Annotated in this window: 103 protein-coding genes (2 of these 103 only partly in view); 53 read left to right on the forward strand and 50 right to left on the reverse strand. The window is 68.3% G+C overall.

Annotation, left to right across the window (positions count from 1 at the left end; all coding sequences use genetic code 11):
- Together ABIC65_RS16830 and ABIC65_RS16835 are read left to right on the forward strand one after the other, a co-directional pair.
- Positions 1–530, forward strand: partial view of a TonB-dependent receptor gene (locus tag ABIC65_RS16830; protein ID WP_354310242.1) — the final stretch only. Its footprint begins 2,251 nt before the window's first position; only the last 530 of its 2,781 coding nucleotides appear in the window; the start codon falls outside the window, past its left edge; its stop codon occupies positions 528–530.
- Positions 531–601: 71 nt separating this feature from the next.
- Positions 602–1,567 (forward strand): family 43 glycosylhydrolase, encoded by a 966-nt coding sequence (locus tag ABIC65_RS16835; protein ID WP_354310243.1) that lies wholly within the window; start codon positions 602–604, stop codon positions 1,565–1,567.
- A 73-nt stretch (positions 1,568–1,640) separates the two neighbouring features.
- On the opposite strand, the gene ABIC65_RS16840 is transcribed toward ABIC65_RS16835, so the two are convergent.
- From ABIC65_RS16840 to ABIC65_RS16890, 11 genes are all read right to left on the reverse strand, one after another.
- Positions 1,641–2,354, reverse strand: coding sequence for a DUF6683 family protein (locus ABIC65_RS16840; RefSeq protein WP_354310244.1), 714 nt, complete (start codon positions 2,352–2,354; stop codon positions 1,641–1,643).
- 17 nt (positions 2,355–2,371) lie between these two features.
- Positions 2,372–3,274, reverse strand: coding sequence for a DUF6683 family protein (locus tag ABIC65_RS16845; protein ID WP_354310245.1), 903 nt, complete (start codon positions 3,272–3,274; stop codon positions 2,372–2,374).
- On the reverse strand, positions 3,275–4,156 hold the full coding sequence (locus ABIC65_RS16850; protein WP_354310246.1) for a DUF6683 family protein: 882 nt from the start codon (positions 4,154–4,156) through the stop codon (positions 3,275–3,277).
- 75 nt (positions 4,157–4,231) lie between these two features.
- Complete coding sequence (locus tag ABIC65_RS16855; RefSeq protein ID WP_354310247.1) at positions 4,232–4,867, reverse strand: hypothetical protein; 636 nt, start codon at positions 4,865–4,867, stop codon at positions 4,232–4,234.
- 152 nt (positions 4,868–5,019) lie between these two features.
- Positions 5,020–5,400: a helix-turn-helix transcriptional regulator gene (locus ABIC65_RS16860; RefSeq protein ID WP_354310248.1), complete on the reverse strand. Its 381-nt coding sequence runs from the start codon at positions 5,398–5,400 to the stop codon at positions 5,020–5,022.
- A complete protein-coding gene (gene sctT / locus ABIC65_RS16865; RefSeq protein WP_354310249.1) occupies positions 5,397–6,224 on the reverse strand; it encodes a type III secretion system export apparatus subunit SctT in 828 nt (275 codons plus the stop codon). Before sctT ends, ABIC65_RS16860 begins: the two co-directional genes overlap by 4 nt.
- Complete coding sequence (gene sctS / locus ABIC65_RS16870; RefSeq protein WP_354310250.1) at positions 6,221–6,487, reverse strand: type III secretion system export apparatus subunit SctS; 267 nt, start codon at positions 6,485–6,487, stop codon at positions 6,221–6,223. Before sctS ends, sctT begins: the two co-directional genes overlap by 4 nt.
- Positions 6,488–6,499: 12 nt before the next feature.
- The gene (sctR, locus tag ABIC65_RS16875; protein ID WP_354310251.1) at positions 6,500–7,198 is read right to left on the reverse strand and encodes a type III secretion system export apparatus subunit SctR; all 699 of its coding nucleotides are present in this window, start codon (positions 7,196–7,198) and stop codon (positions 6,500–6,502) included.
- Positions 7,195–8,112 (reverse strand): FliM/FliN family flagellar motor switch protein, encoded by a 918-nt coding sequence (locus ABIC65_RS16880; RefSeq protein WP_354310252.1) that lies wholly within the window; start codon positions 8,110–8,112, stop codon positions 7,195–7,197. The genes sctR and ABIC65_RS16880 overlap by 4 nt, the downstream gene beginning before the upstream one ends.
- Positions 8,112–8,432 (reverse strand): flagellar biosynthetic protein FliO, encoded by a 321-nt coding sequence (fliO, locus tag ABIC65_RS16885; RefSeq protein ID WP_093295485.1) that lies wholly within the window; start codon positions 8,430–8,432, stop codon positions 8,112–8,114. Before fliO ends, ABIC65_RS16880 begins: the two co-directional genes overlap by 1 nt.
- A gap of 24 nt (positions 8,433–8,456) precedes the next feature.
- Positions 8,457–9,614: an EscU/YscU/HrcU family type III secretion system export apparatus switch protein gene (locus ABIC65_RS16890; RefSeq protein WP_354310253.1), complete on the reverse strand. Its 1,158-nt coding sequence runs from the start codon at positions 9,612–9,614 to the stop codon at positions 8,457–8,459.
- 496 nt (positions 9,615–10,110) lie between these two features.
- On the opposite strand from ABIC65_RS16890, the gene ABIC65_RS16895 reads away from it, so the two are divergent.
- Genes ABIC65_RS16895 through ABIC65_RS16950 form a run of 12 tightly spaced genes read left to right on the forward strand, consistent with a single transcriptional unit; the run spans position 10,111 to position 20,805 of the window.
- Complete coding sequence (locus tag ABIC65_RS16895; RefSeq protein ID WP_354310254.1) at positions 10,111–10,929, forward strand: lytic transglycosylase domain-containing protein; 819 nt, start codon at positions 10,111–10,113, stop codon at positions 10,927–10,929.
- A 2-nt stretch (positions 10,930–10,931) separates the two neighbouring features.
- The gene (locus ABIC65_RS16900; RefSeq protein WP_354310255.1) at positions 10,932–12,893 is read left to right on the forward strand and encodes a flagellar biosynthesis protein FlhA; all 1,962 of its coding nucleotides are present in this window, start codon (positions 10,932–10,934) and stop codon (positions 12,891–12,893) included.
- Complete coding sequence (gene sctC, locus ABIC65_RS16905) at positions 12,890–14,728, forward strand: type III secretion system outer membrane ring subunit SctC (RefSeq protein WP_354310256.1); 1,839 nt, start codon at positions 12,890–12,892, stop codon at positions 14,726–14,728. Before ABIC65_RS16900 ends, sctC begins: the two co-directional genes overlap by 4 nt.
- Positions 14,725–15,945, forward strand: a complete 1,221-nt coding sequence (locus tag ABIC65_RS16910) for a hypothetical protein (protein WP_354310257.1) — start codon at positions 14,725–14,727, stop codon at positions 15,943–15,945. Before sctC ends, ABIC65_RS16910 begins: the two co-directional genes overlap by 4 nt.
- Positions 15,942–16,250, forward strand: a complete 309-nt coding sequence (locus ABIC65_RS16915; protein WP_093295479.1) for a hypothetical protein — start codon at positions 15,942–15,944, stop codon at positions 16,248–16,250. Before ABIC65_RS16910 ends, ABIC65_RS16915 begins: the two co-directional genes overlap by 4 nt.
- 2 nt (positions 16,251–16,252) lie before the next feature.
- Entirely contained in the window at positions 16,253–16,675 is a 423-nt protein-coding gene (locus ABIC65_RS16920) for a hypothetical protein (protein ID WP_354310258.1), read from the forward strand.
- Positions 16,672–17,436, forward strand: a complete 765-nt coding sequence (gene sctJ, locus ABIC65_RS16925; protein ID WP_354310259.1) for a type III secretion system inner membrane ring lipoprotein SctJ — start codon at positions 16,672–16,674, stop codon at positions 17,434–17,436. The genes ABIC65_RS16920 and sctJ overlap by 4 nt, the downstream gene beginning before the upstream one ends.
- A complete protein-coding gene (locus ABIC65_RS16930) occupies positions 17,433–17,909 on the forward strand; it encodes a hypothetical protein (protein ID WP_354310260.1) in 477 nt (158 codons plus the stop codon). Before sctJ ends, ABIC65_RS16930 begins: the two co-directional genes overlap by 4 nt.
- Entirely contained in the window at positions 17,906–18,493 is a 588-nt protein-coding gene (locus ABIC65_RS16935; RefSeq protein ID WP_354310261.1) for a FliH/SctL family protein, read from the forward strand. The genes ABIC65_RS16930 and ABIC65_RS16935 overlap by 4 nt, the downstream gene beginning before the upstream one ends.
- Positions 18,490–19,809 carry a FliI/YscN family ATPase gene (locus tag ABIC65_RS16940; RefSeq protein WP_354310262.1) on the forward strand — a complete coding sequence of 440 codons (1,320 nt, stop codon included), beginning with the start codon at positions 18,490–18,492 and terminating at the stop codon, positions 19,807–19,809. Before ABIC65_RS16935 ends, ABIC65_RS16940 begins: the two co-directional genes overlap by 4 nt.
- Positions 19,799–20,254: a hypothetical protein gene (locus ABIC65_RS16945; RefSeq protein WP_354310263.1), complete on the forward strand. Its 456-nt coding sequence runs from the start codon at positions 19,799–19,801 to the stop codon at positions 20,252–20,254. Before ABIC65_RS16940 ends, ABIC65_RS16945 begins: the two co-directional genes overlap by 11 nt.
- The gene (locus ABIC65_RS16950; protein WP_354310264.1) at positions 20,251–20,805 is read left to right on the forward strand and encodes a hypothetical protein; all 555 of its coding nucleotides are present in this window, start codon (positions 20,251–20,253) and stop codon (positions 20,803–20,805) included. Before ABIC65_RS16945 ends, ABIC65_RS16950 begins: the two co-directional genes overlap by 4 nt.
- An 11-nt stretch (positions 20,806–20,816) precedes the next feature.
- Here the strand turns inward: ABIC65_RS16950 and ABIC65_RS16955 are convergent, their stop codons facing one another.
- On the reverse strand, positions 20,817–21,287 hold the full coding sequence (locus ABIC65_RS16955; protein WP_354310265.1) for a hypothetical protein: 471 nt from the start codon (positions 21,285–21,287) through the stop codon (positions 20,817–20,819).
- Positions 21,288–21,410: 123 nt separating this feature from the next.
- Between ABIC65_RS16955 and ABIC65_RS16960 the strand changes: the two genes are divergently transcribed.
- Positions 21,411–21,788, forward strand: a complete 378-nt coding sequence (locus ABIC65_RS16960) for a hypothetical protein (RefSeq protein ID WP_354310266.1) — start codon at positions 21,411–21,413, stop codon at positions 21,786–21,788.
- A gap of 4 nt (positions 21,789–21,792) precedes the next feature.
- On the opposite strand, the gene ABIC65_RS16965 is transcribed toward ABIC65_RS16960, so the two are convergent.
- Positions 21,793–22,116, reverse strand: a complete 324-nt coding sequence (locus ABIC65_RS16965) for a hypothetical protein (RefSeq protein WP_354310267.1) — start codon at positions 22,114–22,116, stop codon at positions 21,793–21,795.
- Positions 22,113–23,417 carry a phage tail tip lysozyme gene (locus ABIC65_RS16970; protein ID WP_354310268.1) on the reverse strand — a complete coding sequence of 435 codons (1,305 nt, stop codon included), beginning with the start codon at positions 23,415–23,417 and terminating at the stop codon, positions 22,113–22,115. Before ABIC65_RS16970 ends, ABIC65_RS16965 begins: the two co-directional genes overlap by 4 nt.
- Positions 23,418–23,642: 225 nt before the next feature.
- On the opposite strand from ABIC65_RS16970, the gene ABIC65_RS16975 reads away from it, so the two are divergent.
- Positions 23,643–24,353 carry a GAF domain-containing protein gene (locus ABIC65_RS16975; protein ID WP_354310269.1) on the forward strand — a complete coding sequence of 237 codons (711 nt, stop codon included), beginning with the start codon at positions 23,643–23,645 and terminating at the stop codon, positions 24,351–24,353.
- 29 nt (positions 24,354–24,382) lie between these two features.
- On the opposite strand, the gene ABIC65_RS16980 is transcribed toward ABIC65_RS16975, so the two are convergent.
- Together ABIC65_RS16980 and ABIC65_RS16985 are read right to left on the reverse strand one after the other, a co-directional pair.
- On the reverse strand, positions 24,383–25,303 hold the full coding sequence (locus ABIC65_RS16980) for an ankyrin repeat domain-containing protein (protein ID WP_354310270.1): 921 nt from the start codon (positions 25,301–25,303) through the stop codon (positions 24,383–24,385).
- Positions 25,304–25,337: 34 nt separating this feature from the next.
- Entirely contained in the window at positions 25,338–26,261 is a 924-nt protein-coding gene (locus tag ABIC65_RS16985; RefSeq protein ID WP_354310271.1) for a lipase family protein, read from the reverse strand.
- A 179-nt stretch (positions 26,262–26,440) separates the two neighbouring features.
- Between ABIC65_RS16985 and ABIC65_RS16990 the strand changes: the two genes are divergently transcribed.
- Together ABIC65_RS16990 and ABIC65_RS16995 are read left to right on the forward strand one after the other, a co-directional pair.
- Complete coding sequence (locus tag ABIC65_RS16990) at positions 26,441–27,295, forward strand: DUF1521 domain-containing protein (protein WP_354310272.1); 855 nt, start codon at positions 26,441–26,443, stop codon at positions 27,293–27,295.
- Positions 27,296–27,608: 313 nt separating this feature from the next.
- Positions 27,609–27,962: a DUF805 domain-containing protein gene (locus ABIC65_RS16995; RefSeq protein WP_436286740.1), complete on the forward strand. Its 354-nt coding sequence runs from the start codon at positions 27,609–27,611 to the stop codon at positions 27,960–27,962.
- Between the two features lie 14 nt (positions 27,963–27,976).
- Here the strand turns inward: ABIC65_RS16995 and ABIC65_RS17000 are convergent, their stop codons facing one another.
- The 10 genes from ABIC65_RS17000 to ABIC65_RS17045 all read right to left on the reverse strand — a co-directional run bounded on the left by ABIC65_RS17000 (position 27,977) and on the right by ABIC65_RS17045 (position 41,054).
- Complete coding sequence (locus ABIC65_RS17000; protein ID WP_354310273.1) at positions 27,977–28,858, reverse strand: RDD family protein; 882 nt, start codon at positions 28,856–28,858, stop codon at positions 27,977–27,979.
- Positions 28,836–29,879, reverse strand: a complete 1,044-nt coding sequence (locus ABIC65_RS17005; RefSeq protein WP_354310274.1) for a stage II sporulation protein M — start codon at positions 29,877–29,879, stop codon at positions 28,836–28,838. Before ABIC65_RS17005 ends, ABIC65_RS17000 begins: the two co-directional genes overlap by 23 nt.
- Positions 29,876–31,186, reverse strand: a complete 1,311-nt coding sequence (locus ABIC65_RS17010; protein ID WP_354310275.1) for a DUF58 domain-containing protein — start codon at positions 31,184–31,186, stop codon at positions 29,876–29,878. The genes ABIC65_RS17005 and ABIC65_RS17010 overlap by 4 nt, the downstream gene beginning before the upstream one ends.
- Before the next feature lie 7 nt (positions 31,187–31,193).
- A complete protein-coding gene (locus tag ABIC65_RS17015) occupies positions 31,194–32,150 on the reverse strand; it encodes an AAA family ATPase (protein ID WP_354310276.1) in 957 nt (318 codons plus the stop codon).
- Positions 32,147–33,400 carry a DUF4350 domain-containing protein gene (locus ABIC65_RS17020; protein ID WP_354310277.1) on the reverse strand — a complete coding sequence of 418 codons (1,254 nt, stop codon included), beginning with the start codon at positions 33,398–33,400 and terminating at the stop codon, positions 32,147–32,149. Before ABIC65_RS17020 ends, ABIC65_RS17015 begins: the two co-directional genes overlap by 4 nt.
- The gene (locus ABIC65_RS17025; protein ID WP_354310278.1) at positions 33,397–34,095 is read right to left on the reverse strand and encodes a DUF4129 domain-containing protein; all 699 of its coding nucleotides are present in this window, start codon (positions 34,093–34,095) and stop codon (positions 33,397–33,399) included. Before ABIC65_RS17025 ends, ABIC65_RS17020 begins: the two co-directional genes overlap by 4 nt.
- Before the next feature lie 78 nt (positions 34,096–34,173).
- Positions 34,174–36,564 (reverse strand): FtsX-like permease family protein, encoded by a 2,391-nt coding sequence (locus ABIC65_RS17030; protein WP_354310279.1) that lies wholly within the window; start codon positions 36,562–36,564, stop codon positions 34,174–34,176.
- A gap of 10 nt (positions 36,565–36,574) precedes the next feature.
- Positions 36,575–38,986, reverse strand: a complete 2,412-nt coding sequence (locus tag ABIC65_RS17035; protein WP_354310280.1) for an ABC transporter permease — start codon at positions 38,984–38,986, stop codon at positions 36,575–36,577.
- 94 nt (positions 38,987–39,080) lie between these two features.
- A complete protein-coding gene (locus ABIC65_RS17040; protein ID WP_141986029.1) occupies positions 39,081–39,761 on the reverse strand; it encodes an ABC transporter ATP-binding protein in 681 nt (226 codons plus the stop codon).
- A 9-nt stretch (positions 39,762–39,770) separates the two neighbouring features.
- Positions 39,771–41,054, reverse strand: a complete 1,284-nt coding sequence (locus ABIC65_RS17045; protein ID WP_354310281.1) for an efflux RND transporter periplasmic adaptor subunit — start codon at positions 41,052–41,054, stop codon at positions 39,771–39,773.
- 139 nt (positions 41,055–41,193) lie between these two features.
- Here ABIC65_RS17045 and ABIC65_RS17050 point away from each other — a divergent pair, with 139 nt between their 5' ends.
- Positions 41,194–42,438, forward strand: a complete 1,245-nt coding sequence (locus tag ABIC65_RS17050) for a sigma-54-dependent transcriptional regulator (protein WP_354310282.1) — start codon at positions 41,194–41,196, stop codon at positions 42,436–42,438.
- 246 nt (positions 42,439–42,684) lie between these two features.
- Entirely contained in the window at positions 42,685–43,863 is a 1,179-nt protein-coding gene (locus ABIC65_RS17055; RefSeq protein WP_354310283.1) for a sensor histidine kinase, read from the forward strand.
- A 55-nt stretch (positions 43,864–43,918) separates the two neighbouring features.
- Here ABIC65_RS17055 and ABIC65_RS17060 read toward each other — a convergent pair whose 3' ends face one another.
- The 6 genes from ABIC65_RS17060 to ABIC65_RS17085 form a co-directional block, all read right to left on the reverse strand.
- Positions 43,919–45,088 carry a pyridoxal phosphate-dependent aminotransferase gene (locus ABIC65_RS17060; protein ID WP_354310284.1) on the reverse strand — a complete coding sequence of 390 codons (1,170 nt, stop codon included), beginning with the start codon at positions 45,086–45,088 and terminating at the stop codon, positions 43,919–43,921.
- A gap of 35 nt (positions 45,089–45,123) precedes the next feature.
- Complete coding sequence (locus ABIC65_RS17065; RefSeq protein WP_354310285.1) at positions 45,124–45,939, reverse strand: sulfite exporter TauE/SafE family protein; 816 nt, start codon at positions 45,937–45,939, stop codon at positions 45,124–45,126.
- A gap of 89 nt (positions 45,940–46,028) precedes the next feature.
- A complete protein-coding gene (locus ABIC65_RS17070) occupies positions 46,029–48,635 on the reverse strand; it encodes a TonB-dependent receptor plug domain-containing protein (protein ID WP_354310286.1) in 2,607 nt (868 codons plus the stop codon).
- Positions 48,636–49,334: 699 nt separating this feature from the next.
- Positions 49,335–50,864, reverse strand: a complete 1,530-nt coding sequence (locus ABIC65_RS17075; protein WP_354310287.1) for a DHA2 family efflux MFS transporter permease subunit — start codon at positions 50,862–50,864, stop codon at positions 49,335–49,337.
- Between the two features lie 12 nt (positions 50,865–50,876).
- A complete protein-coding gene (locus tag ABIC65_RS17080) occupies positions 50,877–52,067 on the reverse strand; it encodes an HlyD family secretion protein (protein ID WP_436286741.1) in 1,191 nt (396 codons plus the stop codon).
- Entirely contained in the window at positions 52,060–53,535 is a 1,476-nt protein-coding gene (locus tag ABIC65_RS17085) for an efflux transporter outer membrane subunit (RefSeq protein ID WP_354310288.1), read from the reverse strand. The genes ABIC65_RS17080 and ABIC65_RS17085 overlap by 8 nt, the downstream gene beginning before the upstream one ends.
- A gap of 90 nt (positions 53,536–53,625) precedes the next feature.
- Here ABIC65_RS17085 and ABIC65_RS17090 point away from each other — a divergent pair, with 90 nt between their 5' ends.
- The 4 genes from ABIC65_RS17090 (at position 53,626) to ABIC65_RS17105 (ending at position 55,819) form a co-directional block, all read left to right on the forward strand.
- The gene (locus ABIC65_RS17090) at positions 53,626–54,267 is read left to right on the forward strand and encodes a TetR/AcrR family transcriptional regulator (protein WP_354310289.1); all 642 of its coding nucleotides are present in this window, start codon (positions 53,626–53,628) and stop codon (positions 54,265–54,267) included.
- A gap of 23 nt (positions 54,268–54,290) precedes the next feature.
- The gene (locus ABIC65_RS17095; protein WP_354310290.1) at positions 54,291–54,791 is read left to right on the forward strand and encodes a hypothetical protein; all 501 of its coding nucleotides are present in this window, start codon (positions 54,291–54,293) and stop codon (positions 54,789–54,791) included.
- A gap of 72 nt (positions 54,792–54,863) precedes the next feature.
- Positions 54,864–55,502, forward strand: a complete 639-nt coding sequence (locus tag ABIC65_RS17100; protein ID WP_354310291.1) for a hypothetical protein — start codon at positions 54,864–54,866, stop codon at positions 55,500–55,502.
- A complete protein-coding gene (locus ABIC65_RS17105) occupies positions 55,499–55,819 on the forward strand; it encodes a hypothetical protein (RefSeq protein WP_354310292.1) in 321 nt (106 codons plus the stop codon). The genes ABIC65_RS17100 and ABIC65_RS17105 overlap by 4 nt, the downstream gene beginning before the upstream one ends.
- On the opposite strand, the gene ABIC65_RS17110 is transcribed toward ABIC65_RS17105, so the two are convergent.
- The 4 genes from ABIC65_RS17110 to ABIC65_RS17125 all read right to left on the reverse strand — a co-directional run bounded on the left by ABIC65_RS17110 (position 55,816) and on the right by ABIC65_RS17125 (position 59,499).
- Complete coding sequence (locus tag ABIC65_RS17110; RefSeq protein WP_354310293.1) at positions 55,816–56,205, reverse strand: DoxX family protein; 390 nt, start codon at positions 56,203–56,205, stop codon at positions 55,816–55,818. The genes ABIC65_RS17105 and ABIC65_RS17110 overlap by 4 nt on opposite strands.
- A 4-nt stretch (positions 56,206–56,209) precedes the next feature.
- On the reverse strand, positions 56,210–57,733 hold the full coding sequence (locus ABIC65_RS17115; protein WP_354310294.1) for a fumarate hydratase: 1,524 nt from the start codon (positions 57,731–57,733) through the stop codon (positions 56,210–56,212).
- Between the two features lie 71 nt (positions 57,734–57,804).
- Complete coding sequence (locus ABIC65_RS17120; protein ID WP_354310412.1) at positions 57,805–58,554, reverse strand: EAL domain-containing protein; 750 nt, start codon at positions 58,552–58,554, stop codon at positions 57,805–57,807.
- A gap of 69 nt (positions 58,555–58,623) precedes the next feature.
- On the reverse strand, positions 58,624–59,499 hold the full coding sequence (locus ABIC65_RS17125) for a LysR family transcriptional regulator (RefSeq protein ID WP_354310295.1): 876 nt from the start codon (positions 59,497–59,499) through the stop codon (positions 58,624–58,626).
- A 102-nt stretch (positions 59,500–59,601) separates the two neighbouring features.
- Between ABIC65_RS17125 and ABIC65_RS17130 the strand changes: the two genes are divergently transcribed.
- The 8 genes from ABIC65_RS17130 (at position 59,602) to ABIC65_RS17165 (ending at position 69,949) form a co-directional block, all read left to right on the forward strand.
- Positions 59,602–61,149 (forward strand): proton-conducting transporter transmembrane domain-containing protein, encoded by a 1,548-nt coding sequence (locus tag ABIC65_RS17130; protein ID WP_354310414.1) that lies wholly within the window; start codon positions 59,602–59,604, stop codon positions 61,147–61,149.
- A gap of 4 nt (positions 61,150–61,153) precedes the next feature.
- Positions 61,154–63,544: a YbcC family protein gene (locus ABIC65_RS17135; RefSeq protein WP_354310296.1), complete on the forward strand. Its 2,391-nt coding sequence runs from the start codon at positions 61,154–61,156 to the stop codon at positions 63,542–63,544.
- A 2-nt stretch (positions 63,545–63,546) separates the two neighbouring features.
- The gene (locus tag ABIC65_RS17140) at positions 63,547–63,777 is read left to right on the forward strand and encodes a hypothetical protein (protein ID WP_354310297.1); all 231 of its coding nucleotides are present in this window, start codon (positions 63,547–63,549) and stop codon (positions 63,775–63,777) included.
- Positions 63,778–63,829: 52 nt separating this feature from the next.
- On the forward strand, positions 63,830–64,771 hold the full coding sequence (locus tag ABIC65_RS17145) for a hydrogen peroxide-inducible genes activator (RefSeq protein WP_354310298.1): 942 nt from the start codon (positions 63,830–63,832) through the stop codon (positions 64,769–64,771).
- Between the two features lie 73 nt (positions 64,772–64,844).
- Positions 64,845–66,536, forward strand: coding sequence for an ABC transporter ATP-binding protein (locus ABIC65_RS17150; RefSeq protein WP_354310299.1), 1,692 nt, complete (start codon positions 64,845–64,847; stop codon positions 66,534–66,536).
- On the forward strand, positions 66,520–67,581 hold the full coding sequence (locus tag ABIC65_RS17155; protein WP_354310300.1) for an HlyD family secretion protein: 1,062 nt from the start codon (positions 66,520–66,522) through the stop codon (positions 67,579–67,581). The genes ABIC65_RS17150 and ABIC65_RS17155 overlap by 17 nt, the downstream gene beginning before the upstream one ends.
- Positions 67,578–68,963, forward strand: coding sequence for a TolC family protein (locus ABIC65_RS17160; protein WP_354310301.1), 1,386 nt, complete (start codon positions 67,578–67,580; stop codon positions 68,961–68,963). The genes ABIC65_RS17155 and ABIC65_RS17160 overlap by 4 nt, the downstream gene beginning before the upstream one ends.
- 140 nt (positions 68,964–69,103) lie before the next feature.
- On the forward strand, positions 69,104–69,949 hold the full coding sequence (locus ABIC65_RS17165; RefSeq protein WP_354310302.1) for an MlaA family lipoprotein: 846 nt from the start codon (positions 69,104–69,106) through the stop codon (positions 69,947–69,949).
- On the opposite strand, the gene ABIC65_RS17170 is transcribed toward ABIC65_RS17165, so the two are convergent.
- Positions 69,939–71,723: a thiamine pyrophosphate-requiring protein gene (locus ABIC65_RS17170; protein ID WP_354310303.1), complete on the reverse strand. Its 1,785-nt coding sequence runs from the start codon at positions 71,721–71,723 to the stop codon at positions 69,939–69,941. The two genes, ABIC65_RS17165 and ABIC65_RS17170, sit on opposite strands and share 11 nt — an antisense overlap.
- Before the next feature lie 273 nt (positions 71,724–71,996).
- Here ABIC65_RS17170 and ABIC65_RS17175 point away from each other — a divergent pair, with 273 nt between their 5' ends.
- Genes ABIC65_RS17175 through ABIC65_RS17185 form a run of 3 tightly spaced genes read left to right on the forward strand, consistent with a single transcriptional unit; the run spans position 71,997 to position 77,777 of the window.
- Entirely contained in the window at positions 71,997–75,110 is a 3,114-nt protein-coding gene (locus ABIC65_RS17175; RefSeq protein WP_354310304.1) for a response regulator, read from the forward strand.
- A 23-nt stretch (positions 75,111–75,133) separates the two neighbouring features.
- Positions 75,134–75,967, forward strand: coding sequence for a CheR family methyltransferase (locus tag ABIC65_RS17180; protein ID WP_436286744.1), 834 nt, complete (start codon positions 75,134–75,136; stop codon positions 75,965–75,967).
- Positions 75,960–77,777, forward strand: a complete 1,818-nt coding sequence (locus tag ABIC65_RS17185; RefSeq protein ID WP_354310306.1) for a response regulator — start codon at positions 75,960–75,962, stop codon at positions 77,775–77,777. The genes ABIC65_RS17180 and ABIC65_RS17185 overlap by 8 nt, the downstream gene beginning before the upstream one ends.
- Here the strand turns inward: ABIC65_RS17185 and ABIC65_RS17190 are convergent.
- The 10 genes from ABIC65_RS17190 to ABIC65_RS17235 all read right to left on the reverse strand — a co-directional run bounded on the left by ABIC65_RS17190 (position 77,774) and on the right by ABIC65_RS17235 (position 90,969).
- On the reverse strand, positions 77,774–78,760 hold the full coding sequence (locus ABIC65_RS17190; RefSeq protein WP_354310416.1) for a LacI family DNA-binding transcriptional regulator: 987 nt from the start codon (positions 78,758–78,760) through the stop codon (positions 77,774–77,776). The genes ABIC65_RS17185 and ABIC65_RS17190 overlap by 4 nt on opposite strands.
- A gap of 59 nt (positions 78,761–78,819) precedes the next feature.
- The gene (locus tag ABIC65_RS17195; RefSeq protein ID WP_354310307.1) at positions 78,820–80,883 is read right to left on the reverse strand and encodes a phosphocholine-specific phospholipase C; all 2,064 of its coding nucleotides are present in this window, start codon (positions 80,881–80,883) and stop codon (positions 78,820–78,822) included.
- 78 nt (positions 80,884–80,961) lie between these two features.
- Complete coding sequence (locus ABIC65_RS17200) at positions 80,962–82,047, reverse strand: PLP-dependent cysteine synthase family protein (RefSeq protein WP_354310308.1); 1,086 nt, start codon at positions 82,045–82,047, stop codon at positions 80,962–80,964.
- A gap of 109 nt (positions 82,048–82,156) precedes the next feature.
- Positions 82,157–82,891 carry a Crp/Fnr family transcriptional regulator gene (locus tag ABIC65_RS17205; protein WP_354310309.1) on the reverse strand — a complete coding sequence of 245 codons (735 nt, stop codon included), beginning with the start codon at positions 82,889–82,891 and terminating at the stop codon, positions 82,157–82,159.
- Positions 82,892–83,363: 472 nt separating this feature from the next.
- Positions 83,364–85,463: a bifunctional glycosyltransferase/UDP-glucuronate decarboxylase gene (locus ABIC65_RS17210; protein ID WP_354310310.1), complete on the reverse strand. Its 2,100-nt coding sequence runs from the start codon at positions 85,461–85,463 to the stop codon at positions 83,364–83,366.
- The gene (locus ABIC65_RS17215; protein WP_354310311.1) at positions 85,460–86,548 is read right to left on the reverse strand and encodes a CgeB family protein; all 1,089 of its coding nucleotides are present in this window, start codon (positions 86,546–86,548) and stop codon (positions 85,460–85,462) included. The genes ABIC65_RS17210 and ABIC65_RS17215 overlap by 4 nt, the downstream gene beginning before the upstream one ends.
- Complete coding sequence (locus ABIC65_RS17220; RefSeq protein WP_354310312.1) at positions 86,545–87,657, reverse strand: CgeB family protein; 1,113 nt, start codon at positions 87,655–87,657, stop codon at positions 86,545–86,547. Before ABIC65_RS17220 ends, ABIC65_RS17215 begins: the two co-directional genes overlap by 4 nt.
- Positions 87,654–88,775 carry a glycosyltransferase family 4 protein gene (locus ABIC65_RS17225; RefSeq protein WP_354310313.1) on the reverse strand — a complete coding sequence of 374 codons (1,122 nt, stop codon included), beginning with the start codon at positions 88,773–88,775 and terminating at the stop codon, positions 87,654–87,656. Before ABIC65_RS17225 ends, ABIC65_RS17220 begins: the two co-directional genes overlap by 4 nt.
- Positions 88,772–89,857, reverse strand: coding sequence for an SDR family NAD(P)-dependent oxidoreductase (locus tag ABIC65_RS17230; protein ID WP_354310314.1), 1,086 nt, complete (start codon positions 89,855–89,857; stop codon positions 88,772–88,774). The genes ABIC65_RS17225 and ABIC65_RS17230 overlap by 4 nt, the downstream gene beginning before the upstream one ends.
- The gene (locus ABIC65_RS17235) at positions 89,854–90,969 is read right to left on the reverse strand and encodes an NAD-dependent epimerase/dehydratase family protein (protein ID WP_354310315.1); all 1,116 of its coding nucleotides are present in this window, start codon (positions 90,967–90,969) and stop codon (positions 89,854–89,856) included. Before ABIC65_RS17235 ends, ABIC65_RS17230 begins: the two co-directional genes overlap by 4 nt.
- A 245-nt stretch (positions 90,970–91,214) precedes the next feature.
- Here ABIC65_RS17235 and ABIC65_RS17240 point away from each other — a divergent pair, with 245 nt between their 5' ends.
- From ABIC65_RS17240 to ABIC65_RS17255, 4 genes are read left to right on the forward strand one after another with little or no spacing between them, the layout of a single operon-like run.
- Positions 91,215–91,814, forward strand: coding sequence for a histidine phosphatase family protein (locus ABIC65_RS17240; protein ID WP_354310316.1), 600 nt, complete (start codon positions 91,215–91,217; stop codon positions 91,812–91,814).
- Complete coding sequence (locus tag ABIC65_RS17245) at positions 91,811–92,620, forward strand: TIGR04290 family methyltransferase (RefSeq protein WP_354310317.1); 810 nt, start codon at positions 91,811–91,813, stop codon at positions 92,618–92,620. The genes ABIC65_RS17240 and ABIC65_RS17245 overlap by 4 nt, the downstream gene beginning before the upstream one ends.
- The gene (locus ABIC65_RS17250; protein ID WP_354310318.1) at positions 92,617–93,618 is read left to right on the forward strand and encodes a glycosyl hydrolase; all 1,002 of its coding nucleotides are present in this window, start codon (positions 92,617–92,619) and stop codon (positions 93,616–93,618) included. The genes ABIC65_RS17245 and ABIC65_RS17250 overlap by 4 nt, the downstream gene beginning before the upstream one ends.
- Positions 93,618–94,724 carry an inositol-3-phosphate synthase gene (locus tag ABIC65_RS17255; RefSeq protein ID WP_354310319.1) on the forward strand — a complete coding sequence of 369 codons (1,107 nt, stop codon included), beginning with the start codon at positions 93,618–93,620 and terminating at the stop codon, positions 94,722–94,724. Before ABIC65_RS17250 ends, ABIC65_RS17255 begins: the two co-directional genes overlap by 1 nt.
- A 191-nt stretch (positions 94,725–94,915) precedes the next feature.
- Here the strand turns inward: ABIC65_RS17255 and ABIC65_RS17260 are convergent, their stop codons facing one another.
- Positions 94,916–95,440, reverse strand: coding sequence for a DUF1003 domain-containing protein (locus ABIC65_RS17260; protein ID WP_354310320.1), 525 nt, complete (start codon positions 95,438–95,440; stop codon positions 94,916–94,918).
- Between the two features lie 47 nt (positions 95,441–95,487).
- Here ABIC65_RS17260 and ABIC65_RS17265 point away from each other — a divergent pair, with 47 nt between their 5' ends.
- From ABIC65_RS17265 to ABIC65_RS17295, 7 genes are all read left to right on the forward strand, one after another.
- Positions 95,488–96,447, forward strand: a complete 960-nt coding sequence (locus tag ABIC65_RS17265) for an MDR/zinc-dependent alcohol dehydrogenase-like family protein (protein WP_354310322.1) — start codon at positions 95,488–95,490, stop codon at positions 96,445–96,447.
- Positions 96,444–97,418, forward strand: a complete 975-nt coding sequence (locus ABIC65_RS17270) for a Gfo/Idh/MocA family protein (protein WP_354310323.1) — start codon at positions 96,444–96,446, stop codon at positions 97,416–97,418. Before ABIC65_RS17265 ends, ABIC65_RS17270 begins: the two co-directional genes overlap by 4 nt.
- 105 nt (positions 97,419–97,523) lie before the next feature.
- The gene (locus ABIC65_RS17275) at positions 97,524–97,673 is read left to right on the forward strand and encodes a hypothetical protein (RefSeq protein ID WP_354310325.1); all 150 of its coding nucleotides are present in this window, start codon (positions 97,524–97,526) and stop codon (positions 97,671–97,673) included.
- Positions 97,674–97,691: 18 nt separating this feature from the next.
- Positions 97,692–98,285 (forward strand): SRPBCC family protein, encoded by a 594-nt coding sequence (locus tag ABIC65_RS17280; RefSeq protein WP_436286742.1) that lies wholly within the window; start codon positions 97,692–97,694, stop codon positions 98,283–98,285.
- A complete protein-coding gene (locus tag ABIC65_RS17285; RefSeq protein WP_354310327.1) occupies positions 98,285–99,475 on the forward strand; it encodes a zinc-dependent alcohol dehydrogenase in 1,191 nt (396 codons plus the stop codon). Before ABIC65_RS17280 ends, ABIC65_RS17285 begins: the two co-directional genes overlap by 1 nt.
- A gap of 13 nt (positions 99,476–99,488) precedes the next feature.
- On the forward strand, positions 99,489–100,268 hold the full coding sequence (locus ABIC65_RS17290; protein WP_354310328.1) for an SDR family NAD(P)-dependent oxidoreductase: 780 nt from the start codon (positions 99,489–99,491) through the stop codon (positions 100,266–100,268).
- 75 nt (positions 100,269–100,343) lie between these two features.
- Positions 100,344–101,186, forward strand: a complete 843-nt coding sequence (locus tag ABIC65_RS17295; protein ID WP_354310330.1) for an HpcH/HpaI aldolase/citrate lyase family protein — start codon at positions 100,344–100,346, stop codon at positions 101,184–101,186.
- 8 nt (positions 101,187–101,194) lie between these two features.
- On the opposite strand, the gene ABIC65_RS17300 is transcribed toward ABIC65_RS17295, so the two are convergent.
- Positions 101,195–101,527, reverse strand: a complete 333-nt coding sequence (locus ABIC65_RS17300; protein WP_354310332.1) for a hypothetical protein — start codon at positions 101,525–101,527, stop codon at positions 101,195–101,197.
- Between ABIC65_RS17300 and ABIC65_RS17305 the strand changes: the two genes are divergently transcribed.
- The 4 genes from ABIC65_RS17305 to ABIC65_RS17320 all read left to right on the forward strand — a co-directional run bounded on the left by ABIC65_RS17305 (position 101,460) and on the right by ABIC65_RS17320 (position 107,363).
- Positions 101,460–104,615, forward strand: a complete 3,156-nt coding sequence (locus ABIC65_RS17305) for a TonB-dependent receptor (RefSeq protein ID WP_436286743.1) — start codon at positions 101,460–101,462, stop codon at positions 104,613–104,615. The two genes, ABIC65_RS17300 and ABIC65_RS17305, sit on opposite strands and share 68 nt — an antisense overlap.
- Positions 104,616–104,774: 159 nt before the next feature.
- Positions 104,775–105,494, forward strand: a complete 720-nt coding sequence (locus tag ABIC65_RS17310) for a SapC family protein (protein ID WP_354310335.1) — start codon at positions 104,775–104,777, stop codon at positions 105,492–105,494.
- Positions 105,491–106,525 (forward strand): cupin-like domain-containing protein, encoded by a 1,035-nt coding sequence (locus tag ABIC65_RS17315; RefSeq protein WP_354310336.1) that lies wholly within the window; start codon positions 105,491–105,493, stop codon positions 106,523–106,525. Before ABIC65_RS17310 ends, ABIC65_RS17315 begins: the two co-directional genes overlap by 4 nt.
- Positions 106,526–106,727: 202 nt before the next feature.
- Positions 106,728–107,363, forward strand: a complete 636-nt coding sequence (locus tag ABIC65_RS17320; protein WP_354310337.1) for a PEPxxWA-CTERM sorting domain-containing protein — start codon at positions 106,728–106,730, stop codon at positions 107,361–107,363.
- A gap of 72 nt (positions 107,364–107,435) precedes the next feature.
- Here the strand turns inward: ABIC65_RS17320 and ABIC65_RS17325 are convergent, their stop codons facing one another.
- Positions 107,436–109,322: a methyl-accepting chemotaxis protein gene (locus tag ABIC65_RS17325; protein WP_354310338.1), complete on the reverse strand. Its 1,887-nt coding sequence runs from the start codon at positions 109,320–109,322 to the stop codon at positions 107,436–107,438.
- 238 nt (positions 109,323–109,560) lie between these two features.
- Between ABIC65_RS17325 and ABIC65_RS17330 the strand changes: the two genes are divergently transcribed.
- The 3 genes from ABIC65_RS17330 to ABIC65_RS17340 form a co-directional block, all read left to right on the forward strand.
- Positions 109,561–110,619 carry a glycosyltransferase family 2 protein gene (locus tag ABIC65_RS17330; protein ID WP_354310339.1) on the forward strand — a complete coding sequence of 353 codons (1,059 nt, stop codon included), beginning with the start codon at positions 109,561–109,563 and terminating at the stop codon, positions 110,617–110,619.
- A gap of 106 nt (positions 110,620–110,725) precedes the next feature.
- The gene (locus ABIC65_RS17335) at positions 110,726–111,517 is read left to right on the forward strand and encodes a 2-keto-4-pentenoate hydratase (RefSeq protein ID WP_354310341.1); all 792 of its coding nucleotides are present in this window, start codon (positions 110,726–110,728) and stop codon (positions 111,515–111,517) included.
- Between the two features lie 32 nt (positions 111,518–111,549).
- Positions 111,550–112,746 carry the 5' portion of an MFS transporter gene (locus tag ABIC65_RS17340; RefSeq protein WP_354310342.1) on the forward strand. Its footprint extends 93 nt past the window's final position, so the window shows 1,197 of its 1,290 coding nt (coding positions 1–1,197); the start codon lies at positions 111,550–111,552; its stop codon lies beyond the right edge, outside the window.

The following is a 112,746-nucleotide window of genomic DNA, read 5'->3' on the forward strand; positions in this document are numbered from 1 at the left end:
CCTCGCCGGTCAACCTCGGCAAGACCAAGCTCCAGGGCGCCGAGGTGACCTTCACCAGCTTCCTCGACATCGACGGGCTGCCGGACTGGGCCAAGGGCTTCGGCATCCAGGCCAACGGCACCTATATCGACGCCAAGGGCGACCTGGTCCCCAATTTCGCCGCGACCTATGGCAACCAGCAACAGGCCTTCCCGGGCGTGTCGAAATGGTCGGGCAACGTCGTCGCGCTGTACGAGAAGCCGCAATTCTCGGCGCGCGTCGCCTATAACTACCGCTCGAAGTTCGTGTCCTTCTACAGCCTGGAGGCGCTCGACCCGATCGCTCACCCGGTGATCGAGAAGGGCCGCGGCCAGCTCGACCTGTCGGCGACGGTCACGCCGGTCGAGAACATCACGATCGCATTCGATGTGGTGAACGTGCTCGGCAACCCGCTGCAGCGCTATCGCCAGTTCGACACCGGCGACAGCTACACGCGGCAGGTGCTGTATCTCGAGCGCGCCTATTCGCTGGGCGTCCGCTTCCGCTTCTGATCGAAAATACGGAAGAGGGCAGGGTGCGGTCGTGATGCCGCGCCCTGCCTCGGTATTGGCAAGGACCTCCTATGCGACGCTTCATCCTGAGGTGCGGACTGGCCGCGCTCCTCGCGGGCACGGCGCTCGCGGACAATCCGCAGTTCACCGGCGCGGACCCGCACGCGGTGTTCATCGGCAAGGAGCTGTGGGTCTTTCCCACCGGTGGCCCCGGCGGCAGCTGGGCGGCGGACCGCTTCGGTGCCTTCTCCTCGCGCGACCTGCGGCATTGGCGAACGCGCGGCGAACTGATCCGTCGCGACCAGATCGCCTGGATCCAGGACGACGGCGCGCCCGCGCATTTCCTTTGGGCGCCGGCGATCGCGCAGCGGCGCGGGCGCTACTATCTCTATTTCTCGGTGGGGCCGCAGAACCCGACACCAAGCCGCATCGGTGTCGCCGTCGCCGACCGGCCCCAAGGCCCCTATCGCGACATCGGCCACCCGCTGATCGCCGATGGCGGCCACGGCTTCGAGGCGATCGACCCGATGGTCTTCGTCGACCCCAAATCGGGCAAGGCCTATCTCTATGCGGGCGGCAGCGCGGGGGCCAAGTTGCGGGTGTGGGAGCTGGGCGCGGACATGATCAGCATCGTCCGCGAAATCTCGGTCGCTACCCCGCCCAACTTCACCGAGGGCGCCTTCGTCCATGTGCGGAACGGCACCTACTATCTGTCGTACAGCCATGGTCGCTGGAACGGCCCCGACTATTCGGTCCACTACGCGACCGCCAAGTCGCCGACGGGGCCTTGGACCTATCGGGGCGCGATCCTCACCGCCGATGCGCGGCACCAGGGGCCCGGGCATCACAGCTTCGTCCGTACGCCCTCGGGCGCATGGCTGATCGTCTATCATCGCTGGGAGCGTCCGCCCGGCCCCGGTCCCTATAGCGGCGAACGCGAGATCGCGATCGACCGCATCCGCTATCGCAGCGATGGCAGCCTTCGCGCGGTGGCGATGACGGACGGTGCGGCAGCGCCGACGCTTCCCGGCCACTAGGATACCGGGAAGCGGCGCGGCTTGGTCGGCGGAAAGGCGCTGGGGGTTGTCCTCCGACGCGATCCGAGATTGTTCAGCCAGCCCCCGCGGGAACGAACCCATGGGAGGTAAGGTCGATCGCGTCGAGGTCGAGGCCCATGCCCTTGGCACCCTGGCGCACCGCATCGCCGATCTGGCGGAGGCGGGCAGGGTCCTGCTTGGCCTGTTCCACCGCGACGTCGATCAGCGCGCTCTGCACCCATAGCGCTTCGGCGAGCTCCTGCTTCTGCGCATCGGACGCGCGGGCGATCTCGCCGGTGGCGAGGACGACGCGGGCCGCCTGCGCCTGCACGGCAGAGATGATCTCGGGCGGCGGCGTGTCGTTATCGCCGCGCGCGGCGTGCCAGGCGGTGAGCCACCAGAGCGCATAGGCATCGGCAACATTGTCGATGTGCAGCCCCTGCGACGCAACGAGTCCGCCGATCCGCTCGATGAAGTCCCCTTCGGCGAACACCTTCTGAAGGTCGTCCGCACCCTTTGGATCCCTGGCACGCGTCTTCTGGACGAAGGCGGCGAGATTGGCGCTGCGGCGGGTCTTGGACGGGGTGTAGCGCAGCGCGGCCGGATTCACCGCAGGCTGCGCATCCGCCCGCGTTTCGCCCTTGCTACTGGAAAAGCGGTTGGCATGATCTTCCAGCGCGATCCGCGGCCCTTCGTACAGCATCGGGCTTATCATCTGGGCCCGCGCCGTACTCGGCAGCGCGACGAGCGTGAGGGCGAGGAGGATGGCGGCGTGACGTCGCTGCATGCGAAGACCCTCCAGCGTCAGCCGCGGCGCTGGCGCAGCAGCAGGAAGCCGCCGACGCCGATGCCGCCGGCTGCCAGCGCAAGGGCGCCGTACGCGGGTGGCGTGCCGCCATGCCCCGTGGGGGGAGGGTCGTTCCGCCCGACGCGGGCCGGCACGAACCCTTGCGCGGTCAGGTCGATCGCATCGAGATCGAGGCCCATGCCCTTGGCGCCCTGGCGCACCGCATCGCCGATCCGGCGGAGGCGGGCCGGGTCCTGCTTGGCCTGTTCCATAGCGACATCGATAAGCGCGCTCTGGACCCACAGCGCTTCGGCAAGCTCCTGCTTCTGCGCATCGGAAGCCTGGGCGATCTCGCCGGTGGCGAGGACCGCGCGGGCCGCCTGCGCCTTCACCGCGGCGAGGATTTCCGGCGGCGGCGTGTCGTTGTTGCCGCGCGCGGCGTGCCAGGCGGTAAGCCACCAGAGCGTATAGGCATCGGCGACATTCTCGATCTGCAGCCCATGCGGGGCGACCAGCGCGCGGATCCGCTCGATGAAGTCGCCCTCGGCGAAGACCTTCTGCAGGTCGGCCGCGCCCTGCGGATCCGCGGCCCGGGTCTTCTGGACGAAGGCCGCGAGATTGGCGCTGCGGCGCGCCTTTGAGGGATGGTACAGCAGCTTTGCGGTTTCAGCCGGCGCAATTGCGTGTGGCGCGTCCTCGCTAGGGAAAGGCCTTCCTTGCCGGCGCGCCCTCTCCTCATCCTGGCGCATGCGATCGTCGAGCATCATGCTAAGCGGATCGGAGTGCGTCGCGGTGGAAAATATCATCGCGATGCCTTGGCTGTCGATCATCTGCGCCTGCGCACAAGTCGCCCATGAGACCGTAAGCCCAAAGGCTAGGATCGCTCGAAATGGTTTCACGGTGCCAGCCTCCTCAACCATTCAACCCCGACGCTGGCGCAGCATCAGGAACCCGCCCACGCCCATGCTGCCGGCGGCCATCGCAAGCGCGCCATAGGGGGCGGCACTTCCCGGCTCGGGCGTTGTGACAAGTGTGTCGTTCTGGCCGATGCCAACGGGCACGAAGCCCTGCGAGGTCAGGTCGATCGCGTCGAGGTTGAGACCCATGCCCTTGGCGCCCTTGCGTACCGCATCGCCGACCGCGCGCAGGCGGGACGGATCACGCTTGGCCTGTTCGACCGCACCGTCGATCAGCGCGCTCTGCACCCAGAGTGCTTCGGCCAGTTCCTGCTTCTGCGCGTCCGAGGCGCGCGCGATCTCGCCCGTGGAGACCACCGCGTTCGCTGCCTGCTGGCGGACCGCGCCGAGGACTGCACGGCTGGGTGTGTCGTTGTTGCCGTGCGCAGCCTGCCAGGCAGTGATCCACCACAAGGCATAAGCGTCGGCGACATTGTCGATGCGCAGGCCCTGCGGTGCGACGAGCGCGCCGATCTTCTCGATGAAGTCGCCGTCGGCGAACAGCTTCTGGAGGTCGGCTGCGCCATGAGGATCCGTTGCGCGCGTTTTTTGGACGAACGCAGCAAGGTTGGCGCTGCGACGCGCCTTGGAAGGCGTATAGCGCAGCACCGACACTGCCGCAGGAGACAGCGTGCGCGGCGCTTCCGGGGTCGCGAGCCGGCGTCCCGCCATGCGGGCGCGTCGCGCCTCGTCCTGGTGCATCCGATCGTCCAGCATCATGCTTAGCGGGTCGGTGTGCGTGATAGAGGGCATGATCGTGGACCAGCTGGAGACTTCCTGGGCAGCAGCCTCGTTCACCCATCCTGCCGTCAGGACCAGGGTGGTGATTGCCAGAAACCACTTCATACTCCGCTCCTCTTCCAAAACGCGAAAAGGGGGGAACGGCACAGGCCGCTCCCCCGATCCAGAAAATTGATCGTCTTACTGCTTGCGTGCCATGCCGCTGAGACCTTCGCCGATCGTCTTGATGACCGTGCTGGAGGTGTTCATCAGGAACGAGAATTCCTGGCCGGCAACCTGCAGATCGGTGCTCATCTTGGTGGACCGGTTGCTGCCCTGCTTGTCCAGCGATTGCGACATCCGATCCATGTCCTGCACCTTCTTGTCGAGCACCGCCGACATCGAGTCCGCAATCGCCTGAAGCCAGCTGCGCGCCTTGCCGCCGCGCGAGGACTGCGCCTTGGCCTGCACCTCGCCGCTCTGGAAGGCGTCGCTCAGCTGCTGGAACATGTCGCGCGAGTCCGATTCCGCAGCGCGCTGCAGTTCGCCCTGCTGCGACGGCGACAGGTCGAAATTCTGGGCGAGGCTCGCCACCGCTTCGGCGATCGTGGCCGGGCCGCCGACGGAGCCGGTGGCCATCGAGAAGCCGTCCTGCACCAGGTTGATCGCGCTCTGCGGCAGGCCGAGCTGCTGGCCGAGCTGCTGCAGCACTTCCTTGCCGATCGCCGTGCCCAGCGTGCGCACCGCGAGGGATGCCCAGCCCGCCGGGCCCATCGCGAGGGAAGCCAGGCTGATCGGATTGACCAGAGACCGCGTAAGACCGCTCAGGAGACCCATGGATCGTTCCTTTCCATCCAGATATCGCGCTCCCCTCGGGAGCCAAGCCGCCGACACCGTGTCGCCGGTACAAGGGCAAACTGCCCCGGATCGTCTCCGCGCGCGCTCCACGATTCGTTTAGCCGGGCTCAACGAATCGTGGAGGCGCGCGGTCATTCGAGCGGCAGGAAGAGCAGTCCTGCCAGGCTGTTGAGCTCGCGAACGCCGTCGAGGTCGAGCTTGCGGATCGCGTTGTTCATGTGCGTGCGCACGGTGTTCTCGGTCATGTTGAGCAGCGTGCCGATATCGCCGTTCGCGCGCCCCCAGCCGAGGAAGCGGAGCACCGCGGCCTCGTTGCGGGTCAGCGTCTGCAAGCCGGCCAGATGGAGCAGCGGCACGCGCCAGCCGGGAACGGTGAACTCGCCGATGCGGATCTCGCGGGTGGCGGCGCCGCGGCGCGCCTCGGCATCGCGCAGCTCGGCGATCAGCTGGGCGAGCTGCTCGGCATCGCTTGGCGGCGGCGCGGGCGCGCGGAGGGCGGTGGCACTGTTCATTGGGGCTTGGCCGTTCGCTGGAGGGCGCCACCCGCAATCTCCTCGCGCGTGCCGAGATCGGCGAGGATCGCCTGGGCGAGCAGCGGGAGCGTGAGGATGACGACGAAGGTGGCGGCGGCGGCCTTGATCGGCATCGCCATCGAGAAGACGTTGAACGACTGAGCGAAGCGGTTGAGGAACCCCATCGCCAGGTCGATCACGTAGAGCACGGTCAGGACGGGTGCCGCAAACAGGAAGGCGAGCGCGAACAGCCGCCCGAACTCGCCCTCAAAGAATAGCAGCGCGCGCGCATCGAGCTGCAGCCCGCCGGGGCCGAGCGGCCAGATCAGGTAGCTGCCCATCACCGTGCCGACGAGCAGGGTGAGCCCGCCCGCGGTGACGAACACCACCTCGGCGAAGCGGCTGAGCAGGATGCCGGTGAGCGAGCTGGTATTGCCGCTCAAGGGATCGACCAGCTGGCCGATCGTCGCGCCCACCTTGGTGTCGATGATCTCGCCCGCCGCGCCCAGCGCCCACAGCACGGTGCCGAAGAAGAAGCCGATCGCCCCGCCGGCCGCGGCTTCCTTGAGCAGCATCTTCAGCCAGCCCATCGCCGAGAGGTCGTTCGGGTGGAAGTCCGGCTGCATCTGCAGCGCGACCAGCCCGAAGGTGACGATGATGCTGTTGCGCACCGTCCCCGGCATCACCTCGCGCGAGAACACCGGTACGAACACGAAGGCAAACGCGAAGCGCGCCGAGGCGACCGCGACGACCAGCAGCTGGTCGAGCCAGGGCATCGCCGCGAACAGCGGCACGCCGACGCCGGGCGGCACCGCCTCGATCATCGCCCCACCGCCGCGAGGCCGGAGAAGATCGAATCGGCATAGCTGTACAGCGTCCCCGCCATCAGGCTGGCGGTGACGAAGATGCTGATCACGATCGCGAAGAACTTGAGCGTATATTGCAGCGTCTGTTCCTGCAGCTGGGTCGCCGCCTGCACGATCGCAACGAGCAGCCCGACCACCGACGCCGCGATGATCGGCGGCGCCGAGAGCAGCAGCACCAGCCACAGCCCCTGCGTGGTGACGGCGACGAGATCGCCGCTCATGCGCGCGCCTCCTCAGGCATAGGACAGCACCAGGCCGTGGCTCAGCTTCACCCAGCCGTCGACCAGCACGAAGAGCAGGATCTTGAACGGCAGCGAGATGGTGACCGGGGACAGCATCATCATGCCCATCGCCAGCAGGATGTTGGCGATCACCATGTCGATGACGAGGAAGGGCAGGAAGATCAGGAAGCCGATCTGGAAGGCCAGCTTGAGCTCCTTCACCACGAACGCCGGGATGACGATCACGAAATCGGTGTCGCGCAGCGTGCTGACCTTGCCGGGATCGCCGATGCGCTGCTGGGTGCGCAGGAAGAAGGCGCGCTCGCGCGGGTCGCTGTGCTTGACGAGGAATTCGCGCAGCGGCTCCTTGGCGCGGTCGGCGGTGGCGAAGATGTCGCCGGTGCTCTCGATCGGGTTTTCCGCCTGCGCCGGGGGATCGCCTGGCATGGTGGGAGTGGCCGGGCCCTGGACCGCGGCGGCGGCCTGCATCTTCTCCAGCGTCGGGTACATGACGAACACGCTGAGGATCAGCGCCAGTCCGTTGATCACGAGGTTGGGCGGCACCTGCTGCAGGCCGAGCGCATTGCGCACCAGGCTCAGCACCACGGCGATCTTGGTGAAGCTGGTCACCATCACCGCGAAGAAGGGGGCGAGCGCGATCAGGACGACCGTGATCAGCGCCGAGCCGGGGGTGAACTGGGCGAGGTTCACGCCTCCACCTCCACCGGCTGCCGGACCGCACCCTCGGCGAGATCGACACGCGACTCGATCAGCACCGCGAAGCGATCGCCGAGCTGGACCAGCTCGCCGCGGGCCAGCGGGCTGCCGGCGACGAGCAGCTCTACCGCCATGCCCTCGGAAACGGGGCCGAGCGGCAGCGCCACGCCCGGGCGGAGATCGGCGAGCGCCGCGGCGCTGACCCGCTGCTCGGGCAGGCGGAGGGTGAGGGGCACGGCGAAATCGCGGGGGGAGGGGGCAGCGTCGCTGGATTCCATGGGCGCTCCATCGGGATGCGGGGTGAAACTGCCGGCGGCGAGGTCGAACTGACCGGCCTGGCCGAAATGCGGGGCTTCGAGCGTGGCGCGGGGGCGGGCGCCGATCAGCACGAGATCGCCGGGGGCAAGGTCGCCCGCTTCGGCGATGCCGAGCCGGGGACCCTGCACCAGCAGCTGGGCGAGCACTGGGAGGCGCGCGGCGAGCGGGGTGAGGCCGTCCGCCTCGGTGAGCCAGTTTGCCGCATGCGGATGGTCGCAGGGGAGGAGCAGCGCGGTGTCCAGGCCTTCGCGGCTGAGGGTGAAATGGAGCGCGGCATCGTCCGGCGCGCTGCCGAGATCCTCGGGTTCGAGCTGCAGCCCGAGCACCTGTTCCAGCGCGAGCAGCAGCGGCGCGGCATCGTCCAGCGCTGCGGCGGCTTCGGCGATCCGCTCGGGGTGCAGAGCGGTCCCGCCGGGGCGGAATCGGCTACCATCGGCACAGCGGAACCAGCTGCCGCGCGGCGGCGCCGCGACGATCTCGACGGCGAAACCGGCATGTTCGAGCAGTCGTGCGACCGCGCCGGCCAGCGCATCGCGCGCGGGATCCACCCGCGGTAGGTCGAGTGCATCCAGGCGGAGCATCGTCGCCATCAGAAGCGCACCTGCGCCGGCAGCGGCTTGGCCGGGGCCTGCCCCTCGGGCCAGCGGGCGAGCAGCGTCACCGATCCGGCGGTGACGCCGACCAGCATCGTCTCGCCGCGCGCTTCGATCAGCACCACGCGCTCACGCTGGCCGAGCGGCATCGAGCGGAGGAAGCGGATCGGCGCTTCGCCTTCCCCATTGGCGGCGACGCCCAGCTGGCGATCCTGCAGTTTCTTCAGCAGCCAGATCACGCCCCAGGCCATGCCCAATACCAGGGCAAGCGCCACGACGATGGCGAGGATCGAGGATAGGACGGCTCCGATTCCCATGATGCGGTACGTTCTCCGGTCTTGTCAGCGGGGTGGCGCGGCGAGGCGCGGGGCGGCGGTATCCATGTCGTGCTGCATCGGGCCGTCGCCGTTCTTCGCCTTGGCGGCCCAGAGGATCACGGCAGCGATCGCATCGAACATGTCCTCGGGCACGATTTCGCCGATGTCGCCGCGGGCCCACAGGCTGCGGGCGGCGGCGACGTTGCGGACGATCGGCACGTGCGCTTGCTCGGCCTCGGCGCGCATCGCGGCGGCGAGCTCGCCCATGCCCTTGGCGGCGATCACCGGCACCGGGCAGGTCGTCTCGTCATAGTTGAGCGCGATGGCGATATGGGTGGGGTTCACCAGCAGCGCGGCGGCGCCGCGGGTAGCGCCGATATGGTTCTGGTTCGCCCATTCCTGGTGCATGTCGCGGCGGAGCGCGCGGACCTGCGGATCGCCTTCGCTCTCCTTGTGCTCCTGCTTGATGTCGCGGCGGCTCATCTTCATCTTCTTGATGAAGCTGTGCTTCGAATAGATCCGGTCGGCGACCGCGACGAACAGGAACACCGCGACGACCATCGCCAGCATCTGCAGCGTCAGCGAATAGGTGAGGCCGATCGTGCTGAGCGCAGCACCTTCACGCGACTGGTCGATCGGCGAGGTAGCCGCGAGGCGAATCAGCTGGCCGGAACTGGACAGCGCGCTCCGGTAGACAAGGTAGCCGATCGCGCAGATCAGCCCGGCCTTCACCAGCGTCTTGGCGAGTTCGAACAGACCGTCCTTCCCGAACATCCGCTTGAGGCCCTCAATCGGGTTGAGCTTCTCCAGCCCGAACTTCATCTTCTCGGTCGTCATCATCGGGCCGACCTGGAGGAATTCGGCGAAGGTGCCGATCAGCGCGGCGGGGACCAGCGTGGCGAAGGTGAGGCGCAGCAGCGTCCAGGCCGCGTCCCAGCCGATCGCCGGGGCGGTCTGCTCGAACGAACCCGTCGCGGCCTGCGCCACCACATCGGTGGCGAGGCGCGCGAGTTCGCTCGCGGCATAGCCCGAGACTCCGACGAACAGCAGCAACCAGGCGAGCGTAAGAAGTCCGGTGGCCAGATCCTTGGACTTGGCGACGTCACCCTTCTTGCGCGCATCTTGCAGCCGCTTCGGCGTCGGGAGCTCGCTCTTGTCGGCGCTGTCCTTGCCTTGGCTCATGAAGTTGAACTCTTGCTGCCGGACAGTGCGACCATAGTCGCCAGGTGTCCGGGCAGGTCGAGCAGGTCGACACATTGTCTGCCTGTGGGGCGGGGCAGCAACATCGTTAAAATCCTGTAACCGGTTCCCGGATGCAACAGGCAAAATCCATGCCGGATGCAAAATGGATTAGCTAAGCCATTGATATATAACGATGTGCTATGAGTCGAGTCGCGGTGGGCGGTTGCTCAGCGGCGATCAGTTGTGCTGACACGCGTGTCAACAAAACGCGAAGCTCAAAAAGTTCCTCAGTTCATCGACATAATTACTCCGTTCGTCGCGCCGTAACACTGCGAAATATTTCTGAATATCGACTTGAAATTGTAAGAAAATCGCGACAGCCTATAGGTGTTCCTGGACGAGCAGGCCGGGAATTGTGGGGCATCGTGCTGAGACAACTGTTGGCCAAGAGCGCCATCGGCTGGGGAGCGATGCAATGTGTAGAGTAGTTCTTAGCGTGTCGTCGCTGGCCCTGTGCGGTGCGGCGATGATTATTCCGGAAGCGGCATGGTCGCGGGACAAGACCCCGCCGCCACCGCCTTGTGCGCTGACCGCGACCCTGCGGGTGGCGGACGCGGCGTCCCTGGCGGGGATCCAGTCTCTGCAGGGGTGCAGCAACATCGTCGTCGCGCCGGGCACTCCGGCAGAAATGCCGAAGGATGTGCGGATCGCGCCGGAGGCCGAGGAGGGTTCCTCGGGTGACCGCGCGGCATCCTTCCAGCTGGTCTCGGGCAAGAAGCATCGTGAAGCGGAGCCGATGCCCGCGTCCACGCTCCGCGTCGCGGCGATCGCGCCGGTCCGGCAGGAGCCCTCGTCGCTGACGGCGGCTGCCTCGGACGCGGCGATCCTGGCGATGCGGCCGGTATCCTATGCCACCCGCTATGATGCGATGATCCAGCGGGTCGCGGCGCGGCGGCGCGTGGATCCGCTGCTGCTCCATGCCGTGATCGACCAGGAATCGCGCTACCGTGCGGATGCACGCAGCCCGGTCGGTGCGCATGGGTTGATGCAGCTGATGCCGGGCACGGCGCGGATGCTCAATGTGTCGGCATCCAATGCCGAGGCCAATGTCGATGGCGGCGCGCGGCTGCTGCGCCAGCTCCACGACCGGTTCAACGATTTCAACCTGACGCTCGCTGCCTATAACGCGGGCGAGGGCGCGGTGCGGCGCTACGGCAACCGCATCCCGCCGTACCGCGAGACCCAATCCTATGTCGCCGGCGTGATGGGCCGGTATAGCCGGCTGCTCGCCGAACAGGCCGCGCGGAGCCGCTGACCATGGCCCCAGCCCTGATCCTGCGCGGTCTGCGCCGCATGCCGCTGCGCGTGGCCGACATGCTGCTGGTCGGCAGCGTCGTCACCGTCGTGCTGCTGATGATCGTGCCGATGCCGCCGCTGGCGCTCGACGCGTTCATCGCCACCAACATGACGGTGGGCATTCTGCTGCTGCTCAGCTGCATGTACGTCGCCAAGCCGCTGGATTTCTCGACCTTCCCGACGGTGCTCTTGCTCTCCACGCTGTTCCGGCTGGCGATCAGCATCTCGACGACGCGGATGATTCTCACCCATGTCGATGGCGGCGAGATCATCCAGCAGTTCGGCGAGATGGTCGCGGGCGGCAATCTCGTGGTCGGGCTGGTGGTGTTCCTGATCATCACCATCGTCCAGTTCATCGTCATCTCGAAGGGCGCCGAGCGCGTCGCCGAAGTCGCTGCGCGGTTCAGCCTCGATGCGATGCCGGGCAAGCAGCTTTCGATCGACAGCGACCTGCGCTCGGGCATCCTCTCCAAGGACGAGGCGCGCGAGAAGCGCCGCACGCTGGAGATGGAGAGCAAGCTCCACGGCAGCCTCGACGGCGCGATGAAGTTCGTGAAGGGCGATGCGATCGCCTCGGTGATCATCGTGCTGGTCAATCTGCTCGGCGGCTTGGCAGTGGGGATGCTCTACCACGGCATGTCGGCGGGCGAGGCGGCGACGACCTTCTCGATCCTGACGATCGGCGACGGACTGGTCGCGCAGGTGCCGGCGCTGTTCTCGGCGATGGCGGCGGGCCTGCTGGTCACCCGCACCACCGACGAGGAGCGCGACAGCGACCTGGGCCCGGCGATCGCGCGGCAGATCACCGGCAAGCCGCATGTGCTGATGATCGCCGGCGGCCTGGCGATGCTGCTCGGGCTGGTGCCGGGCTTCCCGACGCTCATTTTCTTCGCGCTGGCGAGCGCGCTGCTGCTGGGCGGCGCGTTCCTCCACCCGACCTCGGGCGCCTGGCTGCGGACGCGGCTGGGTCTTGCCTCGGGCGAGACGGCGGTCGCGACCGGCGAGACGCTGATCGCCGCGCAGGCGCTGCCGGTGGTCGATCCGCTGCGGCTCGCCGTCGGCCTGCCGCCGCAGCACCCCGCCTTTGCCGCGCTGGCGGACCGGTTGCGCGAAGGCGCCGCCGCGCTCCAGACGCGGGCCGGCATCGCCATTCCGGACCTGCGCGTCGTTCCCGATGCGCGGCTGAACGAAGGCGAATGGCTGCTCAGCGCGCATGATGCGCCCTTGGGCGGCGGAGCTACCGACGCCGGCGCGCTGCCGGACGTGGCGGCGGCGCGGGTCGCGCAGCTGCTCGAACGCAATCTCGGCCTGTTCCTCGGCCTGCAGGAAGTCACCGACAACCTCAACCGGCTCGGCGAGACGCACCCGGAAGTGGTCAAGGAAGCGGTGCGCGCGGTGCCCACCGGCCGGATCGGCGAAGTGCTGCGCCTGCTCGCCGAGGAGAGCGTGCCGCTGCGCAACTTCCGCGACGCGATCGAGGCGATCGGCGAGGTCGGCCAGTACGAGCGCGAAGCCGTGCCGATGGCCGAGCGGGTCCGCGTGGCGATGCGCCGCCACCTGATCGCGCCGCTGTGCGAGGCGGGGCGCCTCCGCGTGCTGATCGTCGGGGCCGATCTGGAGGAGACAATCCGCCAGACCGTCACCCCCGTCGACGGGCAGATGCGCCTCGCGATTAATCCGCACCAGATGCGCGCGCTGATCGCGTTGCTTTCCACCCAGCTCGCCAGCAGCGGCGCCCGGGCGATCCTCACCGCGCAGGATCTCCGCCGGCCCTTGCGCCTGCTGATCGCGGGCGACCTGTTCGAGGTGCCGGTGATCAGCTTCAACGAGCTCAACCCGGCCGTGCCGCTCGACATCGTCGGCGAAATTAACGCCGCCCCGGAGAGCCTGACCAACCAGATGTCGGACGAGGTTTCCCTATGATCCGCGCTAAGCGCTTCCTTGCCTTGCTTGCGTGTACCGCCTTGCTGCCGGTCGCCGCCTCCGCCGAGACGCCGCCCATGGGGCAGAAGCGGATCACGCTCACCGCGCGCAACCAGCGCGTCGACGTCGCGGTGGTCGATCTGTTCGGCCAGGCCGGGGTAAAGGCCAAGGTGAGCTCGGCGGTGACCGGCAAGGTCAACGGCGTGTTCGTCGGCACGCCCCGGCAGGTGTGGACCCAGCTCGCCAAGGCCTTCAACCTCGTCGCCTATTATGACGGCGCAGTGGTGCGGGTGTACTCCGCGGCCGAGGTGACGTCGCGCAGCTTCAACGCCGCCGATCCGGAGGCGGTGGTGCGCGATGCGCAGAAGCTGCGGATCCTCGACGATGCCAACCGCGTCTCGGCCGCGAGCAATTCGGTGAGCGCCACCGGCGTGCCGGCCTTCCTCGACCGCGTGGCACAGCTGGCGGGCACCGCGGGCAACCCGGCGGTGATCCAGGCTTCGGCCACGTCCTCGAACGCGCCGATCGTCTCGCCGCTGCTCGGGCCTGCCGCGATGGAGACGGTGGCGAGTTCGCCGCTCCGCTCCAAGCTGCTGAGCGGGGCGACCACCCGCTCGCCCTATGAGGTGCGGATCTTCTACCTCCGCTATGCCCGCGCCGACGACACGATCCAGAAGAGCTTCGATCGCACCATCACCATTCCCGGCGTCGGGTCGATCCTGCGCGGGATGATGGGCGATGGGCGGCCCAGCTCGACCGTCTCGACCAGCGGTAATTTCGAGGCCGAACGCCAGTCGCTGCCCCGCCTCGGTGGGCGCGGCCTCAACGCCGTGCCGCCCGACGAGGCGCAGCGCAGCTTCGACCAGCAGGGCACGCCCGGGCTCGATACCGTGGTGGTGCGCGAAGCCGCAGTGCGCGACATCAACGGCCCGCGCGTCGAGGTCGATCCCAGCAACAACGCCGTGCTCATCCGCGATCGCCCCGAATCGATGACGGTCTATGAGGACATCGTCCGCGCGCTCGACGTCGAGCCGCGCGGGGTGGAGATCGAGGCGACGATCCTCGAGCTCGACACCAGCAAGCTCAAGGAACTGGGGCTCGATTTCGGCTTCAAGACCGGCGGGCTCGGCGCGCTGTTCGGCGGCAACGCGACCAACCCGGCCAGCAATTTCTCCAGCGGCAATGTCGGTGCGGCGTACCTCACCGGCGGGCTCGACCTGTTCGCCGCGCGCATCACCGCGCTGGAGAAGACCGGCGCGCTGCGCGTGATCTCGCGGCCGCGGCTGAGCACGCTCAACAACATCCCCGCCGTGTTCAACAACCAGGTGCAGTATTATGTCCGCGTCGCCGGCGACCGGCAGGTGGACCTGTTCCCGGTGACCGCGGGCATGGTGATGCGGGTCAACCCGTCGATCCTCTATGACGGCGGCGAGCTGCGCACCCGCATGGCGATCGAGATCCTCGACGGCTCGCCCACCGGCCTTGTCGTCGACGGCATCCCGGCGGTGAAGCAGAGCAGCATCAACACTAGCGCGGTGGTGAAGCAGGGCGAGAGCCTGCTGATCGGCGGCATGACCGTCGAGACCTCGTACGACTACAAGTCGAAGGTGCCGGTGGCCGGCGACATACCGGTGCTCGGCCAGGCCTTCCGCAAGCGCAAGAAGGGCGACCAGCATTTCGAGCGCATCTTCCTGATCACCCCGCGCGTCGTCTCGCGTCGCGGGCAGCAGGCGGCGGCGGTGCAGCCGACCTCGGCCACCAACCCGATTCCGATCGAGCAGATCCAGGCGGCGGGCGACCGTCACCAGAAGCGCAGCCGGAGGGCCCGCCGGTGAACGCGCCTTTCGCCCCGGTGAAGCCCGGCACGATGGTGCTGCGGGTGCTCAACGGTCGCCTGTCGGGCGCCGAGCATCGGCTGCACCGGGGCAAGTTCGTCCGCGTCGGGCATGGGTTCGAGCACGACATCGTGCTGCGCGATCCTTCCGCGCGCGGCGTGTCGCTCGAGCTCGACCTGGGTGAGGGCATGGCGTGCGTCCGCGTGGCGGCGGGGCAGGTGACCCTGCTCGGGCGGCCGGTCGCGGCGGGCGAGCAGGCGTCGCTGCCGCCCTTCGTGCCGATGCTGGTCGGTTCGGTAGCCGTCGCTATCGGGGAACCCGAAGATCCGCGTTGGGACGACGCCATTCGGCTGGCTCCCATGGTCGCGCCAGCCGCCGCCGATGCACCCGTCCTCGCGCCGCAACGCGCGGCGATCCCCGAGCGGGTGGCGACGCGGCTCTACCCGATGCGCGGCGCGCTGGCGCTCGACCGATACTGGCCCGCCTATGCCGCCGCCGTGGCCACGCTGCTGCTGCTCCTGCTGTTCGCACCGCCCGCGATCCGCTGGGCGACACGCCAGCTGCACGACACGGCGGGCGAGCAGGCGATGCTCGCCGCCGCGGGTTTCCGCGACCTCAAGGTCGAGGAGACGCGCAACGGCACGATCGTGCGCGGGATCGTCAAGGACGACGCCGCACTCGCCCGGCTGCGGCAGATCGTCGCCGAGCAGATCGGCCCGGCGACGCTCGATGTCGAGACGATGGACGGCCTCGCCGCCGCCGCCACCGATCTCCTGCGCGCGCAGGGGGTGGACGCGGAGGCCATCCCGCGCCGCGGCAACACGCTGATGGTGAAAGCAGAATTCCTCCCCGCCGATCGCCAGGCCGATCTCGCCCGGCTGATCAAGGAGGACGTGCCCGGCATCGCCCGTGTCGACTTCGCCACCGATGGCAAGCGCGGTGACCGCGACCTGCAGTATTTCTTCTCGGGCTCGGAATACGGCCTCGCCACCTTCGTCGACGGCGACCCCGGCTACCTCACCACCGCCGACGGCACCCGCTGGTTCGCCGGCGCCACGGTGCCGACCGGCCACCGCATCGTCGCCATCGGCAACGGCCGCGCCAGCTTCGAGCGCGACGGCCGGATCGAAGAACTCGTCCTGGGACCCAGCACGCCGCCGTCCCCGGCACCTTCCACCACCCCTGGCGGCGACACCAACGGAGTGACCACCCAATGACCAACCCGATCAACAGCGCCGTCCTCGGCACGATCGCCTCGCTAGGCAACATGGGCACCACCGAGAGCCGCACCGGCAAGGGCAACTGGTTCGAGGCGTTCGGCGAAGCCTGGGGCAAGGCGCTCGACACCCAGGCCGACACCATCACCGCCCAGTCCGACGTGGTGAGCCAGGGCGGCGACAAGCCCTCCGACATCACCCAGCTGACCACCGAATCGATGCGGATGAGCTTCATGGCGAACAGCTCGCACAGCTCGATCGACAGCGTCTCCAAGGCGCTCGAAACCATGGCGCGGAAGAACTGACGATGAGCATCGATGCGATCGGCGCGCTGGTCGCGCCGGCCGGGGGGCAGGGCGCGAACGGCGTGTCCCGCGCCTTCGAGCTGCTCGCCCCCGGCGGCCATGGCGGCGGCGCCACCACCCCGCAGTTCGATGCGCGCTTCCAGGCGGCGCTGGAGAAGATGGGCGGGGTGCAGGGCAATGTCGCCGCCGGGCCCATACCGCCGGCGATGAAGGGCATGTTCAACGCGCTCGACCAGGTGAACGTCCAGGCCCGCGCCGTCTCGCGCTATGCCGAGACGGCCGAGGCCAGCGGCGGGCAGCTGACGCCCGGCGAGATGGTCCAGCTCAACATGAAATGCTCGGAATTCATGTTCCAGGCGCAGCTAACCTCCAACATCGCCAACCGGAGCTCGGACGGCGTGCAGCAATTGTTCAAGCAGCAATGAGCGGCCGCGCCCCCGCCCGCCGCTGGCAGGCGCGGATCGCCGCGCCGCTGCTGGTGATCGCCGCCTTCGGGCTTGCCGGCTGCAGCCGGCAGGAAGTCTATGGCAAGCTCACCGAACCGGCCGCCAACGAGATGATCGCCGTGCTCAACCAGGCTGGCATCACCGCGACCAAGGTGGCGGGGGAGAAGGACCAGTGGAGCATCGCCGTCGACCAGGCCGATTTCGCCCGCGCGGTGGAGACGCTGCGCGCGCATGGCCTGCCGCACGAGGACTATGACTCGCTCGGCTCGGTGTTCAAGAAGGAGGGCTTCACCTCCACGCCGCTCGAGGAGCGGGCGCGGCTGATCTACGGCCTGTCGCAGGAGCTGAGCCGGACGATCAGCGGCATCGACGGCGTGGTCCAGGCACGCGTGCACCTTACCATGCCGGAGGCCGATCCGCTGTCGCGCGAGGCCAAGCCTTCGGCGGCATCGGTGTTCGTCAAATACCGCACCGGCTTCGACCTGCGCAGCCAGACCGGGGCGATCAAGTCGCTGGTCACCAACTCGATCGACGGGCTCACCTATGATCGCGTCTCGGTGGTGATGGTGCCGGCGCAGGCCGTGCCAGTGCTGCCGGAGAGCGAGGGCATGGTGTCGGTCTCGACGCTGATGCGGGGGGCGATCGGCGTGGTCGCGCTGATCGTGCTGGCGATTGCCGGACGCGGGCTGTGGCGGATGCGCAAGCCCCGGACCACCTTGCCGGATACGGTGCAGCGATGAACCGGGAGACGCGGACCGCCAAGCTGGCGCTGCTTGCCCGGCATTGCGGGCAGGGGCGCGGCGCGCGCTTTGCCCGGCGGGCGAGCGGGCAGCCGACGGTGCGCTTCGGCGATCTCGCCAAGCTGCCCGACTGGCTCGACGCGCCCGAGGAACAGCGCGCCCGGATTGCCGCGGCGGCGGGGCTGCTGCGCCATCGCCGGGCGATCGATGCCGAGCTTTCGGGGCCGCGGCTGGCGGCGCTGGCGGCGGCGGTCGGCGAGCCGCTGTTCGATGCGGTCTGCGAAGCCGAGGTGCCGGAAATGGCCGGGGCCGAGAAGCTGCCGCCGCCCGAGCGCGTGCTCGCCGCCGGCACGCAGTTGCTGGAGGCCGCCTTGCCGCTCGCCTTGCAGGATCGGTTCCCCGGCGCCTGCGACGACGCCGTGGCGCGGGATCTGTTGATCCGGGCCCATGGTATCGCGGAGCGTCTCGCATGACCTATCACCTCGTCCATGCCGATGACGCTGCGCTGCTGTTCAGCGAGCGTGCGGTGATCAAGCGCGAGGAGCACCAGTCCTTCGCTGACGCGGTGGCGCTGCTCGGCGCGGTGCGCGAGGCACAAGCGCGGGCGGTCCAAGCCGCGGACGCTGCGCGGGATGAAGCATATGCCGGCGCACTCGCAGAGGCGCAGACTGCGATCGACGACTTGCTCGCCGGCAAGATCGCGCAGTTCGCCGCCGCGATCGACGCGCAGGAACAGGCCCGGCGCAACGAGATCGCCGAGGCGGCGCTGGCGGCGGTGCATGCCGTGCTGGGTGAGCTGGAGGATGCGACGCTGGTGCCGGCGCTGGTCGCCCGCGCGCTCGATCGTCTCCAGCCGCAGGGCGCGGTGATCGTTGCCGTCGCGCCGGACATGGCCGAGAAGGTTGCGGCCCGGCTCGCGGCGCTGGCGGAAGTCAACATCCTGCCCGATCCCGCCCTCGGCGCGCACGATTGCGCGATCCGCACCGAACAGGGGCAGGTGATCGCCAGCCTCTCGGTCCAGCTCGAAACCCTCGCCAAGCGCTGGGGGGTGGCATGAGCGATCCGCTGGCCCTGCTTCGGGCGCTCGATGCCGCGCCGATGTTCGAGCAGCATGGCCGCATCGTCGGCGCGCTCGGCACGACGCTGCGCGTCACCGGCGTGCGCGCGCGGATCGGCGAGAATTGCGAGATCGTCGATGCCGAGACCGGCTTCTCGCTCTGGGCCGAGGTGATCGGCCTCGCCGATGGCGGTGCGATCCTGACCCCGCTCGGGGACTTGCGGGGCCTGTCGATGCACAGCGACGTGATCCTGCGCAGCGGTGAGGACCGCGTGCCCTATGGCGCGGACATGCTCGGCCGCGTGCTCGATGCCCGGCTCCAGCCGCTCGACGGCCTGGGGAGCGTGCGCCGCGGCACCGACCGGCCCATCCATGGCGATGCGCCCAACCCGATGCACCGCCGCCCGATCGATGCGGCGATGGAAACCGGCATCCGCGCCATCGACGGGCTGATGCCGATCGGCATCGGCCAGCGCGTCGGCATCTTCGCCAGCGCCGGCGTCGGCAAGTCGACCTTGCTCGCCAATCTCGCGCGCAACGCCCAGTGCGACGCGATCGTCATCGCGCTGATCGGCGAGCGCGGCCGCGAGGTGCGCGAGTTCATCGAGGAAACGCTGGGGGCGGAGGGCTCGGCCCGCTCGGTGGTGATCGTCGCCACCTCGGATCGCCCGGCGATGGAGCGGGTGCGCGCCGCGCATGTCGCCACCGCCATTGCCGAGGGGCTGCGCGACGAAGGCCGACACGTGCTGCTGCTGATGGACAGCGTCACCCGCTTCGCCCGCGCGCTCCGCGAGATCGGGCTGGCCGCGGGCGAGCCGGCGGTGCGGCGCGGCTTCCCGCCCTCGGTGTTCGCCGAGCTGCCGCGGCTGTTCGAGCGCAGCGGCACCGCCGCCGAGGGTGCGATCACCGCGCTCTACACCGTGCTGCTGGAGGACGAGGAGGGCGATCCGATCGGCGAGGAGGTGCGCTCGCTGCTCGACGGGCATATCGTGCTGTCGCGCAAGCTGGCGTCGCGCGGCCATTATCCGGCGATCGACGTGCTGGGCAGCCTGTCGCGGCTGTTTCCGCGGCTCGCCAGTGGGGCGCAGCAGCGTGCGGCGCATGGGCTGCGCGCGATGCTGGCCAAGCTCGACGAGATCGAGCTGCTCGTCCAGATCGGCGAATATCAGCCCGGCCGCGATCCGCTGGCCGACCGCGCGCTGGCCGAGCGCCAGGCGATCGCCGCCTATCTGCGCCAGTCCGGCAGTGAACGCACGTCGCTGGGCGAGAGCATCGCCCGGCTGCGCACCTTCGAGGAGATGGACCATGCCCGCTGACAATCGCGCGCCCGTGCTGGCGCGTATCGCCCAGATGCGCGAGCAGCGCCTCACCCGCGCGCTGATCGAGGCGCGCGAGGCCGCCGAGCAGGCGCAAGCGGCGGCCAGCGCCGCAGAGGCGGCCCGCACGGCGGCGGCATGCGCGCGCGGCGATGCCCGGCTGCTGTTCCAGGCGAGCCCGGCGTGCCCGCAGACACGGCTCTGGCTCGACCAGCGCGTCGCGGAAGAGATCGGCGCGGCGGCACGCGCCAGCGACCAGCGTGCGCGTCATGAACTCGCGGTCGATGCGCAGGGTGCCGCGGGGCGCGCACTCGACCATCACCGCGTACGCAGCGAAAGCGTCGCCGCGCACCACCAGTCCCTCCGCCGCGCCGAGCAGCGCCGTGCCGAGGATCGCGTCGACTCCGATGCTGCGGCCTTCCTGCTGTCGCGGGGCTGGGCATGAACGGCGCCCCGACCAGCGGCGCGGTCCAGAGCAAGCCCGCGCCCACGCCCCGTGACGCGCCGGTAAAGGGCGAGCCTGAAGCTGCGCCGAAGCAGCGCAAGGCGTTCGCCGATGCGCTGTCCCGGCATGCCGGCAAGCGATCGGCTAAGGATCCCGGCATAGACAAGGCCGACGGGCAGCCGGCGATGGTCGCGCCCCGCGACTTCGCGGCGCTCGCGGTGGCGGCACGGCCCTCGGCGGCGGGCGCCGTCGATCCCGCCCAGCATGCCCAGCTCGACCGCATCGCGGCTGCCATCGCCGAAGTCAGCAAGACGGCGCAGCCCGAAGTGCATTTGTCGCTGCCGCTGGGCAGCTACAAGGTGGAGGGTGCCGTGTTGGGGCACGACCTGGCAGGGCAGGTCAACGTGCTGCTGATCCCCTCCGCCGCGGTGCCGCCGGCGGTGGCCGCCCAGTGGAGCGAGCAACTGCACGAGCGGCTGCTCCGCCGCGAGGTGCGCGTCGGCAAGGTAGGGGTGCAGGGCAATGCGGTCCCGAATACGGCGCGGCGCTGAGGCCGCGTCGCTCAGCGATCGACCCGCGTCGGATCCTCGCGCAGCTGGAAGATGGCGGAGTCGATCGTGGCGACGACCTTGTCGCTGTCGCTCATGCCGGGCCGCCCATCGGGATCGAGCAGCGCATAGCCGAGATCGGAAAGCCGATCGAGCACATCGCTGGTCGGGCTGGCCGCGACCAGCGCCGCGACCTCGCTGGTGAAGTCGTTCAGCGCCCGCGACAGCCGGCCGGCATCTGCCGGGCTCGCGTTCAGCGCAGCGGCGAGATCTCGGGCGACACCTTCGGTGTCATAGGCGTCCCCCGCCCGCAGCGGCGACCGGCCGCCCTGCACGAGGCCAAGCTCGCGGGTCACGGTGCCGGCGACGCGGTTGCTCAGCACCGTCATCGCCTGGCCGGCGAGCGACCCGGGCGTGCTGCCCGCCGCACCGACGGCGCCGATCGCGCTCGCGCGCGGGCCAGTGATTCCGATGGGCTGGGTCATCGCCGAATCTCGTCCGTGGAATGCAACATGCCAGCGTAGATAGCCGGTTGCGGGCGCCCGCGCGCTCCACGAATCGCTTAGGCAATGCTACGGAACCATGTCGCTGTTTGCGGGAGTTGCGTGATGATCCTTCCCCTGGTCGCTGCTGTCGCCGCCGAGGTCGCGCCTGCGGATCGCGCCGCCATTCTCGATGCCGCGCACCACGCGATCGCCCGCCGTATCGGCAAGACGCCCAGGCTGCTGGTGCGCACGCTCGGCCATCAGGGTGCGTGGGTGTTCCTGATCGCTACGATGCAGGACAAGGCGGGCCGGCCGATCAGCTATGCCGGTACCCCGCTAGCCTCGGCGGAGGCCGAAGGCATGGTCTCGAAGGATTATGTCGCGCTGTTCCGTCGCTCGGGCGCAGGCTGGCGCGTCGTAGAGGAAGCGCTAGGACCCACCGACGTGACCTGGGCCGATTGGGCGGAGAAGCACGGCGCGCCGAAGGCGATCTTCGGCTGAGCGCTCAATAGGTCCCGTGCTCGTTGCCGCGGGTCCAATATTCGAAGCTCCGGTCCAGCGCGCGGGTGGAGAAGACCACATGGCCGCGGTTGCGCTCGAAGCCCATCGCGGGCGTGCCGTCCAGCGTCCCCGCCCACCAGCCATTGGCATGCTTGCCGGCGAAGACGACCTGCTTGCCGCTCTTGCCCTTGGCACGCAGCTGTAGGGTGCCGCCGGCCCCCGCCTGCACCTGAAGGGTGCAGGGCTCGGGCGGGGCGATGTCGAACACGCAGGTCGCGGGCTCGGCGACGGCAGCGGCGGCGAGCGCGGCGAGGGGGAGCAGAATCATCGCTGGAAGATGGTGTTGGCCAGCTGCGACCGGTAGGCGGAATCGCCGACGATATCGGCAGGCCGTTCATAATAGCGGCAGACGATCGCCCCGGCATCGCCGGCGCTGGTCGCCTGGGCGAGGCGACGCCCGGCCGCGCTCTCGGTGCCCTTGAGCTCGTGCTGGACGAAGGCGAGCTGCTCCTCGAACGTCGAGTGGCGGATGTCGTGCCCGGCAAAGGCGGCGAAGTCCGCCTGGCGCGGCCCCTCCCACTGGCCGAGACCATAGCCGGGGCCGCCGCCGGTCTGACGGATATTGGGCTCCATCCGGCTTTCCGCATCGAGATTGGCGACGATCCCCGCCGCCTGCGCGCGGGTCCAGCCCTGGGCCTGGAAATAGGTCATCGCCTGGTCGATCCGGCCCTGGCGGGTCGCCGAGGGCGCGCCGGTGCCCGCGGTGCCGCTCGCCTGGGTGGGAGCCGTGACCGAACTGGGCGCGTGGAAAATCTTGGCGCCGTGCGACAGCGCCCAGGAGAGATTGCCCGTCGTCACCTTCTGGGTGCCGTCGGCATTGCGGTTGTTCGATCCGATCGTCTGGCCGTTGCCCGCATAAAGCACGGTATGCGAGACGCCGCCGCCCTGGATGATCACCACGTCGCCGGGCTTGGCCTGTGCGGCGCTGACCTCGGTCCAGCCCTGCGCGCGCAGCGTCTTGTCGAGCTGGGCAACCGAATCCGTGTGCAACTTGCCCGGCAGCTGCCCCGCTTCGGTAAGCACCGCCGATACGAAGTTGGCGCAGCAGACGTTTGCCGGCACCTGCGCGTTCATCGGCAGATTGTCGCTGCGGTCGCCGCGAAGCTCGGCGGCGTTGCGCCCGAGATACTGGCGCGCGACATCGGCGGCGTTGCGGCCGGTACCGCTGCCCCCAACGCCGCCAGTAGCTTCGGCACCGTTCACGCGTGCGCCGCCACCACCGTTGAGCCGCAGCGTCTGGCCCGGCAGGATCATGCCCGGATTGGCGAGGCCGTTGTCGAGCGCGAGGTCGTGCCAGTCGAGCCCGAAGCGGGCGGCGATGCCCGAAAGCGTGTCACCCGCCTGCACAGTATAGTGTGCGCCACCCGACTGCGGCAGCGCGATCGTCTGGCCGGGAAAGATCAGGTTGGGGTTGCGGATCTGCGGATTGGCCGCGCGCAGGGCGGAAAGCGACACGCCGTTCCGTGCCGCGATGCTCGACAGCGTGTCCCCGTGGCGGACGGTGTAGCCGCCGCTATCACCACTGCGGACACCGCCGGATGTACCGGTGCGGCTGATCGAGTCGAGCATGGAACGCCTCCCTGAACTTTCGGGAGCAAAGGTCGCATCGAGCGGCGGAGCTGTCTCTCGACGATTCGTTTAGGGGGGGGACCTGCTCCTGCTGCCCGTGCGGAAGCTTCGCCGTGCGATGCCGCCATTGCATCCCCTTCCTTTTACGTCGAAGCTCACGCTGAAACCTGTTGCCCAATCGCGTGTTCGAACCATAATATCGTCGTGCCATCAAAGGGATAGAGCATGAACTTGGAGACGATCGAGAGCGACCCGCGGCGCCTGATCGAACTGCGGCGCCAGGCCCGTGTGCTTACCAGCGGCGTATTTGGCATGCGCGGTGATGCGGAGCTTTCCCAGATTGTAGAACAGGCCGCGAAGGCGACGCGGTTTCCCTTCGCCGCGGTTTCCATCGTTGATCGGTCGCGGCTCTGGCTTGCGGTCGCCTATGGCTTCGATCCTCGCGAATTCGATCGGCCCGACAGCTTTTGTGACGCCGCCATCAAGGTACCCGGCTTTGCGCCGCTTTGTGTCGCCGACGCGTGGCAGGAGCAGCGCTTCAAGTTCGCGCCTGCCGTCATCGAGATGAACGTGCGGGCCTATTATGCGGCGCCCCTCGTCACGAACGACGGCCTCGCGCTGGGGACGCTGTGCCTGCTGGACCAGAAGCCACGCACCGTCGGGTCCGATGCGCTGCAGACGCTTCGGACGCTCGCGGGGAACGCTTCGGTGGTGATCAATCGCGAATCCAATGCGGTTGCCTATGCCGAATTCGCCATTGCGGAGCTCTCCTCGCGCATCCGCTTCGCCATGGCGGAACGGGACGAGGAGACGGTCGCAGCACTCGATGCCGAACTTCGACGGCTGGAAGCTACGCTGGAGCCGAACTGGGAATCGAGCGGAATGCAGGCCAGCGGGGCGACTGCGGATGCGACGAACCGTCCGACGAGCCGTTGACCGCGACCGGCCTGCATCTCCGGCAGGCGTTAGTTCTTCGTCGCGCGGAGCCGCTCTAGTACCGCGGGCGCCACGACCATCCCTGCCTTGGCCATGGCGGGTGTGGGCCAACTGCCGCTTGCCACCTGTTTCTTGACCGTCGCTCGATCGGGCGGGGGCCAGCCGAAGCCGGCGTTGCGCGCGCGTTCGAGCAATCGGGCGCGTGCGGCGAGCATTTCGGGGCTGGTGAAGATCACCGGCTGGTCGAGCAGCGCGTGCGCGGCCATGCTGCCGTCGTCGGCGACGCTCCACAGCGTGCCCCCTTTTTCGACCAGCAGCTCGGCGATCTCGGCCTGTTCGGCGTCCAAGGCCATGCGAACGGGGTCGATGCCGAAGCGATCGGTGCGGCGCGGATCAGCGCCGTGGCGGAGCAGCGTCATCACCCCGCCGAGATGGCCGAAGGCGATTGCGTTGCGCATCGGGCTTTCGCTGCCGGTGGCTTGCGGGTCGGGTGACGCGCCGGCCGCGAGCAACTGCTCCGCCATGGCCGGGCTGTCGGCCAGGATCGCCAGCGACAGCGCCGCGCCCGGCTTCACGCCGTCCCTGGGCATGCCGGCGGCGAACAGCATGGTCACCGCATCGGCATCGCAGCGGGCGACGGCGATGGTGAGCAAGTCGCCATATTGACCGGCGGGGGGCTGCGGGACCTTGGGATCGTCGACCACCATGGTGCCGACCAGCCGCGGATCGCGCGCCAGCATCGCATGTGCGTCCTCGACGCGGCCGTCGAAGATCGCCTCGGCGAGTGCCCGGCCCGCGGCGCCGTTGTTCAGATGCGCAAGGACGCGGGTACGGTCGGGCAGCACAACCGAGGCGCGCTTGGTGTAGCAACTGGGCGCGGCGGCCATGCATCCTCCGATCGGGGCTGCCGCCAGCATCAGCGCGGCGAGGATGCGGACGCGGCGGTTCACAGGCCCATGCTGTAGGGAGTGGGGGAGCCCCGGGTCAATGCGCGCCCAGGCTGCTTTGCACCCAGTCCATCTGGTGCCGGGGGATCGGTGTGTCCTGATACCAATGCTGGCCTGCAGGCTGCTTGGCATCGAGCGGGATGCGCGTGCCGTATGCCTCGGGTGCGTCGGCGATGATCGCACCCGGTATGCCGCCAATGATTGCGCCGGCGACCCGATCGCCGCCGTCCTGGATCGCCGAGAGGATTTCGCCGCGCACATAGAAGGCCGCGATCCTGGGCGCGGGCGTATCGCCGCGGATCGTGCCGGCCTGGCGGATCGTGGCGTCGCTGAGGCCGGCGGCATTGAAGGTCTGCGCGTCGCGCCCGCTCGCAAGCGCCGCGGCCGAGGCGAGCCCGCCGCCCAGCGAATGGCCGGTGATCGTTACCTGCGCCTCCGGATGGCGGCCGATCGCCTTCGCGATCAGCAGCGCGCGGCCATATTGATCCGAGGGCAGGCCCACGCCCTGCCGCGCATTGGCCTTCCAGTCGCTGCCATCGGTGGTGCCGCGGAAGCTGACGACATAATTGGGACCGCCATCGCCTTCCGCCACATAGACGCGGGCGCGGAAGCTGCTTTGCGGCGAGGTCAGGTCTTCCGCGCGGAGGCCGAGCTGGGCGAGATCGTCGCTGCTTGCGACGCGGTAGCCGGCGGGCGGGGCGGGGGTGTCGTTGTAGACGTCCGCCGCCATCGCCGCGAGGTCCACGGTGGAAGGTCCGCCGGTCCGTTCGGCCGTAAGCTGTGGGGCTTCGCTGCGGACGAACTGGACCGGCGGCGCGGGCTGCTGCCAGGCAAGCAGTTCGCGCGGGGGCAGGTGACGTGCCTGGAAATCGTCGTTCGCGGCGCGTTGCCGCGACGTCGAGATCGCCGAAGAGGAACCGATGCCGGTGGGTCGCGATAGCTGGTCAGCTGCCGACATCATGTTCGTCGTTCCTCGCCGTAGGTCGTCGGAGCCCGGATGCCATCCGCCGCACCGTCCGTCGCTAGACGATTCGTTTAGGCGGGCTACGCGATCCGGCGATGCCGCGGCGGGGCGGGACGTGGGAAGCAGCAGCCATAGCAACGGGCTCGCACCCAATCGCCTTTTTCAGGAGCATGGACATGACGACGATTTCGACCGCCGCCTCGACTCCGTTCGCCGCCGCGCAATTGGCGCTCGCCGGCGGCGTGCTCGCCCAGCAATTCAACCCGCTTGGCGCCAGCGCCTATGCCAGCGCGATGCTGCCGTCGCTGCTGTCTATCCAGCTGGGTACGATGGCCGGCGCCGGGCAGCTGCAGCCCCAGGCGGGCTTCACGGCCCAGACCACCGGGCAGGGCACCGCGCGCGTCGATCTGGGCGACGGCTACCACCTCGCCATCGACGAGCGGAACAGCGAGATGACGATCTTCAACGAGAAGACCGGCCAGAGCACGCGCGTGTGGGGCGATCCGCATGTCGACGTGAACGGCAAGCACCAGTTCGACTTCTACGGCACCACGACGTTCGAGCTCGACAACGGCACCAAGATCACGGTGAATACCGAGCAGGCGAAGGGCAATCCGAACGTCTATTATGCCAGCCAGGTGGTGGTGACGCGCGGCGCCAATGCGGTGGTGATCGACGGCATCAGCCAGCAGCAGCTGGGCGACCTGTCCGTAAGCGTCTCGACCAACGGCCATGCGCTCGATGCCGCCAATCGCGACGGGTTCACCGTAGTGGAATCGGCTGGCGGCTGGCAGACCGAGCTGGGCGGGAAAGTGACGCAGGCCGATGCCGACCTGACCAAGCCGGGGCAGATCTATGGGCCAGACAGCGACATGCCGAGCCTATCCGAACTGGGTAGCGCGATGGGCGGCTTCCTGCTGTTCGGCAGCCTGATGGGCATCGCGCTGGAGAGCCATGTCGCTTTGAGCGCGGGCCGGGCGAACAATGCGGCCGCGCCCTATCGCCAGCCTTTGGCGGCCCTGCTGTCGTAAAGGTGCGCGGAGACGCCAAGGCGAGACCAACACTGGAGCATCGCTGACGATGCTCCAGTCTCTTGCTATCGATCTGCCGGGCTGTTGCAATGCGCGCGGGCGCGCAGCGATGGACTGTAAGTATTTGTTAATCATTAAGTTGTGTGAATTCAAAAACCTGTTGCGTCGCCGATGCTTGATCTTGCTCCCACCTGCAAACCGTGGTCTGGTAACTTTCCTGCAATGACCCAAGGGGGGCTTAATGGAATGGATGTTTTTGCCGCTGAAGCGGTACGCTGATTTTCAGGGGCGTTCGCGGCGGCTTGAATACTGGATGTTCGCGCTGCTCATGCTTCTCGCCGTGATCGTTTGGGCAGGCGTGTTCATTGCCGTTGCCGGCGTGGGCGGATTTCAAGCCGGCGCGATGAGCAACCTTGCCACGATCTGGGTGTTCGCCGGCGTGCTCGCCTATCTCGCGATCCTGATACCGGCGATCGCGGTGCAGGTGCGCCGCTTCCACGATCGCGACATGAGCGGCTGGTTCGTGCTGCTCAACTTCATCCCCTATGTCGGGGGGCTGATCGTCTTCGTGTTCATGGTCCTGCCCGGCACCCCGGGCGAGAACCGCTTCGGCCTCGACCCGAAGGACCCCGACAACGTCGCGAGCATGGCCGAGGTGTTCGGCTGAACCTTGCGCTCGGCTCAGCGCCGCGACCAGCCGCTGTGCTTGTCGTCGCGGCGCTTGCCGAGCATCATGCCGCGCTCCAGCCGGGCGCAGAGCGCGGCATAATAATCTGTCAGGAAGCCTAGATCGTCGCCGTCGTCGGGCAGACCGGCCTTGCGGCGGATCGTCGCGGCGACGGTGACGATCGCTTCCTCATTGGCCCGGCGCAGCACGTCCTCCAGCTTCTGCAGCTCGAAGACGCCGTACAGGTCGAGCGCCTCGGCGCTGAAGGTGCGGCGCGGCCGCTGCGCGTCCGCCGCTGCTAGATCGGCGTGGAGCTTGCCGCGCACGGTGTTCACCACCCAGGTACCCGCGATCAGGTCGCCCGCGCGCAGCCCGTCGCGGTTGAACAGCGGGAAGAGCAGGAACAGCCCGGTCCACAGCAGCGCGAAGCCGGTAAGCGCGCCGTCTACGAGGCCGGCGCTGCGCTGCGCGCCGAGGAACGATAGCGGCAGGAAGAGCTCGATCTCGCGCATCGCATTGCGGGCGATCACTGCGGCGCCGGTGAGGCGGCCGCCGTCGCGCGCGACGACGCGCAGCTTCATCAACCGCTTGCCCGGCGTGGCGCCGCGGCTGCCCATTTCGAACAGCACGAACCAGCCGTTGCGCAGCACGAAGGCGCCGAGCAGCCACAGCACCGCGATCGCTTCGAGGCCGACATTCCCCAGCCGGAGCAGGCCGATCCCGACTGCAGCCAGGATCAGGACGATCAGCATGATCATGCTGTCGACGGCAAAGGCGGTCGCGCGCGCGCTGGGGCGGGCGAGCTCCAACCCCAGGTCGACGCCCTCGGGTGTGACGAAGCTGCGCCGGCGGCTGGCGGGCTTGGGCGCGCGCTTAGCGCGGAAGGGCAGGCGCATCGCCGTCCTCCGAACGTCGCGGCAGGTAGAAATAGGCGATCCAGCCCAGCAGCGCGGCGATACCGATGGCAAAGCGCGCTGCGTCGCTCTGAACGGTCTGGCGCCCGACGCCTTCGAGCAGCCCGGCGACCATCAGCATGCAGATCACGCCGCCCATCGCGACCGCGGCGCTGCGCCCGGCGCGCACTGCGGCATCGATCCGCGCTTCCCGCCCCGGAAAGGCGACCGCCGTGCCGATCCGCACCCCGGCGGCGCCGGCGATGGCGACCGCGAACAGCTCGGTCGTGCCGTGGATCGTCAGCCAGCCTGCCATGCCGATGCCGAGGCCGCGCGCGGCGAACAGCGCTAGCATCGCCCCCAGCATCAGCCCGTTATAGACCAGCAGCAGCAGCGTCGGCACGGCGAAGGCGAAGCCCAGCGCGAAGGCGAACAATGCGATCTGGCTGTTGTGGGTGAACAGGAAGGTCGCGAAGGGCAGCAGCATATTGTCGTTTTGCGGGCCATAGATCGTCTGGCGCAGTCCCTCGGTGCTGGCGGAAGGATCGCGGCCCCCCGCCATGCCTTCTGGCATGATGCTGTAGAACCATGCCGGATCGCTGGAGACCAGGACGAAGCCGGCGATCGCACCCACCGCCAGCAGCAACACGCAGAACAGGGTTTCCTTCCACAGCGCCTGCACCGCCAGCGGCCAGCCGCGGGCGAAAAAGCGCCGCATCTGCCCCGCCAGCGAGGTCGGCACGCCGTAGAGCTGGAAATAGGCGCGGGTGCACAATTGCTCGAGATAGGTGACCAACGCCCGATCGAGCGAGGTCTCGCGCGCGACGGAGAGCGAGGACAGCGCCGAGCGGTAGAGCAGCGGCAACGCCAATATGTCGTCGTCGCTCAGTGTGCGGACCGAGCGTTTCTCCATCCGCGTGATCAAGGCATCGAGCCGCGCCCAATCGGCCTCGTGTGCGGTGCGGAAGCGGGTGGCGTTGACGAGCGGGCCGCCGGGGAGCGTATCGCCGGGCAGGGCGGTCACAGCAGGTTCCTTCGCTTGAGCGCCGCATAGCCTTCGACCAGCCGGTCGGGCACGCGGTCATACTCGCTTTCGATGACATGGGCGCCGAGATGGCGCAGCCGAGTGAGCACGGTCAGCCGGTCGCGCAGTAGCGCCGCCGCCGTCACCGCGCGGGTGACGTCGTCAGAGCTGGCCGGCGCGCGGTCGACGATGGCTTCGAGTTCCTCGTCGCGCAGCACCACGACCAGCAGCAGATGGGTCTTGAGCAGGCGCGCGGCGGCGGCGAGCATGAACTCGGCCGAGGTCGGATCGGTGAACTCGGTGAACAGGATGATCATCGAACGCCGCGTCAGCTGCCCGGCCAGTGCGCTCAGCGCATAGACGTAATTGGTCTCGTCGCCGCTATAGTCGATCTGCGCCGCGAGCCGCTGCAGCGCCCCGAACGCGGCGGTGCCGGAGACGAGCCCGCTCGCCACGCGCGGCCGCGAATCGAAGGCGTGGAGCGCCACCCGGTCGCCGAGCTTCAGCGCCACCCAGCCGGTGAGCAGCACCGCCGAGATCACCCGATCGAGCCGGCTCAGCCCGGCGACGGGCTCGCTCATCTGCCGCCCGCAATCGACCGCGAAGACGATCTGGTTGTTGCGCTCGGTGCGCATTTCCTTGGCGTGGAGCTTCACGTGGCGGGCGGACTGTTTCCAGTCGATCGAGCGCCGGTCCATGCCCGCGCGGAACTCGACCAGCGCATCGAAGTCGTCGCCGTCGCCGTGCTGCAGCTGCGCCATCAGCCCGTCGAGCGAATGACGCTCGAACACGCGCGCGCCCCGCTCCTGTACCGGCGAAAGATCGGGTAGCACGGCGGTGCGGGCCTCGAACGTGAAGACCTGCTGCTTCCAGCTCAGCCCGAGCGCGCCCGGCCAGCGCAGCCAGAGCCGCTCGACCTGTCCCGTGCCGCGGCGCACCGCGAGGAAGGGCAGGTCGAAGCGGCCGCCGCCGCCCTCCAGCGCGACCCAGGCCGGTGCGACATCGGCCGCTTCGAGCAGCGCGTTGGTCTGCAGCGCGACCTGGGCCCTGCGCACGCCGCCGCCCGCCGCGATATCCAGCGTCACCGGTACCTCGGTGCCGACGCCGACGCTGGACGGCAGGGTCACGCGCGCGCGGGCGCTGCCGGGGCGGGCGCCGATCAGCGCGTCGACCAGGGTGAGCAGCAGCACCGCGGCCGGCCAGGCGAGCGCGGCATACCAGCGCCCCGGCACCAGCAGCGCCACGAGGAACGCCACCGGCATGCCGATCACGGTCGCCAGAATCGCGGTGCGGGTGGGATAGATCATGCGGGGCTCAGCGCGGCGCCTCGATCGATTCGATGATGTCCGCCACGACATCCTCGATCGCGCGCCCGTCGATCTCCGCCGCCGGCGAGAGCAGCAGTCGATGCCGGAGCAGCGCGGGGGCGAGCGCCTTCACGTCGTCCGGGATCACGAAGTCGCGGCCGTCCAGCGCGGCGCGCGCCCGCGCCGCCGCCGCCAGCATCGCCCCCGCGCGCGGCGAGGCGCCGCTCTGCAGGTCGGCCACGCCGCGGGTGCCGCGGATCAGTGCCAGGATATAGTCGATCACCTCGTCGGCCAGCCGGATCTCGGCGGCGGTGGCGACGGCGGCGGAGACGCGCGCAGCATCGGCGACCGCACGCACACCCCAATCCTCGGGCGCCATCGCGCCGCTTCGGGCGCCGTGCAGCGCGATGATCTTCCGCTCTTCCTCGGCGCTTGGATAATCGACGATCTGCTTGAACAGGAAGCGATCGAGCTGCGCTTCGGGCAGCGGATATACACCCTGCTGCTCGATCGGGTTCTGGGTCGCGACGACGGTGAAGCGCTCGCTCAGCGGCAGCCGCTCGCCGTCGATCGTCACGGTCCGCTCCTGCATCGCCTCGAGCAGCGCGGCCTGCGTCTTGGGCGGGGTGCGGTTGATCTCGTCGGCGAGCAGCAGCTCGGTGAAGATCGGGCCGCGGGTGAGGGTGAACTGGCTGGTCTGGAAGTTGAACAGGTTCGCGCCGATGATGTCGCCGGGCATCAGGTCCGGGGTGAACTGGATCCGGCCGAACTGCAGCCCGATCGCGCGCGAGAAGCTGGAGGCCAGCAGCGTCTTCGCGGTGCCGGGCGGGCCCTCCAGCAGGATATGGCCGCCCGAGAGCAGCGCGACCAGCATCAGCTCGACGGTCGGTTCGTGGCCCACCACGGCGCGGGCCACCTGCGCGCGGATATCGGCGGCCAGTGCCTGGACTTCTGCAACGCTCACTTGCTCTTCCCCAGTTTTTCGATGTGCCATTGGTGGAGTGCGCGCGCGGCATCGAGCAGCGTGGCGCGGTCGCGCGCCTGCTCGGCGTTGCGCGCGAGATCGGTAAAGGCGGCCGGTCCGCCCAGCGCGTCGAGATAGGCATCGAGCGCCGCATCGCGCAGCCGCGCCGGTGCGCCGAAGATACGGGCGGCGCGTTCACGGGCCATCGCGGCATAGCGCGTGCCCATTGCGGCCTCGCGTCGCGCCTTGCGGACCAGCATGGCGCCATTGTCGACCAGCGCGGCCTTGCCGAGCGCGATCGCCCGCTCGCGACGTGCCAGCGGGCCGAAACGCGCGGTGGCGTGCCAGCCGGCGAGGATCAGCGCGGCGACGATGGTGAGGGTCAGCGCGAGAAACGGCGGTTCGAGCAGCAGCTTGAGCGGGCTGCGCGTCACGCCCAGCCCGTTGAGCGATACGTCGAAGGCGATGCCCTCGGGATCGTTCGAATTGAGCCAGTCGAGCAGCAGCAGCGCCGAACGCGCCGCCTCGACGTCCTTCAGGCCCTGGTTGGAAAGCAGGTCCGGGTCGGCGAGCACGTAGAGCGGGCCCTCGCCGACCTGGGCGAGAAGGATATGCCCGGCGGAGTCGGTGATCAGGGGATACAGCGCCGGCGTCGACCCGTCCTCGCGCGGCGTCGCCCGCATGCCGGTGATCGCCTGGACCATGCGCGGCGCGTGGAAGCGGATGCCGGACGGCAATCCCTCGCCTTGCAGCAGCTCGCCGCTGGACCGGTATCGAACCATGCCGAAGCGGATGCCCGGCGCCAGAACCCCGAGGGGCTCCGCCGCCGGCAGCATCCTGTTCGAGCGGACCCAGCCGGGGTGCTTCGGGTCGGCAACGGTGTCCCATTTGGGCAGGACGAACAGGGTGGGCCTGGCCAGGCGGCTCTGCAGTACCGCGCTGATGTCGGTCGCTCCCTTTTCGGGTGTCACGACCAGCAGATCCTCGGTGCTGAACGCGTCTGGCGTACGGGTGATGCGCGCGTGGCGATCGGTCGCCTGGGCCAGGGCGACCAGCGCGCTATAGCCGGTGGCGGCGTTGGACAGGGCGTGTGCGCCGCCATTCTCGCCGCCCCGCAGATCGGGTGCATAGGCGCCGAGCACCACCGTGCCGATGAAGCCGAGGATGCCGACCGCCAGCATCACCGCGACGGTGCGCAGGCTGAACGGGGACGGTGCGGCGGAGGAGCCGCCGATCGCGATATCGCTCATCCCTGCCAGCTCCGCGCGCGGGCGAAATCGGCATAGGCGTCGCGGCAGCGGCTCCATTCCTCAGCGTCGATGGCGCGGCCGCCGAACAGGCTGCGCTCGACCACCGCCGCAAGATCGGCGAAGAGCCGGCGCGGCGCGGGCGGGATCGCATCCGTACGCGCCAGTTCGCGGCTGGTCAGAGCAGGGCGCAGCAGCCGCGGGCGGCGCCGCGCGATGTCGTCGATGCTCCGCAGCAGCAGGTGGTGCACGGCGGCGGCATAGTCGCCCGCCGCGGCGAGACGATCCGCCTCGGCCAACCATTGCCGGGCGGGGGCTTCCGCCGGCACCCAGGCCGCGTCCGGCGCCTCGGAAGCGAGGGTGCTCGCACGGCCGCCCTGCCGCCGCCACGGCAACCGCCACTCGCCGTGTCGCACCCCGACATAGAGGACGCGCAGCAGCAGCGCAGCGAGCAGGACGATCATGCCCCACAGCAGGATGCGGGCATAGGGCGCCTCGGGCATGAAGCTCGTCACCCAGCGCAGGAACCGGCCGACCGGCGCCAGCAGCCGGCCGAGCGCGCGGAGCAGGTCTTCGATCCAGCCCGGCGGTGCGGGCGGGGGCTCGCTCGTCTTGAGATCGAACTGGATACGGCCGGAATCGCGCAACGCCCGATGCGCGGCTACCAGCCGCTCGTCCGCCCCCTTCACGTCGTGCATCGATCAACCCCCGGTGATCGACACTAGCCGAACTGCACGCCTCTGCAAGTCCTGCCCGATCGCGTTGCCCTTGCGAGACTATTCATAGCGTAGCGCGCGGGCGGGTTCGGCACGGGCGACGCGCCAAGACTGGCCGAGCACCGTCAGCACTGCGATCGCCACCGCCAGCGCCGATGCGCCGAGGAAATACCATGGCGTCAGCGCGATGCGGTCGTCGAAGCCGGCGAGCCAGCGCTGCATCGCCACCCAGGCGAGCGGCCAGGCGATCAGGTTGGCGATCAGCACCGGGCGCAGGAACCTGCCCACCAGCAACTGGAGCACGTCGCGCGTCGAGGCGCCGAGCGCCTTGCGGATGCCGATTTCCTTGATCCGCCGCTCGGTATCGAAGGCGGCGAGGCCGTAGAGGCCGATACAGCCGATCAGCACTGCCAGCCCGGCGCCCGCGGTAAACAGGCGGGCGCGCTCCAGATCGGCGCGGACATAGGTCTCGTAGAGCTGCTGGTCGACGGTCTGCACCTTCAGCGGCACGGCCGAGGCGTGGCGGCGCCATACCGTCTCCACGCGGTCGAGCAGCGCGCGCGTGTCGTCCCCGGTATAGCGCAGGCTCAGCACGGGCGCGGAAAGGCCGCTGGTCTGCAGCGCATAGGCCTGCGCTTCCACCGGCTGGATCGGTCCCATCAGGCGCAGATCGTCGACCACGCCGATGACCGTCTGCCGTTGCTGCCCGCCGGTAAGCACCTTGCCGACGGCGGCGGCGGGGCTCTCGAAGCCAAGCCGGACGACCGCGGTCCGGTTGAGGAGCACGGCATGGATCTTCCCGCCAGCGGCATCATCGCTGGCGTAGCGGCTCGGGTCGAACCAGCGTCCGGCGAGCAGCCGCGCGCCGTAGAGCTGGAAGAAGCCGGGTCCGATCGCCGCCTGGATCACCGACACCTTGTCCCCGCCGCTGCCCTCGCGTTGCATCTCCATGATGCCGAAACTGCCCCCGCCGGGCGCAATGGCAGACTGCGCCGTTCCGGTAACGCCGGGCAGCGCGGCGATCGCGGCCGCGAGGTCGTGGCGCTGGGCGGCGTCGAGCCCCGGGTCGCCAAAGGAGGAGAGCATGGCCAGTCCGTGCCGCTCGAAGCCGAGATCGGCGGTCTGGGTGTGACGCACCTGGGCGAGCAGCACGCCGGTGCCGATCATCAGCGCGATGGCGATGGCGAACTGCAGCACGACCAGCGTCGCGCGCAGCATCCGGCCGGCGCGGCCGCCGCCGGTTGCGCCTGCGCTCGCGAGCACGGCAGCCGGCCGAAAGCGGGAGAGGACGAAGGCCGGGTACGCCCCGGCGACCAGCCCGACACCCAGGATCAGTCCCAGCAGCGCGGGCAGGATCGTCCCGCTGCCCCAATAGCGCAGGTGCAGGTCGGTACCGCCGATCGCGTTGACCATCGGGAGTGCCAGTTCCACCAGCGCCAGGCCAAGCAAAGCGGCGAGTGCGGTCGTGGCGATCGACTCCGCGAGGAACTGGCCGATCAGCGCGCCGCGCGTTGCGCCGAGCGTTTTCCGCATCGCCACTTCGCGGGCGCGCAGGCCGGCGCGGGCGGTTGCCAGGTTCACATAGTTGCCGATCGCGACGAGCAGCGCGAGCAGCCCCACCATTCCCAGCGTGGCGACGACGATCCGGTCGCGGGCGGCGCGCAGGTGCAGGGCACCGAGCGGAATCAGGCTGGTTGCAAGGCGAATGCCCTTCGGCGCGCTGGACAGGCTGGGATCGGGATGGCGGTGGTCGAATCCGGCGACCAGCTGCTGCACGGCGGGGGCTTCGGCGGGCTCGATGCGCAGCAGGGTCTGCAGGCCTTGGGTCCCCTGGCCGAACAGGTCGGCATCGGCAGGCAGGCGAAGGAAGATGTCACCGGGCTGGGTCATCGCCTTGCTGAGTCGCACCACCGCGCCGACGCGCACCAGCCGCGGCTTGCCGCCGAGCGTGATTTTCAGCGTGCGCCCGAGGGGCGATCCGCCCGGCAGCGAGGTCTTCGCCAGGCGTTCGGTGATAACGGCGCCGTCCGGCGTGGCCAGCGTGGCCGTCGGATTGCCGGCTACGACCGGGAAAGGGAAGAGCTCGAAGAAATTGCCGTCGACCTGCCCAACGATCGTCTGGGTGCTACCGGTGCCCAGCTGGAGCGCGGCATCGGCCGGCAGCAAGCGCGTACCCTGCAGGCCGCTATGCTCGGCCTGCAGTTGCTCCAGCATCTCGCGCCGGGACGGGATGTTCACCTGGTTCGCACCCGGGAATTGCAGCGTGCGCTCGACGATCCAGGTCCGATTCCAGCCGGGAACGTCGTGATCGAAGCTCGTCTCGTAGCGGACGAACAGATAGAGGATCAGGAACACCGCGATCCCCAGCGCCAGCCCGCCGATATTGACGAGCGTGAACAGCTTGTGCCGCGTGAACGAACGGTAGAGGGCGAGCCAGGCGAGGCGGTGCATCCAGCGATCCTTATTCGTAGCGCAGCGCGCGGGCGGGCTCGGCGCGGGCGACGCGCCAGGACTGGCCGATGACGGTGGCCACCGCGATCAGCACGGCGACGGCGGAGGCGAGCAGGAAGTAGAGCGGCGACAGCCCGATCCGGTCGTCGAAAGTGGAGAGCCAGCGTTGCATCGCCACCCAGGCCAGCGGCCAGGCGATCAGGTTGGCGAGCAGCACCGGCCGCAGGAACTTCGTCACCAGCAGCTGGAGGACGTCGCGGGTGGAGGCCCCCAGCGCCTTGCGGATGCCGATCTCCTTGATCCGCCGCGTGGTGTCGAACGCCGCAAGGCCATAGAGGCCGATGCAGCCGATCGCGATCGCCAGCACCGCGCCCATGGTGAACAGGCGGCCGCGGCGCGTGTCCTCCTCGTAATAGGCCTTGTAGAGATTCTCCTCGATGGTGCGGCCCTGGAACGGCTCGGTCGGAACGATCCGCTTCCACGCGGCTTCGACGGCGTCGGCCATCTTCTGCGGGTCGCCGCTGTAGCGCAGCGTGATGTAGGCATCGTTCAGGGGGCGGGTGTCGAGGCGATAGAAGGTCCCGCTGATCGCCTGCCGCGGCCCGAGGAACCGCAGATCGTCGACCACGCCGATGATCGTCATCGAGGCATCGCCTTCGATCTGCTTGCCGATCGCCGCCTGCGGGCTGGCGAAGCCGAGCAGGCCCGCTCCCACGCGATTGATCACCACGTTGAAGGGCGCGGTGCTGCCCTTGGCGCGGAGCGCGCGATCGTCGGCGGGGCGCGAGCGATCGAACAGCCGCCCCGCGACCAGTCGCGCGCCGAAGGTATCGAAATAATGATCGCCGACGCGCACATCCATCAGCGAGGGCGCGCGGACGCCCTGCATCCCCGGCTGGTACAACGTCGAGAAATTGGTGAGGCTCTGGTCGCCCGGGGCGTTCTGCGCCATCGTGACGTGGCTCACCCCGGGCAACGCCGCGAAGGTACGCATCAGCGCGGTCTTCTGTTCGGGCAGCACCGACCCGCTGTTGAGTGAGCGCACGACATAAAGTCCGTCGCGCCGGAAGCCGAGATCGGCGTTCCGGACATGCGCTGCCTGGGCCAGCATCACGGTGGTGCCGATCGCGAAGGCGATGGCGATCGAGAACTGGACGACGACCAGCCCGGCGCGGACCCGTGCGCCGGCGCGGCCGCCGCCCGGCGCACGCGCGGCGGCGAGCACCGCGGCGGGGCGGAAGCCCGCCAGCACCGCCGCCGGGTACAGCCCCGCGACCCCGCCGACCACCAGCACCAGCGGCACGAGCAGCAGCAGCACGCTGTTCGCGCCCCAATAGTCGATCCGCAACGCCATGCCGCCGAGCGCGTTGATCAGCGGCAGCGCGATCTCGGCCAGCGCCAGCCCGATCACCGCGGAGAGGAGGACGGTCAGCATCGCTTCGGTGAGGAACTGGCGGGTGAGCGCCCGGCGGGTGCCGCCGAGCACCTTGCGCACCGCGACTTCTCGTGCGCGAAGGCCGGCGCGCGCGGTGGCAAGGTTGATGTAGTTCACGATCGCGATCAGCAGGGTCAGCACGCCGACCGCGCCCAGCGTCGTGACCACCGCGCGATCGGACGGTGCGTAGAGGTGATTGTCGACCAGCGGGCGCAGGCTCTGTTCCCATTGGCCTTTTTTGAGGTTGTCGCCAAACACGCGGCGCTCCGCGAAGCGCGCCAGCTCGCCCTCGAATTGGTGGGCCGCCGCGCGGTCCGGAAAGCGCAGCAGCGTCACGAGCGAGGTGCTGCCCCAGTGATCGAACCATTCGGTGGCGAAGCGGGCGGGCACCAGCGGCACGAACAACTCGGACGTGTAGCTCATGTCCTTGCGCATGTCGGCGATCACCGCGCCTACCCGGTAGGTGTAGGGCGTGCCGTTGGCGACGACGGTGAGCGTTCGGCCGATCGGCGAGAGCTGGCCGAAATAGCTGGTCGCGGCGCGCTGGGTGATCACGATGCCGTCGGGATCGGCGAGGGTGCGGGTGGGGTCGCCGGCAAGGACGGGCAGGCGCAGCAACTGGAAGAAATTGGGGTCGACGGCGGACAGCGCTTCGCGGGTATTCACCGTGCCCTGGCGCACCGTCGCATCCATTGCCGCGATCCGCGTGCCCTGCAACTGCGGATAGTCCGCGCGCAGCTGCAGCAGCTCGTTGCCCATCGTATTGGGGTTCGGCGTCTCCGGGTAGCCCGGCATGTGATAGTGTTCCTGGACGATGTAGAGCTGTTCCGCGCCGGGTATCCAGCGGTCGAAGCCGGTCTCGAACCGCACGAACAGGCTCAGCACCAGGAACACGGCGATGCCGAGCGCCAGCCCGCCGATGTTGAGCGCGGCGAACAATTTGTGGCGGGTCAGCGCGCGGTAGAAGCTGGTCAGCGCGGAGGTCATGGCGTCACTCCCGGTTCTCGGGTGGCGGAAAGGTGGCGGAGCAGGGCGACGGCGAGGAGCAGCAGCACCAGCACCGTCAGCACGCGATCGAGCTTCACGCCGCCCGCCGCACCGCGGACAGGATCCGCCCGTCGAGCATGTGCACCGTGCGCTTGGCGATATCGGCATGCGCGGGCGAGTGGGTGACCATCACGATCGTCGCGCCGTCGGCGTTCAAGCGGGTGAGGATGTCCATCACCTGCGCGCCATTCTCGGTATCCAGGTTGCCCGTCGGCTCGTCGGCGAGGATCAGCCTGGGCTCGCTGACGATCGCGCGGGCGATCGCGGCGCGCTGCTGCTGGCCGCCCGAGAGCTGGTGCGGGTGGTGGTTGCGGCGGTGCGCGATGCCGACCCGGTCCATTGCCGCATCGACGCGCTCGCGCTTCTCGCGCGCCGGCATCGAGCGATAGGCGAGCGCAAGCGCGACATTCTCGGCGATGGTCAGTTCGTCGATCAGATTGAAGCTCTGGAACACAAAACCCAGCCGGTCGCGGCGGAGCTTCGCCAGCTGCGCCTCGGGCACCTTGGCGATGTCCTCGCCTTCGAACAGATAGGCGCCGCTGGTCGGCCGGTCGATCGTGCCGAGGATGTTGAGCAGCGTCGACTTGCCGCAGCCCGAGGGGCCCATGATCGCGAGGAATTCGCCCGCCTGCACGGTCAGGTCGATTTCGGCGAGCGCGGTGGTCTCGACTTCGTCGGAGCGGTAGGCGCGGTGGATGGCGTTGAGCTGGATCATGGCGGGCTCCTAGTGGATCAGCAGGGTCTGGTAGGGGGCGTAGGTGCCGAGCGGCGTGGTGATGATGCGGTCGCCGGGGGCGAGGCCGCTGGTCACTTCGACCTGGTCGGGGTTGCGGCGGCCGGTAGTGATCGCCCGGCGCACGGCGCGGCTGTCGCTGGTGAGCGCGAAGGCGGTGGTGCCGCCCGCGTCGAGCCAGCCGCCTGACGGGGCGACCACGGCGGGGCGATCGGCGCCGAGGGTGAGGCGTACGTCGAGCGTCTGGCCGCGGTTCAGCCCCGCGGGCGCGGCGCCCTTGAAGCCGAGCTCGACACGAAATCGCCCCTCGGTGACTTGGGGAAGGACCTTGATCACGGTGAGCGGCAGGCTGCGCCCGTCGAGGTCCGCCACCGCGGAGAGGCCGGTGCGGACGCGGCCGAGATAGAATTGGTCGATATCGGCAGTGAGCTTCCAGGCGCGTTCGGAATCGACCTGGCCCACCGCGTCGCCTGGCTTGATCATCTGGCCCGGCTGGAGGGTAAAGGCGGTCAGCCGCCCGGCGACCGGTGCGCGCACGACGAGCGCGGCGAGACCGGCGAGGGTCATGGCGAGGCTCTCTCGCAGTTCGCCCGCGGTGGCATCGACGCCGGTGGACTGGTCGGCGAGCATCTTGCCCGCTTCGGCGGCGCTGCGGGTGAGCGCGGTGAGACGCGCGCGCTGGTACGCCACCTCGTCCCGCAAGGGGGTGACGGCCGCGGCGGTGACGATCTGCTTGTCGAACAGGATCTGCTTCTGGCGAAGCAGCGCCTCGGCCTTTGCGAGTTCGTTCCGCGCCGAGGCGATCTCACGCTCGGTCTGCTCGCGGCTCTGCTGGATCGACAGGCGCTGGCCGCTGATCGAGCTGAGCTGCCCGGCGATGTTGGCCGAGCGGCTGGCGACGTCGAGCGCCAGCGTCGGATTGGCAAGCCGGGCGAGCGGCGCGCCGGCGGCGACCGACTGGCCGTCGCTGGCGATCAGCGCCTCGACCTGGCCGCCGCTGATCGCGGTGACGTACACGGTTTGGAGCGGGGCGACCTGGGCGCGCAGCGGCACATAGTCGGCAAAGGCTTCGCGGGTAACGGGCGCGATGCGGATCGTGGCCGCATCGACGGCGAGGCTGCCCGAGCTGGGCAGGAACCACCACAGCGCGGCCGCCGCAGCGACCACCGCCAAGCCGAGGCCGATGCGAACCGCCAGCTTGCGGCGGCGTGCGTTCGGGCGCTCGATCCGCCGGTCCATCGCGGCGCCGTTTGTGTGAAGAGGCGTAACGTCCATGGCGGACAGTGTACGGTACGTCCGCGTGCACTCCTAAAGCACTGACATTATTAGGTAATATGAAAGAGGCTGGCGCTTCGAGTGAACAGTGTCCAAGCTAGTGTCCGATTCCGAACACTGAAGTGGAGCGGTCAAGCCTGTGCCAACCGAATCGCCGACCATCCTGGTGATCGACGACGATCCCGACATCGTCCGCGCAGCGACCCTGCTGCTCGAACGGAACGGCATGCGCGTGCTCGGCGCGCCCGATCCGGACGCCGCCTGGGTGTGGCTGGCGGAGGGACCGGTCGACGCGATCCTGCTCGACCTCAATTTCGCGCGAGGGCGGACGAGCGGCGAGGAGGGGTTCCGCATGCTCGACCGGCTGATCGCCGCCGATCGCAACGCGGTGGTCGTTGTGGTCACCGGCCATAGCGGGATCGCGGTGGCGGTGCAGGCGATGCGCGGCGGGGCGAGCGACTTCGTGATCAAGCCGTGGAGCAACGAGCGGCTGCTCGCCACCGTCGAGCGGGCGGTAGCGCTGCGCCGGGCGAAGCTGGCCGCCGCCCCGGCGCCGAGCGGCGAGGAGGCGCTGCTGTTGCTCGGCGAGGCGCCCGCGATCGAGGCGGCCCGCGGGCTGATCGCCCGGGTGGGGCCGACCGACGCCGCGGTGCTGCTCACCGGCCCGGCAGGGAGCGGCAAGACGCTGGCGGCGCAGATGCTGCATCGCGCCTCGGCCCGCGCCGAGCGGCCGCTGGTCACGCTGGATGCAGCGGTGGCCGATCTGGCGATGATCGAGTCGCGGGTTGCTGCGGCCGAAGGCGCAACGCTGCTGATCGAGGCGGTGGACCAGCTCGCGCCCATGCTGCAGCCGGAACTGGCACGACGGCTGGGCGGGCTGCGCGTGCTTGCCACCAGCCGGCGCGACCGGTCGAGAACCCGCGCGGCGCTGAGCGATGACCTGCGCTTCCGGCTCAACACGGTGGAGATCGACCTGCCGCCGCTCGCCGAGCGGGGCGGGGATGCGCTGCTGCTCGCCCGGCATTTCTGCGCGCTCTACGCCGGGCGCCACGCCCAGCCCCTGCGACCGCTGACCGACGAGGCGGCGCGGGCGATCGCGGCCGATGCCTGGCCCGACGGCGTGCACGGCCTGCGCCAGGCGATCGAGCGCGCGGTGCTGCTCGGCGGCGGCGAGGCGATCGATGTCCCCGCATTGGGACTCAGCCTGCCCGAGGACATGCTGGAGCCGCGCGCGATCAAGGCGGACCTCAACCTGGGGCGGAGCGAGGCGACGCTGGTATCGGCGGCGCTCAAGCGGCATGCGTTCAACGTCAGCCGCGCGGCGACGGAACTGGGGCTGACGCGCGCGGCGCTCTATCGGCGGATGGCGAAATATGGGCTTTGAGCGACATTTCTTCCCTCCCGTAAGCGGGCGCGACGCCCCATTCTCCCCTCCCGCTTGCGGGAGGGGCAGGGGGAGGGTGTGTGAGGGAAGCCGAATGCCTGACTGGAAGAAGGGGGCTGCGCCGCTCCAGCGAATCTTCGGCGGTCCGCTCGCTTCCCTCACACACCCTTCCCTAGCCCCTCCCGCAGGCGGGAGGGGGACAAGAAGCGAGAGAGGGAATTGCAGCGGGAGGGACGGCGCTTGGGCATGACCTCCAGAGGCTGGGCGGCGCTGCTGCGCGGCATGTTGCTGCTGCTGGCGGGCGGTGCGTTCGCCGTGGCGTGGAGCGCGGGACTGTATGCCAGCGCGCTGGTGTCGGCGCTGGCGGCGCTGTGGGGAGTGGTGACGGGAATCGTCGAGGCGCAGCGGCCCAAGCTGGTGCCGGTGGCGGCGCCGATGCCCGCGCCCGACCCGGCGCATCGCGAGCGGCGGCTCACCGCGCTGCTCGACCTGTCCCCCGCGCCGATCGTCACGCTCGACGGCGAGGGGCGGCTCACCGCGATCAACCGCGCCGCGCGGCGGCTGTTCGGCGCGGCGGACCTAGTTGCCGACCCGCCGGCGCTGCTGGTCGAGGCGATCGGCGATGCCTCGGGCCGCGCTGCCACCGTGGCGATCGAGGGGCGCAGCTATGCGCTCACCACCAGCGACTTCGCGCTCGGCGGCGCGCAGAGCCGGCTCGCCGCGCTGATCGACATCGACGCCGAGCTCAAGGCGGCCGAGGCGGCGACGCTGCGCGACCTGGTGCAGGTGCTGAGCCACGAGATCGTCAACGCGCTCACCCCGATCGCCTCGCTCAGCCGCACCGCCGCGGACATGCTGGAGGAGCCCGCGCCGTCGATCCCGGCGCTCCGCGATGCGGTGGGCACCGTAGCGCGCCGGGCGGAGGGCCTGCAGCGGTTCGGCGAGGCCTATCGCTCGTTGGCGCGGCTACCGGCGCCGCGCTTCGCCCCGCTCGACCTGCGCGAGGCGGCGGAGGATCTGGCGCGCCTGTTCGCCACCCGCTGGCCGGACGTGCCGTTGGCCTTCGAGGCGACAGCGCCGCTGCGCCTGCACGGCGATTCCGACCAGTTGAGCGCCGCGCTCTGGGCGCTGCTCCAGAATGCGGCCGAGGCGGTTGGCGGCGAAGCCGGTGGGAAGGTGGGCCTGTCGCTGTGGCGGGACGAGCGCGCCGCTTATTGGCAGGTCCGGGACAATGGCCCCGGCGTTACCGAGGCGGATCGCGCCGCGATCTTCCGCCCGTTCTTCACCACCAAGTCGCAGGGCAGCGGGGTGGGGCTGGCGCTCGCCCGGCAGATCCTGCTCGCCCATGGCGGCGACCTGACGCTGCTGGAAGGCGAGGGTGGCGCGCGGTTCGAGGCGATGCTGCCGATCGCGCCGCAGGGCTGAGCAAAAACGGACCCGCGCCGCCCAGGGAGGCGACGCGGGCCAGGCACCGCAAACCTCAGGCCATCAGCACCTTGTCGACGGCTATGCGGAACTTCTCCATGTCCGCCGCCGAGCCGACGGTGACGCGCGACATCGTCGGATAGGCGGTCCAGGAACGGCCGATCTGGACGTTCTGGGCGAGCAGCGCCGCCATCATCTCCTTCGGCGCCTTGCCCTTCCATTCGACCATGAACATGTTGGCATGGCTGCCGGGCAGCACCTTCAGGCCGCGGCTCTGGAGATGCGCGATGGTCTTCTCACGCACCGCGATCATCTCGTCGCGCCGCGCCTTGATCTCGCTGGCGAGCGGGATCGAGGCGGTGCCGCACGCGACCGCGGTCATCGGCAGCATGTTGGTCACCTGCATGCCGTCATAGCGCATCATCTTGTCGTGCAGCGCCGGCGATGCGAAGGTGAGGCCCAGCCGCATGCCGGCCATGCCGAACAGCTTGGAGAAGGTCCGCATCACCAGCACGTCGTCGCGCGAAGCGACGAGCTTGGCGGCGTTGGGGGCGTCGGCGAAGTGGATATAGGCCTCGTCGACGATCAGCACCGCGTCCTTGGGCTTGTTCTCGGCCAGCCAGACGATGTCGGCGATCGGGGTCAGCGTGCCTGTCGGGTTATTTGGCGAGCAGACATAATAGAGCCCGGCGTTGGGATCGGCCGCCAGCATCGCCTTGACGTCGTGCTGGTATTGCGGCCCGAGCGGCGCCTTGGTCACCTTGGCGCCGATCCAGGCGGCGGTGCGCCAGATCTGCTCATAGGTGGGGTCGGCGGTGACGATGCCGCGCGTCGGCGAGGCGAAGGTGACGGCGGCGCGGTTGAGCGGATCGCTCGAGCCCGGCCAGGCTTTGATATGGCTGGCGGGAATGCCTTCGACGGTCGAGACGGCGGCGAACAACTGGTCGTGCTCGCCATTGGGTTCGTAGCGATTGCCGTCGGTTACGATCTTCATCGCCGCCGCCGCGCCGGCCGGCAGCGGTCCGGTCCAGCATTCGTTCGCGCCGATCCGTACCGCGCCGATCACGGCCTTAGCCGATTGCTGGGCGAAGGCAGGCGCAGCGCGGCCGAGCGCGACGGTGCCGCCGAGCAGCGCGGCGATGCGGCCCATGTCGCGCCGCGAATAGCCGCGGCCCCGCAGGTCTTCAGTGATTTCGGGCTTCTTGAGCGTTTCGGTTATGGTCATGTCGTGGTCCTCCCTGTTTCGATCGAAGACGCGCGTCAGAACTTCAGCGCATTGTGGAACATCACCAGCGCGATGACGATGAGGTAAATGCCGAATACCCGTTTCAGTATGGCTGGCTGTAAGGCGTGGGCAGCTGCGACCCCGAGCGGGGCGGTGAGCATCGACATCGAGGCGATGGCCAGCGTCGCCGGCAGGTTGACGAAGCCGAGCGAGCCCCAGGGCAGCCCGGGCTCGCGCAGGCCGATCAGCGCGAAGCCGATCGCGCTGGGGATGGCGATCAGCGTGCCGATGCCGCTGGCGGTGGCGACCGCGCGGTGGATCGAGCGGCCGCACAGCGTCATCACCATGATCGCGATCGTGCCGCCGCCGATGCCGAGCAGCGAGGAGAAGGTGCCCAGACCGCCGGCGATGGCGACGCGGGTGACGCCCCCCGGCATCTGATCGCTGATCACGCGGTTGCCCAGCTTGGGCACCAGGAAGTTGACCGACATCAGCAGCACGCCGGTGGCGAAGACCATGGTCAGCACCCGGCCGTCGACATGGCTGGCAAGCAGCACGCCGATGCCGTCGCCCAGCACCACCCAGGGCGCCCAGGTCTTGAGAATCTCGAAATCGACCGCGCCGCGCTTGTGATGGCTCAGCACCGATCGGATCGAGGTGATGATGATCGTCGCCGCGGAGGTGCCGATGGCGACATGGGCGTATTGGCTATGCTCGCCGCCGAGCAGCGGGAGCATCAGCAGCAGCGCGGGCACGACGACGAAGCCGCCGCCAATGCCGAACACGCCGCCGGCGAAACCGGCAGCGAGCCCGGCGACCAGCAGGCCCAGCAGGGGGATCAGCCAGTCCATGGATGAGGTAAGCAAAGGACATCACTCCCGGTTTATGTTCTCGCACGCGACAGGACCGGCCGAGGGCAGTGCCCCCGGCCGGCAGAGTTTCAGAACTTCAGGCTGATCCGGCCATAATAATAACCGCCGTTGATCCCGTAGGGCGAAATGGTGGGGTAGAGGTTGGACGAATAGCCGCGCGAGCCGGCGGCGAGTTGGGCCGAGCGGATATTCTCGAACGACCGCTGGGTCGGATAATGGTTGAACAGGTTGTTCGCGCCGACCGAGAGCCTGAGGGCTTCGGTGATCTTCACGCTGCCTTCGAGATCGGTGATGAAGGCGGCGTTGACCGGAACCTCCAGGTCCGCGCCCTTGAGCGGGCTGTTGCCGGGGGTCGATTCCAGCGCATAGACCTTGGAGTAATAGCTCTCGCGGAAGTTCAGGCTGAACCGGCCATATTCCCAGAAGGCGCCCAGCGTCGCGCGGAACTTGGGCGTGCTGTTCTCCAGCTCGATGATCGAATAATTGTTGATCAGCGCCGAGAGTGCCGGATTGGCCTTGTTGACGTAGAGCGAAGCGGGCAGGGCGGCGATGTTCTTGACCTTGTTGTCGTTGTAATTGGCCGAAAGCGTCCAGTTCACCTTCCCGAACCCGCTGTCCATGTCGTAGCTGGCGACGAAGTCGATGCCGCGGGTGCGCATCTTGGCGCCGTTGACGAAGGTCTGGACCGAGACGGTGCCGTCGATGTTGCGCTCGCCATTGACGTCGGTGAGCACATAGCTCGGAATGGTACCGCCCAGCGCGGTGGCGACGGCGTTGTAGACCGCCTGCTGGTTGTAGGTGTTGAAGGCGTCGGCATTGTAGACGACGCAGTTCGCCTTGTTGGAGCCGGCATAGCCCTGCGGGCAGTATTTGCCGTTGAAGCCGTAGAAGGTGCTCGAGATCAGGATGCGGTCGCGGATCTCGATCCAATAGGCGTCGAGCGTGACGTTGACGTGCGGGCTGGGCGTGAAGACGAAGCCGGCGCTGAAGTTGGTCGACTTCTCCGGCTTGAGTCCGCCGAAGCCGAGCGCCTTGGCACCGGCCGAGTTGGCGGGGAGTACGCCCGAGACGCTGTTCGGGCCGACATTGATGCCGGAATAGAAGCCCTCGGCCAGCGTCGGCGCGCGAAAGCCGGTGGAGACGGTGCCGCGGATCGCGATCGCCTTGGTGATGTCGTAGCGGCTGGTCAGCTTGAAGACGGTGGTGTCGCCGAAATCGCTGTAATGCTCGTGGCGGACCGCGCCGTCGATCAGCCAGGCCTCAACCGGCTTCACGCTGATGTCGAGATATTGCGAGAAATTGGTGCGCGAATGCTGGCCGGCGTCGTTCGGGCTGTAGCCGAAGAAGGACTGCGCGCCGCTGCCGTAATAGGAGGCCGGATCGCCCGAGACGATGCCATAGGTCTCGCGGCGATATTCGAGGCCGCCGGCGACGTTGAGCGGATCGGCCAGGCCGATGTCGAAGGCGTGGGTCAGGTCGAGCGTGCTCGTCCACTGGCTGGCCTTGAAGTCGCCATTGTGGAACTCGGTCGGCGTGAAGCCGGTGTCCTTGTAGAGTGCGGCGTTGGCCGAATTCTGGACGTACACGCCGACGAAATCGTCGCCATAGGTGGAGGCGATATCAAAGGTGGTGTCGCCGATCGAGCCGCGGAAGCCGCCGGTGACGGCGTAGTCGGTCTCGGAGATCGCCTCGAGCGGCTGGAAGCCGTTCGGGTAGAGCGGCACGCCAGCCTTGCTGACCACCACGTCCGGGGTTCGGACATTCTCATAGGCGCGGGCATTCTTGTGGCCGTAGCTGCCGAAGGTGTAGAATTCGAAGCCGCCGAAATCATAGCCGGCATTGACCATCACCGAGGTCTGGTCGACTTCCGGGTCGCCGAGGATGCGGTTGGTGTAGGGGTAATAGGGCAGGTTCTTGATGCCCGGATACAGCGTCAGATATTTGGTGGCATTGGCGTTGTTGCCATAGACCTGCGGGTTGATGTCGCCGCGGAAGCTGAAGCCCTTGTGCTTCTTCTCGGCGGTGATGTTCACATAAGCATTCTCGATCGGCGCGAAGCCGATATTGCCGGAGAAAGCGTAGGTCTTGCCGCCCTGGTCATAATAGCGGCCGCCGGTGACGTCGATGATGCCGCCGTGATCGGCCTTTTTTTGGATGATGTTGATCACGCCCGCGATCGCATCGGTGCCATATTGCGCGGCGGCGCCGTCCTGCAGCACTTCGATATGGTCGATCGAGTCCGGCAGGATGAAGCTGATGTCGGGCGCCGCGCTGCCGCCATAGGGGCCGCCGGCGACCGAGACGTTGGCGGTGCCGTGCCGGCGCTTGCCGTTGAGCAGGATCAGCGTGTGGTTGGGGCTGAGCCCGCGCAGCTTCATCTGCAGGTTGTGCGCCTGAAGGTCGCTGCCGAACGCCTGCGCCTGCACGCTCGGCAGGTTCTGGGCGAGCGCCTGGATCAGGTCCGGCTGGCCGGTGCGGGAGAGGTCTGCCGCGCTGAGCAGCTGGATCGGCGCGGGGCTGTCCGCGGCGCGCAGGCCGGTGACGCGGGTACCGGTGACGATGATGTCGTCGCCCTGTACCGGAGGCGCCGCGCTGTCCTGCGCGAAGGCTGGTGTGGCGCCGAGCGCCAGGGTGATGGCCAGAACCGTGAACGATGCCGTTTCGCGAAATTGCATTCGATCGTGCCCCCCGAAGGCTGATGGTTGTCGTTCGTTCGTTCCTCAGATTGCGGTCTGTTCTGCTTTTCTCGTTCTCTTCCGTCGGCCCCGACGCGGGCATGACTGTCCCTCCCCGAAAGCGAGGCTTCGCGAACGGGATCGGTCGTGCCGACATTGGGTACGCAAGCGCGGCGTCACCTTGAGGCGCAGCCGCAAGTCCTCGTCCCGTGCTCCCATGGGGAGCACGGCGACATCACATCAAAACAGGTTCGAACCGGGCCCGCGCAAATCGTCGGACCGAATAATGGTACGACAGAGAAACTATCGCTTCTGTCGACCTGAACACGTCATCCCGACATGCCACCGATGTGCCCGGATCGCGTGGATCCCGGCGATGTGCCGTCTGAATTATTCGATAGGAGACAAGCCATATCGGTCACGAGAGCATGACCGTTTCCGCGGTGTCATCTGCTCAAGCAGCGCCGAAGCGTCGCCTGGAAATCGATAGTCGGTCATTTGATCACCCCGTTCTTGATCAAAGCACCGATTCGGACATCCGACCCCTGAGGTTTTTCTTTCTTGCTATCAGGATGCTATCCCCGGGGCGCACGGTGTCAATGCGCGAATGACGTATGTCGTAACGTTTCTGTCGCATATACGACACATGGCCCGCTCCATCGCTGGAACGGGCCATGCGGCTCTATTAATACATCAGGATCAGTGCGCGGCGCTGGTATCCACCTTGCCGCGCGGGCGGGGCGTGAACCAGATGATCCCGGCCGCGAACACGAAGATGATCGCCGACAGCAGGAACACATGGGTCGTCGCCAGGGTCAGGCTCTCCTGGTTGACGATGCGCTCCACCGCGGCGCGCACCTGGCCGATCGAGAAGCCCTGTGCCATCATCGCGTTCATCGTCGGATCGGTGTTCAGCCGCGAGACGATCTCGCTGCGGGCGATGCGCGAGCTGTCGTCCCAGATGCTCGTCGAGACCGAGGTGCCGATCGCGCCCGCCATCGTCCGCAGGAAGCTCATCACGCCCGCAGCCGAGGCGGTCTCCTCCGGCCGCACCGAGCCGAGCGCCAGCGTGGTCAGCGGGATGAAGAAGAAGGGCATGCCGAAGCCCTGAAGGAACTGCGGGAAGGCGAAGGTCCAGAAGCCGGCCTGGCTGTTCCAATAGACGCGGATCAGTGCCGAAACGCCCAGCCACAGGATGCCGAACGAGACCAGCAGCCTGGGATCGACCTTGTTCGAAAGCTTGGCGACCACCGGCGACATGAACACCGCCGCCACGCCCGAAAAGGCGGTGGCATAGCCGGCATAGGTGGCGGTGTAGCCCTGGCTCGACTGGAGCCATTGCGGGATGATCACCGCCGAGGCGAAGAAGGTGGCGAACGCGAAGGACAGCGACAGCACCGAGACCGTGAAGCCGCGGTGCCGGAACACCCGCAGGTCGACGACCGGGTCTTTCGCGGTAATCTCCCAGGCGAGGAAGACGAGGAAGCCGATCGCGGCGATCACGCCCAGCCACACGATCGTCGGATCGTTGAACCAGTCATGCTCGCGGCCCAGGTCGAGCATGATCTGCAGCGCGCCGATCCACAGCACCAGCAGCGCCAGCCCGCCCTTGTCGACGCTGAGCTTCTGCGTCGGCGTCTCGGCCTTGGTGAGCAGCCGCATCGCCCCGAAGGCGCAGAGCGCTGCGACGGGGATGTTGATGAAGAAGATCCAGTGCCACGACCAGTTGTCGCTGATCGTGCCGCCCGCGATGGGCCCGAGGATCGGCGCTACGACCGTGGTCATTGCCCAGAGGCCCATGGCCTGGGCATGCTGTTCCGGCTTGAAGATGCGCAGCAGCAGCGTCTGGGTCAGCGGCATCAGCGGGCCGCCGCACAGTCCCTGGCCGATACGGCAGGCGACCAGCATGCCGAGCGTCGTCGACATGCCGCACAGCACCGAGAAGATGCCGAAGCCGATCACGCCCAGGATGAACACCCGCACCACCCCGAACCGGCCGGCGAGCCAGCCGGTGAGCGGCACGCACACCGCCTCGGCGACGGCGTAGGAGGTAATGATCCAGGTACCCTGGCTCGACGAGATGCCCAGGCTGCCGGCGATGTGCGGCACAGAGACATTGGCGATGGTGGTGTCGAGCACCACCATGAAGTTGGTCAACGCCAGCACCACGCCGGCGAGGATCAGCGAGGGCCCCTCCAGGAAGCCCCCGCGCTGCGTCTGGCCGTTCATGGCAGGCGTTCCTTACTTGGCCGAGGTGTCGATCTCGGCGTCCATCGACAGGCCGACGCGCAGCGGGTGCGCCTGCAGTTCCTTCGGATCGAGCGCGACGCGCACCGGCAGGCGCTGGACCACCTTGATCCAGTTGCCGGTCGCGTTCTGCGCCGGGATCAGCGCGAAGGAGGAACCGGTACCGCCCGAGAAGCCGATCACGCGGCCGTGATACGTCACGCCGCCGCCATACAGGTCCGACTTCAGCTCGACCGGCTGGCCGACCTTCACGCGGGTCAGCTGGCCTTCCTTGAAGTTGGCGTCGACATAGAGCTGGTTGAGCGGCACGATCAGCATCAGTTGGGCGCCCGGCGCCACGCGCTGGCCGACCTGAACGTTGCGGCGCGTGACCACGCCGTCGAACGGCGCGCGGATCGTGGTGCGGGCGAGATCGAGCTTGGCCTGGTCCACCTTGGCGCGGGCGGCGAGCACTTCCGGTGCAGTCGTCGCGGTGGCGCCGTTGACCAGCGCCTGGTTCGCCGCCAGCTGGCCGCTGGCCGCGACGCGGGTCGAGTTTGCCTGGGCGAGACCCGCCTTGGCGAGTTCGAGGTTCGCGCGCGCCGCCTGGAAGGCGTTGGTCGCCGAGGTCAGCTCCTCGCCCGAAACCGCGCCGTTGGGCGCGAGCTTCTGGCGACGGGAAAGGTCGATGCGGGCCTTTTCGAAATCGGCCTGCGCCGCGGTGACCTGCGCACGCGCGCGGGCGATGTCCGCCTCGCGGGCTTGGACCTGCGCGGCCAGCGCTTCGCTGGTCGCCGAGGTCTGGCCGAACTGGCGGGTGGCGCGGGCGAGATCGGCCTCGGCCTGGGCCAGCGCGATCCTGGCGTCGCTGTCGTCGATCTGGACGAGCACGTCGCCCTTCTTCACCGCCTGGGTGTCCGACACCGCGACGCGCAGCACCTGGCCGCCGGTCATGGGCGTGATGCTGGCGCTGTCGGCGCCGACATAGGCGTTGTCGGTGCTCACGAAATGGCTGCCGACGACCATGTAATAGCCGCCATAGCCGAGCCCGGCGACCAGCACGAGGCCGCCGATGCCGAGCATCAGTCGCTTGCGAAGGTTCTTGCGCTTGCCTTCGTCCATGTCGGTATGGGCGGGTGCCTGCGAAGGCTCGTTGCGGTCGGCGTCGCCGCGGGCGGAATGGATGGCGGGTTCTGCATCAGCCATGGGTCTTGACCTCGGAAGCGGCGGCAGCGGCCGCGTTGTTGGTGGAAAAGCCTCCGCCGAGTGCGCGGACGAGCTGGACGTCGAGCGCGAACGCACGAGCTTCCAGTCCGGCGACGATCTGGCGGTTCTGCAACACCCTCTCCTCGGCGGTCAGAACATCGAGAAACCGCGACAGCCCGCCTTGATAGCGTTGCTGGGCGATCGAATAGGCCTGTTCGGAATCGTCCAGCGCCTGGCGGCTCTGGGCGAGGCGCGTGGCAAGCGCCTTCTGGCTGGTCACCGCATCCGCCACGTCATGATAGGCGGTGGTGACGCTCGTGTCGTAATTGGCGACCGCCTCGTCATAGGTGGCGCGGGCGCGGGCATATTGGCCGCGCAACTCGCCGCCGTGGAAGATCGGCAGGCTGATCGCGGGGCCGGCCTGGAACACCGACGCACCATTGCCCTTGACAAGGTTGTCAAGACCCAGCGCGCCATAGCCGGCGAGCGCGCTCAGGCGGATCGACGGGTAGAAGTCCGCACGCGCCGCCTTGATGCGGCTCGCGGCGGCTTCGACCCGCGCACGCGCGGCGGCGACGTCGGGGCGGCGGCCGATCAGGTTGGTCGTCACGTCCGCCGGAATGCCGCGTGCCTCGGTCGGCGCGGCGGGCAGGGCGATGCTCAGGCCGCGGTCCGGGCCCTGGCCGAGCAGCGCGGCGATGCGGTTGCGGGTCAGGCCGATATCCTCGTCGATCGCGGCGAGCTGCGCGCGGGCGGCGGGGACGGCGGAGGCGGCCTGCTTCTCTTCGGCGCGCGTCTCCAGGCCGTTGGTCACGCGATCGGTGACCAGCTTCTGCGTGGCGAGGCGGACCTCCAGCGCGCGCTCCTGCACCCGGCGATCGGCCGCGAGGCGGGCGAGATCGGCATAGGCGGCGGCGATGTTGGTCGAAAGCGCAAGCCGCGCCTGTTCCAGTTCGAGCCGCGCGGCTTCCGCTTCCGAGGTCGCGGCGGCGAGCTGGGCGCGGTTCTTGCCCCAGATGTCGAGATCGAAGGACAGGTTGAGCGTGCCGTAACCGAGCGTCTGTACGTTCGAGCCGATTTCGATCGGCAGACCGTCGCCGACGTTGATCTGGTTGGCTGCGGCCGAGGCGGAGGCATCGACGCGCGGCAGGCGGGCGGCGCCGACCTGGACGGCATAGGCCTGGGCCGAGCGCAGCCGGGCCGCGGCCGCCGCGAGATTGGGCGCGCCGCGAAAGGCCTCGTCCATCAATGCGTTGAGCTGCGGATCGTTATAGGCGGTCCACCAGTTGGTGACGGGCCATTGCGCCTGCGTCTGCGCGGCACCGGCGAGCGACTGGCCGGCGGCATAGCTGTCCGCCGCGCGCACTTCCGGGCGGGCGCCGAGGTTCGGCACCGGCGCGCACGCCGCCAGTGCCGAAGCGGCAGCAGCGGACAGCAACAAGGGCCTTGTTGGGAAACGACTCATCATGGTCTGGAAAAACCGTACTATTGGGTACGAGTTCCAGATGGAGAGCGCTTCCGCTCTTGTCAATATAAAATCGTACCCTATAGTACGGTTATGGAAATCGTAACCCCCAAATGCCTGGGCAAGCGCGAAGCGCGGAAGCAGGATCGGCGTGCCGCCATCCTGGCGATCGCCAAGCGTCAGTTCATGGAGCAGGGCTATGCCGGCGTTTCCATGTCGGCGATCGCGGCGGAACTGGGCGGCTCGAAGGGCACCCTGTGGAGCTATTTCGCGTCGAAGGAAGAATTGTTCGACGCCTGCCTGGATGCGGTGACCCGCGAATATCGCGAGCAGGTGATGCAGTTGCTGGTGCCTTCGGACAATCTGAAGGCGACGTTGTGCGCGTTCATCCGCAGCCTGTTGCGCAAGGTGACGTCGAAGGACGCGATCCGGCTGCACCGGGTGATCCATGCCGAGGTCGAGCGCTCGCCGGAGATGGGCGAGATCTTTTTCCGCCGCGGGCCGCAGCGCACCCGAGAACTCGTTGCGGCGCATCTCGACGATGCGATGCACAAGGGCCAGCTTCGCAAGTCTGATCCGCTCAAGGCGGCGTTCGCGCTGACCAGCCTGTGCATGGGCTCGCAGCAGCGGGCGATGCTGGGGCACCAGTTCAGCGACGCCGAGATCGAAGAGGAGACCGATTATATCGTCGATCTCTTCCTGCGCGCGTTTGCGCCCGAGCCGGTGGCCGCCTAGGCTTCCCGCAAGGGGAGAGGGACATGCCGACGCCGGACTTTCATCAGCGGAGCTTCGTACGGGCGACGGCCGCAGCCGCGGCGCTGCTGCTCGCCGGGTGCAGCTCCGAGCCGCCGGCACCGCCGCCGCCCTCGCTCGCCTATGCGGGCCTGCCGGTAAGCGGCAGCCTTGCGGATGCCAAGCGCGCCGGGTTTGACAATTGCCTGGAGATAGACGGCTACCATGTGCGCTGCCGCCGCTCGGGCGTGATGCTGCTGGGCAAGGGGCCGTACGAAGCGGCGCTGGACCTCACCGGCGCTGGCGGCGCGAGCGGCTTTCGCCAGATTACCCTGTGGCACGATCGCGATCAGTCGGCGGTGATGAAGGTCGGCGAGGCGCTGAAGAAGCAGGGCTGGGCGTTCAGCTACACCGGCGAGGGCGGGCGGGGCGACCAGATGATCCTGACCAAGAAGGACGCGCCGGTGCATTTCTCGATCGACCTCAGCTATTGGGGCAAGCGCCGGGTTCGGATCCTGCCGGAATAGGATGATCCCGCCGGCGCATCGCTTCGGCGCGAAACGATTGTCGCCTCGTCGGCACCGTAATAACCGGCCGGCATGACAATCCCATCCTTCCGCATCGCCTTGCTCGCCGCGCTGCTGCCGGCTTCCGCCTTCGCCGCCGCCGTGCAGGACGACGAGGTCGATCCCACGAAGATCGACGTGCGCGACGCGATCGCGTGCCGCCTCGACGCGCCGACCTATAACGGCTTCGCCATTGCCGTGGCCGGCGACGACGCGATCGCGGCCAAGCTCGGCTGGAAGCCGGTGAAGTCGAGCAATTTCCTGCTCAAGGAATATGACCTGTCCGCCTCGATCACCGTGGCTGGTTCGTACAGCACGCGGCGCATCGCCTTCACCTCCAGCGGCATCCTGGCGATCCTCGACGAGCCCGATCCCGCGCTCGTCGCGCGCAAGGAGAAGATCGAGAATGCGATGGGGGCCGATGGGCTGGTCGATGCGCTGGTCGCCTCGGGCAAGGTGACTCGGGCGCAGGCGGAATCGGAGATCAAGTTCCGCAAGTTCCTCGGGGAGCGGGTGATCAGCGACGTGACCGACCCCGCCGATGGCGATCACTTCCGCGCCCACACCCGCATTGCGCTCAACGTCTCCAACGTCACCTCGCACCCGGGCAAGACGCTGTACGGCTGCTCGTACAAGATCGATCTGCTCGACAAGGACGGAAAGCCGCTATGATCGGGCTGCTGGTTGCGCTCGCCGCTGCGGCGCTGCCGGTGCAGGATGGCGCCGACGTCTTCATCGGCACGGTGGAGCTGGACGGCACCGCCCTCGTCCTGCGGCGCTGCGACCTGGCCGAGAACCGCTATGCGCTGGTCGAAGCGCCGGGCGGGCATGTGCTGGACGCGCTCCGCAAGACCAAGCTGCCTGCCTATGGCGAGGTGATCGGGCGCTATGTCGAGGGGAAGGATGGCGGCTCGATCCTGCAGGTCGACCGCGTCGAGGGGGTGACGCCGGGCAAGAACTGCCATTTGGCGGATGCGCTTGGCGGCTAGCGCCGGACCCCGCCCGCCCATAGCGCCCACCAGCAGAGCAGCGGCTGCAGGAACAGCCGCGGCGCATGATAGGCCCAGCCCAGCCCGGTGCCGGTCGAGAGGTCCTGCACCGCGTGCTGGAGGTTTGCCGGGAACACGCACAGCGCGTAGAGGGCCAGCATCACGCCCGCGAGCTTGCGCAGTCGCAAGGTCAGCAGCGCAAGCGCCCCCGCGATCTCGCAGAGCCCGGTGGCCGCGATCACCAGCGCCGGGTACGGCACCCAGACCGGCGTGATCTGCAGGAACGGGCGCGGCACCATCAGGTGCAGCACGCCCGCCAGCAGATAGAGGCACGCCAGCGTGATCCGCGCGCGGCGGCGCCACGGTGTCTCGGCTGGCGTACCCATGGCCTCAGGCCTGCTGGAGCAGCCGTTCCTTCGCGATCTTCTCGCGCCACACCAGCGGGCCGGTGTGGTGGACGCTCTCGCCGGTGGCATCCACCGCGACGGTGACGGGCATGTCCTTCACGTCGAACTCGTAGATCGCTTCCATGCCGAGATCCGCGAAGCCGACGACGCGTGCGCCCTTGATCGCGCGGGCGACGAGATAGGCCGCACCGCCCACCGCCATCAGATAGGCGGCCTTGTGGTTGCGGATCGCCTCGATCGCCACCGGCCCGCGCTCCGCCTTGCCGACCATCGCGATCAGCCCGGTTTGCGCCAGCATCATCTCGGTGAACTTGTCCATGCGGGTCGCGGTGGTGGGGCCGGCGGGGCCGACCACCTCGTCGCGCACCGGATCGACCGGGCCGACATAGTAGATCACCCGGCCCTTGAAATCGACCGGCAACTCCTCGCCCTTGGCCAGCATGTCCTGGATGCGCTTGTGCGCGGCGTCGCGCCCGGTGAGCATCTTGCCGTTCAGGAGCAGGCGGTCGCCCGGCTTCCAGCTCGCCACCACCTCGGGGGTCAGCGTGTCGAGGTCGACACGGATCGATTCCTTCGAAGGCGCCCATTCCACCTTCGGCCATTCGTCGAGGCTCGGCGGGTCGAGATAGACCGGGCCGCTGCCGTCGAGGCTGAAATGCGCGTGGCGGGTGGCGGCGCAGTTGGGGATCATCGCGATCGGCTTGGAGGCGGCGTGGGTCGGATAATCGAGGATCTTCACGTCGAGGATCGTCGCCAGCCCGCCCAGGCCCTGCGCGCCGATGCCGAGCTCGTTGACCTTGTCGAAGATCTCGATGCGGAGCTTCTCGATATCGTTCTGCGGCCCGCGCTGCTTGAGCTGCGCCATGTCGATATCACCCATTAGCGACTTCTTGGCGAGCGTCACCGCCTTCTCCGCGGTGCCGCCGATGCCGATGCCGAGCATGCCCGGCGGACACCAGCCGGCGCCCATCTTCGGGACCATCTCGAGCACCCAGTCGACGATCGAATCGCTCGGGTTGAGCATCGCGAACTTCGACTTGTTCTCGGAGCCGCCGCCCTTGGCCGCCAGCTCGACATGGACATGGTCGCCGGGGACCATCTCGACGTTGAGAACGCAGGGCGTGTTGTCCTTGGTGTTGACGCGGGAGAAGGCCGGATCGCGCAGGATCGAGGCGCGCAGGCGGTTCTCGGGGTGGAGGTACGCGCGGCGCACGCCTTCATCGACCACGTCCTGCAGCGAGCGCTCGCTGTCCAGCACGCACTTCTGACCCCACTGGATGAACACGGTGACGATGCCGGTGTCCTGGCAGATCGGGCGGTGGCCTTCGGCGCACATCCGGCTGTTGGTGAGGATCTGGGCGATGGCGTCCTTGGCGGCGGGGCCCCGCTCGGCCGCATAGGCGTCGCCCAGCGCGCGGATATAATCCATCGGGTGATAGTAGGAGATGTACTGGAGCGCGTCGGCGACGCTGTCGATCAGATCGGCTTCCTTGATGAGGACGGTCATGGATCCTGCCTGCAGAAAATGGGGCCCGGTGCGGGCGTCACCGTGTCTCTATAGGCCAAGTCGCGGCAGGACTAGGCCCCCGGCGTGATCCGTGGCAGCACGCCCAGCGCCGGGCGGGCGTACCAATAGCCTTGGTGGTAGCGCACGCCGAGGCTACGCAGCACGGCCGCCTCCTCCGCCGTCTCGATCCCCTCGGCGATCAGCAGCGTGTCGAGTTCGTTGCACAGGCCCACCATCGCGCGGACGATCGCCTGGCGGCGCGGCTCGCGATCGATGCCGCGGATCAGCGCCATGTCGAGCTTCACCTCGTCCGGGGCGAAGCGGGCGAACAGGTCGAGCCCCGAATGGCCCGCCCCGAAATCGTCCATCGCAACCTTGAAGCCGATCTGCTTGTAGGAATCGATGATCGTCGCGACGTGGTTCGGATCGGCGATCAACTGGTTCTCGGTGAACTCGAAGATCAGCCGGTCGAGTGGCATCGCGACGGCGCGGGCGGTCTGCAGCGTCAGCTGGATGCAGGCGACGGGCGAATAGACCGCGTTGGGCAGGAAGTTGATCGAGAGCCGCGCGCCCGTTTCCATCAGCCCGGCGGCCATCGCGGTTTCGATCGCCTTGACCCGGCAGGCCTGGTCGAACGCATAGCGGTTGGCATCGGTCACCTGCGACAGCACGCCGTACGCGCCTGAACCGTCTTCGCCGCGCACCAGCGCCTCATAGGCGAAGGGCAGGCCGGTGTCGGTATCGACGATCGGCTGAAAGGCCATGGCGAAGGGGATGTCGAAATCGACCCCGTCGCGGCACCCCGCGCAGATTTTCCGCATTTCCATTCTCTTCTATAGAATGCCTGCGCGGTCCTGGCATGAAAATGATCGCGGTAACAGCGTGTTAGCTCAGCTTCGCGCGGCGCGGAGCAGCTCGGCCACCAGCGGATTGGGGAAGCGGCGCTCCAGGGTGACGGCGTAGAAGCTCTCGGTAACCTGCGGCAGTTGATCGAATTCGACGAGGCTGCCCGCCGCCAGCTCGTCCTGCACGACGATCGGCGGCAACACCGCCAGCCCCACGCCCTCGCGCGCGAGCAGGCGCATCAGCGCCATGTCGTCGACCTCGGCGGCGATCTGCGGGCGGACGCCCAGCGTTGCCGCCAGCGCATCGAAGGCGGCGCGGACGCTGCTCTCCAGCGTCGGCAGCACCAGCGGCTGGGTGGCGAGCAAGGCGGCGAGGCTGGTGTCGCCCGCGATGCCTGGCTGACCGATCAGGCTCACCCGCTGCTCGGCGATCTTGTGCGCGAGATAGGGGGTGATCGCGTCGCGCGCCGGCGGGCGGTTGGCGAGCACCACGTCCAACTGGAGCGCGGCGAGCGCTTGCATCAGCTCCGCCGCGCTGCCCGAGCGCAGCACCAGCTCGACATCGGCGCGGTGGAGCAGCGGCTGGACGAAGCCGATCTGGAAGTTGCGCGACAGCGTGGCGAGTGCGCCGATCCGGACCGCCTGGCGGGCGCGGCCGGTCTCGCGCAGCACGTCGAGCAGCTCGTCGCCGGTCGCAAAGATCGAGTCCGCGTGGTCGAGCGCGATGCGGCCGGCCTCGGTGAGCACCAGCCGGCGGCCCTCGCGCTCGAACAGGGCATGGCCCAGCCGCTCCTCCAGCTTGCGGATCTGGGTGGACAGCGCCGACTGCGAGACCGCAATCCGCTCCGCCGTGCGGGTGAGGTTCCCGTCATGCGACACCGCCCAGAAATAGCGGAGGTGGTTGTAGTTCAGGTCTCGCATTCATTCTTTTTAAGTGAACGTTTTGCGCCAAACAATGAATTTTATAGGATCGTTCCGCAGCTCTAACGCTCCCGCCAACAGATATGGAGGTCGGGAGTGAGCATGTGGTGGTTGGCGAATGCAGGGCCGGGGCTCCTTGCTGCGGCAGCAGTCGCGGCGGGGGTCGGACGGCAGTTCCGGCCGGGATGGACGCGACGGGTCGTGCCGGTCGCGGCGCTTGTCGCGCTGATCGCTGCGCTGGGGCTGGCGGCATGGAGCGCCTGGAGCGGACCGCGCACGCTCGCCCTTGCGGGGGCCGAAGCCTTTGTGGCGACCCGGCTGGATGTGGTGAGCGTGACCATGCTGGTGCTGGTCGCCTTTGTCGGCTGGGTGGTGGTGCGCTTCGCGGCGACCTACCTCGATGGCGAGGCACGGCAGGGCCGCTTCCTCGCCTGGCTGGCGGTGACGCTGGCGAGCGTGATGCTGCTGGTCACTGCCGGTACGCTGCCGCAACTGGTCTTCGCCTGGATCGCGACGGGGCAGGGCCTGCGCCGGCTGCTGCTCTTCTACCCCGAGCGCGCCGCTGCCCGCCGCGCGGCGCGCAAGAAGGCGCTGAGCACCGGGCTTGCCGATGTGCTGCTGATCGGATCGGCGGTGCTGCTGTGGCGCGCCACCGGCTCGACCGACATCGCCAAGCTGCTCGCCGCCGCCCGCGCCGGCACCGCGCCCGAGGCGATGGCGCTCGCCGCCTGGGGGATCGGGATCGCCGCGATGCTCAAGTCCGCGCAGTTTCCGCTGCACGGCTGGCTGACCGAAGTGATGGAAGCACCCACGCCCGTCTCCGCGCTGCTCCATGCCGGCGTGATCAATGCCGGCGGCTTTTTGCTGATCCGGCTGGCGGATGTGATGCTCGCTTCGCCCGCGGCGCTGGCGTTGCTGGCGATGCTCGGCGGCTTCACCGCGCTGTTCGGCAGCCTGGTGCTGCCCACCCAGCCGGCGATCAAGACCCAGCTCGCCTGGTCGACGGTCGCGCAGATGGGCTTCATGGTGATGCAGTGCGGGCTGGGCCTGTTCTATCTGGCGCTGCTGCATATCGTCGCCCACTCGCTGTACAAGGCGCATGCCTTCCTGTCCTCGGGCGGCGCGGTCGAGCGGATCGCGGCGGCGCGGCGGCTGGGCCCGGTCGCCAAGCCGGACGGTATGGCGGTGGCGCTGGCGATGCTGGGCGCGGCGATCCTCTACGGTGCGCTCGCGATCGGCTTCGGCGCCTGGGCCAAGCCGCCCCAGGCGGTGGCGCTCGGCGCGATCCTGGTGTTCGGCGTCGCCTATCTGATCGTGCAAGGCATGAGCCCCGCCGCGCCCCGCGCCCTGCTCCAGCGGACGCTCGGCTTCGCGATCCTCGCCACCGCCGCCTATTTCCTGCTGCACGCCACGGCGGAGCGGCTGACCGCCGGTACGCTGCCCGCGGTGCCCGCGCCCGGCCCGTTCCAATGGGTGCTGCTGGCGATCGCGCTAATCGCATTCGGCGGCATCGCGGTGGCGCAGGCGATGTTGCCGCTATGGTGCGACCATCCTGCCGCGCAGCGCCTGCGCACGCATCTCTCCCACGGTTTCTATGTCAACGCGCTGCTCGATCGGGTGATCGGCGGCCGGGTTCTCGGAAAGGCTTGATCCCATGTACCGCAGTGCCGACCCGCAATCGCACGCCCCGCAGCCCAGCTATGTCGGGCTGCTCCTCGAAGCCGCCGAACAGGCCGCGCGCGTCATCCCGCCGCTCTGGCCGCTGGCGACCAGCGTCGCGGTGAATCCCTTCCTCGGCCACACCGGCCGCAGCCTCGCCCATGCCTCGGTCTGGCTGGCGCGGAGCGGGGGTGCCCGGGCGACCATGCCGCGCGCCTGGTACCGCGCGCGGATCGCCGGAAGCGCGATCCACGAGATCGACCTGTACGCGGCATGGAAGGCTGCCCGGTCCATCGAGCGCCCGCCCAGCTTCGAGCGGTTCCTGGTCCAGATCGGCGAAGATGCGGCCGAGCCCATGGCGTTGCCCACGCTCGCCGAAACCGCCGCGGTTTCGGGTGGGATCGACTGGCCGTCGGTGGTCGCGGACCAGATCGGCGGATGGGCGGGCAGCTATTTCGATGCCGGCCAGGCCTTGTGGGCGGCACCGCAGGGCCTGGGTGCCTATGCCGGCTGGCGGACGCAGGCCTGCCTCGACCGGACGCCCGAGATTTTCGGACTGGCGGGCTTCCGCGCCTTCGTCGCCGAAACGCCGGAAAGTGCCAGCGATGCGATCGCGGTCAGCGCCGCGCGGCTGGGACTGCGGGCCGATGCGGCGGCGCGCTATTTCGAGCGGCTGCTGATGGACCTGGGCGGCTGGGCGCAATTCGCCCGCTATCGGGGCTGGCAGGCCGAGCTGGCGAACGAAGCCGACGACACCCTGATTGACCTGCTCGCGGTGCGGTTGGTCTGGGAAGCGGCGCTGTGGGAGCTGGGCGAGGCTCCCTTGCGCGCGCGCTGGGCCGAGGCGGCGGGCCGGTACGCAGCGCCGGCGCGGCCGGGGCAGGACAGCTGCGTCGACGCCATCCTCCAGCACGCCGCCGAACTGGCCGAGCAGCGCCGGCTCGCTGAGCGGCTCCACGCGCCGGTGGAAGCTGCGGCGACAGCGGCCCCGATCGCGCAGATGGCCTTTTGCATCGACGTCCGCTCCGAGCCTCTCCGCGCCGCGATCGAACGGGTGGCGCCGGGCATCCGCACCAAGGGCTTTGCCGGCTTCTTCGGGGTCGGCACGGCGCATCGGCCGCACGGTGCGTGCGCGGGCGAGGCGCGGCTGCCGGTGCTGCTGCGGCCGGGCCTCGCCAGCGACGATGGCGGCGATCCGCATCTGGAAGCGCTCGACCATGCCAATGCCCGCGGCGACCGCGCCTGGGGGCGGTTCAAGCAGGCGGCAGTGTCCTCCTTCGCTTTCGTGGAATCGGCCGGGCTGGTCTATGCGGCCAAGCTCCTCAAGGGCACGCTGGGGCTGGCCGAAACCAAGGCGGCCAAGGGCAAGCCGCGCTTCCACCCGCTCTTGCCGCAGCACGACGCTGTCGACGCCGCGGAGCGCATCCTGCGGGCCATGTCGCTGACCAGCGACTTTGCGCCGCTGCTGATCCTGGTTGGGCATGGTGCGAGTGTGACGAACAACCTCCATGCCAGCGCGCTCCAGTGCGGCGCGTGCGGCGGCCATGCGGGGGACGTCAACGCGCGCCTGCTAACCGGGCTGCTCAACGATGCCGTCGTGCGCGGCGGGCTGGCGGCGCGCGGAATCGTGATCCCTGCCGAGACGGTGGCGATCGCCGGGCTGCACGACACCACCAGCGACCGCATCCGTCTGTTCACGGAAGATGCGGAGGTGCCAGCGCCGCTGCTCGCCGAGGTGGAGCAGGCTCTGGCCCGCGCCTCGGTGGAGGCGGCGATCGCCCGTGCGGCCAAGCTGCCTCGGGCCGAGGGTGCCGCGCAGATCGCCGCGCGCGGGCGCGACTGGGCGGAGGTGCGGCCCGAATGGGGGCTTGCCGGGTGCAGCGCCTTCATCGCCGCCCCGCGTGCGCGGACGGCAGGCCGGTCGCTGGGCGGTCGCGCCTTCCTCCACGACTACGATTGGCGGGCGGATGCCGACCTGTCGGTGCTGGAGCTGATCCTCACCGCGCCGGTGGTGGTGGCGAGCTGGATCAGCCTGCAATATTATGGCTCCAGCGTCGCGCCGGGCGTGTTCGGCGCGGGCAACAAGCTGCTCCACAATGCCGTCGGCGGCATCGGCGTCCTCGAAGGCAATGGCGGCACGCTGCGCGGCGGGCTGCCCTGGCAGTCGGTGCATGACGGCGAGACGCTGGTCCATGATCCGCTGCGGCTGACCGTCGTGATCGAGGCGCCGACCGAGGCGATCGCCGAGATGCTCGCGCGGCACGACGGGGTACGCGCGCTGTTCGACAACCACTGGCTGCACCTGCTGGCGATCGACGATGCCGGCCGGGTCGCCTGGCGCTATGCCGGCGGCCTGACGTGGCAGCCCTTCGCGCAGGAGGCCTGACGATGCGGATCGAGATTGCGCCGCCGCGCCGCGCGGTAGAGCCCGAGGTGGAGATCGCCGCGATCGACCGTCGCATCGCCTGGGTGCTGGCGCATCCGGGCACCAGCCCCTGGCTGCAGGCTGCGTTGGTGGAGGATCCGCTGGCCATTGCCAACGACGTGGAGATGCTGCGGCACCTGCTGCTGCCGCGCAGTACGGCATACGCTATTCTGGCGGCGGCAGCGCCCAATTGAAGGGAAACACCGTAGGCGAAACGGCGCCGTTTGTGCTTCACTGCAACGCTGTATGGATCTGAAGGCGGCCCCCGGTTTCGAACAGCAGATCAGCCTGCGCCAGCTCCGCTATCTGGTGGCGCTGGGCAGCGAGGCGAGCTTCACCCGCGCCGCGGCGCTGTGCGGGGTGAGCCAGCCTTCGCTGTCGCAGGCGATCCGCCAGTTCGAGGAGGCTTTGGGAGCCCCGCTGGTCGAGCGGGGCGCGCGCGCCTTCCTCACCCCGCTCGGCCGCGAGGTTGCCGAGCGCGCGCGCCGCATCCTCCTGGAGGTGCGCGATCTCGGCGAACTTACCGGCGCGGGCGATGCGGCGCTGCTGGGCACGATCCGTCTGGGGGTGACGCCCACCATCGGCGCCTATCTGCTGCCGCGGCTGGTCGCGCGGCTGCACCAGCAGTTCCACGAGCTGCGCGTGCACGTCCGCGAGAACCCGCCAGCGGCACTGGTCGAGGGGCTCGCCGCCGGCACGCACGACCTCATCCTCGCCCAGCTGCCGCTGCAGGCGCCCGGCGCGCAGGTCGAGCGGCTGTTCCGCGAGCCGCTGCACCTCGCCATGGCTGCCGATCATCCGCTGGCCGCGCGCGAGACGATCGGCCGCGAGGATCTGGCGGGTCAGGACCTGCTCACCCTCCAGCGCGGCTACCGGCTCGCCGAACAGACCATCGCGATCGCCGAGAAGGCGGGGGCCCGGGTGCGGGAGGAGTATGAAGGCACCAGCCTCGATGCGATCCGCCAGATGGCGGGGATGGGCATGGGGCTGGCGGTGCTGCCCGAACTCTATGTGCGGCAGGAGATCCGCCCCGGCGACGACGTGGTCGCGCGCCCGTTCCGCGGCGGGCGGCACTATCGCGAGATGGGGCTGCTGTGGCGCAGCGGGGTGGCGCGTGCCGCCGCCTATAAGAGACTGGCGCAGGAACTGGTCGCCTGTGTCGAGGACATAGGTATTTCCTATCGATGATATAGCCGGGCCGGCATTGTGCTTATGGCGCGTGGCCCGCACTTCATCGGTCCGGAAGGGAGAAGGTGGAGCGATGGCGAAACAGAAGATCGGCTGGGGGCAGGTGCGCGGCTGGCTGGGCGAGGTGATCGGCCCCGATGGCGGCTATCTGCGCCTCGCCATGGTCTATGGCATCGCGATCAGCCTGCTCTCGCTGGCGACGCCGATCTCGGTGCAGCTGCTGATCAACAGCGTCGCCAAGATCGCGCTGCCCGCGCCGCTTATCACGTTGTCCGCGCTGTTGTTCACGCTGCTGCTGATCGTGGTGATCCTCTCGGCGCTGCGCGTCCACATCATGGCGCTGTTCGAGCGGCGGATCTTCGCGCGCACCATGGCGGAAATCACCATCCGCGCGGTCCACGCCCGCAACCCCTTCTTCGCCGATGCCCGCCGGGTCGATCTGTTCAACCGCTATTTCGACCTGATGACGGTGCAGAAGAGCGTGCCCAGCCTCGTCATCGGCGGCTTCACCATCCTGCTGCAATCGGTGGTGGGGCTGGTGGTGACGAGCTTCTACCACCCGTTCTTCCTCGGCTTCAACGTCATCCTGATCGCGCTGGTGTGGCTGATCTGGCAGCTCTGGTCGCCCGGCGCGATCCGATCGGCGGTGGCGCTCAGCCATGCCAAGCACGATGCCGCGCGCTGGCTGGAGGGGCTGGGCACCTCCAACGGCTTCTACAAGTCGAGCCGCCATCTCGACTTCGCCATGGACGGCTCCGAGACGATGACCGCCGCCTATGTCGCCGCGCATCGCCGCCACTTCCGCTTCAGCTTCACCCAGACCTGCGCCTATCTGCTGCTCTACGCCACCGCGAGCGCCGCACTGCTGGCGATGGGCGGCTGGCTGATCCTGCAGGGGCAGCTCTCGATCGGCCAGCTGGTCGCCGCCGAGCTGATCCTGTCGGGTGTGTTCTACGGCCTCGGCCAGCTCGGCACCTATCTCGACGCCTTTTACGACATGGTAGCGGCGGCCGAGGAAGTGTCGCTGCTCTACGCCATCCCGCACGAGACCCACACGCGCAACAGCGAGGCGCCCGGCAACGGCGAGGTGCGGCTGCGCGAGGTCGAGGCCGGCGACGCCCGCATCGACCTGACCATCCCGGCGGCCAGCCAGCTGGTCGTGGTCGGCGCGCCGACGATGGACAGCCGCCTCGCCATGCTGCTCAAGCGCAACCTCCAGCCGGATCGCGGGCTGGTGATGGTGGGCGGCGTCGATCTGGAGGCGCTCGACGTCTATCGCCTGCGCTCGGACGTGATCGTGCTCGACCGCCCGACGATCGTCGAGATCAGCATCCGCGACTATCTGGGGCTGGCCGGCGCCGGCATCCCGGCGGGCAGGGTGCTCGATGCGCTGGCGCTGGTCGGGCTCGACGCCCGCATCGGCCAACTGCCCGAGGGCATGGAGACCCCGCTTGCCGCCTCGGGCTATCCGCTGTCGATCGGCGAGCTGATGGCGCTCAAGCTCGCCAACGCGCTGCTCGCGCGGCCCAAGGTGCTGCTGCTCGGGCCGCTCTACGACCTGATCCCGCCAACACGATTGACCGCCGCGCTCGACGCATTGCGCGAGGCGGGAACCACCGTGCTTCTCTTCACCGGCCGTCCCGAGGCGATCCGCCGCGACGGCTATCTGTGGCTGGGCAAGACCACGCAGGCGCGCTTCGAGACGCTAGACCAGCTCCGTGCCACCCTCACCGCGCAGGAGGCAGGCAATGCCCTTCAGGCCTGACCATATCGGCCATTTCCCGACGCTGGCCGCCATGCGCCCGCCGCGTATCGCCCGCGCCATCGCCTGGATGATCGTGATCGCCGTGGCGCTGATTGGCGTCACCATGGTCTATGTTCCCTGGGTGCAGACCGCGCCGGGGCGGGGGCAGGTGGTCGCACTCGATCCGCACGACCGGGTGCAGTCGGTCACCGCGCTGGTGCCGGGCCGGGTGGAGCGCTGGTTCGTCACCGACGGGCAGGCCGTGAAGAAGGGCGATCCGATCGCCAAGATCTCGGACAACGACCCCGCCTTGCTCGAACGCCTCGCCGCGGAGCGTGACCAGGTCCATGCCGAGATCGCCTCGCTCGAAAGCGCTCGCGCGGTCGCCTCGATCGACGTGAACCGCGCACGCACTTTGTTCAACGAAGGGCTGGCGGCGCGACGCGACTACGAACAGGCGCAGATCCGCGTCGCCGATCAGGGCGCCAAGCTCGCGGAATCGCGGGCGAAGCTCAACCGGATCGAAGTGTCGCTCAACCGCCAGGCGGTGCAGATCGTGCGGGCCCCGCGCGACGGCCGCATCCAGACGCTCAACGCCGCCGCCGGCGCGACGTTGGTCAGCGCGGGCACCGAGCTGGCGACGCTAGCGCCCGAGGGCGGCACCGAGCGTGTGGTGGAGCTGATGGTCGACGGGCGCGACATCGCGCTGGTCCGCCCGGGCCGCCGCGTACGGCTGGAGTTCGAGGGCTGGCCGGCGATCCAGCTGAGCGGCTGGCCGTCCATGGCCTGGGGGCTGTTCGACGGGCGGGTGCGCTCGGTCGACCCCTCGGCCATGCCCGACGGCCTGTTCCGCGTGCTGATCGAGCCGATGCCCGGCACGCTCGCCTGGCCGGGCGACCGGTTCGTCCGCCTCGGCGCCAAGGTGCGCGGCTGGGTGCAGGGCGAGACGGTGCCGGTGGGTTACGAACTCTGGCGCCAGCTCAACGACTTCCCGCTCGAATTCGGCACCGCCGCCGACAAGGGCGAGGAGAAGGGCATGGACGTCTACAAGAAGAAAAAGAAATGATCCGGCTGCTGCTCGCCCTGTGTGCGCTGGTCTGCGCGGTGCCCGCCGCCGCGCAGGGACCGCTGACGCTCGACCAGGTGCTGCGCTCCTCGGCGCAGAACGCGCCCCAGATCATCGAGGCGCTGGCCAAGCAGCGCCAGGCGGAGGGCAAGGCGCTGAGCGCCGAGGGCGCCTTCGACGTGGTGTTCGACGTGGACGCGCAGGCGCGGCCCTTCGGCTATTATGACGGCACGGTGGTGGAGACCAAGGCCAGCCGCGCGTTGGATAATAACGGCGGCGGGCTCTACGCGGGCTACCGCGTCTCGCGGGGGCGTTTCCCGGTCTATGAGGACAAGGCCTACACCAACCAGCTCGGCGAATTCAAAGTCGGAGCGGTCTTCTCGCTGCTCCGCGACCGGGTGACCGACGAGCGCCGCACCAGGCTGCGCCTCGCCGATCAGGATGTCGACGTCGCCCGACTGGAGCGCGAGATGGTGGCGATTGGCGTGCAGCGCCGCGCGATGGGGGCCTATCAGGCCTGGGCGATCGCCGGGCTGCGGCTCAAGGCCTATCGCGATCTGCTGGCACTGTCCGAGAAGCGCCGGTCGCAACTGGCGCGGCAGGTCCAGCTCGGCGCGCGGCCGCAGATCCTGATCACCGAAAACGACCAGAACCTCGCGCGCAGGCGTTCGCTGGTCGCGCAGGCCGGGCAGAAGCTGGCCGAGACCGCCAACGCGCTGTCCTTCTTCTGGCGCGACGCCAACGGCATGCCGCTGGTGCCGGCGACCGAGCAATTGCCGGATGCCCTGCCCGAACTGGCGATCGCCCCGCGCAAGGCGGGGCCGGTCCTCCGTCCGGACCTGAAGACGGTGCTGGTGCGGATCGATCAGTCGCTCGCCCGGCTCGACCTTGCCGAGAACGACCTGAAGCCGCGGCTCGATGCGCGGGCCGAACTGGGCAAGGATGTCGGCGCGATCGGCCTGGGCGGCCCGTCGCGCACGCCGGCCGAGGCGATGGTCGGCGTCAAATTCACGGTGCCGCTCGAACGACGCAGCGCCCGCGGCCGCATCGCCGAGGCCAAGGCGGAGATCGACGGCCTGCGCACTCGCCACCGCATGCTCGAGGAGCAGATCGCGATCGAAGTGAAGGGCATCGCGATCGGCATCGAAGGCGCCGACAAGGTCGCCGACCTCGCGGGGCAGGAGGCCGACCTCGCGGGCAAGATGGCGGCGGCCGAGCAGCGCCGCTTCGACATGGGCGCCAGCGACTTCTTCCTGATCAACCAGCGCGAGGAAAGCGCGACCGACGCGCGGCTGCGCGCGCTCGATGCCCGCTACCAGGCACTGGTCGCGCGCGCCGATCTCGCGGCGGCAACGGCGGACCGGACGGTGCTCGGGATGTAACGCCCGTTCACTTCCCCGGGCAGCGTGCGGGTTTGGTACGACGGCGACGTCCTGTCTTTGAGCCGTTAACGAGAGATTTCCTTGCCGCACCGCCGGTCGCCTCTTTCCGTCTGCGCCTTCCGTTTGCGGGCTATGCCTTGATGCTCGGCACGATGCTGTTCGTGCCGCCCGCTGCGGTGGCCGCGGTTTCGACCCTGCAGGCGCAGCAATCAGCGGGTACGCAGGCGCGCGTCACCCAGCGCGCAGGCAACCCGCCGGCTGGCGCCGAAGCGGGAGAGCAGCAGGAGATCGTCGTCTCCGCGCGCGCCCGCATGCCGGGCGATCCGCTGGAGAAGGTCAACGCGCTTTCCTTTGCAGTCACCAATCAAATCGACGACGCGGTCACCGCACCCGCCTCCCGCGTCTATGCCCATGTGGTGCCGAAGCCGGTGCGGCACGGCCTGCGCAACTTCTTCGCCAATCTGGGCGAGCCCGTGGTGTTCGCCAATTACCTGCTCCAGCTGAAGCCGGGCAAGGCGTTCGAGACCGCCGGGCGCTTCGCCATCAATACGACGGTGGGGCTGGGCGGGACGCTCGACGTGGCGGTGCGCTGCCCGTTCAACCTGCCGCGGCGGCAGAATGGCTTTTCCGACACGCTCGGCTTTTACGGCGTCAAGCCCGGACCGTTCCTGTTCGTGCCCGTCGCAGGGCCCACGACGGTTCGCGACGTTGTCGGCGGGCTCGTCGACTTCTTTGCCTCGCCCGCGATGATCGGTGGTCCGTTCCGTTCGCGCGCCTATGTCATCAGCTCGGCAACGGTTCGCATCCTCGATCGTCGCGACCGGAAGGAAGCGATGCTGGACGGCGTCCGCAAGAGCGACGATCCCTATGCGACGCGCCGGAACCTCTACCTCCAGCGCCAGCGCGAGCGGGTGGAGGCGCTGCACGGCGAGGGACCGCCCGCGCCCCCGCCGCACCGCTGCCGGCGTCGCGAGGTCAGCCGATAATTTCCTTGGCGATCTGCCGCACGGTTTCCTTGATCACGCCGCCGCGCCCCGCATCGCCCTTGAGCATCGAGGACATGAAGCCCTTTTCCTGCGCGAAGGTGAGGTGCGGCGGGAACGGGGCGACATCGGGATCGGTCTTCACCTCCAGCACCACCGGGCGATCGGCACGCAGCGCTGCGTCCCATGCGCCGCCCAGCGCCTCCGGCGTGTCGACATGGATGCCCTGCAGCCCGATCAGCTCGGCGAAGCGGGCATAGGGCACGTCGGGGATGTCCTGCGTGGTCGGGAAGCGCGGGTTGCCTTCCATGACCCGCTGCTCCCAGGTGACTTCGTTCAGGTCCTGGTTGTTGAACACGCAGACGATGAAGCGCGGATCGGCCCAGCGCTGCCAATATTTGGCGACGGTGATCAGCTCGGCCATGTTGTTCATCTGCATCGCGCCGTCGCCGACCAGCGCCACCACCGGCCGATCGGGACGGGCGAACTTGGCCCCGATCGCATAGGGCACCGCCGCCCCCATCGAGGCGAGGCCGCCCGAGAGCGAGGCGCGCTGCCCCGCCTTCACCCTATAGTCACGCGCATACCAGTTGGCGCAGGAGCCGGAGTCCGAGGTGACGATGGCATTCGACGGTAGCCGCGGCGACATCTCCCAGACGACCCGCTGCGGGTTGACCGGGTTCGCCTCGGCCATGGCGCGTTCCTCGATGGTCTTCCACCATTTGGTGACCTCGTGGGCGATGCCTTCCTGCCAGCTGCGATCCTCCTTGCGCTTGAGGAGGGGCAGCAGCGCGTTCAGCGTCTCGGCCGCGCCGCCGTGCAGGTTGCACTCCACTGGGTAGCGCAGACCGAGCATCGCCGGATCGATGTCGATCTGCACCGCGCGCGCCTGGCCTTCCTTCGGCAGGAACTCGGCCCAGGGGAAACCGGTGCCGATCATCAGCAGTGTGTCGCAGCCCGCCATCATGTCCGACGAGGGCTTGGTGCCGAGCAGGCCGATCGCGCCGGTGACGAAGGGCAGGTCGTCGGCCAGCACGTCCTTGCCGAGCAGCGCCTTGGCCACGCCCGCACCGAGCCGCTCGGCGATCTCGATCACCTGGGCTTCGGCCCCGCGCGCGCCGGCGCCGATCAGGATCGCGACCTTCTGCCCCGCGTCGAGGATCTCGGCGGCCTGTGCCAGCGCACCGGCGGGCGGCACCACCTGCGGGCGGACATAACCGGGGCCTGAGCGGGTGAAGCCGTGCTGCAGGGGCGGATCCTGATACGGTTCGTCCTGCACGTCCTTGGGCAGCACAATTGCGGTGACGTCGCGGTTGGCGATGGCGATGCGGATCGCGCGATCGGTGACATGGCGCAGCTGCGCGGGCGCGGAGACTTCCTGCACATAGCCGCACACATCGGCGAACAGCCGATCGAGGTTCAGCTCCTGCTGGTAACTGGCGCCGCGCACGGTGGTTTCGGCCTGGCCGGCGATGGCGAGCAGCGGGACATGGTCGAGCTTGGCGTCGTACATGCCGGTGATCAGGTGGGTCGCGCCCGGTCCGCCGGTGGAGAGGCACACGCCCAGTTCGCCGGTGAACTTGGCATGGGCGGAGGCCATGAACGCGGCCATTTCCTCGTGCCGCACCTGGATGAACTCGATGCCCTCGCCGTTGGCTTCGGCCCGCTGCAGCGCGCCGAGCACGCCGTTGATGCCGTCGCCCGAATAGCCATAGATCCGCGTCACGCCCCAGGCCTTAAGCCGCTCCACGAAAAAGTCGCTCGTCTGCTTCGCCATCTGCCGTCTCCTGAAGTTTTCGGGGTAACCGACGGGGAAGGGGATGGTTCAGGGGGCATCGATCCTCCCCTCCAAGGGGGGGCGCCGCCGTAGGCTGTGGTGGAGGGCTGTCCCCGCTGCAGTGATGCTAGACATCTCGGCGTTGACACCCCTCCGTCGCGCTGCGCGCGCCACCTCCCCCCAGGGGAGGATCGCGATGGTTCCGCTCCCAGGGTTGCAGGGGCGGGGCAAAGGCGGGTACCCCATGGTTCTCCTATCCCTTTGAGATTTCATATGTCGCCCAGCCAGCGCAGCCGTAAGCCCACGCTTCCCCTTTATGCGGGGCTCGCCGCCCTGCTGGTGCTGCCGTTCGGCGCCGATACGGTGCTCCCGCTCGGCACCGCGACCTGGGCGGGCTATATCCTGCCGACGGTGATCGCCTACACGGCCGGGCGGCCGGTGGTGCCGCTCGTCGTCGCGGCGCTCGCGACCTTGCTCAATTTCGCCGGGTTCACGCTGGCACCGCCGGGCGTCGATCCGCAGGTCGTGCTGGTCAACCGCATCCTCGGCTCGACGATCATCTGGATCCTCGCGAGCATCGGTTTCGCCTTCGTGCGCAACCGGCTGGCGATCCGGCGCGAGGAATGGCTGCAATCGGGGCAGGTCGGTCTCGCCAAGGCGGTCGCGGGCGAATTGCCGCTCGACGAGCTCGCCACCGCGGCGCTGCGCTTTCTCGCCGATTATACGGGCGCGCAGGCCGGGGCGATCTTCGTCCGTGATCCGAGCGGGGCAGGCTTTCGTCGTCGCGGCACCTATGCCGTGCCGGCCGACGCGCCGCTGCCCGAATGGGTCAAGCCCGGCGAGGGCTTGCTCGGCCAGGCGATCGCCGATCGCCGCCAGTTCGTGCTGGAGCAGGTGCCGGAGGGCTATCTCTATTACGGCTCAGGGCTCGGCCAGGCGCAGCCGCGCACCCTGGTAATCGGTGTCACCGAGGCGGACGGCGAGATCAACGGCGTGCTCGAACTCGGCTTCCCCGGCGCGGTCGATCCGCAGGTGCAGGCGCTGCTGGAGCGGATCGGCGGGCAGCTCGGTGTGTCGATCCGCTCGGGCAAGTACCGTGCCCGTCTGCGCGCGCTGCTCGAGGAAACGCAGAAGCAGGCCGAGGAGCTGCAGGTCCAGAGCGAGGAACTGCGCACCAACAATGACGAGCTGGAGACGCAGAGCCGTCAGCTGCAGGACACCGCCGCCCGGCTGGAAGCGCAGCAGTCCGCGCTCGAGCAGAGCAATGCCGAGCTCGAGGCGCAGACCCGCGCGCTGGAGCTGCAGCGCGACGAGCTCGCCCGCGCCCAGGGCTCGCTGGAGCAGCAGGCTGCCGATCTGGAACAGGCGAGCCGCTACAAGTCCGAATTCCTCGCCAATATGAGCCACGAGCTGCGCACCCCGCTCAACTCGCTGCTGATCATGGCGCGGCTGCTGGCGGAGAACCGTGCGGGCAATCTCAGTGCCGACCAGGTCCGCCATGCCGAGACGATCGAGACCTCGGGCAACGACCTGCTCACGCTGATCAACGACATTCTCGACATCTCGAAGATCGAGGCGGGCAAGCTGGAGCTGCAGCCGCGCCGCGTCCGCATAACGCCGGTGCTCGACAAGCTGAAGGCGGTGTTCGGCGCTTCGGCCACCGCCAAGGGGCTCGATTTCCGCATCGAGCAGGCGGCAGGCGCGCCCGGCGAGATCGAGACCGATCCGCAGCGGCTGGAGCAGGTCCTCAAGAACTTCCTGTCCAACGCGATCAAGTTCACCGCCAAGGGCGAAGTGTCGCTCGGTGTCTCGCGGCGTCCCGACGGGCGGATCGCCTTCACGGTGCGCGACACCGGTGTCGGCATCCCGTCCGAGCAGCAGCAGGTCATCTTCGAGGCCTTCCGCCAGGCCGACGGCACGGTGAGCCGGAAGTACGGCGGCACCGGGCTCGGCTTGTCGATCTCGCGCGAACTGGCGCGGCTGCTCGGCGGCGAAGTCGCGGTGGAGAGCATGCCGGGCGAGGGGAGTGCCTTCACGCTGATCCTGCCCGAGGCCTATGACCCCGCGCTGGTCCAGACGCCGGCGCCGCTGCCGAGCCCAAGCCCGGCACCGATCAAGCCGCAGCCCTCCAATCCCAAGCCCGGTCGCCGCCGCAGCGCCGAGCCGACCGAGGACGATCGCGAGAAGCTCTCCGGCGATTCCCGCGTGATCCTGATCGTCGAGGACGATCCCGTCTTCGCGCGCATCCTGTGCGACATCGCGCATGACCTCGGTTTCCAGTGCCTGATCGCGGGCACCGCGGACGAGGGCGCACTGCTCGCGCGGCAATATGTGCCCAACGCCGTGATCCTCGACATGAACCTGCCGGACCATACCGGCCTGTCGGTGCTCGACCGGATCAAGCGCGACGTGCGCACGCGGCACATCCCGGTACACGTCGTCTCGGTCGATGACGACAGCCAGGCGGCGCTGTCGAGCGGTGCGGTCGGCTATCTGTTCAAGCCGGTGAAGCGCGAGCAACTGGTCGACATGCTCGAAGGACTTGAAGCCCGGATGTCGCAGCGCATGCGCCGCGTGCTGGTGGTGGAAGACGACGCCCAGCAGGCCGAAAGCGTCAAGGCGCTGCTTGCCTCGCGCGAGGTGGAGACGGTGCAGGCCCATAGCGCCGCGCAGACCTTCGACCTGCTCGGTGCCGACACCTTCGACTGCATGGTGCTCGACCTCAACCTCCCCGACGCCTCGGGTCTCGACCTGCTCGACCGGCTGAGCGAGGACGACAGCGTCGGCTTCCCGCCGGTGATCGTCTATACCGGCCGCGACCTCAGCCCGGACGAGGAACTGCGGCTCCGCAAATATTCCAAGTCGATCATCGTCAAGGGTGCCAAGTCGCCCGAGCGGCTGCTCGACGAGGTGACCTTGTTCCTCCACCAGGTCGTCTCGGAGCTGCCCGAGCCGCAGCAGGCGCTGATCGCCAAGGCGCTGGGCCGCGACGCGGCGCTCGAAGGCCGCTCGATCCTGGTGGTCGAGGACGACATCCGGAACGTTTATGCGCTGACGAGCATTTTCGAGCCCCATGGAGTCAAGGTTCGTATCGCCCGCAACGGCCGCGAGGCGCTGCACGCGCTCGACGAGTCCGCGCGCCATCTCACCGATCCGGTCGATCTCGTGCTGATGGACGTGATGATGCCGGAAATGGACGGGCTCACCGCCACGCGCGAGATCCGCAAGCAGCCCTGGGGCAAGACGCTGCCGATCCTGATGCTCACCGCCAAGGCGATGGCGCGCGACCAGCAGGAATGCCTCGACGCGGGCGCCAACGACTATCTCGCCAAGCCGCTCGACATCGACAAGCTGCTCAGCCTGGTGCGGGTGTGGATGCCGCGGTGATCGACGACCTCGTACCGGCGCATATGGAGATCGAGCTGGACCTGCTGCTCGAAGCGATATGGCGGCACTATCAGTATGACTTTCGCGGTTATTCGCGCAGCTCGCTGCACAAGCGGATGGAGCGCGCGTGCCAGCGCTTCGGCTGCGAGGGCTTCTCGCAGCTCCAGCACCGGCTGTTGCGCGAACCGGCGGTGTTCGCCGAGCTGATGGGCTTCCTCACCATCCAGGTCAGCGAGATGTTTCGCGACCCCGGCTATTTCCGCGCGCTGCGCGAGAAGGTGGTGCCGCACCTGCGCACCTGGCCCTCTCTGAAGGTATGGATTGCAGGCTGCGCCAATGGCGAGGAATTCTACTCGCTCGCCATCCTCTTCCGTGAGGAGGGCCTGGAGGACCGGACGATTTTCTACTGTACCGATATCAGCCCGGCGGCGCTGGCCAAGGCCGAAGCGGGCATTTTCGATCTGGGGCGGATCCCGCAATTTACCGAGAATCACCGGCTATCCGGCGGACATAGTTCGCTTTCCGATTACTACACGGCGGCCTATGGTGGCGCGGTGTTCGACAAGAGCCTCCGTGCCCGCGCCGTCTTCGCGGAACATAGCCTCGCCACCGACCAGGTGTTTGCCGAGGCGCATCTCGTGTCGAGCCGCAACGTGTTGATCTATTTCGATCGCGATCTGCAGGATCGCGCGCTCGGGCTGTTCGGGGACTCGCTGGTGCGCGGCGGCTTCCTGGGGCTGGGTGCACGCGAGACGCTGCGCTTCTCGCGCCATGCCGACGCCTTCGCCGATTTCGACGCGGGCGAACGGATCTACCGCCGCACCAATGTCGGGCTGCGGACGATGGCCGATGCGTGACCCGGTGAAGGTGCTCGCCGTCGACGACGTGCCCGAAAACCTGATCGCGCTGGAGGCTTTGCTCGCGCAGGAGGGGCTGGAGCTGCTGACCGCCGCCTCGGGCATGGAAGCGCTGGAGCTGCTGCTGGTGCACGATGTCGCGCTGGCGCTGCTGGACGTGCAGATGCCGGGCATGGACGGGTTCGAGCTCGCCGAGTTGATGCGCGGCACCGAGCGGACCCGCCGCGTGCCGATCATCTTCCTGACCGCGGTCGCCACCGACGAGCGCCGCCGGTTCCGCGGCTATGAGACCGGGGCGGTCGATTATCTGCTCAAGCCGGTCGACCCGCAGATCGTGCGCAACAAGGTCGAGATCTTCGTCGAGCTGGCGCGGCAGCGGCAGGAAATCTCGCGCCAGCGCGATCGCCATGCCGCCGCACTCGCCCGGCTGAAGGCGCATCGCGACAATTCGCCGCTCGCGATCGTCGAGTTCGATGCCGAGCAGCGGATCATCGCCTGGTCGGCGGGTGCCGAGCGGATGTTCGGCTGGCGCGCGGTGGAGGTTTCCGGCCTGCGCCCGTCCGAGCTCGAATGGCTCGATGCCGAGCATGCCGCGCGGTTCGACGCGATGATCCGCGGGATGATCGCCGGCGAGCATGTCCGCGACATGCGGCCCTTGTGCATGCGGACGGCCGTAGGCGTGATGCTCGATTGCGAAGTCTATGGCTCGGCGTTGCTCGGAGCCGATGGGTCGTTGCTGTCGGTCAACACCCAGATCCTGGACGTCACCGATCGGGTACGGGCCGAGGAGACGCAACGGCTGCTGATCGGCGAACTCAACCACCGGGTGAAGAACACGCTCGCCTCGGTGCAGGCGATCGCCACCCAGACGCTGCGTCATTCCTCCGGGCCCTCAGACTTTGCGCCGACCTTTATCGGCCGCATCCATTCGCTTGCGCGCGCGCATTCGCTGCTCAGCAGCACGACCTGGCAAGGTGCGAGCCTGCAGGAGCTGGTCGAAGGCCAGTTGCAGACCGGCACGATTGATCCGGAACGGTTTGATACCGGTGGACCGCTGGTCGAGCTGGCCCCCGAGCCGGCGCTGCACCTGGCGCTCGTGCTCCATGAACTGGCGACCAACGCGCACAAATATGGCGCGCTGTCGGTGCCCGAGGGGCGGGTGGGGCTGCACTGGGGCGTGCGGGGCGGCATGCTCGAGCTCGACTGGCAGGAAAGCGGCGGTCCGGCGGCGGCACCGCCGACCCGGCGCGGCTTCGGCACCGCGCTGATCGAGCGCAGCCTGAAGGCCGAGGGCGGCAGCGCCGTGCCCAGCTATGGCGAGGGCGGTGTCGCCTGGAAACTGTCGGTTCCCTATGCCAGCGCGGTGCGCCTGCGCGAGGAGCCGCGTACGGCGCGCAAGCCGATCCCGGTGCTGCCGGCAGGCGGCGGCGCAGCGCTCGTCGGCAAGCGCGTGCTGATTGTGGAAGACGAGCCTTTGGTCGCGCTCGAACTCGCAACGATCCTGGGCGATGCCGGGATGGTGGTGGCGGGTGTCGTTGCCACATCGGCCGACGCGATGGCGGCGATCGACGAGACGCCGGTCGATGCCGTGCTGCTCGACGGCAACCTCCAGGGCGCGCTGGTCGACGATGTGGCGGCGGCGCTGGTCGCGCGCGACGTGCCGTTCCTGTTCGTCAGCGGCTATGGCCGCGACCACCTGCCGATCGGGCTCGACGCAGTGACCGTGATCGAGAAGCCGTTCGATGCCCGCACGATCGCCGCGGCGCTCCACCAGTTGCTGGTGCGCGCCGCCGTGCGCGACCTGGCCTAGGCCGAATCGCGGACGATCAGTTCGGGCAACATCGCCACCGAGCCGACATTCTGCCCGGCGATCCGCGCCAGCAGCAGCTCGACCAGCAGGTTGGCGCCGTAGACGACGTCCTGGCGGATCGTGGTCAGCGCGGGCGTGGTGTAGCCGGCGAGCAGGATGTCGTCATAGCCGATCACCGCCACGTCCTCCGGCACGCGCAAGCCCCGCTCGGCCAGCGCGCGCATCGCGCTCATCGCGATCACGTCGGAGGCGGCGAGGATGCCGTCCGGGGCTGGATTTGCCGCGAGATAGGCGGTCATCTCGCGATAGGCGTCTTCCATCGTCAGGTGGATCGGCACTACCATGTCGGTGACGCCCTCCGCCTCGGCGATCGCGGCGTGGAAGCCCTTGTGCCGATCGGAAAATTCCGGCGCTTCCGGGTTGCCGAGAAAGGCGAGCTTCTTGCAGCCGCGCGCGATCAGGTGGCGCGCCGCAAGCTCGCCGCCGGTAACATTGTCGGTGCCGACGGTGATCTGGTTCGAGCCCAGCCGCGCGGCACCCCATACGACCATCCGCTGGTAGCTGCCCGCGATCCGCTCGATCGCCTCCAGCTGGTCCGACTGGCCGATCAGGATGATGCCATCGACCCGGCCCGAGGCGATGATGTCGTCCAGCCAGCGCGGGCCCTGCGGCACGACGCGCGACAGGAACAGGTCGTAGCCCCGCTTGGTCAGCGCATCGGCCAGCCCGCCCAGCAGCCCCATGAAGAACGGGTCGGACAGCGCCTGGTCCACCTCATGGCCCAGCGGCACCACCACCCCGATGACGCCGGTACGCTGCTTGCGCAGCGCGCTGGCGGTCTGATTGAGGCGGAAGCCATGCTCCTGCGCGAGCGCGACGATACGCTCGCGCGTACCCCGCGCCACGCGGGGATGATTGGAAAGCGCCCTTGAGGCAGTCGAAACCGACACACCTGCGATCTTCGCCAGCTCGACTAAGCCCACTGACTTCAACTGTCCCGCCCCCCAACGCGATATTCTGTCAGCGCTGACAGTATCGCGTCCTAATCGATTTGGGAAACCTTAACATTGGTATAGGGTGGTTCGGACCAACCATCGCTGCCATTTTCGATCCTTCCGGCGAGCCGGCGACGGTAACCGGGGACAGCCGGATCGGTGAGGACGAGGTCGTACCAGCCACCGGTAACCGTTAGCGCTACCTTGGTTTCTTCTGATACGATCGGCTTGAGCTGGGGGTGGCGGAGCCATTCCGAACCGAGCCCGGCCGGCGTCTGGATCAGCAACGACGGCGCGGTGCCGCGGCGCTGTTCCCAGCGCACCGCACCGGCATGGGCAGGCCCCTGGCCGGCGAAATGGCGATGAAAACCGTTCGGGCCGAGCAGCCAGAGATCGTAGCGGCCATCCGAGTCGAGCGACCATTCGGCCTCGATCGTGCCGCCCTGCTTGAGCGTGTAGCGCCGCGGCACCGCGTCGAGCTGGAGCCGATCATAGACATGTACCACCGCGGGCACGCCGCTGCATTCGAAGCGCAGCACGATCCTGCTCGAATCGAGCGCGGCTTCGCGCACCTCCAGCGCATAGGGTAGCGCGCGGGCGCGGCGTATGCCCGGCTCCTGCGCCGGCGCCTGGCCGGCGGCGATGGGCGCGCTGGGCTCGGGCTGGCTGGGCAGCGCGGCGGCGCGGGTGGCGAGGTCGCGCGGATCGGGCAGCACCGGCCCGATCTTGCGGTTGGGGCTGCGGAAGTCGAACGCGCTGGTCAGGTCGCCGCAGACCGCACGTCGCCAAGCGGAGATATTGGGTTCCTGCACCCCGAACCGCGTCTCGAGGAAGCGGATGACCGACGTGTGATCAAAGACTTGCGAGTTCACCCAGCCGCCGCGGCTCCACGGCGAGACGACATAGCAGGGCACGCGCGGACCGAGGCCATAGGGGCGGCCGATCAGTTCGGGCCGCTCGGCCTTGTCGTCGGCGACGCTGGGGATCTGGTGATAATCGTTGGACGTGTCGACCTGCGAGGCGCCGAGAAAGCCGCCGACCACCGCCGGATCGCGCGACGGCGGCCCGGGCGGCGGCACATGATCGAAAAAGCCGTCATTCTCGTCGAAATTGACGATCAGCACGGTGCGTGCCCACACCTCCGGATTGGCGGTGAGCGCGTCGATCACCGCGGCGGTATAGGCAGCGCCCTGCGCCGGGCTGGAGGGGGCGGGGTGCTCGCTGCCCTTGGCATCGGCGATGATCCAAGAAACCTGCGGCAGCTTGTTCGCCAGCACGTCGGCGCGGAGCTGATCGAGCCCGTGGGTGGTCAGCGCGCGGTCGTAGAGCGGCGATCCCGGCTGCGCCTCGCGATAGGCGGCGAAGCCGACCAGGGGGTTGTCGGTGAAATTGTCCGCCATGTCCTGGTAGATGCGCCAGTCGATCCCGGCCGCCTGGAGCCGCTCCGGATAGGTGGTCCAGCGATAGGAATCGGGATGGCCGCCCTTGGTCGCCAGTTCATCGTGCGAATTGCCGATCGACGGGCCGCCCATCATGCCGCTGGGATCGTTGGTGCCGGTCCACAGGAAAAGGCGGTTGGTGTTGGTGCCGGTGTGCACGGCGCAGTGATAGGCGTCACAGAGCGTGAAGCTCTCGGCGAGCGCGAACTGGAAATCCAGGTCCTCGCGGGTGAAATAGCCCATCGCGCGATCGGTCTTGGCGGCGGCCCAGCGCTGCATGCGGCCCTGGTCCCAGGCGGCCTGCGCATCGGGCCAGCTGTGCGGCGTGCTCGCCACGCGCATCAGCTCGAAATGCTCCTTGGTGGAGAGGTGGAAGGGCGCGACCAGCCGGCCATCGGCGGCTTCCTGGGCGAACACGCTGCGTCCGTTCGGCAGCGGCACCGTCAGCGGATCGCCGAAGCCGCGCACGCCCTTCATTGTACCGAAGTAATGATCGAAGCTGCGGTTCTCCTGCATCAGGATCACGACATGCGCGACATCGGCGATGGTGCCGCTGCGGACGTCCGCGGGAATGGCCGCCGCCCGTGCGATCGAGGCGGGCAGCGCCGAAGCCATCGCGGCTTGCGCGCCCGCTGCCAGGAACCGCCGCCGCGTCGTGCCCCCGTTCGTCATCGTGCCCCCAACTCCCATGTCACCAAAATGATACCTGCGCGCGGGTGCAGCAGTGCGATGACGAATTGATGACGCTTTTCAGACAGTCGGCAGGAAAAGATCGTCAAGTGCCCGATCGTGCGTGTCGGTCTCATAGCCATGCGCCGCGCGCCAGCCGGCATCGAAGCAGGTCGAGCCATAGCGGCGGCCGTCGTCGCACAGCAGGGTGACGATCGAGCCGGTCTGGCCGGCGGCGCGCATCTCGCGGACCAGCGTCGCGCACGCCCAGATATTGGTGCCGGTGGAGACGCCGCAGGGGCGGCCGAGCACGCGGCTGATCCGCAGTGCGGCGGCGAGGCTCGCGGCATCGGGCACGGTGATCATCCGGTCGATCACGTCGGGCAGGAAGGAGGGCTCGAGCTGGAGCCGGCCGATGCCCTCCACGCAGGACGGCGCGCCGTCGACGGTGGTGATACTGCGATCGACATAATGGCGATGGAACACCGACGCCTCGGGATCGGCGACGCACAGCCGTGTCACCAGTCGGCGATAGCGCAGATAGCGGCCGATCGTCGCCGAGGTGCCGCCGGTGCCCGCGCCGCAGACGATGTGGGTGGGGATGGGATGCGCTTCCTGCGCCATCTGCTCGAAGATCGACTGGGCGATATTGTTGTTGCCGCGCCAGTCGGTCGCGCGCTCGGCATAGGTAAACTGGTCCATGAAATGGCCGCCCAGTTCGGTGGCAAGCCGCTGCGCCTCGGTACGGACCGAGCGCGGGTCGGCGACTTCGTGGCAGCGGCCGCCATGGAATTCGATCGCCTCGATCTTCTCCGGCGAGGTGCCGCGCGGCAGCACTGCGACGAAGGGCAGCCCGATCATCCTGGCGAAATAGGCCTCGGAGACCGCGGTCGAGCCGCTCGACGCCTCGACGATCGTCGTCTTGGGGCCGATCCAGCCGTTGCATAGCGCGTAGAGGAACAGCGAGCGGCCGAGCCGGTGCTTGAGGCTGCCGGTCGGGTGGCTCGATTCGTCCTTCAGATACAGCGTGATGCCCGGCGCACCCGGCAGCTCGACGCGGACCAGATGGGTGTCGGCGGAGCGGTTGAACTCGGCATCGATGGTGCGGACGGCGTCGTCCACCCAGGCGCGGTCGCAGCGGGTGGGGCGGGGCAGGGCAGCGTTCATGGCCGGCGCCTTTAGCCGCTCGATCGCAGGCGCGTCGACTCCGGAAGCGCCCTGTGTCCCGTGTGGTCCCGATAGGCGCGAGCGCGAGCCCGTGGCGGCGATGCCTGGTCTAGCCTGCGAGCAGCGCCTTGCGGAAGGCCGGGATCGCCGCTTCCGGCATCGGACGTCCGCGCGCCGTCTCGGTCACCGCACCCAGGAGGCGTACCGTGCCCCCCCGCCATTCCAGGATGCCGTCGCGCCGCATCGCCTGCAGCGTGCGGTTCACATGGACGCTGGTGAGGCCGAGCGCATCGGCCAGCATTTCCTGGGTGAGCGGCATCGGGAAGCTCTCGGGCCCCGCGCGCCCGGCGAGGAACAGGCGCTCGTGGATTTCGGACAGCCAATCCTGGATGCGTTCATAGGCGCTCATCCGGCCCAGCCGGGCGATCTGGCGTAGCAGGTAGATCTCGTCGAGCGCAGCACTCGCGGCATAGGCTTCGCGCAGGCCCGTGGCTTCGGCGGCAGGGGCGGGGCACAGGACCGCATCGGACAGCGCGGTGATCGTGCTGGGTGCTATCGGCTGGAAGGTGCCGGCGTCCTGGATCACGTCGCCCGGCAGCAGGAAGCTGAGGATCTGGCGGCGGCCGTCGCTGAACAACTGCACGCGCCCCAGCCAGCCGTCCAGCAGAAGGAGCGGCCCCGGCGTGCGCTGCCCGGCCAGGATCAGGTCACGGGTACCGCGGATGCGCTGGGGAAACTCCGCCGCCTGCCGGAGGGCAAGGCGCTCGGCATCGCTAAGCGAAGCGAGCGCGCCTAGTCGGCTGGACGCACATGCGTCCGCCGCCTGGGGTGGAGTTTTCAGCATAATCCCGAGCCAACGCGCCGTTGGTCTGCTAAGTTCAGAATAAACTGGCTAACACGGATCAGTATATCAGCGCTTTCTCTGGAAGCGAGAGCCTGCAATCGACCAAGCCGGGAAGTAAGCGGAAAATTGCCCGAGTGCCCGCATAGGCAGCGACGGTAGACTCGATTAGTGCTCTTCCAAAGCCGGCGCGCGGTCCTTCTGCCGGCGCGAGGATGGCAGCCCCATACTCTTTCCACGAGATTTCGATGCCCGGCGCAGCGTGCTTCGACGCGATGTGCAGGGCGTCGCTCCGCCCCTTCCGGTGCGCGTCCACAAGCGCGCGAGGCACCGACAGAGCGGCATCCGGTGTCGCGTCCGGAGGACATGCGGCAAGGCGGGACGCGGCGGGAGCAGAAATACGCCGCGGGCGGACCAAAGGAACTACTGCATCAAGGGCAATACGGATGCGCCGTGGAGGTGCAACCCGTTGATATTATTCGGCAGCAACCTCGAGCGCTGGCACTTGCGGTTGGGACAGGTCCATCGCTCGCGCGAACCAGGCGCATGTCCGTTCGAGCCCTTCGGCCAGGGAAACACGCGGCTCCCATCCCAGCAGCGCATGGGCGCGCGCGATGTCTGGCTTGCGCCGCCGCGGGTCGTCGGTGGGAAGCGGATGATATTCAATAGCAACTTCTGCCCCGGTCAGAGCCCCGACATTTTCTGCAAGTTCGCCGACCGTGATCTCATAAGGATTTCCAAGGTTTATCGGCTCCATGCCGCTGATATCGCTATTCATTAGCAGCGTTAGCCCCCGCACCAGGTCCGAGACGTAGCAGAAGCTGCGCGTCTGGCTGCCGTCGCCATAGAGTGTCAGCGGCTTGCCCGAGAGCGCCTGCACGATCAGGTTCGACACCACCCGGCCATCGTCGAAATGCATGTGCGGGCCATAGGTGTTGAAGATCCGCGCAACCCGCACTTCGGCGCGGCCGGTTCGGCAAAAATCATAGGTGAGCGCCTCGGCGGCGCGCTTGCCCTCGTCGTAGCAGGCGCGCGGGCCGGTGCAGCTTACCCAGCCGCGATACTCCTCGCGCTGCGGATGCACCTCGGGATCGCCATAAACCTCCGAGGTGGAGGTGAGCAGGAACCGTGCGCCTGCCTGCGACGCGAGCCGCAGCAGGCGATCGGTGCCAACCACATTGGTTAGCATCGTATGCTCGGGATCGACCTGATATTGCGGCGGCGACGCTGCGCAGGCGAGGTTGTAGATCTGCTTGAAGCGATGCGCACGTTCCAGGATGGTTGGCGGCAGTTCATCGACGATGTCGCCGCGGACGAACTCGAAGCCGGGGCGGCCTTCCAGCGCGCGCAGGTTGGACAGGTTCGAGGTCTGGAGACTGTCGAGGCACACCACCTGCTCGCCGCGGTCGAGCAACTCGGCGCAGAGGTGCGAGCCGATGAAGCCGGCGCCTCCGGCGACCAGGATCAGCGACGTCTCTGTATCGTTCGTCATCGGGGCATTCCTCTCCCGGCGCGTGCCGTGGGGCCGCGCTCTGGCGTCGTTGAGATGGGCTTCCAGTTCGGCGGCGCGGTGCGCGGCGTCATGGCCCTCGAACAGGCGCCGTCGCGCGGCGGTGCCGATCGCCTCCGCATTGCGGTGGAGCGCCGTGATGGCGTTTTCGGTCGTCTCGGCAAGCAGGATCTCGTCGCCGGGCACGAACAGGCTCTCGATGCCCTCCCAGCGGTCCGACAGGATCGGCGTGCCGCACGCCGCCGCCTCGAACAGCCGCACCGACGGCGACCATCCGGCGGCGATCATGTCCGCGCGGGTGACGTTCAGCGTCATGCGCGAGGCGGAATAGAAGCCGGGATGTTCGGCCGGCGGCAGATGCTCGATCCGCTCGACATTGGCGGGCCAGGCGATGCTGTCGGGATATTGCGGCCCGGCGACCGCGAAGCGCTTCTCCGGGCAGCGGCGCGCGGGTTCGAGCAGCAATTTCTCCAGCGTCGGCTGGCGATCGGGGCTGTAGGTGCCGAGATAGCTGAGGTCCCAGCGTTTCGGCACGTCGAGCGGGCGATAGGCATCGGTATCCACCGAGCAATAGAGCGCCCGGGCGGCGGCGCTGCCGAACGCGCGCTCGATCCGGTTCAGCGTCGGGCCGCCGGTGAAGCTGAGATAGAGGTCGTAGCCGGGGATCAGCGCCGGGGTGAGATACTCGAATTCGCCACGCGCCAGCTTGGCGAGGGTGACCGGCGTGTCGATGTCGTAAAAGGCGGTGACGCCCTTCGCCGTGGCCTGGACGAACTGGCCCACCTCCACGCCGTCCGGCACATAGGAACCGACCATTACCGCATCGGCGTCGGCGATCGCCTCGCGCCAGGCGTCGAGATCGGCGAGCGTGCGGTAATATTCGAGCTGGCAAAAGTCCGGATCGGCCAGGTCGCGGTGCGCGCCGGCATACCAGGGCACCTCGCGCTCGAGGAACAGGACGTCATGTCCCCGTGCGGTGAATGCTCGCAGCAAGGCGCGGAAGGTGGTGGCGTGGCCGTTGCCCCAGGAGGAGCCGAGGCTGAGGCCGAGGACGATCAGCTTCATGCGGCTTTCCTTTCGCGGGGCTGGTGCGACTTGAGGATCGCGTCGACCTGCGCACCGCGGAGATCGTAGCTGTGCTCGGCGAGCACCCGCGCCTTGGCGGCTTCTCCGATCGCGCGGGCGCGTTCCGGGGTGAGTGCGGCGAGGTGCTCGGCCACGTCCTGACCGTCGCGCGCGACGAGCACTTCGGTATCAGGCTGGAGGAACAGCTCGATGCCTTCCCAGGCGTCGGTGATCAGGCAGGCGGCGGCACCGGCGGCTTCGAACACGCGGGTGGCGGGGGAGAACCCGATCGCCGCCATCGAATCGCGCGCGACGTTGAGCACCGCTTGCGGCGTGCAGTTGAAGGCGTTGTGGTCGGCAGTGCCGACATGGCCGATCGCGCGGACGTTGCCCTGCAGCGCCTTGTCGTGCCAGCCATTGCCGCCGAGCAGGAAACGGCGATCGGGCGCCAGCCGGGCGGCGCGGAGGAAGAATTCCTCGATCCGCGCCTCGCGATCGGGCAGACGGTTGGCGAGCAGCGCGAGATTGGCGGTAAAGCGCGGATCGGCCGGGGCAGGGTGGTGCGTCTCGGGGTCGAGCGCGTTGTACACCGGGATGCATTCGCGCGCGCCTATTGCGGTGTAGGCGTCGATCACCGGCGGGCCGCCGCCATAGGTGAGCACCAGGTCGATCTCCGGCAGCATGGCGCGGACCGGATGGGCGGGATAACCGCGCATCTCGTCGAGCGTGGCGGCGGCATCGACGTCCCAGAAGATGCGGAGCGCGTCGGGGCGCGGCGCGGTGCGCATCGCCTCGATCAGCTCGCGGTCGAACACGCCGACGCCGCTCGCCTTCACCACCACATCGGCATGTCGTGCCTCGGCCAGCACGCCGCGCAAGCCCTCGTCGGTCGCAGGGTAGACGACGACCTTGGCCCAGGAAGGCGGATCGATGTCGCGATGCTGCTGGCGATCGAAGGCATCGGGCTCGTAGAAGGTGATGTCGTAGCCGCGCGCGGCCAGCGCCTTGAGGATTCCGCGATAATAGGTCGCGGCGCCGTTCCAGTAGGAAGAGAGCAGGCTGGATCCGTAGAATGCGATCTTCATGCGGCGTCCTTGGCAAATTGGGGGCGGGCGAGGCCGGCAACGATGGCGAGCAGTTCGTCGACGCGGTGCGCGCAGCTGTGGCGGGTGCGGATCGTCTCGAGGCCGCTCGCGACCAGCGCGGCGCGGAGATCGGCATCGTCGCGAAGCGCAGTCAGGTGCCGGGTCATCTCCGCGCCGTCGCGGGCGACCAGATAGTCGATGCCCGGCCGGAACAGGTTCTCGGCATCGTCCCAGGGCGCGGAGACCAGCGCGATGCCGCAAGCCAGCGCCTCGAACACGCGGATCGTCGGGATGCCTGGCAGGATCGTGGCATAATAGCGCCGAGGCACATGGACGGTTGCGAGGTGGCCGGCGAAGATCTCCGGCGCACGGGCATTGGGTGCCCAGCCATGATAGCGCGCGCCGTGGCGGGCGAGCATCGCCTTGGCTTCGTCCGGATAGCGGACGCCGTAGATGTCGAGCGGCAGGCGGGCCTCGGCGGCGGGCTGGAACAGGAAGCGTTCGAGCTCCTCGGTGCGCTCGCCATCGCCCCAATTACCGATCCAGACCAGTCCGTCGCGCGCGCCTTCCTGCGCGGGCGGCTGGAAACGGCGCAGATCGGCGGCTTCGTGCCAGACCCAGACCCGATTGCCCCAACCCCAGCCGCGATAGACTTCGGCCAGCGTCTCCCCGAAGGCGAGCACGCCGTCATAGTCATCGAGATCATAGGCCTGCATCGCCGCGGGCGCGCTGACCGCACGGTGATGGGTGTCGTGGAACAGCAGGGTGAAGTTGCCGCCCATCGCGCGGGCATGGCCGATGCGGGAAACCAGCTTGGGATCATTCCATTCATGGACGATCACCAGATCGGCGTCTCCGATCATCTCTGCCGGCGCACACATCGGCGTGTAGGTGTGGGCGCGCAGCTCGGGATAGGCGGTGCGATAGGGCGCCAGGCCGGCCTGGCCATGATCGGCGAGCAGGTTGGCAAGGCTCCAGGCATCCTCCGGCTCCCAGACCTGCACATCATGGCCGCGGTCGATCAGCTCGCTGAGCACGCCGCGCAGGAAATGGGCATTGCCATGGTTCCAGCACGAGGCGAGCGAATGGGTGAAATAGACGATCTTCATGCCGCGACCTTTCCGGCGGGCGCGCGCTCGGCGAGGCGCTGGCGGTAGAGGGGGAGCATGGCGTCGGCCATGCGGGTGGGCGTGTAGCGGCGCGCGCGTTCGGCAGCGGCTTCGCCGAGGCTACGGCGAAGCGCGAGATCGCCGATCAGCTGCTCGATCGCGGCGTGATAGGCGGCGGGCTCGCGGGGCGGCACGAACAGGGCGGTGCCTTCCCAGAGCTCGCGGAACACGGGAATGTCGGCCAGCACCAGCGCGCAACCGGCGGCCGCTGCCTCCAACACGGCGAGCCCGAACGGTTCGAAACAAGCGGCGGAGACGAAGATCGGGCGGGCTGCAAGCCACTTGGCGAGCGCCGCGCTGTCCAACTGGCCGAGCAGATGCAGGTCTTCCAGACGCACGGTCTCGCCGTGCGGGCCGGTCGCGGCGCCCGCGGCGTGGAAGGGTACGGAGAGCTCGCCCGCCACCGTGTCGAGCAGTTCGGCGCCCTTCACCGAATCCCACAGGCGGCCGACGGTCAGCACGCAGTCCTGGGCGGGTTCGTGCTTTGGCGTGACCAGCGGCGTGCGGCCGTTATATACGACGGTGGGCAGGGCGGGCAAGCCGTAAAAGTCCCGCACGACCTGGGCGTAGCCCGCGGAGGGAGCCACCACCTGATCGGCTGCGCGGAGGCCTTGCTCGGTCAGCGCCCGGTGCCATGTGAAGCCGGGATCGAGTGGTACGCCGGGCCGGCCATGCTGCCACCAGGTGGAGACACAGCCATGCGTTACCGCCAGCATCGGCACGCCAGGATCGGCCGAAGCGGCAAGCGTGGGCATGTTGAGCTGCACGAGATCGACGCCATGCAGTCGCGCTAGACGGCCGATCTCCGCGCCCGCTGCGCGCACAGGCGCCGGGCCATCGCTCAGCCAGTCGAGCGGCAGACCCGTTTCGAGGAAGGTTACGCCCGAAATGGCCTGGGCTTCTCCGCGTTGCGCATCACTGGGCGCCGGCCCGAGCTGCACCAGCACCGTTTCGACGCCGCGTTCGGCCAGCGCGCGGGCAAGGTCGATGCTGTACTGCCAGACGCCACCGACCGTATCGGTGGTGAGCAGCAGTCGCAGCGGCGCGGGCCTGGTCACAGTGTAGCCGCCGCCATGCGCTCGCGCTGGACCGGCCGGCCGATCGTCAGGCCGCGTTCTTCGCCGAGCCAGCGGGCCAGCGCGGTCACGCCGTCCTGCCATCCGGTGGGCGCGCCGAGCCCAAGGGCGGCTCGCGCCTTACTGGTATCCGCGACGAAATAGCGTTGGTCGCCCGCCCGCCAGTCTTCGAGATTCAGGTCGACCGGGCGGCCGGTGATGATCTCGATATGCGCCAGCAACGTACGCAGGCTCACCGCATTGGCGGGGCCGCCGCCGAGGTTGAAGGCCTGGCCCGAGACGCGGTCGATCTGTCGCCATGCGGCGACATAGGCGTCGACCGCATCCGACACGTCGAGAATGTCGCGCACCTGGTGGCCGTCGCCGTAGAGCGTGATCGGCACGCCTTCGAGCGCGCGGATCAGGAAATGCGCGACCCAGCCCTGGTCCTCGGTGCCCATCTGGCGCTGGCCATAGATGCAGCTCATCCGCAGCACCGCGGTCGGCAGCCCGTAGCTGCGGGCATAGTCGAGCACATATTGGTCGGCCGCACCCTTGGAACAGCCATAGGGCGTGTGGAAATCGAGCGGGCGCGCCTCGCCGATGCCGTGCGCGTGCACGGCGCAATCGACTGGCTGGTAGCCATTGTCCCCCAGCTCGAAATCGAGGTCGGCGAGGTCGCCATATACCTTGTTGGTCGAGGCGAAGATCACCGGCGGCGGGGCGGCCACGGTGCGGGCCGCTTCGAGCAGCGCGAAGGTCGAGGCGATGTTGACCTCGAAATCGGCGGTCGGATCGGTGAGGCTGGTGGTCACCGCGACCTGCGCGGCGAAGTGGAACACCGCGCGGGCGGAGCGCACCGCCTCCACCAGCTTGGTCGTCTCGCGGATGTCGGCGATCAGTGGGCGGATTTTATCCCCGTGCCGCGCCTGCAGCCAAGCGAGGTTGCGCTCCACGCCGGGGCGGCGCAGCGCATCGTAGATCACCACCGTCTCCCCCTGGCGCGCCAGCCGGTCGGCGAGGTTCGATCCGATGAAGCCGGCGCCGCCGGTGATCAGGATCGGCCGTTCGTCGCCGCCGCTCATGCGACCAAGCCCCGCTTTTCGAGCTCGGCACGCGCCTGGCCGACGCGGTCTTCGGCGGTCTGCTGCTGGACCCAGTCGGCAAGTTCGGCCAAGCCGGTCTCGAAATCCTGCCGCGCCTCGAAACCGAGCTTCTCGCGGGCGAGGCTGGTGTCGCAGAAACAGTGCCGGATATCGCCGACGCGCGTCTTGCCGACGATTTCCGGCGCGGCATCGTTGCGACCCATTGCGCGGGCAAGCGCCTCGGCCACCTGCGTCACCGAGCGATCGTCGCCCGAGCCGATGTTGAAGGTCTGGCCGGCGGCCTGGGGCAGGGCGAGCGCGTCGCCAAAGGCGCGGGCAACGTCGCTGACATGGACGAAGTCGCGGCGCTGCTCGCCATCCTCGAAGATCATCGGGCGCTGGCCGTTGAGCAGCCGCGAGGCGAAGATCGCCAGCACACCGGTATAGGGGTTCGACAGCGCCTGGCCGGGGCCATAGACGTTGAACAGGCGCAGGCACGCGGTCTCGATGCCATAGGGCGCGCCCATGATGTGGGTCGTGCGCTCCTGCACATATTTGTTGAGCGCGTAGATCGAGGCGAGGCTCGGCCGCTTCCATTCGGGCGTGGCCACCGGCTCGAGCGGGCGGCCCTGCGCGTCGAGCGGGTTCCACTGCTGCTGGCCGTCGCGAACGATCCCGCGCTCGGCATTCTCGACCAGCATGCCGTCGGCGTCGCGGTACAGGCCCTCGCCATAGATGCTCATCGACGAGGCGGTGACCACCCGGCGGACCGGCGTGTCGATCAGCCGCTCGAACAGCACCGCGGTGCCGACATCGTTGGTGGAGGTATAGCGCTCGACTTCGTACATCGACTGGCCGACGCCGACCTCGGCGGCGAGGTGGATCACGCTGTCGACACCCTGCAGCGCCCGGGCGACGGCATCGCCGTCGCGCACATCGGCGCGGATCAGCTCGACCTCGGCATCCAGGGCTTCCGGGCGCGCGCGATCGCCATGGACCTGCTCCAGCATGGAATCCAGTACGCGGACGTGGTGCCCTCTCCGCAGCAGCTCGGCCGAAACCTGGCACCCGATGAACCCAGCACCGCCCGTTACGAGCACCTTTTCCGCCATGTTGATGCTTTCCCGCCTTGAGAACTAACCTAAGTAAGTCATGACGAAATGATGACTCGCTAGGGAGACCGTCAGACGATGAAACAAACAGCCTCTTCTTCATCTTTGTTCCCGAGGATCATGACGTGACAAGTAGATTGAACTTGTCGAATATAAGAAGATGATCTAGGTTAACTGGAACCTTTAGGGCAAAACAGTTGTTGCGCTGGCATCTAAGTTGATGCTGATGGGCTGCAAATCTGCTGATGACTGCAAAGGTACATTTGATCCGGCACGGCGCGCATGACGATGTTGGTCAGGTGCTGAGCGGCCGCAGCGCCCGATCGCCGCTATCCGCGGCTGGGCATGCACAGGCGCAGTGGTTGGCCGCGCATTTCGCGCGCGAGAGCCCGATCGCCGCGATCCACTGCAGTCCCCGCGAGCGTACCCGCGCCACCGCCGAGATCATCGGCGGCCGGATCGGCGTGCGGGCGCAGGTGGTGGAGGCGCTCGACGAGGTCGATTTCGGCGCCTGGACCGGCCGCAGCTTCGACGAGCTGGAACGCGATCCCGAATGGCGCGAATGGAACCGGCAGCGTTCGGCCGTCCGCCCGCCCAATGGGGAGAGGATGGCGGAGGCGACCGCCCGCGCTGTCGGCCATCTGGACGCGCTGGTGCAGCGCGGATGGAGCGGCACGCTGCTCTGCGTCAGCCACTGCGACATCATTCGGGGCGTGATCGCCCATTATCTCGGGCTGGGCCTGGATCGCCTGCTCGCCTTCGACGTCGACCCGGGCTCGGTCAGCACGCTGCTGATCGGCAATTGGGGCGCGCGTCTGCTCAAGCTCAATGGGGGACAGGAATGAGAAGCCTAGCAGCCGCGCAGTCTGCGCCAGCGGACGATCTGCGCGCGCGGATCGACGCCTTGGGGCCATGGTTCCAGAATATTCGCATCCAGGGCGTGGAGACAGCGCCGGACCATTTCCTCGGCGACTATCCCGCCTTTAAGTTCGCCCGCTTCGCAGATGCGCTGCCGGCCGATCTGGCGGGGCGCTCCGTCCTCGATATCGGCTGCAATGCGGGCTTCTATGCGTTCGAGATGAAGCGGCGCGGGGCGGGCGACGTGCTCGGCATCGACAGCGACGAGCGCTACCTCGCACAGGCGCGCTTCGCCGCCGAGGCGCTGGGCCATGACGATGTCCGCTTCGAGAACCGCTCGGTCTACGACGTGGCCGCGCTTGGGCGGCGGTTCGACATCGTCATCTTCATGGGCGTGCTCTACCATCTGCGCCATCCGCTCCTCGCGCTGGACCTGATCCGCGAGCATGTCGCGGGCGAATATATGCTGTTCCAGACGATGCAGCAGGGGGCGGACAGCGTCACGCAAGTCCCGGAGGACCATCCCTTCCACATGCCCGGCACCTTCGACCCGCCGGCTTATTTCAACGATCCTGGGTACCCCAAGCTGCACTTCATCGAGCGCCAGTTCGCGCATGATTGGACCAACTGGTGGGCGCCCAACGCGGCCGCAAGCCAGGCTATGCTGCGTGCCGCGGGCTTTGCGATCGAGGCCAATCCCGAGCCCGAAGTCTATTGGTGCCGCGTCGCCGACATGCCCTATGCGCACTATGGCCCGGCCGCAGTCTACCCGGCAAAGGGAGGCGCCGCATGATCGAAGCCGCGATGCTCTGGAACGAGCCCAACAACAAGTCGCATTGGGATCCGGCGATCGATCCGGATTGGTCCATGTTCGCGCAGCATGTCATCGCGGCAGGCAACGCGATCCGCGCGGTGAACCCGGATCTGCCGCGCGTGCTCGGCGGCATGTCGCCGATCGACCCGCACTGGCTGCGGCGGATGGAGGCGCATGGTGCGCTCGATGCCGTCGACGTGGTAGCGGTGCACGGCTTTCCCCTCGACTGGAACCTATGGCCGCTTTCCGCCTGGCCGGACAAGATCGCCGAGATCGAGGCGGTCACCGACAAGCCCGTCTGGGTGACCGAGGTGGGTGTCAGCTCGTTCGGCGCCGAAGAGGTGCAGGAATTCGGCCTGCGCCGTACGGTCGAGCTGCTGTGCGGCAAGGCGGAACGGGTCTTCTGGTACTCGCTGTTCGACCTGCCGACCAGCTGGGGCGCCGAGACGCGCCACCGCGAGGCCGAAGGTTCCTCCTATTATCGCCATTTCTACCTCGGCCTGATCCGGGAGGACGGCACCCCCAAGCCGGCGCTCGACGTCTATGCCGAGCATGCCGCGGAAGTAGGGCTGATGCAGTGGTTCCATTTCCACGATCCCCGGCTCGACGAGGCGGTGGCTTGGATGAAGCGGCTGGGCACGCGGCGCATCCGCACCGGGCTCAGCTGGGCGGACAGCTTCCGCGAGAATGCCGTCGACTGGTTCGATCGGCAGATGGAGGCGCTGGCGGACTTCGACGTCACCGTCACCTTCTGCTTCACCCCCGAGCATCTCGGCATCGCGCCGCACCACACCAGCCCGGCGCGCGATCCGCAGGCTTTCGCCGATTTCTGCGCCTGGATGATCGATCGCTATGCCGGCGCTGCCACCGTGGCGCCGCCCGCGGCTCCCGTGACGCTGGCGACCAGCCAGCCCGAGCTCAACCCCTTGCTGTTCAACCGCGACGAGCGTCTCGCCGCCGAGAGGAGGTCCGCCTGATGCTGTCCCCAGACCGCCATGCCATCAACGTCGCGCTCGTGGGGGTCGGCAATTGTGCCAGCTCGCTCGTCCAGGGCATCGAGCATTACCGCGCCGGCGCCAACGACATGGTCGGGCTGATGCACCCGGAACTGGGCGGCTATGCCCCCAGCGACATCCGGGTCGTCGCCGCCTGGGATGTCGACAGCCGCAAGGTGGGGCAGGACGTCGCCGAGGCGATCTTCGCCAAGCCGAACTGCACGGCGGTGTTCTGCGACGACGTGCGGCACACCGGCGCAAAGGTGCGGATGGGCAGGGTGCTCGACGGCGTCGCCGACCACATGGCCGACTATGCGCCCGAGCGTACCTTCCTGCTCGGCGACGGCGCGGAGCCGAGCAAGGACGAGATCGTCCAGGCGCTGCGCGAGACCAATGCGCACGTGCTGATGAACTATCTGCCCGTCGGGTCGCAGGCGGCGACCGAATTCTACGCCGAATGCGCGCTCGAAGCCGGCGTGGCGTTCGTCAACAACATCCCGGTGTTCATCGCCAGCAATCCCGAATGGGCGGCGCGGTTCGCGGCGGCGGGGGTGCCGATCATCGGCGACGACATCAAGGCGCAGCTCGGCGCTACCATCGTCCATCGCGTGCTGACCGACCTGTTCCGCAAGCGCGGGGTGAAGCTGGAGCGGACCTACCAGCTCAACACCGGCGGCAACACCGACTTCCTCAACATGCTCAATCGCACGAGGCTGGCGTCGAAGAAGGAATCCAAGACCGAGGCGGTACAGTCGGTCGCCGAGACGCGGCTGGAGGACGAGAACATCCATGTCGGCCCCAGCGACTATGTCGCCTGGCAGAACGACAACAAGATCTGCTTCCTGCGCATGGAGGGCCAGATGTTCGGCGGCGTGCCGATGAATCTCGAGCTGCGCCTGTCGGTGGAGGACAGCCCGAACAGCGCCGGCGTGGCGATCGACATGATCCGCTGCGCCAAGCTGGCGCAGGACCGCGGGCTGGGCGGGGCCATCCTTCCGGCGGCGGCCTGGTTCTGCAAGCACCCGCCCGAGCAGATGCCCGACGACGACGCGTACGCGGCGGTGGAAGCGTTTATCGCGGGTAAGTGAGGGTGTGCCAAACCCAAATTCCTCCCCGGCACGGGGAGGGGGACCGCGCTGCGCAGCAGCGTGGTGGAGGGGCCGTCGCGCCAGCGGCGGAATGTCCTGCGGGTCCAGTCCGACCGCGCCTGCGGCGCGGCCCCTCCACCATCCGCTTCGCGGATGGTCCCCCTCCCCGTGCCGGGGAGGAATGGAAGACTTCACTCGATTCCCTTTTCCTTCCGGCTCTCGTCGAGCGCGTCGAGCACCTGGACCGGCTCCACGTCGGCGTGGATCTCGGCGAAGGCAGGATCGTCGGCCGCAATGTCGAGCTTCTCCGCGATCCGCGCCACCAGCCCGGCGAGCTTGGTCAGCTCATGCTCGGTGAGGAGGCCGACATGCAGGTCCAGGTCGGCGCGGCGATCGGCCACCGTCGCCATGCGGTTCTGGCTGATCAGCACGAAGGTCGAGAGGAAGATCGCCTCCACCGATGCGACCATCGCCAGCGCCACGAAGGTGGGGTCGAAGCGCGGCACCACGGGCAGCACCCCGAGATTGACCGAAATCCAGAGCCCGAAGAGGACCAGATGCAGCACCACGAACGTCATCGATCCCGTGAAGCGGGTGATCCGATCCGCGACCTTGTCACTGAGCGGTGCGCGCTCGGCATCCTCCCGCTGCCGCGCCGTGAGGTCTTCGATGTTCTGGCGGAGCGTGGCGCCCATGCCCTGGCGTGGTTCGATCATCGATCCCCAACATGCCGCAAGATCAATAGGTTGCAGGGGGATGGTGCATGATGCGCGCCGCGATCCTGGAAGGGCCGGAGCAGATCCGCATCGACACCGCGGCGCTGCCGGTGCCCGGGTCCGGCGAGGTGCGCATCCGGCTGGAAGGCTGCGGCGTCTGCGCCTCCAATGTCGAGCCGTGGCAGGGCCAGCCGTGGAGCCAGTTCCCGGGCGATCCGGGCGGGCTCGGCCATGAAGGCTGGGGCGAGATCGACGCGATGGGCGAGGGCGTCGAGGGGCTGATGCCGGGCGACCGCGTCGCTTCGCTCTCCTTCCGCAGCTTCGCCGATTACGACGTTGCGAAGGCCGACATGGTGGTGAAGCTGCCGGACAGCCTGTCCGGCCAGCCCTTTCCCGGCGAGCCGCTCGGCTGCGCGTTCAACATCTTCCGCCGCAGCGACATTCGCGCAGGCCAGACGGTGGCGATCATCGGCATCGGCTTTCTCGGTGCGGTGCTGACCAAGCTCGCGACCGACGCCGGCGCGCGGGTGATCGCGATCTCGCGGCGGCGAGCATCGCTCGACCTCGCCCGGCACTATGGCGCGGCCGAGACGATCCCGATGGACGACCATTATGCGATCATCGACGCGGTCAAGGCGCTGACCGAGGAGGCGATGTGCGCGCGCGTGATCGAGGCGGTCGGCAAGCAATGGCCGCTCGATCTGGCGGGCGAACTGGTCGGCTTCGGCGGCAGGCTGGTGGTGGCCGGCTATCACCAGGACGGGCCGCGCCAGGTGAACATGCAGGGCTGGAACTGGAAGGGTATCGACGTGATCAATGCCCATGAGCGCGACCCCGCGGTGCAGATGCAGGGCCTGCGCGAGGCGGTGGATGCGGTGGCGAGCGGGCGGCTCGATCCTTCGCCGCTCTACACGCATCGCTATGCGCTGGAGGAACTTGGGGAAGCGCTGGCCGCGACCCGCGACAAGCCCGCGCATTTCGTCAAGGCGCTGGTGATGCTGCGATGAGGCCGCGCGTGGGTTTCCTCGGCACCGGCTGGATCGGTCGCCACCGGATGGAGGCGATGCTCGCCACCGGCGCGATCGAGGCAGCCGCCTTTGCCGATCCTTCGCCCGAGGGCGCCGAGCAGGCGCGCGCGCTGGCGCCGGACGCGCAGGCGGTCGACGGGCTGGAGGCGATGCTGGGGCTCGGCCTCGACGGTATCGTCATCGCGACGCCGAGCGCGCTGCATGCCGAGCAGAGCATCCGCGCGCTGGAGGCGGGCGCCGCGGTGTTCTGCCAGAAGCCGCTGGGCCGGACTGCGGCAGAAGTGGAGGCGGTGATCGCCGCCGCGCGTACGGCCGACCGGTTGCTCGGAGTCGATCTCTCCTATCGGCATACCGAGGGCATGCGCGGGATCGCCGCGCTGGTGCGGGGCGGGGCGCTCGGCCATGTCTTCGCGGTCGATCTGGTGTTCCACAATGCCTATGGGCCGGACAAGCCGTGGTTCTACGATCCGGCGCAGTCGGGCGGCGGGTGCGTAATCGATCTGGGCGTGCATCTGGTGGACCTAGCGCTTTGGACGCTGGGCTTCCCGGCGGTGGACGGGGTTACCGCATCACTCCGCGCGCAGGGGCAGCCGCTCGGCGCGATGCAGGTGGAGGATTATGCCACCGCTGCGTTCCGGGCGGGCGATACCGATGTGCGGCTCGCCTGCTCGTGGCGGGTGCATGCCGGCACCGATGCGGAGATCTCGGCGGTGTTCTACGGCACCGAAGGCGGGGCGGCCCTGCGCAACGTCGGCGGCAGCTTCTACGATTTTGTCGCGGAGCGGTTTACCGGCACCGCCAAGACGCTGCTGGCGGGTCCGCCGGACGCCTGGGGCGGCCGCGCGGCTGCGGCATGGGCGGAGCAACTGGCACGCGCGCCGCGGTTCGACGCCGAGGCGGAGCATTTCGCGCGCTCGGCCGAGGTGCTCGATCGGATCTACGGACGCTGACACGAGATTGCCCGACTAACCCACGTTATCTTCAACAAAATTTGCAACCCGCGCCCGCCCCGGTGGTTACCTTCTGCACCTCCCCCAAGTGCAGGAGACTGGATCATGGCCACCCCGCCGAACGATCCCGAGGTGCGCGAAGAACAGCGCAACCCCGGCTCTACCGAGACCAACCCCGCCGGCACGTCCGCGCAGTCGCCTGCAGAAGGCGACGACGATCTTCCCCCGAAGCTGCCCGGTTCGCCGCAGGGCTGAACCGCCAACGGAGGCATTATGGCCGAAACGATGAACCGCGCGTCGCACGACGACGCGCCGCTGAGTACTGCGAACAACGAGCGCCAGGCGATCGACGAGGCCACGGACGGCCTGATCGTCCAGCGCGGCGACAAGCTCGTCGCGCGGGCCGTGACGATCAACCGCCCGCGTGCCGAACTCTATGCCTTCTGGCGCGATTTCAGTAATCTGCCGCCGATCCTCGACAATGTCGTGCGGATCGACGTGCTCGGTGGCGAGCGCAGCCACTGGGTGGTGAAGTCGCCCGGCGGCGGCACGGTCGAGTGGGATTCGCGGATCACCGAGGATCGCGAGGGCGAACTGATCGCCTGGGCTTCGGAAGAGGGCGCCGTCGTTCCCAATAGCGGCCGGATCGAGTTCCGCGATGCCGGCAACCGCGGGACGGTGGTGGTCGCGACGATCAACTATGCCCAGCCCTATGGCACGTTCGGCCGCATCCTCTCGCGCATCTTCCAGCGCGAGCCGAAGATGCAGGCGCAGCGCGACCTGCGCCGCTTCAAGCAACTCATGGAAACCGGCGAGATCGCAACCTCGTCCCGCACCAAGCAGCAGCTCGAGGAGGAGCGGAACTGATGCGCGCACTCACCTGGCACGGCAAGCACGACGTCCGCGTCGACACGGTCGACGATCCCGAAATCCTCAACCCACGCGACGCGATCATCAAGATCACCTCGACCGCGATCTGCGGCTCGGACCTCCATCTCTACGACGGCTATATCCCGACGATGATGGCCGGCGACATCCTCGGCCATGAGTTCATGGGCGAGGTGGTCGAAACCGGCGCGCGCTCGACGCTCAAGAAGGGGCAGCGCGTGGTGGTGCCGTTCACGATCGCCTGCGGCTCCTGCTATCATTGCGGCAAGCACCAATATTCGGGCTGCGAGAACGGGCTTCCGGCCGACAACCAGGATATCGGGCAGGAACTCTACGGCCAGCCGATGGCGGGGCTGTTCGGCTACAGCCACCTGACCGGCGGCTATGCGGGCGGCCAGGCCGAATATGTCCGCGTGCCGTTCAGCGACGTCGGCCCGATCGTGATTCCGGACGGGGTCGAGGACGAGAAGGTGCTGTTCCTCTCCGACATCCTGCCCACCGGCTGGATGGCTGCGGAAAATGCCGAGATCGAGCCCGGCGACACCGTCGCGGTCTGGGGCTGCGGCCCGGTCGGGCTGTTCGCGGTGCAGTCGGCCTTCCTGATGGGCGCCGAACGGGTCATCGCGATCGACCATTTCCCGCGCCGCCTCGAACTCGCCCGCCGCTTCGGCGCCGAGACGATCAACTTCGAGGAAACCGACACGGCCGCCGCGCTGTTCGAGATGACCGGCGGCATCGGCCCGGATGCGGTGATCGACAGCGTGGGGCTGGAGGCGCACGGCTTCTTCGTCGACAATGTGCTCGACCAGATCAAGAAATCGACCTTCCTCGGCACCGATCGCATCCACTCGATCCGCCAGGCGATCCTCGCCTGCCGCAAGGGCGGCCGTGTCTCGATGCCGGCGGTCTATGGCGGCTTCGTCGACAAGTTCCCGCTCGGCGCGCTGATGGAGAAGGGGCTGACGCTCAAGACCGGCCAGACCCATGTCCAGCATTACATGCCCGCGCTGCTCCACGCGATCCTGGAAGAGAAGATCGATACCACCTTCCTGATCAGCCACACGCTGCCGCTGGAGCAGGCGCCGCAGGGCTACAAGATGTTCCACGACAACCAGAATGAAGTGACCAAGGTCGTGCTGAAGCCCGGCATGGCGCTGGCGGCCGAATAAGGAGGCACGGAAAATGGCAGACAAATTCGCGATCGTGACCGGTGCCTCGAGCGGCATCGGCCTGGAACTGGCGCGGCTCGCGGCGCGCGACGGCTATGACCTGCTGGTGGTGGCGGATACCCCGCTGGTCGACGCCGCGGCCGCGCTGAAGGGCGAGGGTGTCGACGTGCAGTCGGTCGAAACCGACCTGTCGACCATCGAGGGCGTCGACCGCCTGCTGGCGGCGGCCGGCGGGCGCAGGGTCGACCTGCTCTGCGCCAATGCGGGCCACGGCCTGGGCGGCGGCTTTCTTGACCAGGAAGTCTCCGAATGGCGACACGTGATCGACACCAACATCACCGGCACCGTCTATCTGCTCCAGAAGGTGCTGCGCCAGATGCGCGATGCAGGCGAGGGCAAGGTGCTGATCACCGGCTCGGTCGCGGGCTGGATCCCGGGCAGCTTCCAGGCGGTGTACAACGGCACCAAGGCGTTCGTGGATAATTTCGCCGCGGCGATCCGCAACGAGCTGAAGGACGTGAAGGGCATCACCATCACCACCCTGCTGCCGGGCCCGGTGGAGACCGAGTTCTTCGAGCGCGCCGGCATGATGGACACAAAGGTCGGCCAGAGCGAGAGCAAATCCGACCCGGCCGATGTTGCCAAGGATGGCTGGACCGCGCTGATGAAGGGTACCGACAACATCGTCTCCGGCCTGTCCAACAAGCTGCAGGTCGCCGGCGCTGGCGTCCTGCCGCAGTCGGTGACGGCCGAGCAGCATCGCAAGATCGCCGAGCCCGGCAGCGGCGATTGACGGACAAGGCCGGGTGGTTGCCACCCCGGCCCCGATGATGCCATGGCATCCCGCTCAAATGGGGAGAGGGATGCCATGCGTCTTAGGTCGCTGTTGTTCGTGCCGGGCGATCGGCCGGAGCGCTTTGCCAAGGCGGCGGCGAGCGGCGCCGATGCGCTGATCCTCGATCTCGAGGACTCGGTGCTTGCCGAGCGCAAGGATTTCGCCCGCGACGCCATCGCCGAGTGGCTCGCCGAGGCGCCGGACACGCCCTGCTTCGTCCGCGTCAATCCGCTCGGGACTCCGGCGATCGCCGACGACCTGGGCGCCATTGCCACCTGCCGCCCCGCGGGGCTGGTACTCCCAAAGGCCGACGGTGCCGCCGCGATCCGCAACCTAGTTGCGCTGGTCGCCAAGGCCGGGGCCGCGTGCCCGCCGATCCTCCCCATCGCGACAGAAACGCCCGCTGCGCTGTTCCACCTCGGCAGCTATGGCGAAGTCGCGCCACACCTTGCCGGGCTCACCTGGGGCGCGGAGGACCTGCCCGCCGCGATCGGCGCGGCGAGTGCGCGCGAGGAAGACGGCGGCTACACCGCACCCTTCGCGATGGTGCGTTCGCTGGCGCTGTTCGCCGCGCATGCCGCGGGCGTGGCGGCGATCGAGACCGTCTATCCCGACATCGCCGATATCGATGGGCTGTCTGCCTATGTCGCGCGCGGCCGCCGAGACGGATTCACCGGCATGCTGGCGATTCACCCGGCGCAGATCGCGGCGATCAACGGCGGCTTCACCCCGAGCGAGGCCGAAATCAATGCGGCCGAGGAAATTGTCCAGGCCTTCCTCGCACATCCCGAGGCGGGGGCGCTGCGGCTGAACGGCCGAATGATCGACCGCCCACATCTCGAACAGGCACGTCGACTGTTAGCGCGCGCGGAATAGCCGGCGTATCACGATCCCGCCAATGTAACCCGTTTCAGTCCGACAGGTTGTTGCGCTGCAATAGTCGGTGAAAGCATATTGCAGGCATGAAAGCTATTTGCAGCCTGTAACCTTGAAAACACACTAGACGACAAAATCAAACCTGTTGGACAGCTTTGTGTTTCCAACATTGACAATGTTTGGCCCGATGGTAGCGATACCGGCGTCGCGAAAGCATCGGGGCGTTCGCAACAAAAACGGTTTCCGACGATCAAAGTCGGCAGAGGAGGGGACATGAAGAGCGTATCGCGTTCGACTATATGGTCGCGCTCGGCTTCCATGATGGCAGTGGCTGCTTGCATGGTGTTGCCAACGATTGCACAAGCACAGTCCGACAACGTTGCCACGGCAGCACCGCAGCAAGAGGGCGGGCAGGGCGAAGAAATCGTCGTGACCGGTATTCGCGCGTCGCTCGAACGGTCGATTGCGATCAAGCGCGAAGCGCCGGGTATCGTCGACGCCATCTCGGCGGAAGACATCGGCAAGTTCCCGGATACCAACCTCGCGGAATCGCTGCAGCGTATTCCGGGCGTGTCGATCAACCGTACCAATGGTGAAGGTTCGCAGGTTACCGTCCGTGGCTTCGGTCCGCAGTACAACCTGGTCACCCTGAACGGCCGCCAGCTCGCCTCGGCGGCGATCTCGGTGGTCGGCGGCGACCAGAATGCCGACGGTGCACAGGGCACCACCCGCTCGTTCGACTTCTCGAACCTTGCCTCCGAAGGCGTGCGCGCGCTCGAAGTGTACAAGACGGGCCGCGCCGCGGTGCCGTCGGGCGGCATCGGTGCGACGATCAACGTCGTCACCCGTCGTCCGCTGGACAGTGGCAGCAAGCCGGGCTTCAACGGCAGCGTCGGTGCCAAGGCGGTGTACGATACCAGCGTGGACGGCTGCCTGGATTGCGGCGCGAAGGTCACCCCAGAATTCTCCGGCGTGGTCGGCTGGAGCGATGCGGACCAGCGCTTCGGCGTCGAGCTGTTCGGCAGCTACCAGAAGCGTAATTTCACCTCGATCGCGGCGACCTCGAACGACTGGAACATCGTTCCGTACAGCAGCTTCGTCACCGGCGGCTTCACCCGCAACAACACGGTGTGCCCGGCCAGCCAGACGACGCTGAGCTCGAGCTGCACCATCGTGAAGGGCGCGCCGAGCAACACCAGCCAGCTGGTCGCAATTCCCAACGACAGCCGCTATCACTATGCCGAGGGCAGCCGCGAGCGCATCAACGGCCAGGCCGTGGTGCAGTTCAAGCCTACCGACGCCCTCACGCTGACCGCGGACGGGCTTTATGCGCAGAACCGCCAGCGCGAGACCCGCTCGGACCTGTCCAACTGGTTCAGCCGTCCGTTCGACGAAGTGCATTTCGACGGCAACACCACCGTCGCCACCGCGACCTATCTCCACGAGACGATCAACGGCTTCAAGGACGAGGGCTTCGAAGCGCAGTCGCGCGCCCAGAAGAACCGCCTGACCGATTTCGGCCTCAACGCCGACTGGCAGCTCGCCAGCAACCTCAACCTGCGCCTCGACGGGCACATCTCCAAGTCGTCGAGCCTGCCCGACAATCCGAACGGCGTCAGCTCGACGCTGGTCGGCATGGGCGCCAACGTCGTCGCCGCGCACTCGGTGGACTATAGCGGGGCGGGCATTCCGAAGCAGGACATCACGCTCGGCTCTGTCCCGCTCGACCTTAACTCGTTCGGCAGCCAGATCGGCCGCACCAACAAGTCGACCCAAGAACAGTTGGTTCGCGAAGCGCGGGCCGACTTCGGCTGGGATCTGGGGGGTGACAGCAAGTTCGAGTTCGGTGCGAACTATCGCAAGACCGACATGCGCCAGACCTTCGTCAGCACCCAGCAGACGCTGGGCGACTGGGGCATCGCCAATCCGGGCGACGTCCAGCGGCTGGCACCGGGCCTGGTCCAGTCGTTCTGCCTCGAGTGCAAGTTCGACAAGTACGACCCCGGCTCGGATCCGGACTCGAAGATCGCCTTCCGCGGCGATGCCTCGAAGCTCTATCCGATCCTGTCTTCCTATTATGCGGGCCGCGGCAACGCGATTGGCATCACCGGCAACAACAACAACCGCGTCAAGGAAGATATCTGGGCGGCCTATGGCCAGCTGACCTGGAAGGGCGAGGTGGGCAATGCGCCCGCGCGCTTGGTCGCCGGCATCCGCTACGAGCACACCAAGTCGCGCTCGATCTCGCAGGTCGCGGTGCCGTCGGCACTCGACTGGGTGTCGGACAACGACTTCACCGTGGTGGTGTCGCTGACCAACACGACGCAGTTCGACGAATCGCACAGCTATGACAACATCCTGCCGCAGGTCGACTTCCAGGTCGAACTGCAGCGCAACCTGCTCGCCCGCCTGTCGTACAGCAAGACGATCTCGCGGCCGAACTACAACAACCTGTTCACCGCGACCACGGTGGGCGGTCCGCCGCGTCCGACGAACAATGGCGGTATCCCCAGCGCTTCGGTGGGCAACGCCTCGCTTTCGCCGCTGATTTCGGACAATTTCGACGCCTCGCTCGAATGGTACTTCAAGCCGGACAGCTATGTCTCGGTCGCCTTCTTCGACAAGCGAGTGCACAACTTCGTCGGCAACGGCCAGTTCACCTCGCCGCTGTTCGGTTTGCGTGATCCGAGCTCGGGCGCGGCGGGCAGCCGGTCCGGCCAGGCGAAGGCCGCACTCAACGGGCTGGGTGCGGACATCAGCGACGTGAACCTGTTCGTCATGTCGGCGCTGATCGCCAACCGCGGCTCGGTCGCCGCGGCGACCACCGAGTTCCAGGCGAACTACAACAACTCGACCCGCGCGCTCGACGACAACTACGTCAAGGCGATCAACAACCAGTACGATCTGCGCGGCAACTCGGCCGATCCGCTGTACCAGTTCCAGGTAACGCAGCCGATCAACAACAAGGACGCCGAGATCTACGGCGTCGAGCTGGCTGGCCAGTATTTCCTGGGCAACACCGGCTTCGGCGTTTCCGCGGCATACACGCTGGTGCGCGGCGATGTGGGCTTCAACCTGGGCGCCGACCCGGGTCAGGACCAGTTCGCCCTGCTTGGCCTGAGCGACACGTTCAGCACCACGCTGATCTACGACAAGAACGGCATCTCCGCCCGTGTCGCCTATAACTGGCGCGACCGGTATCTGTCGGGCATCAACCGTCAGGGCTCGCGCAACCCCGAGTTCACCGCGCCCTTCGGTCAGCTCGACATGAACGTGAGCTACGAGATCACGCCGCAGATCGCGCTCTCGCTGGAAGGCATCAACCTGACCAAGGCGAGCGTGCGGACCTATGCCCGCGATCAGAGCGAGCTGTGGTTCGCGCAGGAACTCGATCGCCGCTTCCTGGCAGGCGTGCGCTTCAAGTTCTGAGCTACCGCGCATCCGCGCGAGTGGAGAGGGAGGGTCGCTGCCGGGGGCAGCGGCCCTTTCCTTTGCCCGCAGCGGACGCGGATGGTTGAGGGGGCCGCGGCTTTGCGCCATGGTTCTGTCGAACGCGGCGGAAAGCCGGGAAACATGGATGTATTTGAAATGACGAACCCGGTCGCGCTGGACAATGTGCTCCACCAGGACCTGCGCGTCGCCTTCCGCCACGGCGCGGAATTCGGCGATGCCGCCAACCAGATCCTCATTTTTCCCACCGAGTTCGAGGCCGTGCAGCGCGAATTCCCGATCCTGTTCCGCGAGGCTGAAGGGGAAGGGCTGCAGGCGGTGGCGCTCACCGGCTTCGATCTCGACGAGAATTTGTTCTTCGACGGCGAGCGCTGGACCAGCCGCTACGTTCCTGCGCTTCAGCAGCGCGGGCCCTTTTCGATCGGCATTCCTGCCGATGGCCTTGATTCCGATGAGGGGCCGACGGTGCACGTCGACCTCGACGATTCCCGCGTCGGCACCGAGGCAGGCGAACTGCTGTTCCTGCCGCAGGGCGGCGCCAGCCGCTATCTGGAGCATGTCTCGCGCGTGCTGGGGCGGATCCATGGCGGGATCGGCGCAGCCGCGCCGGTCTACGCGCTGTTCCAGGAAATGGGGCTGCTCGAAAGCAACGTCATCGAAGTGACGCTGCACGACGAGCAGCGCTACCGGATCGACGGCTTCCAGATGTTGTCCCACGACCGACTGGCGGCGCTGGCGCCCGAGGCGATTGAACGGCTGCATCGCGCGAACGTGCTGGGGCTCGCCTATCTCGTCGCCGCCTCGCTCGGCAACATCAGCGCGCTGATCGAGCGCAAGAATGCGGGCACGGCGCGGTGAACGTGCTTGCCGGGTCTGCGCCCGCGGTGCGGGTGATTCAAGGCGTTGCGCCGGATGCGATCCCGTTCGACCGGTTGATGGCCGATCAGGCGCCGGTGATCCTCAAGGGAATCGCCGCCGACTGGCCGCTGGTACGGGCCGGCCTCGCCTCTGCAGATGACGCGATGGACCTGCTGCAGCGCTTCGACGCCGGTCGCCCGGTGGTGACGTTCACCGGTGCCCCGGAAATTCACGGGCGTTTCTTCTATGATGAGAGCGTCACCGGCCTGAACTTCACCGGCCGCCGCGAACCGCTGACGCCGCTGCTGGACGCGATGCGCCCGTTGATCGGCGACCCTAACGCGCCGAGCATCTATGTCGGCTCGACCGACCTAGACGAGTATATGCCCGGCTTTCGCGCCGAGAACGATCTCGTGCTCGATCACCCGATGTTTGCCCAGCATCTGGCGAGCATCTGGATCGGCAACCGCACCACCGCGACCTGCCATTACGACATGTCGCACAATCTGGCGGTGTGCGCGGTCGGCCGGCGGCGCTTCACGCTGTTCCCGCCCGACCAGATCGCCAACCTCTATCCCGGCCCGCTCGAGCCGACGCCGGGCGGGCAGGTGGTCAGCATGGTCGATTTCGCCAAGCCCGATTTCGATCGCCATCCCGGGTTCCGCCAGGCGATGGCGACGGCGCAGGTAGCGGAGATGGAGGCGGGCGACCTGCTCTTCTATCCTGCGATGTGGTGGCACCATGTCGAGGCACTGGCGCCGTTCAACGTGCTGGTGAACTATTGGTGGAACACCAGCCCGGCCTGGCTCGATACGCCCCAGCTTACCCTGCTCCACGGCCTGCTCAGTCTGCGCGATCGCCCGGCATCCGAGAAGCAGGCATGGAAGGCGCTGTTCGACTATTATGTGTTCGGCGACCCTGAGCGCCCGGCTAAACATCTGCCGGAGGCGGCGCGGGGGCCGCTGGCGCCGATTGACGCGACTGCGGCACGACGACTGCGCGCCCAGCTGCTCCACCGCCTCAATCGCTGAGGTTCATTCGTACCTGCGCAAGTGGTCGATGGAATCCGCCGGCCTGCCGTGAAATGGTTAATTTTTCGGGCAAGTCGATCGTTTAGCTCGACAAATCGACGGAACTCGCTGCACGCGCGCACGGTTCGGGGGCTGCCATGTTGCGGGCATGATCCATGCGGCCGTTCCCTGGCGTGTTGTACCTTGTTCAGGAGATTTCCGGATGATTAAAGGCGCTTTGAGCGCGGCGGCCCTGGTTGCGGGCCTGTCGCTTACCCCCGTCACGGCCCAGGCCGCCACCGTTATCGGCGGCGCCACCGCCATCGATCTCACCGCGACCAGCACCTTCAATTCGCTCGGCTACAAGGTCGCCACCTACGGCACCGCCAGCGCCTTCAAGATCGGCAACGATCTCGTCGCGGCCTTCCTCATCACCGGCGGCTCGCGCAACGACACCACCGGCGCGACGATCATCGACCATGCCGGTTCGGGCCTGAAATTCTCGCTGGGCGGCAACACGCTCAGCATCGGCAATTTCCAGATCGATACGGCCGCCGGCCTGGTGCGCGGCAGCGCCTCGGCCAACGGCTTCACCCTCGGCGACAACATTTCGCTGTTCAATCTCGGCGCCGGCTCGGTGCTGACGCTGACCAACGAGGCGGCCGCGGCATTCCAGACGACGCTGGGTACGGCCGGCCTCGCCGGTGCTACCATCGGCACGGCGACCCCGGTCGCGGTGTTCGGCCCGAGCGGCGTGCCCGAGCCGGCCAGCTGGGGCCTGATGATCGCAGGCGTGGGCTTTGTCGGCGCGTCGCTGCGTCGCCGTGCCCGCAGCGCGGCGCGCCTCGCTGCCGCCTGAGCGTCGACGCACGAAATGGAAACGGCCGGGAGATCGCTCTCCCGGCCGTTTTCTTTTGCGCTTTGCGCGGACCTAGAAGTTCGCCCAGTCGTCCGCGTCGGCCCCTGCCATCGCGGCAGCGGGGAGGGGCTTCACCGGCGACACATAGCCGCCGCCGTTGCTGCGCGGCGCCTGCTGCCTGGGCTGCGGCGGCGGCGTCTGCCGCGCCGATGCCGCGCGCTGGCCTCCCACCTCGAACTGGTGCGCGGAATCGCTGAGGCTGGTGACTTCGGCATTGAGGTTGCGCGCGGCGGCGGAGGTCTGCTCCACCATCGCGGCGTTCTGCTGCGTGCTGTGGTCCATTGTCTGCACCGCCGAGGCGATCTGCGAGATCGCGGTGGCCTGCGCCTGGTTGTCGCTCGCCATCGCGCTGACCAACTGGTGGACCTCCGCGGTCGCGGTCGAGATGGTGTCGAGCGCGCCTTCCACCTGCTGGACGGTCTGCACCGCCTCGACGATGTCCTTCTGGGTGGCGCTCAGCTGGTCGCGGGCGCGGCTGGCTTCCTCCTCCGAGCGCATCGCCAGCTGCGAGACGAGATCGGCGACCACCGCAAAGCCGCGGCCCGCTTCGCCGGCGCGGCCGGCTTCCACCGCGGCGTTCATCGCGAGAACGCGGGTCTGGAACGCGATCTTGTCCAGGCCCTCGATGACGCTGTCGATGCCCTTGGCGCCTTCGGACACGCGGGTCATCGCCTGCACCGCCGTGTCGGTGATCGCCCGGCCGTCGTTGACGGTCTGGATCGCGCCGTTGGTACGCTGGACGGTGGTGTCGGCAGCGCGGGCGGTGGCCTTGAGCCGCTGGTCCATCTGGGTGACTGCCGCGGCGGTCTGCTCCAGGCTGGCGGCATTGGCCTCGGTGCGCTTCGCCAGATCCTCCGAGGCGGTGGCAATCTCGCTCGACCCGGTGCGGATCGTCGTGGCGCTTTCGAGCACCTGGGCGATCAGCGCGCGCAGATTGGCGACGGCGCGGTTGAAGTTGGACTTCACCGGCTCGAATTCCGGCGCCACCGCGATGTCGATGGTGGCGGTGAGGTTGCCGTGCGACAGCGCATCCAGTCGGCTGTCGAGCGCATCGAGCAGGCGGGCCTGCTCGGCATCGGCGGCGGCCTTGGCCTGCTGGGTCGACTGCAGGCCGATCGCGTTCTCGCGGAACACCTCGACCGTGCGTGCCATCGTGCCCAGTTCGTCGCCGCGGTCGGTGCCCGGCACGGTGCGGCGGAGGTCGCCGCCGGCAACCGCCTGCATTGCGGCCTGCAGCGCGTTGAGCGGATCGGTGATGCCGACACGCGCGACGAGATAGCCGGTGCCCATCGCTACGAGCAGCGAGATCACGTTAATCACCACGAGCGTCCAGACCGTCGACTCGCCGGCGGCCTGCAGGTTGCGCGACGTTTCGGCTGCGGCCTTCACCCGTTCGTTGTTGAAGGTGCTTAGACGCTGCGAAATCGCCTGGATGTCGGGATCCACCTCCCGCAGCAGTGCGAGCGCGGCGGCGTCCTCGTCGCGCAGGCCGTGCTGGATGGCGGCCTGTGTCTTGTCCTGCAGCGTCTCGATCTTGGCGCGAACCTCGTCGAGCACCGGCTTGGCGGACGGATCTTCCTGTTCGATCTGGCCCAGCAGCGCCTTGGCCTGGGTGTAATTGTCCTTTTCCTCGCCCTCGGTCTCGCGCGCCATCGTGCTGTTGCCGTCATAGGCGACGGCGCGATAGCCGGCATAGGCCATCGCCTCGAGGAGGCGGTTGAGCCGGGCGGTGTGGGTGGTGCTGGGCAGCTTGCCCAGCGTGAGTTCGGAATAATCGCGATTGGCGCGATTGAGGCTGCTGGCGCTGATCGCGCTGACGACCAGCGTCACCAGGCTGATCAAGGCGATCACCGCCAGGATTTTGACGGGCACGCGCACGCGCGCGAGTAACTGTTTCATCCCTAGAATCCCCCATGCACCGGCGTTGGATGCACCGGTGGCAAGTACTCCATTATAGAATCCCCCCGCGCCGCCGGGGTGGCGCGCGGTCATAAATGTATGCGGTAACATGCTGGCGGGAGGGCGGACTTGGGGGAGCTATGCGCAACCGTTGGGGCCGCGGCAGCGCAATGGAACCTCGCATCGCCTATAATGCCGAGCGAGGCGTCGCGACGGCGCCCCGGGGGAAGGTGCGCGCGTGGTACGACTGGCTTTGGTGATGATCGCCCGGAACGAGGCGCGCGCGATCGCGCGGGCGCTCGACAGCGCGCGCGCGCATGTCGACCGGATGATCGTGCTCGATACCGGTTCGACCGACGACACCGTGGCGATCGCCGAGCGCTGTGGCGCGACCGTGTACAAGTTCGCCTGGTGCGACGATTTCGCGGCCGCCCGCAACGCCGCGCTTGATCACTCAGACGCCGATTGGAACCTGATGCTCGACGCCGACGAGTGGCTCGAAGCTGGGTTCGAGGCACTCGCGCCCTCGGCATTGCCGCCGGCATCCGAGGCGCGGCCTGCCTTCATCGGCTGCCCCCAGCTGCGAAACGAGGGCGCGGAGGGCAATACGGCGCGGCGCTTCCTCCCGCGCCTGCTGCCGCGCGGCGTTCGCCATGCGGGCCGGATCCATGAGCAGCCGGTATCCCCGCTGCCGCTGGTGCCCTGCGCGCTCCGCATCGGGCATGACGGCTATGCCGAGGCCCAGCTCGCCGCCAAGCACGGGCGCAACCTCGCGCTGCTCCAGGCGGCGCTCGCCGAGGCGCCCGAGGACTCCTATCTCTGGTACCAGCTCGGGCGTGAGCACCTCGTTCGCGGCGCGGCCGAGGCGGCGGTGGCGCCGCTGCAGACGGCCTATCGCCTGACGCCGCCCAAGGCGGGGTATCGGCACGCGGTGGTGCTCTCCACGATCCGCGTGCTGAAGGAAGCGGGGCAACTGCACGATGCGCTGGCGCTGGTCGATGCCGAGCAGGCCGCCTGGCCGTCCTCGCCGGACTTCTACTTCGCCGTCGCCGACCTGTATCTCGCCTGGGCCGGCCATGCGCCGGAGCTTGCGTTGGACGAACTGCTGCCGGTGGTGGAGGGCGCGTGGCTGCGCTGCCTGGAAATCGGCGAGCAGCCGATGCTCGACGGGTCGGTGATCGGCTGCGGCAGCTATCTGGCGGCCGGCAACCTGGCGATGTTCTACGAGCAGCTCGGGATCCTGGACCAGGCGAAACGCTACGCGGCGCTGGAACGCGACCTGCGCGCGGCTGCCTGAGCCTTTCGGGCACGGACACGCCCGACACCCTCCGCATATCGTTGATCGCCCCCTTTGCTACCGGTATCAAGCGCGTCCGATCGGGGCAGGACAGGGAATCGAGGCGATGGCGGAGCAAGCGGCAGTCGAGCACATCGCCCAGGCGTTCGTGGCCGCGCGACGCGCCCGTGCGGGGTTCGCCGACTATCCGGGTCCGATGCCGGAGACGCTGGACGAGGGCTACGCCATCCAGGCGCGCGCGATCGCCCTGTTCGACCAGCCGATCGCAGGGTGGAAGGTCGGCCGCGTGCCCGGGCCGCTCATCGCCCGTCACGGCGGCGTCGAGCGCCTCTCGGGGCCGATCTTCGCCGACAGCGTGGTGTGGGCGAAGCCGGACGAAACGCCGGGAATGCCCGTGTTCCGCAACGGCTTCGGCGCGGTGGAGGCGGAGTATCTGCTTCGGCTCGGATCGCTGCCCGACCGCTTCGATCGCGACTGGACCAACGAGGCGGTGCTGCCGTTCATCGACGAGGTCCGCGTGGGCATCGAGATCGCCGGATCGCCCTTCGAGGGCATCAACCGCCATGGCCCCGCGGTCACTATTTCCGACTTCGGCAACAATAATGGTCTCCTGATCGGATACCGTATATCTTCTGGGGAGGATTTCCTTCACTGGCCAGTGTCGCTAACGATTGACGGGGAGGTCGCTGGAACCGGCACTGCGAGCGCGATGCTCGACGGACCGATCGGAGCGGTGCGCTTCCTGTTCGAACGCGCGGCCCACGGGCTGCCCCTGGCGGAAGGCCAGTGGCTATCGACCGGCGCCGTCACCGGCGTCCATCCGGTACGGCCGGGGCAGAAGGTCGAGGCGCGGTTCGGACCGGCGCTGTGCGTGCAATGCTCGATCGGGATCGCCTGATCCCGGGACGGCGGAGTGGGATTGGAGAGTTGATGGCGAGCAAGGGCGAAGCCGCGGTAAGCGGCGCCGTGGAACGGGTGGGGCGGTATCGCTGGGTGATTTGCGGGCTGCTGTTCGCGGCGACCATCATCAATTACATCGATCGCCAGATGATCGGCGTGCTCAAGCCCACGCTGATGGCCGACCTGCACTGGACCGAGAAGGACTTTGCCGGCGTCATCATCTGGTTCCAGTTCGCCTATGCCGTGGGCTACATCATCTTCGGCAAGGTTGTCGACCAGGTCGGCGCGCGCGTCGGCTACACCATCGCCTTCATCATCTGGCAGATCGCGCACATCTTCCATGGTGCCGCGCATTCCATGGTCCAGTTCGCGATCGCCCGCTTCGCGCTGGGCATCGGCGAATCGGGTAACTTCCCGGCGGGCATCAAGGCGGTGACCGAATGGTTCCCGGCCAAGGAGCGCGCCTTCGCGATCGGCGTGTTCAACGCCGGCGCGAACATCGGCGCGGTGCTCACCCCGCTGGTCATCCCCTATATGGTGCTGGCCTGGGGCTGGCGCTCGGCCTTCGTCATCACCGGCGTGGTCAGCTTCGTCTGGCTGATCGCCTGGTGGATGCTGTACCGCACCCCGCGCGAGCACCCCAAGGTAACCGAGGGCGAGCTCGCCTGGATCGAGCAGGACCCCGCCGACAAGGTGCAGAAGCTCGGCTACGGCTCGGTGCTCACCAAGCGCGAGACCTGGGCCTATGCGCTCGGCAAGTTCTTCATCGATCCGGTGTGGTGGTTCTTCCTGTTCTGGCTGCCGGGCTATCTGTTCGAGCGCTATCACCTCGACCTCAAGACCTTCGGCCTGCCGCTCGCCGCGATCTACCTCGTGTCGGACATGGGCAGCGTCGCCGGCGGCTGGATGTCGTCGCGGCTGATGCGCGCAGGGTACACCGCCAATGTCGCGCGCAAGCTGACGATGCTGGTCTGCGCCTTCGCGGTGCTGCCGGTGCTGTTCGCGGAATCGCTGACCAGCGTGTGGATGGCGGTCGCCGTGATCGGCATCGCGACCGCCGCGCACCAGGCCTTCTCGGCCAATCTCTATGCGCTGCCGGCGGACATGTTCCCGCGCGGCGCGGTGGGCTCGGTGATCGGCATCGGCGGCACCGTCGGCGCGGTGGGCGGTATCCTGATGTCCTTCTATGCCGGCGAAGTGCTGGCGCGGATCGGCAGCTACTGGCCG

The sequence above is a fragment of the Sphingomonas trueperi genome (assembly GCF_040545665.1).
Lineage (GTDB): Bacteria > Pseudomonadota > Alphaproteobacteria > Sphingomonadales > Sphingomonadaceae > Sphingomonas > Sphingomonas trueperi_B.

Coding starts and splice junctions, on each gene's coding strand:
- ABIC65_RS17080 (WP_436286741.1), bottom strand. CDS start 52,067: ATGGCTGATGCAGAACCCGCCATCCATTCCGCCCGCGGCGACGCCGAC.
- ABIC65_RS17310 (WP_354310335.1), top strand. CDS start 104,775: ATGACGAACCCGGTCGCGCTGGACAATGTGCTCCACCAGGACCTGCGC.
- ABIC65_RS16860 (WP_354310248.1), bottom strand. CDS start 5,400: ATGAACAGTGCCACCGCCCTCCGCGCGCCCGCGCCGCCGCCAAGCGAT.
- fliO (WP_093295485.1), bottom strand. CDS start 8,432: ATGGGAATCGGAGCCGTCCTATCCTCGATCCTCGCCATCGTCGTGGCG.
- ABIC65_RS17195 (WP_354310307.1), bottom strand. CDS start 80,883: ATGACGAACGGGGGCACGACGCGGCGGCGGTTCCTGGCAGCGGGCGCG.
- ABIC65_RS17285 (WP_354310327.1), top strand. CDS start 98,285: ATGCGCGCACTCACCTGGCACGGCAAGCACGACGTCCGCGTCGACACG.
- ABIC65_RS17235 (WP_354310315.1), bottom strand. CDS start 90,969: ATGGCGGAAAAGGTGCTCGTAACGGGCGGTGCTGGGTTCATCGGGTGC.
- sctJ (WP_354310259.1), top strand. CDS start 16,672: ATGAGCGGCCGCGCCCCCGCCCGCCGCTGGCAGGCGCGGATCGCCGCG.
- ABIC65_RS17335 (WP_354310341.1), top strand. CDS start 110,726: ATGGCGGAGCAAGCGGCAGTCGAGCACATCGCCCAGGCGTTCGTGGCC.
- ABIC65_RS16985 (WP_354310271.1), bottom strand. CDS start 26,261: ATGATGTCGGCAGCTGACCAGCTATCGCGACCCACCGGCATCGGTTCC.
- ABIC65_RS17100 (WP_354310291.1), top strand. CDS start 54,864: ATGACAATCCCATCCTTCCGCATCGCCTTGCTCGCCGCGCTGCTGCCG.
- ABIC65_RS16890 (WP_354310253.1), bottom strand. CDS start 9,614: ATGAGCCAAGGCAAGGACAGCGCCGACAAGAGCGAGCTCCCGACGCCG.
- ABIC65_RS16880 (WP_354310252.1), bottom strand. CDS start 8,112: ATGGCGACGATGCTCCGCCTGGATGCACTCGACCTACCGCGGGTGGAT.
- sctC (WP_354310256.1), top strand. CDS start 12,890: ATGATCCGCGCTAAGCGCTTCCTTGCCTTGCTTGCGTGTACCGCCTTG.
- ABIC65_RS17245 (WP_354310317.1), top strand. CDS start 91,811: ATGAGAAGCCTAGCAGCCGCGCAGTCTGCGCCAGCGGACGATCTGCGC.
- ABIC65_RS17270 (WP_354310323.1), top strand. CDS start 96,444: ATGAGGCCGCGCGTGGGTTTCCTCGGCACCGGCTGGATCGGTCGCCAC.
- ABIC65_RS17045 (WP_354310281.1), bottom strand. CDS start 41,054: ATGGACGTTACGCCTCTTCACACAAACGGCGCCGCGATGGACCGGCGG.
- ABIC65_RS16970 (WP_354310268.1), bottom strand. CDS start 23,417: ATGCTCGACTCGATCAGCCGCACCGGTACATCCGGCGGTGTCCGCAGT.
- ABIC65_RS16840 (WP_354310244.1), bottom strand. CDS start 2,354: ATGCAGCGACGTCACGCCGCCATCCTCCTCGCCCTCACGCTCGTCGCG.
- ABIC65_RS17210 (WP_354310310.1), bottom strand. CDS start 85,463: ATGAAGCTGATCGTCCTCGGCCTCAGCCTCGGCTCCTCCTGGGGCAAC.
- ABIC65_RS17320 (WP_354310337.1), top strand. CDS start 106,728: ATGATTAAAGGCGCTTTGAGCGCGGCGGCCCTGGTTGCGGGCCTGTCG.
- ABIC65_RS17295 (WP_354310330.1), top strand. CDS start 100,344: ATGCGTCTTAGGTCGCTGTTGTTCGTGCCGGGCGATCGGCCGGAGCGC.
- ABIC65_RS16935 (WP_354310261.1), top strand. CDS start 17,906: ATGACCTATCACCTCGTCCATGCCGATGACGCTGCGCTGCTGTTCAGC.
- ABIC65_RS17175 (WP_354310304.1), top strand. CDS start 71,997: ATGTCGCCCAGCCAGCGCAGCCGTAAGCCCACGCTTCCCCTTTATGCG.
- ABIC65_RS17180 (WP_436286744.1), top strand. CDS start 75,134: ATGGAGATCGAGCTGGACCTGCTGCTCGAAGCGATATGGCGGCACTAT.
- ABIC65_RS16930 (WP_354310260.1), top strand. CDS start 17,433: ATGAACCGGGAGACGCGGACCGCCAAGCTGGCGCTGCTTGCCCGGCAT.
- ABIC65_RS17090 (WP_354310289.1), top strand. CDS start 53,626: ATGGAAATCGTAACCCCCAAATGCCTGGGCAAGCGCGAAGCGCGGAAG.
- ABIC65_RS17255 (WP_354310319.1), top strand. CDS start 93,618: ATGCTGTCCCCAGACCGCCATGCCATCAACGTCGCGCTCGTGGGGGTC.
- ABIC65_RS17160 (WP_354310301.1), top strand. CDS start 67,578: ATGATCCGGCTGCTGCTCGCCCTGTGTGCGCTGGTCTGCGCGGTGCCC.
- ABIC65_RS17205 (WP_354310309.1), bottom strand. CDS start 82,891: ATGCTGAAAACTCCACCCCAGGCGGCGGACGCATGTGCGTCCAGCCGA.
- ABIC65_RS17300 (WP_354310332.1), bottom strand. CDS start 101,527: ATGCAAGCAGCCACTGCCATCATGGAAGCCGAGCGCGACCATATAGTC.
- ABIC65_RS17170 (WP_354310303.1), bottom strand. CDS start 71,723: ATGGCGAAGCAGACGAGCGACTTTTTCGTGGAGCGGCTTAAGGCCTGG.
- ABIC65_RS17130 (WP_354310414.1), top strand. CDS start 59,602: ATGTGGTGGTTGGCGAATGCAGGGCCGGGGCTCCTTGCTGCGGCAGCA.
- ABIC65_RS17290 (WP_354310328.1), top strand. CDS start 99,489: ATGGCAGACAAATTCGCGATCGTGACCGGTGCCTCGAGCGGCATCGGC.
- ABIC65_RS17250 (WP_354310318.1), top strand. CDS start 92,617: ATGATCGAAGCCGCGATGCTCTGGAACGAGCCCAACAACAAGTCGCAT.
- ABIC65_RS17010 (WP_354310275.1), bottom strand. CDS start 31,186: ATGATCTATCCCACCCGCACCGCGATTCTGGCGACCGTGATCGGCATG.
- ABIC65_RS17150 (WP_354310299.1), top strand. CDS start 64,845: ATGGCGAAACAGAAGATCGGCTGGGGGCAGGTGCGCGGCTGGCTGGGC.
- sctT (WP_354310249.1), bottom strand. CDS start 6,224: ATGATCGAGGCGGTGCCGCCCGGCGTCGGCGTGCCGCTGTTCGCGGCG.
- ABIC65_RS16850 (WP_354310246.1), bottom strand. CDS start 4,156: ATGAAGTGGTTTCTGGCAATCACCACCCTGGTCCTGACGGCAGGATGG.
- ABIC65_RS17030 (WP_354310279.1), bottom strand. CDS start 36,564: ATGCACCGCCTCGCCTGGCTCGCCCTCTACCGTTCGTTCACGCGGCAC.
- ABIC65_RS16950 (WP_354310264.1), top strand. CDS start 20,251: ATGAACGGCGCCCCGACCAGCGGCGCGGTCCAGAGCAAGCCCGCGCCC.
- ABIC65_RS16835 (WP_354310243.1), top strand. CDS start 602: ATGCGACGCTTCATCCTGAGGTGCGGACTGGCCGCGCTCCTCGCGGGC.
- ABIC65_RS17070 (WP_354310286.1), bottom strand. CDS start 48,635: ATGCAATTTCGCGAAACGGCATCGTTCACGGTTCTGGCCATCACCCTG.
- ABIC65_RS16965 (WP_354310267.1), bottom strand. CDS start 22,116: ATGATTCTGCTCCCCCTCGCCGCGCTCGCCGCCGCTGCCGTCGCCGAG.
- ABIC65_RS17240 (WP_354310316.1), top strand. CDS start 91,215: ATGACTGCAAAGGTACATTTGATCCGGCACGGCGCGCATGACGATGTT.
- ABIC65_RS17140 (WP_354310297.1), top strand. CDS start 63,547: ATGCGGATCGAGATTGCGCCGCCGCGCCGCGCGGTAGAGCCCGAGGTG.
- ABIC65_RS16945 (WP_354310263.1), top strand. CDS start 19,799: ATGCCCGCTGACAATCGCGCGCCCGTGCTGGCGCGTATCGCCCAGATG.
- ABIC65_RS17060 (WP_354310284.1), bottom strand. CDS start 45,088: ATGACCATAACCGAAACGCTCAAGAAGCCCGAAATCACTGAAGACCTG.
- ABIC65_RS16940 (WP_354310262.1), top strand. CDS start 18,490: ATGAGCGATCCGCTGGCCCTGCTTCGGGCGCTCGATGCCGCGCCGATG.
- ABIC65_RS17145 (WP_354310298.1), top strand. CDS start 63,830: ATGGATCTGAAGGCGGCCCCCGGTTTCGAACAGCAGATCAGCCTGCGC.
- ABIC65_RS16975 (WP_354310269.1), top strand. CDS start 23,643: ATGAACTTGGAGACGATCGAGAGCGACCCGCGGCGCCTGATCGAACTG.
- ABIC65_RS17135 (WP_354310296.1), top strand. CDS start 61,154: ATGTACCGCAGTGCCGACCCGCAATCGCACGCCCCGCAGCCCAGCTAT.
- ABIC65_RS17230 (WP_354310314.1), bottom strand. CDS start 89,857: ATGAGCGGCGGCGACGAACGGCCGATCCTGATCACCGGCGGCGCCGGC.
- ABIC65_RS17020 (WP_354310277.1), bottom strand. CDS start 33,400: ATGAGCGATATCGCGATCGGCGGCTCCTCCGCCGCACCGTCCCCGTTC.
- ABIC65_RS16845 (WP_354310245.1), bottom strand. CDS start 3,274: ATGGTTGAGGAGGCTGGCACCGTGAAACCATTTCGAGCGATCCTAGCC.
- ABIC65_RS17185 (WP_354310306.1), top strand. CDS start 75,960: ATGCGTGACCCGGTGAAGGTGCTCGCCGTCGACGACGTGCCCGAAAAC.
- ABIC65_RS17065 (WP_354310285.1), bottom strand. CDS start 45,939: ATGGACTGGCTGATCCCCCTGCTGGGCCTGCTGGTCGCCGGGCTCGCT.
- ABIC65_RS17265 (WP_354310322.1), top strand. CDS start 95,488: ATGATGCGCGCCGCGATCCTGGAAGGGCCGGAGCAGATCCGCATCGAC.
- ABIC65_RS16900 (WP_354310255.1), top strand. CDS start 10,932: ATGGCCCCAGCCCTGATCCTGCGCGGTCTGCGCCGCATGCCGCTGCGC.
- ABIC65_RS16960 (WP_354310266.1), top strand. CDS start 21,411: ATGATCCTTCCCCTGGTCGCTGCTGTCGCCGCCGAGGTCGCGCCTGCG.
- ABIC65_RS17260 (WP_354310320.1), bottom strand. CDS start 95,440: ATGATCGAACCACGCCAGGGCATGGGCGCCACGCTCCGCCAGAACATC.
- ABIC65_RS17125 (WP_354310295.1), bottom strand. CDS start 59,499: ATGCGAGACCTGAACTACAACCACCTCCGCTATTTCTGGGCGGTGTCG.
- ABIC65_RS17215 (WP_354310311.1), bottom strand. CDS start 86,548: ATGAAGATCGCATTCTACGGATCCAGCCTGCTCTCTTCCTACTGGAAC.
- ABIC65_RS17110 (WP_354310293.1), bottom strand. CDS start 56,205: ATGGGTACGCCAGCCGAGACACCGTGGCGCCGCCGCGCGCGGATCACG.
- ABIC65_RS17040 (WP_141986029.1), bottom strand. CDS start 39,761: ATGATCCAGCTCAACGCCATCCACCGCGCCTACCGCTCCGACGAAGTC.
- ABIC65_RS17105 (WP_354310292.1), top strand. CDS start 55,499: ATGATCGGGCTGCTGGTTGCGCTCGCCGCTGCGGCGCTGCCGGTGCAG.
- ABIC65_RS17055 (WP_354310283.1), top strand. CDS start 42,685: ATGACCTCCAGAGGCTGGGCGGCGCTGCTGCGCGGCATGTTGCTGCTG.
- ABIC65_RS17275 (WP_354310325.1), top strand. CDS start 97,524: ATGGCCACCCCGCCGAACGATCCCGAGGTGCGCGAAGAACAGCGCAAC.
- ABIC65_RS16855 (WP_354310247.1), bottom strand. CDS start 4,867: ATGGGTCTCCTGAGCGGTCTTACGCGGTCTCTGGTCAATCCGATCAGC.
- ABIC65_RS16955 (WP_354310265.1), bottom strand. CDS start 21,287: ATGACCCAGCCCATCGGAATCACTGGCCCGCGCGCGAGCGCGATCGGC.
- sctS (WP_354310250.1), bottom strand. CDS start 6,487: ATGAGCGGCGATCTCGTCGCCGTCACCACGCAGGGGCTGTGGCTGGTG.
- ABIC65_RS16915 (WP_093295479.1), top strand. CDS start 15,942: ATGACCAACCCGATCAACAGCGCCGTCCTCGGCACGATCGCCTCGCTA.
- ABIC65_RS16990 (WP_354310272.1), top strand. CDS start 26,441: ATGACGACGATTTCGACCGCCGCCTCGACTCCGTTCGCCGCCGCGCAA.
- ABIC65_RS16920 (WP_354310258.1), top strand. CDS start 16,253: ATGAGCATCGATGCGATCGGCGCGCTGGTCGCGCCGGCCGGGGGGCAG.
- ABIC65_RS17280 (WP_436286742.1), top strand. CDS start 97,692: ATGGCCGAAACGATGAACCGCGCGTCGCACGACGACGCGCCGCTGAGT.
- ABIC65_RS17095 (WP_354310290.1), top strand. CDS start 54,291: ATGCCGACGCCGGACTTTCATCAGCGGAGCTTCGTACGGGCGACGGCC.
- ABIC65_RS17305 (WP_436286743.1), top strand. CDS start 101,460: ATGAAGAGCGTATCGCGTTCGACTATATGGTCGCGCTCGGCTTCCATG.
- ABIC65_RS17075 (WP_354310287.1), bottom strand. CDS start 50,864: ATGAACGGCCAGACGCAGCGCGGGGGCTTCCTGGAGGGGCCCTCGCTG.
- ABIC65_RS17165 (WP_354310302.1), top strand. CDS start 69,104: ATGCTCGGCACGATGCTGTTCGTGCCGCCCGCTGCGGTGGCCGCGGTT.
- ABIC65_RS17035 (WP_354310280.1), bottom strand. CDS start 38,986: ATGACCTCCGCGCTGACCAGCTTCTACCGCGCGCTGACCCGCCACAAA.
- ABIC65_RS17120 (WP_354310412.1), bottom strand. CDS start 58,554: ATGCGGAAAATCTGCGCGGGGTGCCGCGACGGGGTCGATTTCGACATC.
- ABIC65_RS16995 (WP_436286740.1), top strand. CDS start 27,609: ATGTTCGCGCTGCTCATGCTTCTCGCCGTGATCGTTTGGGCAGGCGTG.
- ABIC65_RS17325 (WP_354310338.1), bottom strand. CDS start 109,322: ATGAAACAGTTACTCGCGCGCGTGCGCGTGCCCGTCAAAATCCTGGCG.
- ABIC65_RS17155 (WP_354310300.1), top strand. CDS start 66,520: ATGCCCTTCAGGCCTGACCATATCGGCCATTTCCCGACGCTGGCCGCC.
- ABIC65_RS17025 (WP_354310278.1), bottom strand. CDS start 34,095: ATGCACGACGTGAAGGGGGCGGACGAGCGGCTGGTAGCCGCGCATCGG.
- ABIC65_RS17220 (WP_354310312.1), bottom strand. CDS start 87,657: ATGAAGATCGTCTATTTCACCCATTCGCTCGCCTCGTGCTGGAACCAT.
- ABIC65_RS17085 (WP_354310288.1), bottom strand. CDS start 53,535: ATGATGAGTCGTTTCCCAACAAGGCCCTTGTTGCTGTCCGCTGCTGCC.
- ABIC65_RS17000 (WP_354310273.1), bottom strand. CDS start 28,858: ATGCGCCTGCCCTTCCGCGCTAAGCGCGCGCCCAAGCCCGCCAGCCGC.
- ABIC65_RS17115 (WP_354310294.1), bottom strand. CDS start 57,733: ATGACCGTCCTCATCAAGGAAGCCGATCTGATCGACAGCGTCGCCGAC.
- ABIC65_RS17200 (WP_354310308.1), bottom strand. CDS start 82,047: ATGAACGCTGCCCTGCCCCGCCCCACCCGCTGCGACCGCGCCTGGGTG.